A 115,343-nucleotide genomic window follows, 5' to 3' on the forward strand; every position below is an offset into this window, starting at 1 on the left:
TCTCGGAATACGTAAAAGCCCGCCGTTTGCGGCAGGCTTGTGTGCTTTTAACGATGAGCGAGCTATCCGTTGCCGAAATCGGCGACTCGATAGGTCTCGAGAACACCTCATACTTTTGCAAAATTTTCAAAGAGAACAAGGGAATTACACCCAATCAATATCGATTGCAGTGGCAACGATCCAAGTGAATGAAGCGGAAAAAGCGCGTGCGGCGATCAAGTGAAAGACTCCGATTTGATCCCTGCACGCGCTATGTTCTTAAAATACGTAGACATTTTCCAGTTGCCACGGTCTCGACATCGACTTTCAATTGATGAAGCAGCCATTTCATTCTGACAATGACTTCTCTTGGATTACACCAGCCATGCGGTCGCGGAAAAAACGGCATAACCTTTCACATAGGGAACGATTTCGTTACCATCTTTCGTGATATCGAGGTAACGCAGCATCGCCGATTCCGATTTTTTGAAAATCGCGTTACGGCTCCCTTGCAGATGAACGGTTGAACCCTCAGGCGAGTTTATGCAAATTGAGCCTACCTAAAGCTATTCCTTCATGCCCAGTTGCAACATCGCGATGGTTTGCGAGAAATAGCAGACGATGTCTTATCGGAGGATTTTCAAATGGAACTTGGACTTGAATCGATCTCAGCTGCGCAGTTATGCCGCAGTCATAATCAGGTAGATTCTAATCTACTGGAGCAGATTTTCGCAGACCATGTTGCCCGAACCGTGGCTTCTTCGAGAACTTGGGTGAGATCTCGACGGACCCGTTCTTACTCGACTTGCTTATTGCCTGAAATGACGTTTTTTGTTGCACTGCCGCCGAGGCGAATCATCTTTGAAGGAGAAAGCTTTTGGATCTTATTATTGGAGATGATATTCGAGCTGGCATGGTCCAGATTGCTTTCGCTACTTCCGAAAGTGTAACCCTTATCGTGCTCGCAATAGTTTCTGGCTCCATCACGAGAGCTGAGCCAGATTGGGGGAAGCTTACCGTCATAATTGTTGTAGTAAAAATAATTATTAGAAATTACATTGTAGCTCGGTGTTTGATGGCGAATCGTCCCTCCCTCCCCACAATTTCTATAGAGAAAGATTCCGCCATTGCCGAGTTCAGTTAGTTTATTGTTTATGATCTGATTATTGGCTGAACCGTCGATGGCGATCACTTCACGACTCTTTGTTGTGACATTGAACTCGTTGTTTTTTATAGTGTTGTAGGCGGATTCGGCATCGAGATAAACGACGACGCTGCCGCTGGTTCCTTTAAATGTGGAGTTGAGAATTTTTGAATAGGTCACCCCTGGAGAGAAGTACAGTGGAACTCTGTTTTTCGAATAGATAGCGATATTGTTAAATTCAATGTTTCTGGGAGCCGCTTGTTGGGCTCTAGCCGTGTGACCGCTGGAGCGCGACGAAAGTAAAACGCTTTCGGCCTCTCCATTTTGTCCAAGTCCCATCACGCGAATGGAACCTTCTACGATGCAATTCGAAATCTTTATATTTTCAGGTCGTGAATAAGTGGAACCGTCTTGGATAGACTTGACAGTGATCATGTCTTTTCCGTCATTGACTCCATTATTGCCTAACAGTTTAGCATTATTGCAGTTCAACGTCAGATTGGAAGCTCCGGCTCCTTCATAAACCAATCGCTTAGTGATGACGTCGCTGGACTTCAGGTTAAGCATGCAATCCACCCTGACAAAAGCGTTTGAAGAAGTCGCTGGCGCAACAATGTCCTGAAGTTTTGATGCGGAACAAGCTTTGGGGTCAGAACTTGAACCGGAACTGAAATCCGATCCGGAATCCGAGCCAGAGTCAGAGCCAGAGCTCGGTCCATAACTTGAAGCCAAGCCTGAGTCCAAACCCGAATTTGATCCCGACACCGCTCCGCTATCGCCGTTTTGAGCTTCCAAGCCTGTTTCAGGGAATACCTCTTCGGAAAAAAGGTTTCCGTTACGGTCTTCATAAGGTAAAATTTGTGATTCAAAATCGCCGCTGCTGCAGCCTTGAAAAAGCAGAGCCAAGGAAAAGCCTATGAGAAAGACAGGCAGTAATCGATTCATATTCTTCTCCTTTTCCTGGCGCATCAGATTCAAAAATAAAATTCTGAATCAAATGCATCGGGTTCCAATATAAAAAGTAAAACGCAAGATTCATACGCGGCCTTGGCCAAGGGGTTGGCTTTGAAGCGTCACTTTGTCGAGAACTTTTGCCGCTGTCGACAAAACTGATAGCGCCCAAGGTAAAGCCGCGTCATAAATCACGTTCGGAAGAACGCAATCTATTGAAAAGACCGGCGTTTATAGTAGAATATATCATAAAATCATAAAGTTCCCTACAGGAAGTCATAATTGTGCTACATAATAACAGTATTCTACTGCATCTTTTCGAGAACGTACGAGAGTCGATATTTTGCCTTCGTTCCCCCGACTACATCCTGAATAACAACTTATCCGGTCTTGGTTTGATGAGTTGCAATATGACCATATGTAACGTTTATATATTCATTTGGATGGATGTAAGCGCCAAGCGTACCTTCCACGAAGTTGCTGTAGACGGGAAATCGCCTCCTTCTATCTGATAGGCTCTCGGAATTCAACGTCGATTTCAGCTGACGCCGAGCGAATCGATCAGCTGCTTCTCGGAAGGAAACTTATCCCCCGCCTTCAGCTCGTTTTCCAATATATAGCTTTTGAGCCGCTCACTTACGATTTGGAGCAAATTCATTCTTTTCGGAGTCTCCCTTGCGTTCCGCCTCCCTTCCATGCCATATGCCACTATTGGTTGATCGTCGTCGACGGTTGCATGATACGCCCGTAATTGTCCATAGAAGGAATAACAGGAATGGCTGCCGGAGCGGCAATACGCGTCATACCCGACATTCGAATCGCATAGATGGTTAGACCATAGTATACAATCTGCTACTATAGAAGTGACTTTTCCCATTGTCAACTAGTTTTTGGCCGCTGCCGCTACAAAGAGCCCATAGGCGCAGGGCGGCAGTATATTATCATTTTGGACGGCTCGTGTTTTTGGTCGATGCGCTGCTGCACAAGCTGAAGCAAGCGCAGTCGGCAATCGGTTAAGCCGCAAATCGAGCAACAAGGCCCGGACACTCCCCAAGGGAGCTCCAGGCCTCTAGCGGTACGCCCAGCATGGGCGTCAGCTGTCATCGGGACAACAATTGGCAAACATGTGTAAGTCGCTCCCGCGTAGGCATTCAGTTGGCGCATGGGGAGGGCAGGCAGAGGGGTTCCGACCGCTGTTGAAATCTTGCGCTGCGCGATTCTGGACGAAGAAAAGAGTTAGACCCAGTATCTCATTTGGTAAGATTTCGTTAAATCAGAACAATACAGCTTAGATCGGCATAACCGCCATTCACGACGGAGGCATAGTTGCCCATCGGACCGTAAAAGAGGTCTACCTTCGTCTGGGTTGCGGCCAAATCGGCAAACTTGACCGTATTGTAGTTCATCCACTTCAACGTAAAGTTCGGATGCCCCCGCCGGATCGCGTCCCCGTAAACCTCCATAAACCGTTCCTCGCTGGAGTCGCTCCCCATATAATAAACCGTCAGCTCCATTGGCTCCTTCGTGGGCCCGGCCGGCGCATTTCCATTGTCGGCTGCCGCACTTTCTTCCTTTTTCCCCTCGCTCCCGCCGCTGCAAGCGGCAAGCAAAAGCGTCATAAGCGCCCATACGATAAGGAACAAAATCCCGATCCGCTGTCTATTCGTGCTCATATCCCCCATACCTCCACATCAATCTATAAAAAGAGCGCTTACAATTTTCCCGTTTCGCGGTATGCTTTTTCCAAATACGCCGTTTCCGTCCTCCCATGGATGCCGGAGGGGCGAGCAGATTCTGGCCCGATCCGTGAAGACCGGGCCGCCTGTCGCTCGTTCCGGCGCAGCCATTCTACACTTTCGTCAGCTTCACCTGCAACACCCCGTAGCGGGGAATGCGAAGCTCAAGCTCTTTTTCCATGCCCGTAGCGACCAGCTTCATCGTGTTCGCTTCATCCAGCGCATATCGCTCGATGATCCATGCTCCTTCCGCCAGCCCGTTCATAGCAAGTCGCAGCCTGTTATCCCGATCGCTGAAATTGCTGATCAGCACCATCGCCTTCTTACCGCTGTCGTGTACGGCGGCGCACGCGTATAGGTCGTCGCGTCCGTGCTCCCACTCCGCAAGAGCGCGTTCTCCCGTCTCGCCAAGCTCCCGGATCGCGCGGAACGCGTAAAACGTCTTCTGCGGAACGCCGTAGCAATTGAACAAGCCGCAAAAAATCGAGCTGGGCTGACCGTCGTAATAATTGGCGACGTCGACATCGGCGTCCTGAAGGGCGATCAACGTGGCCGCGGCAAACGAAGCACCCTCCGGACCTTTGCCCCGCTCCAAAATGTCTTGCTTCACATATTCGTCGGTCCACATCGTTTTCCAGCTCGCACCCGGCGGAAACCGCAAGTAATTCCATTCGTTCAGATGGCTTTCAGCAGCTGTGAAGCCGTATTCGTCCAGCATGGCGCGTACCCGTTTTCCCATCGAGAGCGGTCTTAGCGGATTGTTCGGATATACATGCCAAGAGAGGAAATCAAGCGGGAGTCCGTGCGTTCTGCAATAGTCCAGAAAGCCGAACGTCAGTTGATTGAATACGCCTCCCCCGCAAGCGTAACCGCCGATCTTCAGCTCGGGATCCAAGGCTCGGAGGACGGTCGACGCCGCCCGGTACAGCTCGTAAAACTGCTCCGGCGTCCCCGGCCACATTTTCTCGTTCTCGACCTCGTTCCATATTTCCCAATACTGGATGCCGTGATGAAACCCGTCTGCCCACCCCATATTGTAATGCTTGACGATTCCTCGGCAAATGGCCGCCCACTTGTTGTTGTCCTCCGGCGGGTAGCAATACCACCTTTTGAAATGCTCGATGCTTTCGCCCAATCGGTATACGATCCGGGCTCCCGTATCGACGATCGATTGGATGTAGCGGTCCGTTCGCTCGAACCGGTAGCTGGCCGGATCTTCCGGATCTGCGGAAAAATCCGGGAAGATCGTATGAATGTCCACTTCCAGCGGGTGCGGCCAGTTCGGATCGTGTATCCGTACCCACGGTACGGCCAGCTCCTTGTAAGAGTGTGTCACGTCTATCACATTGCCGTAGCAGAGCGGCCCATTGTTGACACCCTGCAGCGCCTTGACGGCACCGAGCTTCTCGGAAAAATCGATACGGATATTTGCGGTCATCCTTCCTGTTCCTCCCATAATGATCGAATGATAGACACCGTGGCGTCGGCCAGCTTCTGTCCGCCCTCCGGTCCCACGGGATTGCTCGCCGGCACCGCGCCATATCCGCCTCCCAAAACCGAGCGCGGGCTCGGAACATAAGTGCCCGCTCCCGCCAATTGCACCAGGAACGTCTGAACCGCCGGACTCCGCACCTTGATCTGCGACCCGAAATCGATATACAGCTCATACGGATTTGTCGCGAATACGAGGTCTCCCAGTCTCACGACATGAAGCTCGGCCTTCTCGCCGGAAGCACCCTCCCGCTGGCGTTCCCATCGTGAAAGCACATCCCGGTGCCAGCTCATGCGTCCGTAAGCGTTGGTTGCCGCACGGTACCAGCCCGGCGATTCGCGCAGCTCCGGCCGTTGCTCGAGCTTGTCCAGCTCCGCGTCGAATTCCGTCCGCCACCGTGCGGACTCGTTCGTCGCTTCCAGACGGGCCGATTCGTCGAGAAGGTTTGCCGGCAGCTCCTCGAATGCCGCCCGATGCCTCAGTACCGCTCGGGTATGAGCGGCCGCACCGATCACGGATACCGTTTCCTCGACCGCGTTCGCGATCCGCCGCGCGATTTCCATTCGTTCCGTCCGTCCATGGAGCTCTCTCATCCGCAGCTCGGCTTCCTTTCCATATAAAGAACGAGGAGATTGATCGCCGGCCGCGCTGCATTGCGGCAGCACGAACAAGCGCTCGCCCAGCCGCCGGCGGAGCTCCTGGCGCGTTTCGTGCCAGAAATCCGCGCTGATCGCATACCCTTGCTCGCCGACCTGCGCCGGACATGCGACGTTAACCACGATGCCGCTCAGCTCGCCTTCCGTATTATACGTAGACAGCACGTTGACGGAATGATCTTCGTACCCTTCGATTTGACGGAACGTATCGGCCACTCCCGGCTGCAATCCGTACATGATCGATTGTCCGCGGTCGTTCACCCATCGGCGGTTTCTTCCGACCACCGCCTGACCGGCCCCATAGGCGAAAGCTCCCTCTGCTCTATCCGTCCACGCCTTCGCGACCGCTTTGGCGATCCGCTCCGCCGCAAATTCGACATATGCCGCGACCGGCATCGCATCGAGTCCGACGCCGCTTGCTCCGCCGCTCGCATGCGCCGCCTGCGAGGAATTCGGCCGTATTTCCGGCGCCGTGTGGGAGTGGGTGGCGTGCAGGATGACCCGCAACGGATCGAGCCCGGCGGCTTGCCCTCTCAGTCGGTCTCGGACCGCATCGCGCAACTCGGCGGATACCGAGATCGTATCGCAGGCGACGAATACGGCATGGTCCGCGCCGGAGTCGATCGCCCACGCCGTTGCCTGCAGCGGGTCGGCCACCCCCTCCGATAATCGGGCATGAAACTGCCCGGCCAGCAATACCGGCTCCGACGGCGTAATATCCGCTTCCGCCCAACCGATTCGTAGGGACGATCCCGTTTCCGCATCGTATGCAAATCGGGCTGTCTCTCGTTCTACACCTGCCGATCCTGGAATGGCTGCGTATCCTCCGGACTGCTCCGCCCGCTTGTTCATTGCGATCCCCTCCATATAAACGAATGTGGTGTCGCCGGACGATCAGGAGAACGTCAGCTCCATCAAATACTCCTCTTGCGTCTGCTCGAATCCGGCCTCCCGGAGCGCCTCCATCAGCTCCCTATTGCTTGCCCGAACATAGTGCGCTTTGCGCGAAAGCCTCACGACGCATGGCTTCATGATTTCCGCCAGCATATAGCGGATCACGTCCCTGCCGTCCCCCCGCCCCGGGTCCGCTTCGCAATGGCACAGCCGGATCGACGACAGCCGATTGGCCGAATCGAGTTCTTCCTGATACAAGGAATAACCGGCAGCCGTCCCTTTGCTATCGTATACGATAAGCGATCGTCCGCCGTCGAGACTGAACCATTCGGTCGTCCACGAAGACAGGCGGCCGTTGTAGAAGGGCAAGCCGCCCGCCAACTCCGGCGTTCCCCGGACAGAAGAGTAGCCTCCTTCCTTTTCCCGGCGAAATGGCATTTCCGAGAAACCGCCTGTTCGGCGCAAATCCAGCAATCGGTCTGCGACAACGAACCCTTGGCTCCTATACGCCGCAACAGCTCTGTCGTTGTCCGTCCGCGCTTCGAGCGAAAGCCGTTCGGCTCCAGATGTCTTCGCCCGACGGATCGCCTCCGCCAACAGCAGCTTGCTCAGACCGCAGCCGCGAAAGGCGACGGCTACCCCTGTTCCGCCGTTCCAAGCGAGCTTTCTTCCCCCGAAGTCCCGCCAGCCGATCATGACGAAGCCCGCTGGCGTATCGCCCGCATAGGCGGCCACCGACATTTCCGGATGGATGTGAAGCTTGCCCATTCGCACCGCCATCTGAAATTCCGTTCGCGACATGTCGTTTACATACTGCTCGAATCCTTTGTTCCACAATGCCGTTATATCCGCTATCGAGCATTCGCTCAAGCTTCTGAGCCGGATCTCAGTTCCCCGCAAGCCGTCCCCTCCTCCTGCCGCGCGTCGCCCTTTCAGGTCCCGGTCCATATTGGCCATGGACCGGCTATTGCCTTATGCCGGCGTCGGTCGACGAGTATTAGCTTACATCGGATCGCGGAGACGCAACGGACAGTTTTTCGGTGTTCGCGCCATTTTTTCGCTCCCCGAGAGTATCTTTGCAATGTAACGAGGTCTACCCAACTGCGCCGAGAAAAAGTAGAATGAAGAAAACCTGTACATGCAACGGAGGAGAACAGCCATTATGACGCTCTATCCGGAAACTAGAAGCCTTGCTTTATCCCACCCCGGGATAACGATTTCCGAACAATTTCCATTCCGGATCGGTATTCCCCGGATTCATAGCCATTTTCCTGCCCACCGCCACGAATATTTGGAAATCTCCTTCATTCTGGAAGGGACGGGATATCAGGTTATTAACGGCAAGAGACATTCGCTGCTCCCCGGAACGTTTTTCTTCTTGCTGCCGTACCAGGTGCATGAGATCTTTACCGAGTCGGTTCAACCGCTGCGGCTGTACAATTGCATGTTCGATATGAACTTCCTGTTTCTTTCTTCCGCACTAGTAACGGGGCTGGACCAGCTGCTGTACATGTATGAGGAATTGCCCCCCTCCGTACAACCGGAAGGAGACGAGCTGGACGTATTCAAGAAGCTGTTTGCCGATATGCTGGCCGAGTTCGAAGGCGATCGCATATGGAGGAACCACTTCCTTCAAATAAAGCTGCTGGAAGTGCTTATTCGCTTCGACAGACTGAGAAGACAGGAGAAGGTGTCGACCTCTTCGCCCGATCCCGTCGGAACCCGATCGATCTGGTCGATCATCCGCGACGTTCACCTGCGCTACCAAGAACCGCTCACCTTATCGGGATTGGCCGAACAATACGGCATGAGCCCCTCCCATCTAAGCGAGGAGTTCAAGAAGCATACGGGGGTCAACTTCGTCCACTTTCTGCGGGACGTCCGTATTCGCCATGCCTGCGGCCTCCTGGCTTCCTCCGAGATGAGCGAAATCGACATTGCCGCCGAAGCCGGATTCGGATCGTTCCGATCGTTCTCGCGCACTTTCCGGGAATTGAAAGAAATGACGCCGGGGAAATACCGCATATGGCACAAAAACAGCCGTTCCCGTTTCGATTCCGAGTAATGGTTAAGTAAATGCAATATGCAATAGTGCTTTAGTTCCGCATCAAAACGACCTTTTTGGATCATCTGCCTGCAAAACTGCATTTAGATTTGTTCCATCCCAAAAGGAATTGCCCAACCTCGCTTGCAAGGTATTCCCCTTTTTCCAACTTCTGCAACGCGGAACCGGAACTAAAAAACACACCTTTTCAGGGTGTGTTTTTTCAACTCAGTCGAACGGCAATCCGTCCATGTTCCGCCCCGTACCGACGAAAGCAAGCTTGCCTTGTTCGAGCAGCAGAAGCGAGCAATCGGCTCTCGGGTCGATCTGTTCCAGACGATGCGTCGCGATGACGACGGTGCTGTAGGCAGACAGTTTTTCCAGCTCGTGACGGAAATAGGCGGACTCCAATACATCCAGCCCTTCGAAAGGCTCATCGAGCACACATAGTCGCGGGGCATGCATGATGGCCTGAAGCAGCCCGATCTTGCGCCGCTCTCCGCCCGACAAAAGTCTCATGCGTCTGCGCTTAAGCGTGGCGATTCCGCTCTCCGCGATCAGACGCGGAAGTGCCGTTCGGCTCCATCCTAACGGCATCCCTTTGCGATCCGCTTCGTGACGCAAATATCGTTCGACGGTCATATCGGGATACCCGGCGAACTGCTGGGGCAAATAGCCGGTCATCGCCCTAACGTCGGCATAGTCGAGGATAACGTTAATTATGCCGTCGTCGGCGCACCTAACGGCTGCAGCGTCCCGGCGCTCGTAGCGGATACTCCCTTCGCAGACGGGTCCGACCGTTGCCAGCAGGCTAAGCAGGGTGCTCTTGCCCGATCCGGCCTTGCCAACCACATAAGTGATGCCTCTCTCGAACGTATGGGTTATGCATCGAAGCGCCGGTTCTCCGCCGATCCGGCAGCTCAATCGGTCGCAATAGATTCGGATAGACGCGTCGAGACTCACGGAGACGCCTCCTTTCCGTGACGGCAGACGAAATAAGCGGCCAACAAGCCGGCGGTCATAGCCCAAGCGATATAGCGCGTCGTCTCGTAATAAGGCAAGCCGGGTGTCGCCAGCAAGTACGCCCATTGCAGACGGTCGCCTCCGGCGAGCTGCGCGGCCCATACCGCGAGAAGCGCCGACGACGACGTCCGTGTCCCCCACCATTGGGACAGGACGAACCCGGCTACCGCGAACAGCAATAGCGGGGCGGTCCAACCGAGCAGAAACGGGATCAGCGTCAGCCGGATTCCCGTATCCGTCAGCATGAAGGATGCGGCCAAAGCGGCGGCAAATTGGACGCCCAATACGACGGAGAATCGCGCGATCGTTTGCTGCAGAGGCGAATAATAACCGATGCGCTGCAGTTGCCGCATTCCTTCGTCGATCGGGCGGAATGCGTACGCCATAGCGAATATTGCGATCAGCGTTATGCCGTGCAGCCATACCGACAGTCCTCGCGCAGAGTCGTATTCATACTGACCGGCGCCATACCCGGCAGCGAATATGGCTGCTGCAGTCGCCAGCCAGCCCCGCGTACCGTATACGCTCCATTGCGAACGGAACAGCACATACGCCCGGCTCCATAACGGCTCCCGCTGCCGCGCTTTTTCCAACTCGGACCAAACGTCGGGAATCTCGCTCCCCGATGCCGTATCGGCATGACTTGCCTCGACTATCGCCTCGCCCCGGGACGGCGCATCGCGGTCCGCCATTGAACGTACGCGGGCGATCAGATCCGCAGTTCGTTCCGGTGTCGGCAAAGACGCCGTATAACGGTCGAATTTGCCTCTCCATGCTTTCTCCAACCGGACCAGCTCGCGCTCCTCCTCGGGTGAAAGCCGTTCTTCGCCATCGGGCGGTTCCGTCGTTTCCGATTCGATTTTCAAATAGTCCGGGCGCTTTCGTTCGTCATCGATTCCCATCCGGCGCGCCCTCCTTTCTTCGATTCGGCATCGGCTCCGATTGCGGCTCCGGCGCCAGGTCCCCGTGACGGTCTGCTTCCAAGAGTGCTTCCAGCTTCCGCAGCCCGCGGAACAACTGAGTTTTTACTGTGCCTACCGGCAATTCGAGCGTCTCCGCGATTTCCGCATAAGGCATATCCTGATAAAAGCGCAAATAGAGGACGATCCGGAAAGAAGGAGATAGCCGATTTAACGATTCGACCATCCATTGCCGCTCGATTTGCCGATCGAACAGGTTGATCGTCCCTTCCGGCATACCCGAATGCAGCGCTGTGCTATCGTCGGACACCGGCGTTTCCCGGCGGACGGACGCCTTCTTCCAATGATCTTTGCACAAATTGATCGCGATCTTATACAGCCAAGGCTTGAACCGATCCGGGACGAAGCCGCGCCTTGCTTGCCGCAGCACCGTTACAAACGTATCCTGCACGATATCCTCGGCAAGCTGCTCGTCGGCGACGGCGCGAGACACGAATCCGGACAAAGCGCGGTTATGCCTGTACATGATCGCGTCCAGCGCGGAATGGCGCCCTTCGGCCAACTCCCGCATACACGCCTCGTCTTCCATCGGTTTATTCACGCTCCATCCCTATTTTCTCCTTAAGACAAGCATAACCGCCGCCGCCCATAGTGTGCAGAACGCCGCCATATACCAGAATCGGTTCGCGACCACCCATCCGTCCCAAGGAACCGCGGCGCTGGTACCAGCATGAACGACGGACCGGAACACGCCGGTGAAATGAACGACCGCCGGGGCGTATTCGCCCAAGTTGTCGCCCGCTCCGACAGCCGCCGCCCACAAACCGACGGCACCGAGAAGTCCCCCCAACGAATGGTTCGCCAGTATGGTGCCGACCATCGCGCATGCCCCGACAGTCGCGTGAACAGGCAGAGCGAACATGAATACTTTCCAGACGTTCGAGCCGAACCGCGCATGCATATAGACGGAAACGATCGCCATGACCGCACAGAACAGCAGCATCCCGAAACCGTACCGTTCGGCGATTACGACAATTCGGCGCTGCGGATATGTCCATATTTGACGCAGCCAGCCGGAATCGGCATCCAGCGACATCGCCCATGATACGGTAACCGCTGCGAGCAGCATGCCCTCCTTCTCATAGACCGAGCTCGCTATATCCTGACTATGTTGGCCGCTCTGCACAATCAACCGCGCGGCCGCGAACGTGCATAGGACAACAAGCCAGCTGAACGGCGATTTCAACCATAGCTTCGTCCATAACGAGCAACGGTACGCAAACGCGGCTTTGCCGTATGGGGTACGCGGGCTCATGACGCGCCGCCTTTCCCGATCCGCTGCCATGTCTCGACCGGGTCGAACGAATTCGGCGGCTCAGCAGACTTGAACGCTTTGTATAGAGTCCCAGCCATCCGCTCCAAATGGTCGCCGCCTTGTCGTTCCTCCTCCGCGATCAACTCGAGGAGTCGGCTCTGCTTGCCTGCCGGCTGCCTGCCTTGCAGACGAAGATAAAACGATTCGAACCGATCGAACCGCATCACGTAGTCGATATCGAACCGTTTGCCGTAGCACCAGCTCACGAGCCAATTGACCATATCGGCGAGATCGTCTCCTCCCTCGACGCGGGGAGCATTCACGTCCATATATGCCCAGCGAACATCGGAACCGTCGAACAGCCAATCTCCCTCCTGAGACGTGAAAATTGTAGTCCATAACGAAGGAATGTCAGCTTTCTCGCCCAGCCATGATTCAATAAACTTTTGCCGCTCCAGCGTCCTCCGCACTTCCTCCGTAGTAGCCGCCAGCATATCCGGATGGTCGACGACTCTGACACCTTCTACGTCCTTCTCCGCGATGACGCCCGCGGCGAGGAACAGTCCGTAACCGCTCGTCCCCTCATATCGGCCGGGCGACGTACGGACAATCGGCATGACCGCGTCCGAATAGGCGCCGTCTTCGAGAGATACCCTGTATGTAGCCGGAGCGGGCTCAACGTAGATGCCGTTTACCGCGATATGCCCGATCGCCGTGTTGTTGTGGTCGGCCGCCCGAATCAGCTGCCGTTTGCCTATCAACGGATACCAAGCGACCGATTTCGGGAGGTTGAGCATCGTTTTGCTCGCGAAGCTGTACTTCAATAGCCCTTCTTCGCGGTATTCGTCAATTTCGCCCTCGTAGACGAACGTCAGTTTCATCGTTTCGCCACGGAGTATCGGCTGTTCTGTCCGAATCGCGACGATATCGCCGTCTCTCGACCACGTTGCCGGCCGGTCCGTCTCCACCGAGACGACCCGAATCGAACGGTTCAGCGTAAAGTAGACGTCCGATGAAGACTCGGACCGTTGCTGGCGCACCGTAACGACTGCGGTCGCAGCTAAGGTGTCCTGCCCAGGAAAGCGGATCGTCAGGTCGTACCGATCCGGAACGAAATCGGTGTCGGGAACCTCATTCTCGTATAACTTTTCGTGCGATAGGCCTTGAGTCGAGTAATGGTCTATTTGCTCTCTTTGACCATCGATCCGGCCGGCAAACCCCGCAAAACCGGCCGACAAAACGATAACGGAAACGGTTCCCGCAATGAATGTCGCAAGCCGGTACGTTAGCGTTTCACGCGGTCCGTTGCGACTGCGTTCGAACGCAGCTACCCCCAGAACGAACAAGCCGAGCGATGCGATCGCAAGCGGGAGCTGATGTTGTATGACAGGCTGCAAATGCGGGATTTCCCACACATTGCGAAACGGAAACAATTTGTATCCGGTCAGGCCGTAAGGCGAGAACCAACGCCATATCGTTTCCAGTGCAGGCGTACCGGTATGCCCTTCGTTCTCGATGAATAGAGGGCACATCCACAGCAGAGGCAGCAGCAAATAAACAAACCGTCCTCGCAACATAATCGCAACGGTAAAACCGAGACTGATCATGAAAACCATTCCGCAGCCAAGCTGCAGCGAAGTAAACGCAAGGTGAACCGGCCATTGCCGCAAAGAAGCGCTCCCCGCCGCCGCAAACCAGCCGAGCTGAGCGACGGCGCCGACGAGCGTGAACAGTTGGCCGTACGCTTGCAGGGCAAGCCATTTGCCGCCGAGCCATGCTCCATTCGACACGTTCCAGGACAGCGACATCGGCTGCATGCCTCCTGCCCGTTCTTTTTCGATCCGATGCGCGGCTGTCAGCGAACACATCAGCATGACCGCCATCGACACCGGGTACAGTTGGTTGTAGAATACGTCGCCGCGAAGCCCTCGGCCGTTCGGGTCCGCCTCGTAACGGATGATCGTGAACAGCCAAAATGCCGCGAACGCGCACAAAAGCACCGGGGCAGCCTTGCCTCTCCATAACAGCGTCCATTCGTGCCGAAATACGGCCATCAGCTTCGCCATCCGTCTGCGGCTCCCTTCAAAGCGGCCACATAGCCGTCCTCTACTGTCGGCTCTGCCGGCGCAGCATCCGGAAACGGCCGCTCGGCGGCGATGAACCGGAGCGTTATCGCGTTCCCTTCCCTCCGGCTTCCGACGACTAGCCGCTCGGCGAACCATCGATCCGCCTCGGACGCCGGCAGGCGAGCTTCCCACACATGGCCATCCGCGAGCCTCGCCAGCTCCCGCAGTTCGCCCTGGAAGCGCAGCCGCCCTTCGTGAAGCACCGTGACACTGTCGCAGCTCGTCTCGATGTCGCCGACGATATGGGTCGATAATAGAACGACGCGAGTTTCCCCCCAACGGCGAAGCAAATTGCGGAAGCGAATGCGTTCCGCCGGATCGAGGCCGGCCGTAGGCTCGTCCAGAACGACCAATTTGGGGTCGCCGAGCAGCGCCTGCGCGATAGCGAGCCGCTGCTTCATCCCGCCGGAATACGTCTTGATTTTGCTGTTCGCCTTGTCGTTCAAATTCACTTCCGCAAGCGCCTTTTCCACCTCCTGCGAGCGTACCCCTCTGTCACCGATCCCTTTCATAGAGGCGGCATAATGCAGCAGCTCGGCGCCGGTCAACTGGCTTGGCAGGCGTATTTGCTGCGGCACGTAGCCGAGAAGTTGGCGAATGCCGCCCCCTTGCGTAATCGGATCCAATCCGAATATGGACATCTTGCCCGAATCCGGCACGGTCAAGGTGGCCAATATGCTCATCAGCGTCGACTTTCCCGCGCCATTCGGTCCGAGCAGCCCGTGCAGACCGGGTGCCAGCGACAGATCGACACGGTCCAAAGCACAGTGTCCGCGGTATCGTTTGGTCAATCGTTCCAACCGAATCATGACTGCATATCCTCCTGTCATTTCGTCTTCGATCCTAACACGAAACAGGGGGCACTAAAAGTTTCATGTCGATTCGATATTTTTATCCAAGATGGGAAGCATGATAAAAGCAAGAAACTGACTTTCAGCTCATGCACGAAGAAAGGCTGCCGAGCGATTCGAGTCGGCAGCCTTCTTCATGATCTTGAATTTTTCTCAAAGCATAGCAAATAGACTTCGCCTAATTGGATTGCCGTTCGCTCGCCTTCTCGGGAGTGCTGCCAATTCGCCACTCGTATAAACGCTCCCATCGTTTGCGTGCCGGTTCGGCGGCGGCTCCGATTGCCCATCGTCCGAAATGCAATTTATAGCCTGCGGATAAAAAGCAAGACTACTCGTTCCTTCCGATCCGAAACGTCCACTCGACAGGAGGTACGACCGCGGTTCCGTTGTTGTCGGCTGCCTCAATGACAACCTTGTGTTCGCCCGCCGCCAGATCCGAGGATGGAACATACGTCAATTTCCCTGTAACGGTATCATACCGGTGATCCATGACCGAATCGTCAAGCCACATCCGAATGGAGGAAGGATGCACGCCGCTACCCGAGTCCGTAACCGATGCGCTAATCTCGGGTCTGGTTCCCGCTGCATGCACCGTATTCGGAGCTGGAGACAATCCTTGGATCGACGGCCCTTCGACATCCTCGTCGAGATCCATGTATTCCGCACGAAAGTTATCCAAATAAATGGCGCCAGAGCTTTTTATGGTTTCATCCGTTTCGATGACGGATAGCGTGTTTACTTTAATCGGAAAAACAGTTTGATCCTGCATATCGACATATACATAGTTCCAGCCTTTCCAGTACACGCCTCTCTCGTCGGTTGCATTTATGCTTTGCCTGAGACCTGCCGCATCGCTAATCTCGAATCGCAGCGTATGCCGCTTCGAATCGCCGTACACCCATACGCTTAACCGGCTAGGGGTGCCGCCGATCTGATGCCCGATGTTATCGGAATCGTCAGTAAAGCGAATTGCCGCCTCCGACAACCCGTTCATGCCGGTGAAATCGTAAGTCAGCTTAGCGGAAAAAGTGCCGTATCGTACGGGCTGCGGTCGAGTCGCCCTGGACAGCTTTACCGAACCCGGTACCGCATTGGATTCGTGGATACTCATGCCATCCAGCGTCTCGAAACCCGTTACCAGGTACGGCAAAATGCCGATCCGCACGTCAGCCTCCGCTACCGCTTCTCCATGCCTTACCGTAACTTTGCCCCGAACTATTTCTTCCCCGGCGAGAAACATTCCGTCAGCAGAAATCTCTCCTATTTTGCCTTGCACCGACCAAGTTACTTGTTCTGCACAAAGATGAACCCGCTCACCCTGTACGTCATAGGCCAATACCCGAGGATGCGCGCTCCCCCCCGGCCTAATGACCATAGTCGACGGTTCGATTTGCAAATAGGCGGCATGCCGCTGCACGATGACCTCTCCGGTTTGAGTCACCCCTACGCCGCCAACGACAATTTGCCCGACTCCGCTGTCGGGGCCTGCAATAAACACGCCATCGCGATCCACCGAACCTATATTCCCTTCCACCTTCCATTCGAGCTGCTCTTTCCGTATCGGGACACTGTTGCCATAAGCGTCTCGGCCCTTTGCGGAAAACGAAACTTTGCTGCCGCACATAACCTTGATCATCGGCTTGGGCAATAAAACGAGTTGCTCCAAACGACTTGTCGGAGCTGTGCTCGCTAATGCCAATACATTGCCGACCATTCTCTCGAAACCGTCCGATGGCCGATTGCAAAGCACGGGACGTTCGTCGCCGGGCAGGCGTACATAACACGTGGTCGAGCCTCCTCCATCAACGTTGATGGCCTGCTCCATACCGAGCGATTGCAGGTAGAATGCGCCTTCAGCCAGCGTGATGCCGTCGGAGTGCCCTGGCTGCCGCCCGTCTACAGCGATCATATACATCTTCCCGCCTTTGACGCCTATCATTGTCCGCGGATGACGATCGCTGTTTTGTCTGACGGCAGGATCCAGCAGCGTTGGCGACACTTCACCGTCTCTCAGCAGGACGAATCCTAATGTCGAGCTGCCCGAAACGACTTGCCGCGCTTGATCCACAGCATTATCGTACGAAAGATCGATGCTCACCTTCATGCCCGGAACCAAATATTCGGCGATCCATTCCGCCTTCCGGCCTGTTGCCGATATAACAAGCTTGCCTCTTTCGATCGGCGTATCGGAGCCTTTGATTACCCGATCGACGGTTCCGGTGAGCCGTACCTCCGTTTTGAATGTATCGCATCCCGCGTCAGCGGAGACGACAACTTCGACTACATCTCCCGAAGTCCGGGTAGAATTGCCGAATCGATCGTTATAAATCCAGGCATGGTCCGTATAGACGGCGCTTTGCGCCCGATTGATCATATGCAGCGGCAAACATGAACCGTTTATTGTCGTCAGCACCATGTTGAGTGCCACCGCTTCCCGCAAAACGACGGTTCCGTCGGACAAAACGGCCAATAGAACCTTCGTTACGGCCGGCGAAGTTACGACTTCTCCATTCGTGATTTGCAATCCGGACGGAACGCCCGCGTAGCTGAAGAAATCTCCGTTGAAGCCGCAAATAATGCGCTTCCCCTGCTTCTCCAGTTGATGCAGCAGGTTACCGACCGTTTCGAGTCTCGTAACCCCGCCTTCCGAGGAGAAGGCTTCCAGGCGCAGGTATGGGTTTGTCGCATCGATTTCGGTAATTTGAATGGATTGCAGCATATCTTGACCGCCGAGCTGTCTGCTCGTATGCACGACACCCGGAGCAACGCGAAATGTATCCTCTCGCTTGACGACCCAATCTACCGCCTTTTGCGCTATGGCCATCCCCAGTAACTCGCGGTTTTCCTTCAACGTCTCGGCTCCTTCGTATTAACGCTTATCTTTATAAATACATTTGATTAACTATATAATAAAAGAGAAACCACCCGTTTTCAATCCTTTTCCGATTGAAAATACGGATGGCCTTTAACCTCCTATCAAAACAGCAAGACGGCCGAAGCAAATGTTGGCCGCCTACGCAATTACTATTTGAAATCGTGTATCATGCGCCAGCTTTCTGCAAAACTCGATCTTCCGCTTTCAGGCTGGAACGGGAACGGTTCAAGCCGAGCGATACGGCGGCAAACCCCGCGGCTACAGCGACTCCCGCCGCTCCGATCCAGCTGATAGCCGTCAGCGACGCTTGCTCCACCACGACGCCTCCGATACCCGCCCCGGCTGCCATGGCCAGCTGCAGAACCGAAGTGTTCAGACTCAGCATAATTCCCGAAGCTTGCGGCGCGAGAGAGATCAAATAATATTGCTGCGTTGGACCCGACGACCATGCGGAGAACGACCAAACCATCAGCAGAGCGAATACGATCACCGGAGAATGGGCCGCCAGCGACAGCGCGATCAGAGCCGCTGCATGAAGCATCATTCCGCCGATCAGCGTACGGGGAACCCCCCATTTATCCGTGCTGAAGCCTCCGAGCTTGGAACCGATCAGGCTGGCGATGCCGAATGCGAACAATCCGGCGCTCACGCCTCGTTCGCTCATGCCCGTAACGGTAAGCAGAAAAGGCGAAATGTACGTATAGGCGATCGCATACCCGGCGATCCAGAAGAAGGTGATCGATAAGGCTATGGCGATGCGCGGCTGCTTCAACAGCGCCAGCTGGTCGCGCATCGGCACCGGCTCCTCGCCGTCCGTTCGCGGTATTGCAAACGAAATGACGAGCATCGCGAGTATGCCGAGTACGCCGATTCCTCCGAAAATCGTCTTCCAGTCGTATACGGCGGCAACCACTCTGCCGAGCGGAACGCCCACTATGAGGGCGGTGCTGAAGCCCATAACGAGCGTCGCGATGGCGCTCCCCTGCCGATCGGGCGGAGCCAGCTTGGATGCTACGGTCAAGGCGGTAACGACGAATACCCCGGTGCTGAGTGCCAAAATGATCCGCGAGCCGACCAAAAACTCGAAGCCCGGCAATGCAACGGCAATGCCGTTCCCTACGACGAATACGCCGAGAGCGTAAAGCAGCAGCTTCCTCCGTTCCAGGCGTGCGGTGAGGGCCATCAGAACAGGGGTTCCGAAAGCATAGGCAAGCGAGAACACGGTAATGAGCTGCCCGGCGGCGGATACCGAAACCCCGATATCGTCCGCAACCTTATCCAAAATACCCGCGATAATAAACTCCGACGTTCCGACAAGAAAACTGACGACGGCCAGCATATAGATTTTCCACGCATTTGACATCCTTGTTCTTGCTCCCTTCTTCATTCCGTTTAATTCTCTTATATTTCTAGAAATATAGAAATATAGAGCAAAAAATTACTCCAGCAAGTACGGCGCATATCTTTGCGCCACTTCGCGGTTCACACTGTAATAAATGTACGTTCCGTCCTTGCGCAGATCGAGCAAGCCGCAGTCCGTCAATTGCTTCAGGTGATGGGACAATGTCGAGCCGGCGATCGATTCCAGCTTACCCGCGATATCGGAGCAGCACAAATTTCTCTCTTCGGTAAGAAGCAGAGCGATTTTGAGCCGGGTCGGCTCTCCGAGCGCTTTGTAAACTTTGACCGCTTGCCGTACTTCCGTATTAGCTTCGACCATTGGAACATCCCCCTTGCTTCTTGACTTATTTCTATATGTATCGAAATAAAGATAGCATACGTTACCGCAAAAGTAAACTACAAAGTTCCGATATGTATTGTTGCTATATAAGTCAACAAAAAAAGCCGCAATTATGCGACTTCGGAATTGTTGCAATCTTTACCGGCCAGACAGCAGCTTATCGAGAATGATCCCAAGCTGTCCTTCCCAGGAATACGGATCGCTGAACGTGAAAATGTCGTAATCCACATGGAATACCCGCCCTTCTCTGACAGCAGGCAGCCCCTTCCAGATCGGACTGTCGTACACCGTGCCGGCGCCGGCAGCGTCGCCCAGCCAAGGTGAAGCAAAAATATAGTCGCCGGCCAAATCGGGCAAGCTCTCGAGGCTGACTAACGAGAAGCCTTTTCCAGGCTCGAATGTGCGCTTGGCCGCCTCCGGCATAGCGACTCCGAAGTCCCCGTACAATATTTCCGTCCCCCGCCCATAGCCTTCTCTGAACATATAGATGCCTTTGGCGGACGGATACAAGATAGAAAATGTTCGTCCTTTGGCGATAGCCTCGATTTGCGGCTTGTAACGGCTGATGTTTTTCTCCCATTGTGCAAGCCATGCTTGCGCCTGCTGCTCCCGATTCGTCAGCTTTCCGAGATCGAGCATCAGCTCCTTGTTGTTTTTCGTACTCTCGAAGGTAACGACAGGCGCGATTTTTTGCAGCTGTTCCGTATTTTTGACGGCCGTAAGCCCAATGATCAAATCGGGCTTCAACTCCAAAACCTGCTCGATCGTCGGCTCGGTAGCCCCATTGGCCCCCAGGTTGGCTACTCCACCCAGTTTCGTCTTCAAATATGGATTGCCTAGCGTAAATTCCGGGACGCCAATCGGCGTAATCCCCAGAGCAAGCAAATACCCGGCATAATTCGGAGCAAGCGCGACGATCCGCAATGGATTTGCCGGTACCTCCACGGCGCCGTTTGCGGCGATAAATGTTTTGGTTTTGGCGGCGGCCGGCTCATCGGCATTTTTATTGCCCGGCTCGGCCCCACCCGAGCATGCGCTTAGCATGCAACCGATTGCCAGCAGCGTTATCCCGTACAGGAAATATCGTTGGAGCAGCTTTTTCACATCGTATTCTCCTTCTCGTCTCGTTGTTGATAATGATTATTATCCTCAATGTGAATTATAACTCCGCGCTTCCTTCCCGTATATGAACCGAACGGACATTTGTCAGTGTTATTTCGGACATGCCGATACTTTATTCAAAGCTTTCAACGCCTGATCGAGAATGGCGCCGTGATTATACGCCGTATATTCGAACCATGGTCCCACCGACATCGTATGGACACGGTTTTGCCGTACCGCCTTCAGCTTCTTCCAGCTCTCCGACAGCAGCAGCGAATTCCAAGTCAGCTGCGAATGGCGATCCTCCGACAGCAGCAGAATGATGCGCTCCGCTCCAAATGAATCAAGCGACTCCGGTACGACCTTCTCGAACGAACGGTCCGAATAAGTCTTGTGGCGTTCCGGGGCAAACGGCAGATCATACCGGTTCCGTTTACCGTGATCACCTTCTCCCGTCCAGCGGTAGCAATCGTGACGATCAATCATGACGACCAGCAGCTTCTCGCTCCGGACTATGCGGTCCAACACCTCGCGCATCATATCGGCCTTTTCATCATAGACCGCCAGCCAACGCATCGCTTCGTCCGTTTTATTCAAAAACGAAGCCGTCAGCAGCAGGTGCTCTCTCCAGCCTTTCGTCCGCCAAGGAATAATGAGCGTCGGGGCTATTTCGCCCAACCTTTCCTGAAACTCGGCGGATCCGTACGCATCTATGGCAATGATTCGATCGGGCTTGGCGGCCAAAAGCATTTTGCGGTTGATTTCGTTGTTGTGGTGTAGCGGAAATTGCACCTCCGTACGATACTTCCGGCGATAATAATCGGTCCAGTCGTGATCGATCGGCGCAGCGAAAGGAATGATGCTGATCGGAAGCAGCTGTCCGATATTCGGGAAGCTGCACGCGGCCACTTTGAGCTGCCGGTTCTTCACATAAATCGATGGCGAAATTCCCATCTGTTGTTTAAACGTGCGACGGAAGTGGCTCTCATCCTGATATCCGACATGACGGGCAATTTCCGCTATCGGTTGCCGCGTCGTCGCCATCAGCCTTTTCGCCTGAGACATGCGCAAGTCCGTCACGTAATCGGTGGCGCTGATGCCGTACAGCTGCTTGAAGGCCCGTCTGAAATGCCGCGAGCTTACTCCGATGCGCTGTGCCAGCTGTTCTATCGATACATTCTCCCCGAAGTGCGTGTCCAAATAATTTCGGATCATTTCCAGCGATGCATGCATGCCTCGGTCCTTCGCTATGGAGGCATGATACAGCACATTGTACATAATCTCGTAGAAGGTCGCCTGACTGCGCAGCCGCGACAGCTTGGACGGCTGATGCCAGTGACGATAAGCCGTATCGCACAAATCCGGGAATAAGGCCGCGAAAGCATCCGAAACGATGCCGCAATTGCTTTCGTTTCCGATCATGCGGAGAGCGGCATCCTTTACGCTTTCACTGCCTTGCAGCTCGAATATGATGGCGTAGCCGTCTTCCGTCCCCGACGAGGTGCTTCCCATGTATTCGATCCGTTGTCCCGGCAAGCCGATAAAGATCGTCCCTTTTTTCAAGGATAATAGACGGTCGTCTATCGCGAATTGCACATCGTCCTGCTTGACGGCCAAAAGTATGTGAGCCTCCAGACGTTTCGGCGACAGCCATTGCTGATCTTCGCCCAATTCCTTTATCCTCGCGATGTGCGCAAGAGTGAATCTCAGCTCCTCGAATGAAGCACTTTCGTCTTGCCGGGAGCTTTCTGCAATCATTTATTCCGCCACCCTCACTGATAATGATTATCATTGCAATCGCATTCCCATTGTACGAAAAAAAAGGCGGCAGATCAACGAAGAAAACGAACAACCCCGCCCTATCGGGAACGGAGTTGCGTCGCATTATCATGGTATTGGCTCATTTCGGCCGCCAACGACGAGTCAAAGCTGTTAATAAAATGTGAAAGATAGATCAGGTGATGCCGGTTATACCTCTATCAAAGGCATATCGGGCGAGCTGTACCCGGTTTTCCAGATGAAGCTTGTGCAAAATGTTTTTCAGATGGTTTTTGACCGTATGCTCGGAAATGTCCAGCTGTTGGGCGATTTCCCGATTCGGCAGCCCTTGCGCAACCAATCGCAAAATTTCCTTCTCCCGACCGGTCAACGGAGACGGCTCGGATTTCGGCTGTTGCTTATGCGAGAACTCCTGCAAAATCCGCATCGCCAGCCCGCGGCTGAGTGGCGCTTCGTCCAAAGCGATCGCCTTTAAATAGTGATGCCATTCCTCCGGATGCAAATTTTTAAGCAAATAGCCTTGCGCGCCTTTTTTCAGCGCCTCGAACAAATGGGCAATATCGTCGGATACCGTTACCATGACGATTTTGATATAGGGGTACTTTTCTTTGATCGCTTTCGTCGCATCCAAACCGTCCATGGTAGGCATTTGGATGTCCATCAAAATCATATCCGGCATGCAGACATCCGTGAATGCGATTGCCTCCTGCCCGCTCGTCGCTTCGGCGACAATTTCGAAGGCCGGATCCATGCGCAAAATCGTTCGCATGCCTTCACGTGCATGTTTATGGTCATCTACGAGCATAACGCGGAACATCGGACTCATCGCTCTCTCCTCTTTCGGATCCGGAACACGGAAATTCCATGCTCCCGAACCAGCTCGAATGTCCATCCCATTTCGACTGCGCGTTCTCTCATTATTTTCAGGCCGAACTTGTCGGTCAACCGCAGATTGTCCCCGTCGAAGCCTTTGCCGTCATCCGAGACCGCGCAGATCCATCCCGAACCGCATTCCTCCGACGAAATCCGGACATGTTCGGCGTATGCATGTTTGCGAACGTTCAGCAGCGCTTCCCGTAAAGATGCGTACAGTTCCACCTTTTCTTTCGCCGACAGCTTCTCTTCAGGCAGCTTCCAGCTCCAATCCGCACGGATTCCCGTCTCTGCGGCAAGATCCATTGACAATGATTTCATAAGCTCCATCCAAGGCAAAGTATCGGGCGATACGGGATCACGCAGGTTGGCGATGGCCTGTCTGACATAACCGTTTACTTCGTGCACCGTTTGACGAAACGTCCGGATTTCGGCCTCGGCTCCGGTATTGCGCTTGTCCAACACGTCGACCTGAACGGCGAGCAGAAATAAAGATTGGGCGATGCCGTCATGCAGCTCGCGCGCCATTTTTTCCCGTTCCTCCAATGCCGCTTTTTCCGCACGGGCTTCCTTCAGCTCTTCCTGCATATCCTCCAATAACGAGAACAATTGAGTAAGAAAAATCACCGTCACGGTAAACACGATGACAGGAGCCAGCCAGTTGCCCAGCTCCATGGAAATGTAGGGCAGCAAAAATTGATGCCGGACATATTCCCATAATCCGATAGTCAGAGTCGGGATAATGAGGATGAGCCATTTGATTTGCTTGTAAGACATGGGCCATTCTCCCCTTGTTCGATATGGATAATGTTGCGGATCTCCTTATGTCACCTATTATGTTACTCAATCTCGCTTCCGCCGGCTATGACTCATTAGGGCCAGAACAGCTTCGAAAATGTGAGCGATGCATGACTCTTTGGAGCTATATACAACACTTTCCCGGAATGATAAGATGAAAACTTGAAAAAGCAAGGAGGGATACTATGCAAAAATGGATAATGGCTATTCTTTTTTTCGGAGCCTGCGCTTTCGGTCTCGTAATGCTGATGGTGGGAGCCGTACAGGACAAGCCCGAGAAGGAGCAAGAGGCTCAAGGACCGTCCATGCCTGGCGTCACGCTGGATCAGGCCGCTGCCGAAGCCATCTACAAACAGTCGTGCGTCGCCTGTCACGGCAATCAACTGGAGGGCAAACTCGGACCAAATTTGCAAAAAGTAGGAACAAAGTTAACGAATGAGCAGCTATACAAGCTCGTGCTGAACGGAAAAGGCGCAATGCCAGCCTTCAAAAGCTCGCTGAAGGAAGAAGAGGTGGCCAACTTGGCCTTGTGGCTGGCGCAGCATAAATAAGAAAAGCTTCGGATTGCTTAGAAAAAAAAGAAGCTCGGCTCATTAACCGGGCTTCTCCCCTCTTCCTTACTACAGTGCAGCACACTTAACGATTTCGTTGCCGGGCACGGGCATATACAGCCAGAACGGGCGCGAGCAGCACGGCGGCGGTCACGAGAGCCGCGCGCATGGAGTAGCGATGGCCGATCCAACCGATGAACGGACCGCCTGCCGTTTGGCCGATCGCGTCCGTCTGGCTCATCATCGAAAGTACGGTCGCGCGCGACTTGCTCTCGATATTCAGGTTGAGCCAGGTGTCGTAGATCGGTCCGCTCAGCGTCCGTACGATTTCGAAGAACAGGACGGCAACGAGCATCCAGACGAAGCCGGACGAGAGCGCGACCCCCAGAACAGCGACGATTCTGGCCGCTGTCAGCACGATCATGCTTCGGAATACGATCCGCTCGCTGCTCATGTCAATGCGCTTCTCGGCCATCCATAGGACCGGCCAGCTCAGCAAAGTGGATAGAAGCGCAAGGAGTCCGATCCATGACGCTGTCGTGATAGGCACGCTTTGCGGAAAGCCGATATCGACGATGAGATGCGCCTGCCACAGGCGATCGTATCCTTCCGATGAGGCACCGCTGAATAGCGTAACAATCAGGACCATTAGCAATACCGGATTGCGCCGTATCACTTGAGCGCCGGATAGCCATGTCGCTTTCATGCTCCGCCAATGCGAAGACGCCCCGTCGTCGCGTACTGCCCTGACAAACTTCGTCTCTTTCATGCTGGCTAGCAGAAATAGACCCAGCATCGCATACAGGATGCCTCCGATTATATAAGGCAGATTTGCTCCTACGGCGGACAACCCCACACTTAGCGCGATGCCTATTAATGTGCCGAGTAGACCTGCGCGTCTGGCCTTTAGAAAAAGGCGGCCCGCTCTCTCCTCTCCAACCTCATCGACAATCCAGGCCGTATCCGCGCCGCTAACGAACGTAGCGCCAATGCCGAAGACCACCTGTGACAGAAGCAGCCATACGAACGCCGAGACAAGAGGACTCGCCTCCCCCAACCATATCGCACTACCCTCCAGCACAAAGCCGAATCCAAGCACGAACATGCCCACTATGACTGACAGCCGACGACCGTAGATATCGGCAATCACCCCGGTGATGCCTTCGAACACGAGTACCGTGACTTCCAAAACCATCCCTACCAACAGCAGTTGAAAAGGATTCAGTCCCAGTGCGATTACTTGGTAAATCGCATAGGTCGTAAACATTGTCGCATTGGCCAATGAAGTCCAAAATCCCATTATTCTATAAACCTGCGATGCATGAAGCTTCATAAGTTGTCGGGTCCGCCTCTCCGATTTCGGCAGATTCACTCGTCACGCTTGTCCCGACATCGTCATGCGCAGTCCAATTGCGCGCGTGTCCTACCGAATGTTTTTACGCTTTCCGATTGTAGACAGCTTGACGGCGAATTTGTTTTTTAACATTTTCGAACACCTCCGAAAGTAGTTGCATCCTATTATACATGGATGGCCGATTTCCAAGTAGGTAAAATGTTTTTATAAGCTTCTCTGCGGAACTTTAATTTACACAACGCGTTTTTTGAGCGCCCCGAAACATATAGATCGACATAAACAGGATTGCCATTCCTGCAAGCGTATTGTAAAGAAGGTAAGGCTGCACGTACCCGGTACAGTAAAAAGGCAATTCCTCGCACAGCAGGCGATATCCGGTCGACGGAAAGTCGCGCCCATACCAGCTCGAAGGAAAACCGCTTGCGATAATCGTAGCCAAGAATGGAACTCCGAGCTTGTCGACGGATTGAGTCACCAGAAGGGAATGTAGGAAGGCCGCATGTTTTTTTTCCGATCCGACGGAGTAAGCCCGCGTCAATAACCCCACCCCGAGATAGGGAATAACTGCGAACATAATTCCGTAATACAGCCAGGAAATCGCCCGGGATTGATCGGCGGGAAAATTCATGATCATCGAGTAGCTTGCTCCCGCAATCATGTAAGTGAAGAAATATAGCATCGTATAAATCATACAGTAGGTTACGGTGCTTGAAATATACGGATATTTATGATTCGGGATCATGATCGCTCCTCCTGGTTAAATTTACAAATATTAGACGCAAGGAAGAGCACCATAGTTCTGTTTTTTAATCTTTTCAGTGAGCAATCGTTTTGAAATATTGAAATATTTTATTTAACTTCTTCGCGTGTCTCCCCTTTGGGCTCTCCATATTCCCGAATTCGAAAAACTTCACTTTTTTGATCCCCACGTACTGGAACAGTGCTTTCTTCATCAAAACTTTATGCGCATTATTCAACCAGAACAAAGGATAAAACGTCGGCCCCTTCATCGTCGAAATGCAAACGACCGACTTGCCCTTCAGAAGCCCTTCCGGCAGAAGTCCTCCCTTGTCTTTATACGCAAATCCCGAGGAAAACATTTGATCTATATACCCCAACAGCATGGCCGGAGGCCGTCCCCACCAGATCGGATACACGAAAACGATTTTATCGGCCCAAACGATCTGTTCCCGGTATGTCTCGAGTCGGGGATCGGCATGCATATCCCTTCTGCGTTTTGTGTCATTGAACACCAGGACCGGATCGAACTTCTCCTCGTATAAATCCAGAACTTTGAATTCGGTAATATCGGGGTTCTCCTTGCTTCCATCGATGACCGTTTGCAAAAAAGCATAGCTAAGGCTCTCATGATTCGGATGGGTATAAATAACGAGCATTTTCATCGATCCACCTCTTTACTTATCAAATGATAAGCAAATCGTAGCACACTCCGTTTTTAGTTGTCAAATGATAATTGTTTTATGATAATCATTTTGCTATCTTGTATATAGAGGTGATCTTCGTGGACAAACAAGCTTTTTTTCACAAATTTGTAGCTTTTACTACCGCCGTTCATCAAGTGACGCATGAAGTTACAAAAGATGTAAAATCCGCTGCCATTACTCCCGTTCAATACAGCATTCTTGAATATATAGCCGTCAGCCAGCCCGTTACGCTCAGTCAAATTAGCGATTGCATGCATATGTCCATGCCGAACACGAGCCGGGAGCTGAAAAAATTGAGCGACAAACAGCTATGCGAAAAATTTGACGTCGCCGAAGATCGACGCAAGCAATTTATTCGACTTTCACGCGATGGGCAGACCATGATGAATGAAGCTTTTGCGCGCATAGAAGCCCGTTTCCTGAAACGGATTCAGGATGTTTCCGATGAAGATCTGAAAGAAATCGACCGCGCTCTCGATGTTCTGGGGGCCAAAGTGTTCTATGGAACCAAAACATTGTAATATGCGAAAATGCGGACGACAAGACAAGCCATTCCCCAATGGAAAGAGCTTGTCTTACTCGGCTGAATGTCACACTGCGGCGTGATCACGAATTCGATCATCACCTGCGTCGATAAGTTCGTCCTACGTTAAAAAGACACCGAACAACAAGCCAAGCTGATTGTTTGGTGCCGCGTTCTTTATTTCTATTGCTTCATACCAGCAGCATGCCGCCTGCTATTCCGGCTATGACTACTATCCACGGCGGCGATTTCCAGAATACGAGCATTACAAACAGAATCGACGCCAGAGCAAAATCGGCCGGTGCCACTATCGCTGTCGTCCATAGCGGGTCGTATAGAGCAGCCAACAGGATGCCGACTACAGCCGCGTTGATGCCGATCAGCGCTCCTTGTACGCGGGGGCTTTTGCGGAGGGAATTCCAAAATGGCAATGCCCCCGCGATGAGCAGAAAGGCAGGCAAAAATACGGCTATCGTGGCGACAATTGCCCCGGGTACGCCCTTTGCCATTGCGCCCAAGTATGCGGCGAACGTGAACAGCGGTCCGGGGACGGCCTGCGCCGCACCGTAGCCGGCAAGAAAATCTTCTTTGCCGACCCACCCCGCAGGCACTACTTCTCTCTCCAGCAGCGGCAGGACGACATGCCCTCCGCCAAACACAAGGGCACCCGACCGATAAAAGCTATCGAACAACGAAAGCCACCCATTGGCAAAAGCCTGGCTCAGCAGCGGCAGCGCCGCCAACAGTCCGAAAAAGACGATGAGGCACAGTACCGCAAAGGTTCGATTGACAGGTACGGGAATACCCGGGGCTTCCTGCACGGTCGTTCTACGGTAAACCCATAATCCGATCAACCCGGCTGCCGCAATAAGCAGCACTTGGCTGAAGGCGGTTTGCCACATAAGCGATACGGAAGCAACCGCGATAGCCAATGTAGCTCTTTTTTTATCCGGCGCAAGCTTCTGGCCCATGCCCAAAATCGCCTGAGCCACAATAGCTACGGCAACTATTTTCAGACCGTGTATCCATCCCGCATTGCCGATATCGAATCCTTGCAGCAGGAACGCAAACCATATGAGTGCGATCACGGAAGGCAGCGTAAAACCGAGCCAAGCGATCAGACCGCCGAGCAAGCCCGCACGAATCATGCCGATCCCGATGCCGACCTGACTGCTGGCCGGTCCGGGGAGGAACTGGCATAGCGCGACGAGATCCGCATAGCTCCGCTCGTCCATCCACCTGCGCTTGCGTATGTATTCGTTGTGAAAATAGCCAAGGTGGGCGATTGGCCCACCGAAGGAAGTCAGCCCGAGTTTGGTCGATACCAGGAACAGTTCCATTAGAGCTTTCATCTTCCCGTGGGGAAGGTTTTCTTCGGAGTTCGCATCCATATATAATCCTCGCTTCGCTTGAACGATGCTTAGTTCATCTTGCGGCATTCTATAGACAACATTAGCATACCTCATAGTGATTAAGAATGGAACCGATCCCGTTAATCGAATCGATCAACTTATTCATGCACGAAAAGTATATTTACGCATATACGCTTGAAAATAGTTTTGCATTAAGTATACTTTATTGTAAGGAGTGATCGGCGTGTCCAAAGACGAAAGGTTCGTCCCATTGTACCAAATCATTTGCAACGAACTGAAGGATAAAATCGTAAGCGGCGAGCTTCAGCCCAATACGCCGCTCCCCCAACAGAGCGAGCTTGCCAAAATGTACAACACGAGCGAGATCACCTCGAGGAGGGCGCTCATGGAATTGGTCAAGGAGGAACTGATTTACCGGGTGAAAGGAAAAGGCACGTTCGTCGCGGAGCGTACCGGTCCCTCCTCCGACTCGGGCCGCGCCGGACAAATGCATAACGTGTACTTCGTACATCCGCGCACGAATATGCAAGTGTTCAATCACCGGTTTTTCAGCGATATGCTAAGCGGAATTCATCGGTTTTGCGATGAAAACGACATCGATTTTTGCACATGGGACTTGGGGCCGGATATGGCCCTGCCGGCGGATGAGAATGCCGGATATATCATTCTGACCCACCTGCCGCAGGCGCAGGAAATTCCGATGCATAAGCTGAGCCAGTGGAAGGCGGAAAAGCGGAAAATGGTCACCGTCCATTTTTATTACCCGCATCTCCGCTTGCCTTACGTCATTTCCGACAACTTGACCGGAGGATACTTGTCGACACAGCATCTATTGGCTCTGGGTCATCAGCGCATCGGCATCATCTTGACGGGAAAATCGCAGCTGGAGCTTAACCAGGAATTTTCCCTCCGGCTCCAAGGCTATAAGCTGGCGTTAAGCCAGCATCGGATCGAGCTGGATCCGCAACTGGTCGTGACGATGGACGGAAATCAGGAGAACGAAGAGATGGGATATGAAGGCTTTCGGCAATTGGCTGCGATGGACAACCCGCCTACGGCCATATTCGCCACGAGCGACATGAAAGCGATCGGCGCCATGCGGGCGGCCAGAGACTTGGGCTGGGACATTCCGGGACAAATGAGCCTTATCGGCTACGATAACCTGATCGTCTCCTCGTTTCTATCCCCGGCGCTGACCACAATCGATCAAAATGCAAGCATGCTCGGATATCGTGCCGCTGAAATCGTTCTCTTCGACTATCCGGACGCACACCATGATCTGGTCAAGGACGAAATCGTTCCGAAGCTCGTCGTGCGAGGAAGTACCGCCGGGCCCGGCGATTAACTTCCGGGATGCACGTGTCGAAAGCTTACGCCAGGTCCGCTCGGAAGCGCACCGGTATCTCGATGGAGCTTGGATGCGCAGCTTCGACGATAAAGGCAAAACCTCCAATACCGGAACGGACGGTAAAGGAGGTTTTGTTTTGTTGTGCGGAATTATTCGCAGCGGACAAGCAGATCGATCGGATAACGTCCGCTGTTGCGGCCGTACAGAGCCAGCCCGCCTTCGTCCGATCGCAGCACGAGCTTCAGCTTCCGGCTCGCATCCAGCTTGGCGGCGAGTCGTCCGGGGACGGCGATTTTGTAAAAATATCCGTAAGAACCGGCTTCCTCGAGCTTGTTATGGACGGACTGGTAATGCCATGAAAGTACGCCCCGGCTGTCAGCGGGGTCATCCGGCAGCACCATGCTTTCGATACGCTCGCCGTCGACGTATACGTCCAGCCTGGATTCGTGACGCTCTTCGTCGGTCATGTAATACGTGTTCGGATTGAGCTCCGTTTTCGCGTCCGCACCGTGCATGAACGAAATTTCCGGCTTCGTATACCCTGCGCCTTCCGTGTCGCGGACAAGCAGCCGCTTGGCGCCGGCCTCGAACATCAGTTCAATGCCGCGGATAAGGGGCAGCTCTTCGCGGTTCGGCAGTTCGATTTCATATTCGAACTCCCCTTCCGCTCCTCCGTTCGTTTTGTGGCCGCCGAGCGCATTCCACTGGTATGGAAACGTATGCTTGGCAAATTGGGCGACCGGTACGGAGATCGTTTGACCGTTTCCGCCATATGCGCCTCCGGGCTTGCCGCTTCTCACGTCAAATGTGGTGAAGTTGCGGGTTGCCACCCCGCCTTCCGGCGTCAAAAGTCGGATCGAGAGAACCGCAACGGCGTCCCGTTCAGGCAGCCGGACCGAAAGCGGCGCGAGCGGCGCAACGCCGTATTCGTTCCAGTCGAGGGCGACGCTTCCTCTGTCCGCGACTTCGCGGTCGCCCAAGCTGTCGTACCACAGCTCCCATTCGAGGCGGAGCGTTTGCCCGAAATGCCGGTCCGAGAAGCTCGAGCGCAATAGCGGTACTTCCGCGACGCTCCCGGCTTCGGCCGTCTGACACGGAGGCAAGTCGATGACGATGAAGTCCGGCGAATGCAGGTCGGCGATCGTCATTCCCGGCACGAACCATTCGTATCCGAACCGTTTGTCCGTGCCGTTCAGCCGGTAGTAGCCGTTAAACTCGTTAATGACGTCCTTGAACTCCGTAAAGACGAATCCGCATAGCTTGTCATGCCGGCGGAATTCATTCAGCATGTACCGGTAATGCCAGGCCACGTCGCTGTCCCCCGCTCCGCCCTCGATGCCCCATACGTTGCCGCATTCGCTGTTCATCAAGGGAGCGTCCGTTTGCGCGTTGCCGACGCAGTAATTGAAGGTCGAGCCCGGGAACGTCCGGTCGACGATATTGTTCAGATGCTGCCGCACCTGCTCATATCCGTTTTTATAGAAGTGCCATGTATTCAAATCCGATTCGACATGATCCCAGTTGCACGCCGAATTGTCCTCCACGAGGCGGGTCGGATCGAACCGTTTCGCCCACCGGTATATGTCTCGCACCCATTCTTGCGTCTCGGGCAAATATTGCTTGGCGGGAATCCAATCTCTCGTTCCGTCCGGCGCTTCGTCGTCGGTTTTCAATCCCCACGTCTCGTTGAACATTACCCAAGAGAATATGGACGGATGGTTGAAGTCCCTTTCGATTACCTCGCGAGCTTCCCGTTCGTATACCGTCCGGGCCGCTTCATCGGGATTGCCCCAGAAGCACGGCATGTCCTCCATGATCAGAATGCCCAGCTTGTCGGCCCAGTACAGCTTGCGCGGCTCTTCCGGCTTGATGTGAATCCGGACGAAATTGAGGCCGAGACGCTTCATCAGATGGATTTCGTCCCGCATCTCCGAATCCGACGGATACGTGAAATAACCGGTCGGATGAAACGATTGGTCCAGCGTGCCGTTCAAATAAACAGGCTTGCCGTTAAGCGTAATCCAGCGATAGTTTCGTTCGCCGAACAGCTCGGTCCCGATTTCGCGAATGCCGAAGTAAGTCGAGACGGCATCCATCCCAGCATCGCTGACGAGCCGCACCGTTCCCTCGTATAAATATGGAGCTTCCGGACTCCACAGACGCGGCCGATCGATCGTGAACGCGGTTTGCAGCTCGTTGCCGCCCTGCTGCAATACGATTTCTTCCCGATGCCGTACCGATCCGCCGTTAAAGTCGAAAATGAGCTCCGCTTTGCCGGCCAGTTTAGCCTCGATCGCGGCCGATACCTCGATACGGCCGTCGAGTCGGGTGACGAATCTGGCCGCCTTCACGAAATGTTGCGGACGAGCCTCCAGCCAAGCCGGCTGCCAAATGCCGCGTATTTCGCCATAGCCTTGCTTTCCGCGAGTCTGGCTCGAAAGATCGTTATCTTCCGCGCGAACGACGATGACATTCTCCCCGTCACCGTGCCACGAGTCCGTCACTTCGAATTCGAATGAGCCGTAACAGCCCGTATGGGTGCCGGCATGAGTACCGTTTACCCAGACGTCGCATACATAATCGACAGCGCCGAAGCATAAGAACAACCTGGAACCGGCTTGAGCGGGAGTCCATCCTACGGTGCGTCGATACCAGCCTGTGCCCTTCTGATTTACACCGATGCCGGACAACGGGCTTGCCCAAGAAAATGGAACGATAATACGCGAATCGAATACGGCATCATCCCGTTCCTGCCAATTTTGACCGAGTCCGGCATTGTCCGGATCGAATTTGAACGACCAGTCGCCGTTCAAAGAGTGCCAATCCGCTCTTTCCCAGTCTGGACGCGGGAACTCCGGGCGGGGCGAAGCCGTCTCGGGCAGCGTATGAATGGATGTTGTCATGGGTGGATCACGACCTTTCCTCGTTTTCAACCCCATTCTACTTCATGTATTTATTTATTACAATGTATATTGTCAAATATAAATATTTATTTTCAACAATGGTTATATTATTTTTACAATGATGACCTGATCGTGTAAACTGAAGCTATGTGTTACCGCTTAAGTATTGTGAGACGGATGGTCGGCATAACGGACACCGTCGTAGCGCACAATCGCAATCCATTTAACCTAACTGCGGGAGTGAAAGATAACGATGAACGATTTCAAACAGGAACTGATCCGCTATCCCGCCGCCCGTATAACCGAAGTGGCCAAAGCATTGTCCGGCGATTTGCGTGTCCGCATTCTGGAGACGCTCGGGGATATGCCGATGGGCGTCTCCCAGCTCGCCGAAGCGCTCGGTGTCGCCCAACCGACAATGACGATCAATATTCAAATTTTGGAGCAAGCCGGTCTGGTCGTCTCCTCTCCGGGAGCGAATCGGGAGAAGATATGCTACGTGACCTGCAAATCGATTTTGCTCGAGCTGCCGGTCAAGACGGGGGACGGCCTGCACAGGATAGAGCAAATCCATATGCCTATCGGCATGTACTCGCGCAGCATCGTGCGTCCGACATGCGGAATGGCCGGCCATGACGGCGTCCTTATCGGTTCGATCGACGATCCGCGCGCCTTCTATATGCCGGAACGCACGGACGCCTCCCTGCTCTGGTTTTCCGGCGCGGGATGCCTGGAATATTTGTTCGCCAACCCGATCCCGCCCGGGGTACCCTTGGACGAGCTTCGGCTTACCGCCGAGCTGTGCTCGGAAGCGCCGAGCTTCGATATGAATCGGCAATCCGATATTTCGCTGTATATGAACGATATGCCGGTCGGAACGTGGAGAAGTCCGGGCGACTTCGGCGACCGGAAAGGGAAGCTGACTCCGGACCGCTGGTTTAGCGGAACGGAATACGGCGCTTTGACGGAGTGGAAAGTTACGAAGGACGGAGGTTACGTGAATGGCATTCGCGCAACCGGAACGACGCTGGGCGACTTGAGTCTGGATTATAGCGAACCGATCCGAGTCCGCCTCGAGGTCGGCAAGGAGGCCGAGTTTCAAGGCGGGCTCAATTTGCTCGGCTCGGGCTTCGGCGATCATCCGCAGGATATCGTCATGTCGTTCGTCCGCAGCATCGACAGGCAATGACGGACTTCTGCCTACGAATCGCGGCGTTTCGGAAATAATGAAAGGAGGCACCTTCGCAGCGGCGCCCCGCCAATTCTCTTCCTTGACTCCGTAAAGATCGAGCATAATATCGGAACGCATCCACACCGGAGTCAGCGCAACCGCCGTACAATGAAACGGCTGAAGCTCGTGGGCCAATGACTCGGCTATTCGGCATTTCCATTGTAGTCGTCTATATATGTCAACCGCTGTCATATTGAACCATGATTATCGTTAAGAAATCGTTAAGAAAAGTACCAACATGATCTTAAGATTACCCGGATATACTTGGTTGCATTGGTATTAACCGTTAACATGAAGGGGCGAAACGATGAAAGCATGGGTAATAGGCTTGATCCTTTTATTCAGTCTGGCCGGTCTCACAGGATGCGCCAAATCGATGCAATATACCGGCAAAAGCACTGCGTGGAGCGTCGAATGCTCGATTAATCCTTCTTCCAAGCAGAAAACATACGCGATCAAGTATATCGGCAAAGGGAATCAGCCTGTAAGCAATGTCCAATACTCCTTCGAGAACAGCAGCAACTTCAAGTACAAAGGAAATGGCGGCAGTCCGTCGAAAAATTTGCGGATAAGCGGAAAATCCACACTCGATTCGCCTTATGTGAAAGAGAACGGCTTCACCCTTTATATCAAATGGAATAATACAGAAGAAGAAATTCAACTCGTGAAAAGCTAATATTCATAAGCGAACAGAAACTCCCCGCCTCCCGCATGCGCTTGCGGAGGAGACAGGGAGTTTCGGCTTCCTAACGTACATTTTTCCCGTTTCAGAGGCGTCGGCACTCGTCTGCTCGTCATCCGGCGTTCAAATAAACCGATGCTCCCGGAAAGCGGCTGCCTGGCCCCGAAGCTCGCCGGAATCGTCCAAGAGATTCCACACTGTCGCCTGCATGATGTAGAATCTCCGGCCGGTGCTGGAAATCCGAACGCTCGTATAATGGTCGACGTAGCCATTATCACTGACAGCCCTCAAAAATAAATCCCGCTCCTCGCGTTCCATCGGTTCGGCCGTCAGCCTGGACGGTGTGCGCGTGAACGTCTCCCAGTCCATCTCCCATAGCCGGAGCGCAGCCCGATTGCCGAAATTCAAGACCGGGTCAGCCTCCGTCCCGTGCGACAGCACCACAATGGGAGCTTGAAACAACCGGTCGAAAGGTCGGCCTGATTGTACGGCTTCGTCCAAAAGAGATTTACCCGTCCATCTGCGGTAGCTGTCCATTATCAATTTCGCATGCTCGTCCGTTGCTCCTACGCCCGTGTACAACATGGCAGTTCAAAAACCTCCGTTATCGTTTCCGCTAAGATTTGACCACGATCTTTTTCATGTACAGCCGTTCCCGGATACCGCCCATTCTCGTGAACAGATCCGCTTTCTTTCTCTTGAACAGCACGAACCCCAATCTATCATACAGCTTGATCGCTTTCACGTTGGAGTCCACGACCTCCAGAACAAATTCGTCGTACGGCAACGTATCGAATAAATAATGGAGAAGCTTGGAGGCCACGCCTTTTCCTCTTGCTGAAGCATCCGTCGTTACCGATTCAATATAACATTGATTGCGCGGCATATCCATCGGCCGTTGAAGCTCCTTGTAGAGGATGGCGTAAATCAGCCCTCCTTTTATTAATCCGAGCTCTCTCCGCAGTTTTGTTTTGTCTAACGCATGGGATCGACCATCGTCCGTGGAGACGGCCAGTATGCCTACCACCTTATCGTCCAACAGTCCGACATAATAATGGTCTCTCAAAAACGATTGCTTAAGCGCTTCGACCAGCACCGGAACTTCAATTTGGGTCCGATCGAGCATTTCTTGCAAAAAGCCGTCTATGAACAGCCTTACCGTTTGCTCCAAGTAACGATCATCAAGCTCGGATAAATTTCTGATGGACAGTTCATCCATGTCTTCATTTCTCCCCTCTTGACTGCGTGTCGTACCCGCTCAACTTATTATATTTTAATGGATAGACTTCTTAGTACGTACCTCGGACGGGAATTAGGCTCCATCTGCAGAACGAATGGAATAACGGGCTTCATTTTTGGAATGCCTTGTCACTTAACAGGTCCCGTCGATCCGAGCTCCACCATAACCGACGTTCGGATATCCGACTCGGAAACCGTTTCCCCCCACTGTTCCTCCACCGTTTTGTAGCGATTGTATTCATGAGCTCGCGCATACAACCCGAGCCCGATCGGATCGACCCGATTTCTTTTTAGTTTCAGGACGAGGTCGTCCATTTTCTGCTGCACTTGTTCGGTAATCAAACGTTCCAGCCGCTCTTCCTCGCCCTTAGCGTATGTAAACAATCGTTCAGTCAGCGCGACACGCATGCGGACCCGTATGTCAAACCGAAAACGGTCTTTGTCGAATGCCGTGTCAATTATGGTTTTTACTTGCTCGGTAGAAAAGCTTAACCGATCCGTTTCGAACGGTCCCTGCTTGGGCACACCGGGGATGGGAATCGTCAGACTCACGGTTTTTTTCACACTGTTCTGAAGGACTCGCAGCAGAATCGACTCTTCGGTATTTAAATTGGTTGCGAATTTTCCCGAATGATCGAGCAGAGTCGTCCCCTGCAGTACGACTTCATTATTGACCACGTCTACTTCCGATATATAGGGGGTCATCCCTTTCTCGTACACTTGGCGGTGCAGCTCCTGCAAAGTCGTGTCGACCGACTCCGACCGGGCGCTTTTCGTATCGATCATGTCCCGCAGCAGGATGGGCAGCATCGGCTGGTTCTTTTGATGCAAATCTATAATCTCGGAAAGAGGTCCGTTGAAAGCGACGACTCTCGGGGTCAACGAATTTCTCGAATCGCGAAAATAAACATCCAGAATCCGGAACCAGTCCGGGTGCTGCATAAACCGTTTCCCGATCACGACGACCTGAATCTTCCTGCCGTGAAACGTACCGGCGGAGCGGATATCCTCCTTTTCTCTCGCTTCGCGGGAAGTGTCCGCCTTCACTCGGATATCATGCGTCTTTTTTCCTACGTGTTCACTGAACACGGGGTTGGTCACATACACGATCATGTCGTTATTCGCATCGAGGTCGTAACCGACCAAAAAGGGAGAGGAAGCTTCTTCCAGGTCCAGTCGGTCATAGCAGCCGGATACGAGGACGGCGACGAACGCTATCAAGAGTAACCCGATCCGCCTTCTCCATCGCTTGGTCATACGTTCTTCCTCCTCTGGAAGCGCTCGTATCCCCATATATAGACAAGCAAGCAAACGGGAAGTACGCCTTCGAACCCGGTGATTATCCTTGCAAGATATTTCTCCATCAGATCGTTTTGGTTAAATGTAGGCATTGCAAAATACGAGCCGACGGCAATCGCCAGCAAGAGCAGCCGCATATGGCCGCGATGATCCTGCTTGCCCATCAGCCAACTCGTGCAGAAAGCGCACATATACAGGGCGGGAATCCACGCCAACGAAAAAATAAATAAGAAAAAAGCGATAAACAGCACTTCGACCCGCTCAACAAACTTGAACTCGATCGTTTTCAAAACGTTGACTACCGGCTCGTTGTATTCCCTTATTTCATCCGGACTGAAATAAACGAAGCAGATCAACGTTACGAATAAAAACACGAGCATCGAAAGCGTACTGGAGAGTACGACCCCGGCGGAAGCCATTCGTTTGTTCCGCAAAAACGGATAAAAAATAAATACGGCTCCCATTCCGCCGTAAGACATAATGATCTCTTGCATCGCCGACAAAACGGGTGTCCACCCCTCCTTGAGCACAGGGGCCAAATGGAGCCAATGGGCGTCCTTGAGCGGGATCAAATACACGAACGGCAGCCATAGGGAAATGAAAAATACAAGCTCCGCGTATCTGCCCAATATGCGAAGCCCATTGCGGGCAATGCCGTAAGTAGGGATAAGCAGCAGAAGCATGATGATGTATACCGGCGTTTGCGGCAAAAGCCATACTTTCGTGTACAGAATCGTCCGGACAAGCCCCGTGTATCCGTAATAAAATATGTAGCAGGCGAACAGAGCCGCACCCGTTTTGCCTGCCCATCCGCCCAAATATCGCTTCAGCAAATCCGGCAGTGTCCCGTCAGGATGCTTCTTCATGACTTGAACGATTATCAATCCCGCCGCAATGGAAACGATATATCCCCCAATGATCGCCATCCAGCCGTCGGTACCGGCCTTGCCGGCCAACACTTGCGGCAGCGCCAACAAGCCGACGCTCGCCTGCAAGCCGAATTGGAGAAACACAAACTGCATGAAGGTGATTTCGTTAAACGCATATTTTTTCACACCGCTCACCCTTCGAAAAGTTGATCATTCCCCTTGCTATGCAGAACGACTGCCATCACTTTACCGGTCCCATGCTCCGGATCGTGACCTTTACGGCAACTTGAATATCCGCCTCAGCCAAAGCTTCGCCCCAATTCTCCTGCACGTCTTTGTAATGCTTGTATTCGTGGGCTCTCGCGTAAAGTCCGAGCCCGATCGGATCGATTTTTTGCGCTTGCAGGGTCCGGACGAGACTCTCGAATCTTTTTTTCATTTGTTCGGCAATCAGGCTTTCGAGTCGTTTTCCATGTCCCCTGACATCGTAAGGGTATAATCGTTCCGTCAACGTAACGGGCATATTGATATCGATGACGAACCGGAACCGGTCTTCGCGATACGAGGTTTTGATCTTCGTTTTGATGTTCTCGGCGTTAATGCTTAACCTGTCCGTATGGAAAGGCCCGGATTTCGATTCTCCGGGAATACGGAGCGTGTAGCTTACCGGCCTTTTCACATTTTTTTGCAAAATTTGCAGTAATATCGTTTCCGATATGGAAAGCGATGACGCATACTTTCCTTTCTTGTCCAATAATGTCGTACCGAACATGACGATTTCCTTATTTTTGTCCAGACCGACGCCGGATATATAAGGAGTTACCCCGCTTTCGAACATTTGCCGGTCCAGCTCCTGAAAAGTCGTATTTACACTTTCCGATCGCGCGCTCTTGCTATCGACCATTCCCCTCAGCATGATGGGCAGCAAGGGCTGATCTTTCGGATTCAGATCGATGAGGTCGGAGATGGCTCCGTCGAACGCCACCACTCGTTGGGTTAACGGATTTTTCGTATCGCGCAGGAACACATCCAACAGCCGGTACCAATTCTCATGCTCCAGGAGACGTTTGCCGAGGAGAATGATCTGAACCTTGCGGTTGCTGAAAAAGCCGATAGTTCGGGCTTCCAGCAAACCTCTCGACTGACGCAGCGTCCCCGCTTTCACGCCGATTTCCTGGCTTTTCTCATTGACATGTCGGCTAAATACGGGATTTGTCGAATAGACTAGCAAATTATTTTGTTGATCCAGGTCGATGCCCGCCAAAAAGCTGGACGACTGCTCCTCCAAATCCACCCGGTCGTAGCAACCGGTCACGACAACGGCGGCGACAATGGCAAGAAGCAAAAGCAGCGAATGCCGTTTGTTCATAGACTTTTCACCCGCTTTAACCGGTCGTGCAGCCATATGAAACCAAACAAACATGCGGGAAATACGTATTCGATGCCCCAGCTGATCTTGCCCAGAAAATCGGTCATCATCTCGCTCTGGCGGGAGGTCGGCACGAAGAAAAAGCTTCCTACGGCAAACAAAAGCCAGAACAAGCGCAGATGCCCCCGATGATCCGCCTTGCCGAACAGCCAGCTTGTGCAAAATACGCCGAAATACATGAACGGGATCCAAGCCAATGAGAAAATGAACAAATAAAACGCGATAAACAGCACTTCGATCCGTTCGATAAATTTGAACTCGATAATTTTCAATACGGTGATCGCAGGCTCGTTAAATTCCGTAATCCGGTCCGGACTGAAGTAGACGAAGCAGACAATCGTGATGAATAAAAAAATAAGCGTCGTCAGCGAATTCGAAATGAGAATGGCCGCGGAAGCTTTCCGTTTGTCCTGCAAAAATGGATACCAAATAAATGTTGTCGAAAATCCTGCAAAAAAATAAAACGTTGCCGGAACCGCCGAGAGTACCGGCTGCCAGCCTTCCTTGAACAAAGGGAACAGATGGAGCCAGTGGGCGTCCTTGAGCGGGATCAAATAGACAAACGGGATCCATAACGATAAAATAAAAACGACTTCCGCATATCGGGCCAAGATGCGCAATCCGTTGCGCGCGATGACTCCGGTCGGGATGAGCAGCAGCAGCATAATGACAGCGACCGGCGTTTGAGGCATGAGCCACACTTTCGCGACAAGCACCGAATACACGAGACAGCTGTAGCTGATATAGAAGAAGTAGAGCGCCAGTACAATAGCTCCCGCGATGCCCGCCCATTTGCCTATGTAGGTTGTCAACAATTCCAATAACGTCCCGTCAGGACACCTCTTCATCACTTGAACGATGACCAAGTTTGCCGCAACCGCGACGAGCCACCCCATTAGAAGGGAAATCCATCCGTCCGTTCCTACCTTTTCGGCCAAGGCCCGAGGGAGCGCAAGAAAGCCGACACTGACTTGTATGCCGGTAACGAGCAATATCGATTGCAGGAAATTGATTTGATTGAACGCATATTTTTTCATTACCCGTCACCTTCCGGATGGTTCGAGCCTTGCCTGTTCATTTGAATCGGTCTTGCGCTTAACGGCCGTCTCTTCATTTTCCATAGCGGGAGCCGGAGAAGCGCGTCCTTCCAATCGGCAAAGCGCATTGGCGCAAATGGGGCGCTATATGGCGTCCCGAGCGATTCGAGCGCAATGAGGTGGCCTATCATCGTCATCACCCCGATAACAATGCCGACAATTCCGAACATCGAGGCGGCTGCCATCATGGCGAACCGAAGGAGCCTGACGGCCGCGACCATATCGTAATTAGGCAGAATGAAAGAAGCGATCGCCGTAAACGCGACGACGATGACCATTATATTGCTGACCAACCCGGCTTGCACAATCGCCTGGCCGATTACGATGCCTCCGACGATACCGACGGTTTGCCCTACCGGTGCAGGAAGGCGCACCCCGGCTTCCCTCATCATTTCCAAGGTGATCTCCATGAGAATCGCTTCGACAAACGGCGGAAACGGCACTCGTCCTCTCGACTCCCCGATAGTCATCAGCAGCTTGATCGGAATCGTTTCGAAATTGTAGGATGTGATGGCTATATAGAAGGCCGGCAGCAAAATCGCGATAAAAAAAGCGAAAAGCCGCAGCAGCCTTATGAAGGTAGCGATCGACCAGCGCGTGCTGTAATCGTCGACATTTTGAAAAAACGACGTAAAGGTTACCGGCGCAACCAGCACGCTCGGGCTCCGGTCAACGACGACGACAAATCTTCCTTGCAATATTTGCGATGCTGCCGCATCCGGACGCTCCGTCAAAATAAATTGCGGGAAAGGCGAATACGGATTGTCCTCGATCAGCTCGGCCAACTCTCCCGTATTGATGATAACGTCGACATCCAGCCGCGCAATCCGGTCTGACAGCTCCTGCAGCACTTCCGGATGCGCGACATCCCCCAAATATAGAATAGAGATTTTCGTATGCCCTCTCCGGCCGACCCATAACTCCTTTACCTTCAGCTCGCGATTCGGTATATAACGGCGCAGCATGGCGATATTTTGACTTCCCGTTTCGACGAACCCTTGATGCGCTCCTTTTAACGATGCCTCGAGCTGCGGGTCTTCAATAGCCCGCTGCGGCCATCCTTTCGTATCCAGGGAATACGCTTCCGCTCTTCCCGCGATCAGCAATACGCTGCTGCCTTCCAAGACGGCCGACTCGATTTGCGACCATGCGGTCAGCGGCAGCACTTGACCGACCGTTACCGTTAATCCGCCGACGGCATCGCTGCTCTCCGACTCGAATTGCAACGGTCGAAGCACGTTGTTATTGATCGAATTTTTATCCGCCAGCCCGTCCAGATAAACAAGGGCGGCCTGCTCCTCGCTTTGCTTGATCGTTAATTGACGCACAATCAAATCGGGAGTTTGAGTGAATTGGGCGAGCAAGCAGGCCAGATTTTGCTGCAAATCCATACTAATGGAATCATGGATCTGTTGTTTATGGGATCGCTGCGGCTGAGAAGTTCGATATTTTTTCCGTTTTAGCCAATCCAGCCACATCGTTCATCACCCCGGTCGTTTACGCTATCTTCGCATGTAGAAGTAATGTCCCCATCTTTTCCCTGAATATGCAATTTCCCGTAAGGCCCTGGTTTCCTTAACTCTAATGTCCACAATCTAGAAAGCCCCTGCATGGCGTATATAACCATTGCGGGGGCTTTTCGGTTTCATGAAAATGGGTAATGGAGAGTATGGACCATTATCATAAGTTATTTCAGAAGGAGGTTTGGAAATGATGAAAACCAAAGCGGTACACGCGTTCTTCCATACCTATGAGAAGAGAATCAACGAAGCTCTCGCTAACCCCGGAAGCATGGATAAGCATGCGATGACCGGTGATTATACGGAAAGTTTCATAGAAGCGAGCCCCGAAGGCGTTCAAGTATTCCATAACGATGAGCAATACGCGAAAGCGCTGCTGCCGGCGTTCGAGGAGCAGCGGCGTATCGGAACGCAATCGATGAACATCGTATCCATCAACACTGTCGGGATTGACGATTTGCATGTGTCCGCTACCATCCATTGGAGGGCTGTCTACAAGCGGCAGAAAGACGGCAAGGTGATCGAGATCAATTTTAATGAAACTTACTTGCTGCATTGGATCGGCAATACTCCCAAAATATTTGCCTATATTGCCGGTGACGAGCAGGCGCTGTTGAAAAAGAATGGTTTAATCGACTAATTCGCCGACAGAGGCGGATAACGCAACCGCGATAATGAACGTTTTCCCCGCTACAAGACGAACAAATTCCGGTTCAAAGTCATCCCCTTATTTTGGAAATACCGGACTAATTCCTTTCTTTGCTTTGTCTGAAGGAGCAAAATGCCGTCTATCCGTCCCCTCGCGAATAGCTCCATCGCCTTCTCCGCATACGTGTCGCTGCGCAAAGTGTCGAAATAGGAATAGATTCGAACCGGACAATGCGGAATAACTTGTCTCACCACATTGCGGCTGATCTTCCAGTCTGCAAATACGATTAGCCGGGGATCGCCGGAAAGATGAGCATATTCGAATTGGCGCAGCCGCCGGATACAGCAGCGCAGCTTCTCCATATATGTGTCCATCCCGTTCCGACGGGAAAGCGAAGAGGAATGGATTCTGTACCGGTACAGCACCTCGTCGGCCTTCACGATCGGACCGAGCTGAAAAAGTCTCAGCCACAGATCGTAATCATAGGTGATCCGGTAACCGGGGTCGTAGCCTCCGGCTTCGAGAAATTTCGCTTTTGAGAATAAGGCGGTTCCATGGCAAATCGGACAGACGAGGTAGCGGTTTCGATAAATATGCTCATTGTCGCGACCATAATTAAGGTTCGTCTCGGCCCTGCGCAGCTGAGTCGGATCCGCATCGGCTTCGCCTATGCAAGCTATCCTGGAACCTACCGCGACGAGTTCGGGACGTTCCAGAATATAGCCGACCTGAACCGTCAGCCTCTCCGGCAAGCTCTCGTCATCCGCATCGTGTACGGCAATCCAGTCTCCACGCGCCTTGCGGATCGCATAATTCAGAGCACGGGCAGCTCCCCTGTTTGCAGGCATACGAAATTTTCTTATTCGGGAATCGTTCATACGACTAAGTATTTCGGGCGTACGGTCTGTTGAGCCGTCATCAACGACAATCAACTCGAAATGGTCGTAGGTTTGCGACAGGACGCTTTTCACGGCTTGCTCCAAATACATTTCCCCGTTGTATACGGCCATCACTACGGATATTCTCATCCCAAGCCTCCCATCGACATAGCAACGTTTTCTCCATTTAATCTATTCACCCACTCTAACAACGTATTGTGCGCTTACCTCGGGGGCACCTGTCCGAACGTACCCCGATAACCGTCATATGATGCAATAGCATCCCATTCCACCTAGGAGGAGGAGTCTCTTGTGACTCAAGCTCATCCCGTCCGGAGCAATACGCGAATAGATATTATGATACCCGCCGCTCCGAAAGACTTGAGCGTTTTGCCCCATACGATTGAAGGCGCCAGACGGAACGTACGGCATCCGATAGGTACCGTCGCGGTCGTAGCGCCGGACGATCCCGACATCCGGGCTTTGTGCAAAAAATATAAATGCGCCTTCTTCGACGAAGCGGCCGTCGTGCCGATCGCCAAAAACAAAATCGACTATTCCGTAAACGGAGTCGACAGATCGGGCTGGATATTCCAGCAGCTGATCAAATTTAGCGGCAATATCGTTTGCTCCGAGGAACATTATCTCGTGATAGATGCCGATACCGTGTTTATCCGGCCGAATACGTTCAAAGAAAACGGCAAAACGGTATTCCATTATGCGGACGAATACCATTTGCCCTATTTTATCGCTTATGAAAAACTGTTGGGCGAAAAACCGCTCTCTCCCAAATCGTTCTGTACGCACTATATGCTATTCGAGAAAACGAAGGTGGACCGATTAAAGAAAACGATCGAGGAACGTTTCCGGATGCCGTGGTACGATGCGATTCTGCAGCACGTGGACCGAACCCATACGTCCGGCTTCGCCGACTATGAGACCTATGGTAATTTCGTGCTGTCCCATTACCCGGGCCAGACGGTCATGAAGTATTGGCACAACCGCAGTCTCACTCGATCCGTGTTGAACAAGACGATACAAACCGATATGCAGAAGCTTGCCGCCAAATACAATACCGTATCATTCCATAGCTGGAACAAATAATTCGCATAAGGCAACGGGGAGGAAATTGCATTGCATCCAAACAGCGGCAGACCCGTAGTCTCGATGTCGACTCTGGGCCGCTACGGGCGCTTCGGGAATCAGATCATCCAATACGCGTTCCTGAAATTATACGCGAAGCGATACGATTTGAAGGTGCAGACATCGTCTTGGATCGGGAGAGATTTATTCGGTCATCATGACGACCCTGTCAGCCGGAAATATCCCAGAATTCATGAGACGAATATCATGAACAAACGAAAGCTGCTGTCGGACCCGCATCCGCGTCTCATCAATGTCGACATCCAAGGTTATTTCCAGTTCCATACGCGTTTTTACGCCCCTTATCGAGCCGATTTCCGTTCTTTGTTCCAACCTGTACCCGAAGTGGCGTCCTTGATGGAACAAGGGTTGCGCCGGCTGCGAGCAAATGGGAGAACCGTGATCGGGTTGCATTTGCGGAGAGGCGACTTTCTCACCCGACAGGAAGTCGAAGCCGATAAAAAAATATACTTTATCCCCCCGAACGAATGGTATATTCAATGGCTCAAGTCCGTCTGGCCTCATGCGGAGAACCCGGTCCTCTACATTGCCAGCGACGAATTGGAGTCGGTTCTCCCGGACTTCTCCGAATTCGGCCCTTTAACCTGTCGAGACTTGTTCGAGCCTTTTCCGACGGCAGACTATTATCCGGATCATTATATATTGAGCCATTGCGACATGCTGGGCATTTCCAGCAGTACGTTCTCTTATACCGCCAGTATGCTGAATAAACGGGCATGCTTTTTCTTGCGCCCGGATCAGGTACAACGCAAGCTTATTCCCTACAATCCATGGAACAGTCCGATCAATCCATGGCTTTATTTGATGGGATTATAATGGACATGAGGAAAAGCCGATTCCTGGAGGATCGGCTTTTTTAATGTTATATCGTAAACAGGTTGCGATTAATGACCATTCCATTCGCTTGAAACGACTCGAGAAGCTGTCGGACAGGCCCCTTATCGATCAGAGTACTCATCATGACCCCGTCGATGATCCCAGTCCGGTATAAATCATTTACTTTTGCAACATGGAGAACGTATTGATCATGAATATACAAGGTCGCCTTGCAACGGGTAGCCGGAAAGACATTATGGTAAAGATTCCTGCACAGCCAATTCGGAGCGAATACGGCGAGGCGGGGACTATCCAGATCGGCGTAGCATACCTTGCTTAACGACAGTAGTGCGCTTCTCAGCTTCTCGTCATACGTGTCCTTCCACTTCTTGTTGGAAAGCGAAGACGGATACACCCGGTAATCGTACAGTACCTTGTTCACCTTCCCGATCGGACCGTGATCGATAAGCCGTGTCCATAAGTCATAGTCGTATGCGATCCTGTAGCTCGTATCGTAGCCGCCCACTTCCAGAAACGCTTGTTTGGAGAAAACGACTGATCCGTGACATAACGGGCAGGCGCTGAACCGGCCGTCGATGATTTGTTCCGGAGTTACGTGGGTATTGAAGGCTTGCTCGGTCGACTGCAGGAAGGAGTCGGGCAGCGAAGCTGTGCCGAGGATGCACCGGATAAGCGAACCGACGGCCACAAGGCCGGGATGGCTTCGGATATACGCGGCTTGTTCCTCGAGCCGATCGGGATGGCTTACGTCATCCGCATCATGAATCGCGATCCATTGGCCTCTGGCCATCCGTATCGCCGTGTTGAGCGCATTGGCCGCTCCCTTGTTTTTAGGCAGATGCATGACCCGGAATCGGGGATCTTGAATGGTATCCAAGAGGTCATGCGTACGATCCGTGGATCCGTCGTTAACGATGACAACTTCCATTTGTTTATACGTTTGAGCTTTGAGGCCCGCTATGGCTTCCCGCAAGTATGTCTCTCCGTTATAAACGGCCATTGCTACGGTAATCAGCATATGTTCGCTCCTTCCGATCATGCGTACGACTATTTTATGATCGGCGAAGAGACTTGCCCTAGTCAGGTGTCCGTACGGCGGAAAATGGACCGTTGCTTTGGAAAGATGTCCACGCCGGCTCCTGAAATTTTCATAATGTATTAGCGACATCATGGAGGTGGACAACGGCTATGAATAAACAAATGGACGAATGGATTACCAGAATCGAATGCATCGAAGGATGGTTATGGAACTCGGAGCCTTTCGCTCTAATCCATCTGCCCGTACTGGTCGACCACGTTCCCGGAGCGATTGTAGAAATCGGTTCCTTCAAAGGAAAAAGCACGGTAGCTTTGGGACTGGGCAGCAAGCATCTATCTTCGCGGAAACGTCCCATTCACGCGATCGACCCGTTCGCATCCGATTTTTATTTGTACAAGGGCAACTATTTTCAACAATTTTGGAATAACGTGACGCAGGCGGAATTAGCCGGTTATGTCTTCCCCATTCTGAAGCTGAGCACGCAAGCGTACTCCGACTGTCCATCAAATATCGCTTTGTTATTTATAGACGGCAACCACGATTACGAGATGGTAAAGCACGATATTGCCCATTATGCCGACAGAGTCGTCCACGGGGGGCTCATCGCCTTTCATGATTACGGCAAACCCGATTGTCCCGGGGTAACGAAAGCTGTGGACGAACTTATGAGGCACAATCCGGACTACGAACATGTTTGCGACTATTGCACATTGCGAGTATTGCGTAAAGGCCGGCCCTAAAAGAACCCTCCAATTTGCTTAAGCAAATTTCGAGGGTTCTTTCCTTTCCGATCGAATGGATCAAGGCGACAAAAAACGTTTCCGATGCCATAGCCATGCATGCTTCAGCATCTCCTCCAAGGAGGAATGCTTAGGCTTCCACCCCAACTCCGCCAACGCGCGCGATGGATCGCATACGAGACGGGGCGGATCACCGACTCTCCGCGGCGTCGGGCGGACCGTTACCTTCGCGCCGGTCACTCGTTCGACCGCACGGACGAGCTGCAACACCGTATGTCCCTGTCCGCTGCCCAGATTATAGCACGGTGAAGAAATTCCGCTCATTAATTTATCCATAGCCATGACATGGGCATCTGCCAGATCGGATACATGAACGTAGTCGCGCACGCAAGTTCCGTCTTCCGACGAATAATCGTTTCCATAAATATCCACATGATCGACTCTGCCCGCAGCGACATCCAATAAGAGCGGAATCAAGTGGGTTTCGGGATCGTGATGTTCCCCGATCTCGCCGTCGGGGTCGGCGCCCGCGGCATTGAAATAACGCAAGGAGACCGTCCGGATGCCATAAGCATAAGCAAAATCGCGCAGCATATGCTCAACAATCGATTTCGTACGGCCATACGGATTGACAGGGACTAGAGGATGCTCCTCTTTAATCGTATTTTCCGACGAAATGCCGTATACGGCGCAGGATGACGAGAACACGATGTTCCCGATTTCCGCGCTTCTCATTGCCTGAAGCAAGCTGAGGGTACCCGTCACATTATTGCGATAATAGGACGAAGGATCGCTCACGGATTCCCCGACATAAGCCGAAGCGGCGAAATGAATGACCGCTGCGGGGTTGTACTTCGCCAAGACGCGGGTCAATCTATCGCTATCTAGAATATCTCCTTGCTCAAGAGGACCCCACTTGACGAAATCGGCATGTCCGGTGCTCAAATGATCGTAAACGACAGGCAAATAACCCTCCTTTTCCAGCCGTTTGCATGTATGGGAGCCGATATAGCCCGCTCCTCCTGTCACCAATACGATATTATTCATACCTCACCTTCTTATATCCATGAAAGTAGCGATCCTTTGACCCGTTTGAGAACAAGCTACTTAATCGTATGATCCAATCGGTGAAAAGGGAATAGTCATTTGCGGCAATCCTTCGGTTTTCGCAAAAACGAGTGGCAGGCCTTCGCATCGCCGTTTCTCTGCGATCTGTTCGGGCGACCAGGTCTGCTTTAGCTTCACCTGCAAATCCTTGGCCGGTTCGGGAGTAAACTTGCCTGCTGGCACACACGACGCCCGCCGCTGCTTATAGGCTGCCTGTGCGGGTACTCATTGCTGTGGCAGTAAGAGAACGATCGGACATTTTCAAAGTACATGCCCAAAAAAACAACGCGATCATGCTTACCAAGGTCCCCAGTATGCACACGCCGATCCACCCCGCCCAAGAATAAATCCAAGTCGACGCTACTGCACCTGTTGCGCTTCCTAAGGAATAGAAGATCATGTACCCTGCGATTAGCCTACTCCTCGCTTCTGGACGAACACTCAATATCATACTTTGATTAGTTACGTGAACCGCCTGCACCGCGAAATCCAACATAACGACCCCTATGATAAACAGCCACATGGAATTCTGTAGTAACCCTATTGGCAGCCATGAAAACAATAACAGTAACAAAGCGATGCCTGTCGTCCGTTGTCCTAATCCCCGGTCTGCCAGTCGTCCCGCACTGCCGGCGGCCAGCGCCCCCGCTACACCAGCAAGTCCAATCAATCCAATAACGCTGTGGCTGAACGAAAGTGGAGGAGAGCTCATCGGCAATACCATTGAGGACCATAATATACTAAAGTCCGAAAAAATGAAGAAAGCAAGTAGTCCACGAATTCTCAATAGAGGAATTTGAACGAATAAATCCTTCATGGAGCGGAGCATCCCCCGATACGTGTTCTGATTTGGCGGACGCCGTGCAGCGGGTGTAACGGTTAGGAATAAATAAGCCATACAGATCGTGATTACTGCCGTGACTATATAAACGGATCGCCATCCAGTCATATCCGCTAAGGTGCCCGAGAAGGTGCGGGCCAGTAGAATCCCTATTACGATACCACTCGTAACGACTCCAATGGTCCGGCCACGACTGTGCTGCGACGCTCGATCAGCGGCAAGTGCAACAAGGACTTGTGCAACTACAGCCTGGAAACCAACCATCCCCATACCGAAGAATAGAAACAAAGGATTCGAAGCTAACGCAACGATACTTAATGCGATCGCTATAAACACCATCATCCCGGTTACAAGCCGACGCGGGTCGAGCAAATCCCCTAGCGGGACCAGAAAAAATAATCCCAACGCATAACACATCTGTGTCGCTGTTACTACCGTGCCGATAATAGAGTGTTTGATGCCAAATTCTATAGCGATCGCATCAAGCAAAGGTTGAGAAAAATAAACCGTGGCTACTGCCGAGCCGCAGATGACCGCATACAGCAAAACCGCTGCGCTCGAAAGTTTAGCTTGTGACTCCATGTCATTTGGACGGAGCTCCGGGGAACTTGACATTGAAAAACCTCCCTTATTTGTACCGAACGGTATGTTATTTTAAAACCAATTAACTCATAAAAATTCAGGAATGTCAACACAACATTGACCTGTATAAAAAATTGCGATATCATATTTATGTACTAAAAGGTATATTATCTGGAGGCGTTATGGCTAGAATTCGCGAATTCGATGAACATAAGGCATTAACAGAGGCTATGCATGTTTTTTGGGAAAAAGGGTACGAGGCTACTTCACTAAGTGACTTAACATCTCGCATGGGGATTCAAAAACCTAGTTTATATGCTGCATACGGCGACAAATTGTCGTTGTTTGAATCGGCTCTTCGAAATTATAACCAATTACATGCTAAATCCGTTCGCTTGAAGCTAAACAAAATTACGAGTGTCAAGACTGCTTTCAGGCTCCTGTTTCTGGAAGGGGCGTTCCCTAACGGAGCGCATGAGCGGAATGGCTGCTTCTGCATTAATACAATGGTGGAGTTGGCTCCGCAAGACGCGAAGTTTGAAATTTTGACACGAGAGCATCAACAATATTTGGCGGCGATATTTGAAGATACGCTTGAACGGGGTGTAACCTCCGGAGAAATCGATGGATCGGTCAACAGCCGGGCAATAGCTCAGTCCCTTGTGGTAGCCTTCATCGGAATAACCGTATTGAAGAAATCAAATCCCAATCGGGAATGGATTGATAATTGCATCGACTCAGCGCTGTCGTTACTCACAACGCCCCCACGTACAGAACCTAAAGCGGCAGATTAAATGAAAGGAACACAGCTCATATTTGATCTGTGTTCCTTTGTTTTAGTAAATGTGTAATTTCTTTGACGTGATCCAATAAATCATTAAACCTCTGTACAAAAAAACATCCAACTATCTCTGCCCGTTCGTAGCTGTCGGTCTACTCACTATTTAACTTTTCTCAAGCGACGCGCTCTGAAACCGATTCCGGTTATCTTTCAGCCTGTACAATCGCCATGACGCCGTCAAAGCGACAACCAGACAGACGATCCACGGCAGCCCCGGCCAGCCCAAATGGATCCCCAGGTCGTAGAACCAGCCCCCCACAATCGTACTCAAGGCTCCACCGATGGCCAAGGAATAGCCGTTAAATCCGTAATACGAGGCGATCTGCCTCGGGGGTGCGAACATCGGTACGACATCCATCAGAAGCGGACCGGCGATCATGGTGCCGAATGCAAATACGACCGAGCCTGCCAATAACAGAATCAAGTTATACGCAAACGTAAAGGCAAACAGCCCGAGCCCCATGACGAGCGTCCCGAGCCCGATTAGCATAAAGCGGTTTTCGTAGTTTTGTAGCGCCCTTGTAATCCTCAGCTGAAACAGGATGACCGAGATTGAAATCGCGGCATATACGTAGGCGACCCCGTTTTTATTTCCGGCCACCGTTTCGGCCAATTGCGGCAAGGTCAAGAAAAGCTGCATGAACAAATAGTAATAGCCGATCAGAATCAAGGTGTAGGCGACAAAAGGCTTGTCTTTGAAAATCGTCTGCATGTCCTTCAATACGCTCTCTCTCGAGAAATCAACGTTCAGCCGCGGCAATTTCCAAGCGATGAGGCATGCGATGAATATATAAATTCCGCCCGATACGAGTGACAAATAAAAGAAATCCAGTGAACTGAGGATACTCCCTACGATGGTGGAAGAAACCATGCCGAGGTTGGATACGATATTTTTGAACGAAAACAGCAGCTTCCGATGCTCCTCAGGCGTTAATCTGGCGAAAGCGGCCTGATACGAGGGCTCGAACAGCGCCCCGCCCAATCCGGAAACGATAGCAGCGGCAAAAAATTGCCACATGTCGGTGCAAAAGGCAAATGCCAAAAAGCCGACGGCGCGCACCCCGACTCCAAAAACGAGAGTTTCTTTGCAGCCGAACCGGTCCGCCACAATTCCTCCTATGAACGTGAAGCCTTGCTGCGAAAACTGACGGACGCCGAGCAAAACGCCGGTGAGCGCCAACGACCATAAGAAATTGCCGGTCAAATGAAGCGTAAGATACGGGATCAAAGCGTAAAATCCCAAATTCATCAGAAACGAACAGACGTACAACGCTTTAATACTGCTTGGCGCCACTTTCCACGCCTGTAAAGCCATAGCCGGTCACCTTCCCTTAGCTCCGCTCGTCGGTATATCGCCGATTGGCACATGTCCTAGCATGCTCTATCTTGCATTATAGCAAGGTTACGGCCGAATGAGCGCAGGATTTGGAAAAAAAGCGCCCTCCTTTCGAAATTAAACCGAATTCCAATTAAAAAGCCGACCAGTGCTGCTCCCCGAATGTGGAAGCAAACATCAGTCGAGTGAAGATCAGTAAGTTGAACTTCCCGGAGACGCAAGGCGTCCTCCGACGGCAATCTGCCGGATGCATGCAGGAATGACATAGACTCCGAGTCCGGGCTCAAACCCCATTCGTTTCTCCGATTGGCATGAGAGACATGCTGCAGAAACAGGACATCCCCCCGGACCTCTCCGGACCGAGGCGTCGCCCGGATTTCGGTGCCGCTCGGCCATATATATAGCTGCCCTTTCATCATTCGTCCGCTTTCCCCGTTCGCCTCCAACCAGACTTCTCCCTGCGAGATGAAACAGGCTACGGGCTTTCGACCCACACGAAAGGAAATGGATCGTTGCGAAGACCAGTCTCGACGGAACACGGAGGACAACAGCAGCAATGACGTTTGCGAAGATGGATTCATAGTCGGGTTCCCCCACACTTCCATCTCGAATGCCGCTATTATAGCATGAAAATCGCGCATTTCGCGGCACACTCCGCACAAAAGAAAAAAGCTTGATTTCTCAAGCTTTATCGGAGCTTCCTATGCACGGAATCGCGGAATGCTGCCCGCTCAAGCTCGCGCTTCCTCCACAATCTCTTCTTCGTCCGGATCGACGTGCTCGACCATACGGTTCAGACGTGCCGTCTGATGACCGTAATCGTATATGGCAGCCGCGACGATCATGAGTCGCAGAGCACCGTTCCTGCCTTCGTTGTAACCGTCGGTCGCTTGCCTCATAAACAGATCGTTTGCTTCCTCGAGCGGAGTCGAATCCCAGCTGCCGGGCTTCAGCTTGTCTTCGAACTTCAGAAGCACATGCTCGTGAAACTTGATTACTTTCTCCAGATGCCGATCATAGCTTTTGTTCATATTCGCCGTTCTCTCCGCTTGGAAAAAATGCTCTTGGACCGCCTCCAATACCTCGAAGCCTTTCTGCAGCGTGTAGAGCATCTGCTTGTCCACGACAAGCTCGCGCCTTTGCCGGTATTTGGCGCGCTTCAGCTTCTTATGCTCCTCCTCGAGCAGCTTGTACTTGGCGGCCAGTGACGCAACGCCATCCTGCAGCGCCTGCTTCTGTTCGCGGAACACCTTCTCCCGTATCTCGTCGGAAATGGCGGTGCGCAGCAGCAAAGATAGTTGGGTAAAGACCGATTGGACCTGTTCGTGAAATTGCTCCTTCGGCTTCGGAGGCAGAACCGCGATATTGATCACAAAAGCGGATACGATGCCGATCAAGCTGAGCAGAAACCGGTTCAAGGCAAAGCCCCACTGCCCCGAAGCCTCCATAACGGCTATAACCGTCACCAGCGTCAAGCCGATCGTTTCTTCCATCTTGAACTTCATGCACAGCATAATGACAAGGATGCATACAACCCCGATAGCGATCGGCTCATTGGAGAAAAACGTCCCGGCCAGCATCGCGATCACGGCTCCGAGCGTATTCGTCTGCACCTGTTCGAGAAAATAGCGCCAGGAACGGTAGATCGAGGGCTGCATCGCAAAGATCGCCGCCACGGCGGCAATGACAGGGGGAGTAAAATGGAGCCAAGTGCTTATGTATAAGGCCAAGGTGACAGCGATTCCCGTCTTCAGCATCCGGGCTCCGAATGTCATGTAATCTCCCTCCTTCGTTTCGTTAGCACAACAAAGAGAATTATACAATCCGCACATCGATACAACAAGTCGAAACGACACAGCCGCCGATAGTCACCAATAAACGTTCCTCGGCATTACGAAACAATCCTTTGGTTATCCGGACATCAAGGAAATGAATGCTATATTCAAACTATGCCGTATACGCAAAAAAGGACCACCAGAACATGCTCCAGGGTCCTTTCCTCTAGCAGTGCGAGATTACTTTCTTCAGCTACTATCGGCAAACGATTTACATTGGACGGCGAGTGGGACGGCGAGTTCGCGTCGCAGCAGATCCAGAGCCTTTTGTCCCCACTGTGCGGCTTCAAAACATCGGCTTCGGCAAGCTTGCCTGATGGTTTACGGAGTCGACGCCCGGCGCGATCTTATTTCCTCAATCGCTTGGTCATTCATCATGGCCGGTGTCCATTTCGGCTCCCACACGAGCCGGACTTCGACCTCATTCACACCAGGAGTTTCAGCCGCCACCGTCTTTGCTTGATCGACAATTTCATCGGCGAGCGGACATTCCGGAATCGTTAATGTCATCTCGATCTTCACGTCGCCGGCTTCATCCGCCGATACGTCATACACGAGTCCCAAGTCGACGATATTAACCCCGACCTCGGGATCGATAACGTTTTCCAACGACGACCAAACCCGATCTTCTACTTTCAAACTTGTTCACCTCCGGGGCATGTATGGCAACGTCACTTCGTGCCAACTTATGGTGCCCGGACGATCCCGTTCTTATTTTTTCCAAAGGGAAGCGTACTTTTTCCGATATTTCAGATCTTCTTCCCTGTCGATCAGGTCCAACGCTTTTTCCTTGACTGTCTCGTCATGGTCCGAATCATACAGCTTCCTGAAGCCTTGAATAATGTCGAACCGAATCAAGGTCCCATTCTTTTCCTGCATACAAGTTCTGTACCGCTCGGCGAGACCGTTTATCAGCATCTCTTTCTGCCGTTCCCCCGCCAAGCCGATTTTCCACAAAGCTTGCAGCCCGTGTCTCGCCGTGACGAACCGCTTGTCCTTTGTCAGTTCGATCAATGCGGCAAAATCATCGAATATTCTGCCCTCCGGATCGCTTATGGCCAAATTGCACAGCAGCTGTGCCGCGATCGCCCGTTGATGGTTATCCGGATGCGTCAAATCCTGTACGAGCGAATCCCAAATCTCGTACGACCAATCCACCTTGTCATTGGTTAAAGCTTGAATCTCGAGAAGGGCTTGGTATCGCACGTCCTTATCTTGGGATTTCAGATTTTCGATACAGCTTCGTGCGTGACTGTCCATAGACTAGTCCTCCTGTTATTAGAGCTGTACTGCCGCATGACGGCAATTGTTTGTCAAATTATAACACATAAGTGCCCGTGCAATTTCTTACTGATTGCTATATCGCTTCCAAGATTGGTTTCCTCCCAAAAAGAAAAACGGCCTTCGGATCGAGAATGAATAGGGCCGGATGCCGCCGCGTGACAATATACAACTTTTTAATTATAATGTTACCAAATATTCACTCTTATGGCAGGTGACTGACCAGACACGTGCAAGCCCGGAATGGCTTGCAGGAAGGAATGGGACGCATGCTTTTTAAGCAACGGATATTGGACGGGATCGCAGACGGTGTCATTTCGGTGGCGTTCCGCCGATGGAAACGGGCCAGTGTCAAGACGGGAAGCCGGCTTCACACCCCGATCGGGCTGCTTGAGATTACTTCGATTGCGGTCGTCCCCGAACGGGAGATCACGGAGACGGACGCGGTTCGGGCCGGGTTTTCCACACGCGGAGAACTGTTCAAGGAAATCGATTCGTTTAGCGACGAGGGGGACATCTTCCGGATAGAGGTGATCCGTATCGGGGCCGATCCGCGGGAACAATTGCGGGAACGCGACGAAATGACCGATGCGGAATTTGCGGATTTGCGAACAAGATTGGAACGGTTGGACAAAGCAAGTGCGCACGGTCCTTGGACCGTTAAGTTTCTATGTCTCGTTAACGAGCATCCCGGCTTAAGAGCGACGGATCTCGCCGCCTCGATCGGCTGGGAGACGGAGAAGCTGAAATTGAACGTCCGCAAGCTGAAAAATCTCGGGCTTACGATCAGCCTCGGCACCGGGTATCGGATCTCGCCGCGCGGACGAATGGTCATGAACAAACTTGGTCTGGTTTGAAATGCCCACGATGCATGCTCCGATTACGTTCCGTTTCGTCGGCAGCGGTTGGCCCGGCGTATTGTCCAGCCTTAAAACTTTACCGGAGACCGGTACACCGCTACTCGGAAACAGACAATGACGTTACCCTAACCGTTTGCGCTTGAACAAAAGGTACATGAAAAATGGGGCTCCTACTCCCGCGGTGAAAACACCGGCGGGAATGTCCAGCGGCTGGAACAGCATTCTACCCGCGAGGTCGGCCAACAGCAAAGTTATCGCGCCCAGGAAAGCGGCGACCGGAATGAGGATTCGGTAAGAGTTGCCCGCTAGCTTCCTCGCCATGTACGGTGCCAGCAATCCGATAAACGATATAGTACCGGCTACCCCCACCGCCGCACCGGCGAGAGCGACGCCAATCAGCAACACGAGCAATCGGCTCAGCTGAAGCCTGCTTCCAAGACCGATCGCCGCTTCCTCGCCCAACGATTGGATATTCAGCTCTTTTGCGAACAGCAAGGCCAACGGGATCAGGACGGTAACCCAAGGCCAAACGGCTTCAATGTACCGCCAATTGGTCCCGTAAATGCTCCCGGTCATCCAATTCAGCACCTGTGCGGCCAAATAGGCCGGTCCGCTCAACAGCAAGAACATCGTCATCGCGCTCATCGCCGTCGATATGCCGATACCGATAAGCACTAGCCGGAATGGGGTCACTCCCCTTTTCCATGCCATTGCATAATTGATAGCGGCAGCCATGAATGCACCCGCGATTGCAATAACGGGAACCCAATGTATACTGTAGCCGGTGAATAGGGTCATAAATGCTACTACAGCCACCGAAGCACCGCCCGTCACACCCAGCAAATCGGGCGAGGCAAGCGGATTGCGGATCATCCCCTGGAATAGGCTGCCGGAAACCGCCAACGCCGCTCCGATCAACAGCGCCGCCACAATTCTCGGCAAACGGAACTGCATGATAATCAAATCGCTGCCTTCCCCATTTCTGCCTATGAGAGATAGAAGCACCTCTCTGATTGGAATGGAGACGCTTCCTACGGATAAGCAAAAGACGGATAAGGCAACCGTCAGCAAACCGAGCGAAAGCAGTATCGCCGCATATTTCCCTGCTTGACCTTGACGTCTAGCCATGGTTCCTCCTTCTCGCCACATAGATGAGAAATGGCACGCCGATAAGCGCCGTTGCGACTCCGACGGGAACTTCCTTCGGCATCAGGACAAACCGCGACGCGAGATCGGCCGACACCAGAAGGATCGCGCCGGTCACGGCGCAATACGGGAGCAGCCATCGATGGTCATTCCCGACCAGGAACCTGCATAAGTGCGGCACGATCAGCCCGATGAAAGCGATCGGGCCCGCAGCGGAAACGGAGCTGCCTGCCAGCAGAACGACAGCGATCATGGACGCCAGGCGGATAAGCGGGAGACGCTGTCCCAGCGATTTTGCGCTGTCGTCTCCAAGCGCCATTACGTTGAGCGAACCGGAAATGAGCATCGCTAGAAGCCAGCCTGAGGAAATATACGGCAGTACGGTCAGCAAGTGGCTCAGCTGCCTGCCCGAGACGGAGCCGACCATCCAAAACAAGGCCGTGTCCAACGACTGCTTGTGAACGAGCATAATTCCCGAAGTGACGGATGAGGCGAACGCAGCCACGGCCGCGCCGGCCAACGTCAGCTTGATCGGCTCGAATCCGCCGCTTCCCTGTATGCTTAACCCGTAGACGAGCAAAGATGTAAGCGCCGCTCCAGCGAATGCGATCCAGATCATTCCGCCCATTGTCAATGACGAGCCAAAAAAAGCGATTCCAACCACGATGAACAAGACGGCTCCGGAGTTAATCCCGAATAGGGACGGAGAAGCCAGCGGATTTTTCGTCAGCACCTGCATGATCGCTCCCGCAATGGCAAGGCTGGCCCCGACCGCAGCGGCGATTAACGCCCGGGGAACCCGTGTCGTCGTGAGAATGAGGTGCTCGTTGGATCCGTCAAACTGACTATAGGCAAGCCATAGCTCGCGGATGCCGAATTGCTGCAGACCGAATAAAATACTGGCGAGCAGCGCGATCAGCACGACTGCTAGTCCGATTGCAAAGCCTGCTAGCTTTCCTCTGCCGCTTCGGATCATTACCCCATTTACGCTCGCCACTGGATTACTTCACCTCGAAATAAGCGGCGAGCTCGTCCAGCAACAGATTGGCCGCTTTATATCCGCCCGCCGAATTCCAAATAGCTTCGTCCACTTGAATGACCTTCTTGTTCTTGTATACGCTCAAGTTTTTGAACAACGGATCATTCATCCATTCCTGCACGACCTTCGCCGCATCGGTCTTGCCTGCCGCTTCCGTCACGAAGTAGAAAAGTACGTCGCCGTCCATGCTCGGAATTTTCTCCTTGCTCATGACCTCGATGAAAGACTCCTTGTCCTGGGAAGCCGGACGGGCAATACCGAGTTGATTCAGGAGCACCCCGGAAAACGACTGCTTCTGGTAGATCCGGACCTGCGTTGCGGAGAAACGGGCGACCGATACTTTGGTAGCGGTTTTGGCGCCCAGCTTCGCTTTCACCTCGGAGACGCGTTTGTCGAAGGCGGCCATCGTCTTGTCGCCCTCTTCTTTTTTATTGATCGCTTCCATATACAGCTTGAAATTGATTTGCCAATCGCCGCCCAAATCCTCGGCGAATACGGTAGGCGCGATCTGCTTCAATTGCTCGTATACTTTCTCCTGCCTCGCTTTATTCCCGATAATGAGATCCGGCTTGAGGCCGGCGATCAGCTCGATATTCGGCTGCAGCTCGTCGCCCACGACGGATACGTCCTTCATCTCGTCCTTGATGTGGTCATACCACGGGCTGCCGATCCAGGATTGGACCGCGCCTACCGGCTTGACCCCGACTGCAAGAAGCGCCTCCGTCCCTTCATTCGTAAGGATTACCACTCGTTTGGGTGTGCCTATAAGAGTGGTCTCGCCCATGGCGTGCTTGATTACCCGCGCCGATTCCGTGGCCGTTGAAGCTTTGGCCGCCGGAGACGTCGCTTCCGCATTGGCCGAGCCCCCGTTTACTCCATTGGATGTTGTCGTGCCGGTCGTACACGCACTGAGCAATAAAGCGAAGCAAAACAATAAGGTTGCCGCCATTGATGTTCCGGTTCTTCTGCGCATTGGTAAGTCTCCCTTTTTGTTATATTGATAACGATTATCAAAGTCATTACCAATATATCGCCGAAGCTTTCCGGCAGCAATGGGAGATGTCGACACATAGGATGGATTTTTTCGACTCCATCCCGGTTTCCTGGCCTTTTCCTTGAAACTTGTCGGAGAAACGCCTTCATATTTTTTGAAGACTCGGCTGAAATAATAACTGTCCGAATAACCGACGCTCTCCGCGATCTCCTTCAGCGTACAATCCGTTTGGAGCAGCAATTCCTTTGCCCGGGTAAGTCGAACGTGCGTCAAATAATCGATGGGACTCGTATTGTGCCTGCTTTTGAACATTCTCAGAAACTGTCTCGTATTGCAATCGAGCATATCCGCCAATGATTCGAGCGTAATCGGCTGGCCATACTGCTGGTGCATGTAGCGTACCGCTTGTCCGACCGGATCGGGCTTGGACGATTCGATCCTTTGATTGTCGAGCTGCCACATAAGCTCGTATATGAATTGATGAAACAACGTTTTCACCTGCAATTTCTCCAGCAGCCCTGCCAAACCCCATTGCTTATTCATCCGTTCGACGATATCCAGTAATGCAATGGGATAATGCGGAGCGAAACCGAATTGCATCTGAAAAGGATTGTTCGTGTCCATAATTCTCACGATCTCTTGTTTGCCGGGCAAAGATGCCGTAGCTTTATACAGGATCATATAGTACTCGAAGCATTCTTTGGCTCTAATGTCCAGGCAAAGTCCTTTCCCGCCATGAAACACATGGAATCGTTGCGCCGTATGGGGCACGCCGTCCAGCCACACCTGGGCGCCGCCGCGGGTTGCATACAGAAATACGCTGGCGGGCAATCGGTATGCGCGCAGCTCCTCCCCATTCTCCATTCTCGTATAGCGAATATCCATCAACCTGACGGAAGCATGGTTCCATAACAATAGGTGGTCATGCAGGTTCATGCGATCTGTCCAGCCCCTTCTACCTCAAAAGATTGATTGACTACATACCCTTCATTATAAATGATAATCATTCTCATTTACAATCATTGATTTTCCATATCTCTCTACTCGTTTGGTTCCGTTACGAAAAAAAGGTGCGTTTCAGTCCGTTAAGGACTAAAACATACCTTTTTAACTCTTCTTGACCTTCTTCAGCTTCAATGCTTGAGGCACTACTGGGATTTGCCCGCTCTCAGCGAGCTTACCGCTTTATCGATACGCCGCTGACGCGTCTCCGCTGTCTTCGCATCTTCGATCGACAGGACGAAACGCCCTTTGTTGCTATAAGATAATTTCTCGAAAAACGATTTCGCTTCCGGGTCTCCGTCCAGCGCTTCCGCGAAGTCGGCCGGAATGACGATTTCGCGGGGCTCGTTATCCAGCTCGAGCTCGACCTCGATTTCGTCTCCTGCGGCTACGCCGGCACCCGAACGGTTCGCCGCGCTGAGCGGTATCATGAATCGACCGCCCATGACCGCTACAGTGCTGCGATAAGTATAGCTGCCGATCGACACCTTGACCGGAGGCTTCTTGCTTGTCCCCAAACTCGCGACGACTTCCTCCGGAACTTGGATGCCGGTGGCCGTCTTCCCGCCCAACTCGACAATGGTACGAAATTTCATGGAATGGCCTCCTATTCCAATTGTTCATTATAAAGGTTATTCCCGAAATGATTATCGGCACCCGATACTACCACCCGTATTGCTCCGGTCCCCATTCCCTGCGGACCAGCTCCTGCTTTTGATAGATCGAAGTCCGATTCGGCAAATCCTCTTCCAGGATGACTCCGGACCCCACGATGCTGTTTACCCCCACCTTGCAGCCGGGCATCAAGACCGCATTCACGCCGGTCCTCGCATAATCGCCCATGAAAGTGGCGTTCGCATGCTCCTTCGGATATTCCCGTCGTCCCTTCACCCTGTGCATCGCATAGCGGTCGTCAAACCGAAGGGTTCCGCATACCGTAGCCGCTCCAAGATCGGTATGGCTTCCGATAATGCCGTAAAACTCCATATAATGCGTCAAGTGAACCACATCCATCGTCAGACCGTTGATCTCGGCACAATGGGAAATAATGCACTTATGACCGATTACAGATCCCGCCGACACTTGACAATAATTTCCTATGTAAGTATGGTCGCCGATGATATTGTTTCCGCCCAGGATCGCTCCGTTTTCTATGATCGTATGGTCGCCAACGATCACATTTCCTTTGATCACCACGTTGCGTCCGATTGCACTGCACTTTCCCATTTTCACGAAACCATCTATAGCTGCGCTGGGATGGATCGACGAGCCTTCCCCGAGTACGTGCCCGGTCAAGCAGCCGCATTGGAGCTTCGCTACTCGCTGGTTCGCCGACAGGATATGCCAGGGCTTATCCAGATCCGCGAATAAGCCTTTCACTTCCACAGCCGGTACCTCTTTCCCGTCTTGGATATAATCTGCAACCGACATTTCCAGAAAGGCTTCCATGGGCGGCATCATACCGACTTGGACATTAGTGAACAGCCCTGAATTGGTTTCCGCGTAAGGCCAGAACGTATCCGCAAATGCGAATGCGCAAAAACGGTGAGTGAACGGCCTGCGGGGATGCCCCATGATCTGATCCAGCTTGCCTTCCGATAAGGTGCAGCAGATCCAGTCTTGGGGCTGTTCTTCTTTAAGCGGATCGACTAACGCCACCGCTTCCTGTCCCCCGGTCTCGAAACGGGCTATCATTTCCTCCACATCCGACCGGTCCAGCAGGGTATCCCCGTAAAGGACGAGAAAAGCGGAATCCTTCACATACGGTCTAGCCGTATGCAAGGATTTGGCCGTACCCAAGTTCGGTTGCGTCTGCAGGACCGTCACCCGTCGATCGTTCCGAAAGTAATGACGGATCTGCTCGGCCATGCTGCCGCCGACAATGACGATGTGATCAAATCCCAATCCGCCGAGCAGCTCCACGTGATGCCATAAGATCGGACGATTGGCGACTGGTATCATCGCTTTTGGTCGAACTTCGGCGAAGGGCCAAATCTTCGTGCCGGAACCTGCCGCTAAAATAATAGCTGTCTTCATGAACGACTCCTTTTCCTGGATGTTGGATAATTTAGAAATATTTATTCAATAAAATGTTCAGTATACGTTCATACTTGTTAGGTACGTATACTATTGTAGGTTGGCTTTTTCGAACTGTCAACGAATAGAAAAATCAAAAAATCCCCTCCCCGATACCTTGGTCTCAGCGAAGGGATATAATATGATCACTTGATTCAATCCAGTTTGCAGGTTTTTCAACCTTTCGGTTATAAGTCTATGAAAACGTCAATCAGCCCCCACTATATTAAAAGCTGAAGGCTGGTTTGGTCCTAGCGAAATATTGCACACAAACCTATCGATTGGTCCGAACGGCTTCCAAAAAGTAGCTAACCGCTTCGGCAACACCGTTGCCGTAGGTTCCGTTCGCGAGAAACGTCGTGTAGGGCAATCGATGCTGACACAGCCATTCCAGCACGGCCGACTCTCCTCTTCCTGCCGCCTGCGTATCGGGGAACAGCAGCTCCACATACCCCTCGCTTTTCTTCAACCTCTCCTTGGACACGCCGCGATCCCGGAGTGAGGAGCGCCAGCATGTCTGCAAGCAGCTTATTCGCGCCTCTGCATGAGGCCGGCGTTCGTCGCCCCTTGGCCCAAAATCGACCGGATCATTACGGACCGCGCAGCTCCGCGGGAGGATGTCCGCCATTTGGAAAGTATCGGGATAGGTGTGACCATGGTTTAATCTTGTTCTATATGGGGCGATACCGGCGTAACTGTCACCAAGTGCAATCGAGTGGATATAAATGTAAAAACTCTCCGACGGAGAGTTTTTTCTAAAATGACAGTACAAGCGGTATCCCGGTTTGTTTAATAAGTCAGATAATCCACCGGCGAGTCGGAGATCATGTTGCCGGGAGTAACCGTCAGCGGCCTTGCTCACCAGTGTCTTCTTTCCGGTATCGAGATCGTAAGTTCTTCGGCAGTTGCCCGCCTATGCCTATGCAGGCGGCCCGGATCGTTTACAACATGTGACGGACGGCATTGGCGGAAAACAAAATGGTGCCGACGACTACGAACACGCCTCCGACCGAAACCGCGGCTACGAAAGCGGCGCTGCCCGTCAGCAGCATGCACGCGAGCCCTGCCATCATTAGCGGTATGCCGAGCATGTGAAGCCAGAAGTGCCATTTTCCGAGTCTTGAATTCGCGGCAGCGGGATACAGCTGATACAGCAAGCCCCCGAGCGCCAATGATACCCATCCAAGCAAATTAACGTGAGCGTGAACAGGGGACAGCGTGTAGTTTTCCGTCATGGACATCGCCATGCCCATAATAACGCCTATAACAAAATAAAAAGTAGAACCGACGATCATTTTCCTGGCCAAAATGCGTCTCCTCCTCGATACGTTTATATTCAACCTGTACAAACTTGCTCACACCTCTCGTCTCCGCGAAGGTTTGAGACAATTGGCGAAACCCCGGTCAGCGCTTGCTCAATCGACAAGGAGTCGCTCCCGTTCGAACCTGCACGCCCCTTTCCGACGACCACCTTCTATGACGGAAACGGCGGCCCGCACGCCTTTCAATGTATCACGGCCCGCTTCATCCCGGTATTATACGATCGTATAATCGTGGTTTGCCCACAGCTCCTCCGACGTTTATATAATGACTTAAACGAGAAGCGTGATGTTAAGAGTGCCTGGGGCGGGCACGCTGTTTACGCTTACGGTTCCCGAGATCAAAGCCGTGGATGAAGCCAAAGCGGAAAGGAAATCATAGAATTCGTGGACGATTTTTTTCTGAGAGGGGCATATGCATATGAAGTACGAACTTGGCCGTTGCCTGCTGGAAGAAAGGCTTCAGGAAGCAGGAATGCCGCTGGAACGGCTGGCGCTTGAACTGCGGGTGAGACGGGAGCGGCTGGTTGACTTTATCGGCAATAAAAGAGTAATGTCTCTTAAGCTCGCAATTTCGATCGCCGATACGCTGCAGTGCGATGTGCGCAGCCTGTACGAATTAACGCCTTCCGATGAACGCCGTTAGTCAGCGGACGGGTAACAGAATGTGAACTTTCAACAAAATAAGCTATCGCCAGAGCAACGGAAAACGGCGACTCCGGTTATCATGAATGGTTGATCCATGACCCGCACGGTCGCCCTATCGTTATTCGTGTGTTGCAGTAACAGCTGTTAGTAGGGGGATAGGTTGCAAAACATGCTCGGGTATCGCCTGCGAACGAACGTTACAATAGAAAGTTCGATGAGGGAAACCGATTGTTGATGTACAAAAAAGAGGAGCTCCTCTGAATCAAGCTCCCCCCTCCGACTACTCCCCTATTTCAGCTATGCTTGTCTTACTGTTCGATTTTGCGAGAAGCACCGACGAACCATACGAGGAAAGCATAGCAAAGAAATGCGATGAAGCCATAACCGCCGAATACGTCATACCGGGTAGAGAAATAACCGAAGCCAAGCCCGGCAACGATGTGCACCAGATTCTCCCCCAGTGACTGGAAGGAATCGATCGTAGCCCGCATGCCGGAATCGATCCGGTGATGCAAATAGCCGCTGGCAAGCGGTCCCATTATGCCGGAGAACAAGCAGATGACCAGCATCGCCGCCAAGCCGATATAATCCTTGTTGGCCGCCACATAAGTAAATCCGATGGCAAATACAGCCGTAATGATGAATATAAGCGATTTGAGGCTGAACCTGCCGATCAGTACATGGGCAAGCAAGTTGCCCGGCAGCTGAAGCAGCATGATTACCGATGACAGTACGCCGAAGTAAGCAATCGGCATCTCCAGCCTGTTCGCGTACAGCTGCCAAAATTCTTCAATGTAGCCCATGGATGCGCCCGTTACCATTCCGGACAGCACCATAAGGCTGACACCCTGATTTTTCCGGAAAAATTGCAGAGACGCCGATACATATTGCTTGAACGGAATCTCTTCCTCGACTTCGGCATCTTCTGTAGCTGCGGGCGGCTCTACCAGCAGGCAGGACAGTAGCAATGCGATCAGCGCGCTTCCGAGCGATATCCAATAGTTGAATTCCAGGCCGAACCGACTGGCAAGCAAGCTTCCGCACAATGCGGCCAGAATGGCGGATACGAGATCGCAGGCGTTCAGCCGGCCCAGCTGTTTTTCAAAATCGGACGATTTTCCTTGCATCGCCAAAGAATCGTAGAGCAGGGCGGTCTCCGATCCGCTGCTGGCCGATCGGCTGACTCCCGCCAAGAAGACGACCAACGCGAAGTGCCAAAACTCGGTCGCAAACAACAGGATCAAAAACTCTCCGCATCCCAACAGGGCGCTTATGACCAGCATCTTTTTCCGGCCCCATTTGTCGGCCATCATCCCGGTCGGCACTTCGAGAAGAACGATCGTCAAGGCAAAAATAATTTCCGTATACACGACCATCTGTACGGTCATGCCCCGCTCTTCCCAGAATAGTCTTTCGATTACATAAGCCGGGATGAGGCTGGAGAAAAATCGGATCGCGAACAGGATCCGAAGGTTGGTCGTATCGTTCATAAATGAGCTCCTCTCCAAGTTCCGATTGGGCTTCTTGCTGCGCTCAACCGGAGCCGGAGGTGCTCGGGGACTGGCGGCTACATCTTAGCAGGGGGGTCTTGCGAATGGAATCATTTGACGGTCTCCTTCATTCGAATTGACGTACCCTCATCATAAGCGGCGTGATTCGGCGGGTCAATCAAATGTTATGCCTTCCGAATCAGTATGCCGATGCCATCCATAATACGCTCAAGTCCGAACGAGTAAGCATGCTCCGGATTGTGGGGACCCTGATTCGCTTGGCCTGCCGCCTCCCCGACACGCGATGCGAGCGGGAATTGCGACGGATCGATCAGTCTTTCCAGAACCGGCGCGTGAGCCAGCCACCATTCATTCTCGTCCATTTCCGTCATTCGCTGATTCGCCTTCATTGCCGTTTTCAACCGCGCGCAGCTTTCTACATGCATGAGTACTAGGGACAAAGTCGCATCCATCTCGATATCGCTCAGACCGATCCCTTCCAATGCCCGAAGCTCGATCTCGTATTTCAGCGTCGTATGGGGACCGAGTACCGGACGTCTGCCCGACAAATCCAGAATCCACGGATGTTCCCAATACAGCTCCCAATTTTTCTCCGCTATGAATCGCAGCGCTTGGCGCCAGTCTTCTCCTTGCTCTGCCGGTTCGCTTGCACTTTCATATAAACGGTCATAAGCCGAATCATGCATAAGATCAAGCAGCTCCGTCTTCCCGGGCACATACGTATATAGCGACATCGTCCCTACTCCGAGCCGTTCCGCCACTTTGCGCATGGATAACTCCTCGATGCCATCGGTATCGGCGATTTCCATGCCCGCCGTAACGATACTCTTGATCGTCAGCCCCGATCGCCCAGGTACGGTCTGGGAGCCCCATAATAAATTCAAGCTGCGCGCAGGGTCGATCCCCGTTCTCTTCTGGCTCATGTAAGCTCTATCTCCAATTCGTTTATTGTTGTACCCATTTTAACATAAATAGCCTCCCTCTCCGAATATTCGAAAACGCATATGAATTGACGGTTGACAAATGATTCAAATGAATAGTACACTGTACGGTACATACTACGAATATCGATATGCGGCTGTCTTCGAAAGCTTCTAGTCCGGTTAGGCAGCTCACTTGGACGTTCGCAGCCGATTGAAGGAGGATTTCGAACATGAACAATACGGAACTCGCTATCGCAGCTTATGGAGTACGCAAACAGTACAAAGGCAATGCGGACGGAGCCGGACTGAACGGATTTAATCTGGAGGTTCGAAAAGGTGCGGTACGGGGACTTCTGGGGCCGAACGGGGCCGGCAAAACTACGGCGGTAAAAATATTATCGACCTTGCTCGGGATGGATGCCGGGGAAGCGACTGTCGCCGGTTTCAATGTGACGACACAAGCCCACCTCGTGCGCGAAAAAATAGGACTCGTCGGACAATATGCCGCCGTGGACGAGGTCCTCACGGGACGCCAAAATCTAGAGCTGTTTGGAAGGCTGAACCATCTGTCGGCGAAGGAAGCGAGGAAACGTGCGGACGAATTGCTGGAACGATTTGGCCTGACTCAGGCGGGAAACACGCCGGCAGACAAATATTCGGGCGGAATGCGCCGACGGCTCGATCTGGCCGCCAGCTTGATCGTCTCCCCCTCGGTTCTCTTCGTCGATGAACCGACAACGGGACTCGACCCTTTGGCCAGAAAAGAAGTTTGGGAGGCGATCCGCTCGCTGGCTGATGCGGGAACGACCGTGCTGTTGACTACTCAATATCTCGAAGAAGCCGATCGGCTCGCTGACGAAATATCGATGCTTAAGGCTGGAGTCATTGTAGCCGAGGGAACTCCGGAACAACTCAAATCGGCTATCGGCGGAGACCGTTTGGAGATCGTACTGGATAGCGAGGCCGACACCAAACTGGCGATTACGATCCTCCGGCAAATAGCTTCGGCCAACCTCTCCGTCGATGAACCGGAAAACCGTATAAGCGCGCCCGTCTCCGATCGCACCGGCGCATTGATGAAGGTCGCCGCGGCTCTTATGGAAGCACGGGTCGAGCCGAAGGACATTTCCTTGCGCCGTCCGACATTGGATGAAGTGTTTATCCATCTGACCGGAGCGACGGCACCTTATCAAAATGAGGAGGCAAATTCATGACTACATTTATTCATCCATCCGAATCCGTCAACCGTCCTAATTCGCCAGGCCAACGATTCCTATATGCGATCAGCGATGTGTGGACCATGACCCGCAGAGATTTCATGCACTGGCGCGGACGACCGGGCACCATCCTGCTGGGCTGGTTGTTCCCGGTTATGATCGTATTGATGTTCGGCTTTCTTTTCGGCGGCGCCATTCGCGTTCCGGGAGACGGAGGCTACTTCGAATTTCTGATGCCCGGCATGTTTGCGATGACGATGGTTTTCGGGTTGGAAACGACTGTAATTTCAGTTGCCTCGGACGCTTCGAAAGGAGTGACCGACCGCTTTCGCTCGATGCCCATGAACGCTTCCGCCGTCGTACTCGGGCGCTGCATCGCCGATATGCTGAACTCGATAGTCGGGCTTGCCGTATTGATCGGCACCGGTCTACTCCTGGGCTGGCAATGGCATGACGGCCTGAATGCCGCGATCGCCGCAATCGGCCTGCTCCTTCTGCTTCGCTTCGCGCTGCTCTGGGTAGGCATCTATATCGGCCTTTCGACCAAAGGTCCGGAAGCTGTCGTATCGGTCCAAATACTCGTTTGGCCGATCGGATTTCTGTCCAGTGTGTTCGTGGATCCTTCATCGATGCCCGCATGGCTGGGAGCCATTGCCGAATGGAATCCCTTGTCCGCGACGGCGGCCGCGGCGAGAGAGCTGTTCATGAATCCCGGCTGGCAAGGAGACAACTGGATTGCCCGAAACGGAATACTACTGGCCATCATATGGCCTATCGCGCTAACTGCCGTCTTCCTTCCCCTCTCCGTACGGCGCTATCGGGGGCTTAGGCGCTAAGACGAGTAGCCGTATGAGTTACCGCAGATGGGAAGAGGAGATCCCAGAGCGGTGTAACCCGTACCGGCAAAACGGTATGGAACGGATGTCGGGTCCGATGTATGGATTGGCGCGGCAGCTGCCGTTTTAGATGGATAACCTACAGTAAACGGCGGCATCGATAGCCTGACATTAGTATTCAACTGGAAATCATGCATCTATTTCATCGCCATGTGGACGAATCGGCCTATATGGCAGAAATAACTGTACTTTATCCGGCTATCGCCCGAGAATCAGGCGGCCATCCGGAAAATAACTGTAGGTTTTGAGGTTGTTGAGAAAGCGTGCAAAAAGAGGAAGCGATGAAGGCAAGGAGTCGGGGAATGCACTCCACTTCCGTTAAAATCGAGTTATTTTTATGAACCGCAGTCCATTTCCCCAACTCCTTTTAGATGGTTCTTTTCTCTTTTTGACTTTCTCAACAACCTGATGTTTTCCGTTTCGAAACGGTACGCACAGCCTGTTCCGGAGCCGAAGTGTCCTCCTATACCGTAGCAACGATCATGCTGCGAATTTCTCGCTGGCTTTAGTGCAGTGAAGCCGCATAGACAGCAAAAAAAGCCGTGATTTCCACGGCTTCCGGGCAAAACGGCGAGAATGTCTGGTACAAAATCAGAGCTAATTTTGTGTATCCCTACATCAGCTAGCGAATCCAATGCGAGCATCTTCGAACTCCAGTTACGCTTCTTCGACGGCGAGCTTATCCAGAGCCAGCTTCGCGCGAACGCGTGCCTCTTCGACAGTGTCGGCAGTCGATAGCGCTACCGCCATGCGCCGCCCAAACTTCGTAACCGGCTTGCCGAAAATACGAAGCTGCGTGTTCGGGACGGACAAAGCTTCGTCCGCTCCGCCTATGCGATAGTGCTCAAGCTCCCGATCCGCTTTCAACGGCCGGCTTGCTCCCGGCGTCATCAGCACGATCTCTGGGATCGGATAACCGAGAACGGCGCGGACGTGGATTGCGAATTCGGAAAGATTTTGCGTCACCAGCGTCACCAATCCCGTATCGTGCGGACGCGGAGAAACTTCGCTGAAATACACTTTGTCTTCCGCCAGAAACAGCTCGACTCCGAATAGTCCATAACCGCCGAGCTCGTCCGTAATCGTCTTCGCGATATGCTTCGCTTCCCCGATCTGTTGCTCCGTCATGTCGTGGGGCTGCCACGACTCGATGTAATCCCCGCTCTCCTGAATATGTCCGATAGGGGCGCAGAAGCTCGTCCCGCTTACCGAACGGACCGTAAGCAGCGTAATCTCCGATTGGAACCGGATAAACTCTTCGATGATAACCCGTCCGTTCTGTACTCGGCCGCCTTCCATCGCTATATTCCAGCTGCGCTCGATGTCCTTCTCTTCGCGACAAACGCTCTGCCCTTTGCCCGAGGAGCTCATGAGCGGTTTGATTACGCAAGGAAAGCCGGTCTCCTTGACGGCCTGGACGAACTGCTCGTACGTATCGGCGAACTTGTAGCCGGCCGTCGGCAGCCCCAGCTTCTCCGAGGCCAGACGACGGATGCCTTCGCGATCCATCGTTAGCTTGGCCGCGCGAGCGGTAGGAATGACGCGATACCCTTCTTCCTCCAATTTCACGAGCTCGGACGTCGCCAACGCTTCGATCTCCGGTACGATGAGGTCCGGCTGCTCCTGCTCGATAATGCCCCGCAGACGTTCCGCATCGAGCATATCGATGACGTAGCTGCGCTGGGCGACCTGCATGGCTGGCGCATGCGCGTAGCGGTCTACCGCAACGGTTTCCACGCCCAGGCGTGCCGCTTCGAGGATAACTTCCTTGCCCAATTCTCCGGAGCCAAGCAGCATTACTTTTTTCGTTTTCAACATCGGTTCGTCCCTCGCATCATCCTGATTTTCGCCGATCGCGCAAAAAAAGGTAAGGAGAAATACAATCTCCCTACCTTTGCCCAGGCGTACGGCCGTTACCATTTATGCGCTCCCTCATGGTTCCCCATGCTCCGCCAGTCACGCATAAACATTTTGGTTGTCAGCTTGATCATACTGAATATGACGGCGAAATGCAATATCGCATGTTCGGACGTGTTTTCCGAGGGCTTTCCTTCCTGACCATCATAAGCGCTCAGTTGACCGTAACGGCGGCAAGCCCTTCATTCATACGGCTCGAATTCCCAAAACGAGCTGCCGCAAGGCGTCGCCCGGGTCGTGTATAGCAGCCCGGTTCTCCTGAGTATAAAATCAATATCCCGGATAGTCAGGCCTGTTGATTAACCAGAATATGTAACTGAAGTAAGTCTGAAATTAAAACGAAGCATGCGATGTATGTGTATCATCCATTCTATCGGTAATTCATCAAGCAGCAGCAAGCGAGTAAATCGAACAAAAGAAATCTTCGCATGACGTGGCAACGCATGGTTTGCGCCATCAACAGCCATTTGAGCAGCACAAAGACGATTAGTGCGCAGAAAAGTTGGCCATAAACAGCATTTTCTGTCGTACCAAATAGCGTCGGGATGTTTAAATGCTGCTTGATCCAGCGAAAGAAAACCTCTATTTGCCAGCGCGCTTTGTAAATCAGGGCGATTTGTTCGGCCGTTATTCCCAATAAATCCGTAACGACGCGAATTTCTCTACCCTCAAAATCACGGAAGATGACTATACGGTGACGCTTCTCGGATCGACACTGAGGCGTACCCAGTTGACAAGTGATATCGCGAATCACAGAAGAACCTTCGGCGACAAGACGTCGTAGTGCATGTGGGTTTTTAAGATGAACATTGTCGTGAAGTCGAATCACAAAGGATTGTCCATCTTGTTTATACCGATCCAAACGCTCCAATTTTCCAAAAGCGCGATCCATGACCATAATAAAATCGGTGTTTTCTAACGATTCGCATACCGGCCCATCGTGCTTGGAGCCAATCGTTTCGGTGACGTTAAGCGGCTGCATGTTTTGATCCTGTAAGGTTACATGCAACTTAATCGCAGCACGTTCTCCATGATAGGGAGCCCAAGGCAAACGTGTTTTCCCTACGGTCATTGTGGTGGAGTCAATGAGTAGCAAGATACGGCTCGAAAATTCTAACCAACCGCTTGGACAATGAGAGCTACTTCTTCCGATGTTAGGATGGATTGAAAGGTTCGATGGAATCGTGATAGACTTTTTCATGGAGTCGTCACCTTTCGGTTGTTTGTAGGGGTACAAACATTTTACCGAGTTGACGACTCTTTTGCTACCATTTTGGGGTAGTACCAGCGTAGCTGACACCAACCGCAAACACATGAATCGAATTGGGAATTTATTAAATAAGTTCCATTTACAAAAACAGATTTGGAACTTTAGTTTACTAATTGGACTAAGCTAACTGGCAGAGTAGGTTATATCCCTATGACCATCGAGTTTTAGACAGAGATCCCGCTTAATCAAAATAGCTAGAATAGGAGTAACATAGGAGATCTGCGGCTATTGCTCGTGTCGGGGGACAAGAGCATACCTGATTAGAACCGCGTACTACGCGGTTTTTTCATTTTATGGGAGCAAGTTCTTGTACTGACATAAGGAAAAGAAACTGTAATACCCTTGTAGCTCATACCTAACGGGCATGTTAGTTCAATCTAACAGGCTGCAATTTTAACATTTATTACTCATAAAATGAACTCTCCTGACATGAAATATATTACATTTTTATCCATATGTTTGCGAGTGATGTCAGCTTCGCTGGTATTACCACTTGTAGACAAATGGTTCAAAAGTATCTTTTTGATTTATTTGTAAATTTATGGTTGCCTAATGCTGATTGTTTAAATTAACATGTAGTGTATGTTCCTAATTTTTGTTAGAGAGGTGTTGAAAATGTTCCAAAAGAAAAGAAAATTGGTGATCGCAACCCTGTTGCTACTAACACTGGTTTGCGGGATTGCCGTCAGCGTCAGCGCTGACTATACTCAAGATGCTAATGGTCACCTATATGGAGGGGAATGGGATTTTACACCCTCTAATCTGTATTGGTGGTCTAGCCCTTCAGTAGCCAGTTATGGGTATGCAGATAGTGTCGCAGACGCTATAAGTGGTTGGAATAGCGTTCCATACCCAAGTCCTATAATTAATTCTGCCTCAAGCGAATCAACCGCCAACCTGAAATACTATATTGACGAATACGTTCTACCAGCTGGTACTGCTGGGATAGTCGATTTTTGGCATGTGTATGGTAGTACCGTAGAGAATGTTTCAACTCAAGTACCTGGAACTGATCAACGATATGATATTGCCACAATAACGATTGATCATGCCCGTGCTTCTGGTGCGGCAGGCTTCGGGCCTGATTTCCGATCTCACTTACTCGGTCATGAGACTGGACACGGATTGGGCTTGAATCACTTTTATAACCCTACTGCACATACCGGCAGCCATTGGATGAATAATTGCGGTACTACTGGTTGCATTACATCACCATCGTCAACCGACAGTGCCCACTTACAGGCAAAATTTGATCCCGTCCTTCCATAACCAATTGATTGGAGGAAAATAAAATGAATAGACGTATATCTGTAACATTACTGGCGACCTTAAGCCTGTGTTTAATTATTACAATTGCCTATTCGATAGCGGATAAAAAAGTTACAGTAAAACCAGTACATGCAAGTACTTGGCAGATTCAGCATAAAAATCTGGAAGAGTTAGAGAGTGCAAGAGATGTTGGTTTGATTATTGAGGGGACAGTTACAAATAACACAAACCCTCGAAAAATCGAATCCCAAAATTCACCAGTAAAGTATACGGCAATGCTTACTGAAATAAAGATTGATAAGATCATTAAATCAGATGGAAAGGTTGTCGACCAAAGTAAACCTCTTCTAATACTGGAACCCACCTATATTGAAGATAATGGTTTGATGCCTGGGAAAACCGAGTATCCAATGTTCAACTATTACAAAGCCTCTCCAGGCAACAAGTATATTTTTTATTTAAGTTGGGATGAAAAACAACAAGCTTATTGGGTATACGCAGGTTCCCAAGGAAGGTACAATATTGATGGAAAAGATCAACGTGAAAAAGAAATTGAAACTACTCAAGAAAACTATCGTAACCTGAAGATAAGCGTGTTAGAAAAGTACCGTTTGACCAAATAAACGGACCGCAAGGCTGCAAGGAAAAAGCACAAAAAAAATTCCCGATGCGCCTTTTATCGGGAATTTTTTTTGTGTTCTTACTGCACGGGCCTTCCTTCACTCGCGTTCCTGGCTGCTCTCTTTCGGATCCGGACGGCCTGGGGTGACAGCAGAAGCGTCGTTGCCCGATGGACAGGTATCAGCTGTTAGTAGTAAATCGCTCCGGTTTGCATCCATGAGCAACCCCCAAAAATGATCAGGAAACCGGCCATGCCGGTTTTTATCATCACCTTGAATACTAGGAACTTGCTTTGTTTTCTTTCGCTCAGGGTTTGATCTTTGAATGCTTTTTTGGTCAAGTGCTCCGGGATCCGCGATAAGCGGAGGCCGGAGCACTTGGCGTTTTCGTCCAATCGAAGGCACCATCCTGGACGGTGGCATCCTACCAGCGCGCCGGCTACCGGCTTTCCCCCGTTTTGCAGGGAAATGAACCAAATCAAATTCGTCGTTTAACTCGGGGTAGTACCAGCGTAGCTGTCACCAAGGGCAAACGCATGGATACTATTGTAAAATTCAATTCCTACCTCCATGCTTTCAGTATGACAAATCCTGCCCAAACAGCTAAGGCAATCCAAAGAGCAATGAATAACATGCCCATTAGCCAATTTTTAGGTCTACCATTTTTTCGAATCTCTTCTGCTTTAAGTCTGTATTCTTCGATTATTGAAGGCTCGATCAGCTTCAAAGCAAGCATAATCCCCAGCGGTACAATAATTAGATCATCCAAATATCCTAAAATGGGAATGAAGTCGGGATTGGACTGAACGCGTAAGCTACCACCAAAATTGCTACGATTTCGGCATACTATGGAATACGAGGATCTTTGTATGACAGATACAGAGCGTAGAGATTGAGTTTCAGGTTTCGAGCCTTTATCTTTAATTTTTCAAACCATGTTGTTGAGGCCATATAATTTTTTGACTCCTCACTTCTTCAGGAAGTTCCGTTTTATTTATGGTAACAGGCCTGCCGGATAGTATTCTCCACCACACCCGTCGCAACGTTCGTCACGTTGTTTATGGCGCTTGTCGCTCTCTGTTCAATCCCCCGCAGATTGATGGCCATATGGTCCTCCTCATCATTGCCCTGTCGAAACATCCTATTCGAAGGACAAATTGAATAATAACCATCGCAATTATTTTTATCTGATACCAAACTTTGTCGCAAGCATGCCATACCGTTTCGCTCCGACTTTCAATTCCATCCGACCGCCGCTCTCTGCCTCGAAAGTCGCATAATAGCTTGGTCAACTTGCCAATCGCGTGATTCCGGATGCTTTTCCGACTTTTCCGGCGGACCCACATCGCCGCAATCAATAGGACGGGCAACGCCATTTGAACTTATCGTTTGACGACGGCGACAAATTCCACCAACACGCGTTGCGTATAATTCTGTGGACTACCGCCCGGCGCTTTTCGGACGAATCGAACTGTTGCAAAGAAAAGAAACCGCTGGCGAAAATGCTCCAGCGGTCATTTAAGATATGTTTGCCCCGACAGTATTGCCTATATCGCATTGTATCCGCTCTATCGGCCTGGCTTCTTGAATCCGTCCAGCAACATAGAAATGACGGTCATGCCGTCCTCCAAAGCCTGAACGCCGTCCGGCATCTGCGCGATCCAGAGCGCCGATTCATTCAAGGCGCCCGAGAGAGAATGAGTCATCGCATCGATGGGTACCGGGCGAAAACAACCCAGCTCATTCATGGAGTGAAGCTGCTCCCTCAACAGCCGCATCGAGTTCCGTTCGTCCATCATACGCCAGACGTCCCATCCCAGCACGGAAGGTCCGTCTACAAGCAGGACGCGCTTATTGCGTTCTTCGACGGCGGCCGCAACGAACGCTCGGCATCCCAGAAGCAGCTGCTCCCATACATCGTCGCTCCGGGCCGCTTCCGTCTCGACCCGCTCCGCGACTTCCTTCTGCACCGATTCGAACACGGCTTGAAACAGTCCTTTTTTATTGCCGAAATGATGGTACAGCGCTCCTCGCGTCAACTCCGCTTCCAGACCGATTTCCTCCAACGCCGAGGCCGCATAGCCTTTATCCGTAAAATGTTGCCGGGCGACGGCAATCAGCTTGCGAATCGTCTCGTCGGTTTCCGCTTTATTTTTCCTCATTTTCCGACCATACTTTCTCGATGTATTGACTGCTGTGCGCTTCGGATGGTGGAATGATTTTAATGACATCGATCAGAACACCGTTAGGATCGCTCGTAATGAAATGACGTTGACCGAATTCTTCATCGCGAATATCCAGGTGCAAAGGGAGCTTCCCCGCCTTGATCAATCTCTCGTATTCGGCATCCACGTCGTCCACTTCAAAATTGAGAATAAGGCCTTGCACCGATTTCCGGAAATCGCCCGGAACCGTCGGGTGCGTCGCATCGAGGAGCGCCAGTTCATAATCCCCCGTACGCAAGCTTACGTACCAATCCGCCTCGAAAACGGGCACGAAACCAAAATGGTCTACATAAAATTTCGCGCTTTCCGAAACATGTTCCGTCATAATAACCGGATAAAAGCTGGATGTAATCATAAGTTTCAGATCTCCTTTGGTATATGATACCATCACTTTAACATACATACTGTATGTATGTAAAATAAAAAAACCGATATTTTAGATGCATGCTGATACGAACCTAAGACAACCTTCTATCGACGTATTTCGAGGATGAGCGACCGCGGTTCAGCGGTAGTTTTTCTCGGTTCAGACCTGTTGCAGTTTGCTTAAGCATTGCTTTGAAGCTGTGTCGCTTAGCGAACATAAACATTCTGAATCGTAAAAAGACGACCGGCAAGTCCCGGTCGCCTTGAAATGAAGCATCTTGTCAGGTTTCGTCTTCTTCTTGGCCGGATCGAAGTGGCGTTCTCGCCGTTATGCCTCCGCCTTTCCCGCCGTATGGACCGCCTTACTCGGAAACCGCATATTGAGTACTAGGAAACCGGCCAGAAAAACGACGGTCCCGCCAATGACATAGCCGGTAATAGGCTCATGAAAGAACAGGTACGACCATAGAATCGAGAACAGTACCGAGCTGTTGCCCACAACGGCTACTGCCGTAAACGACACGCGTTTGATCGCTTCGGCAAACCATAGGAAGCTAAGTCCCGTTATAATTCCAAGCAAGATCAGGACGGTCCACCCCCAGGCATTAATCGGCTCGGTAGCGCTATGCGTTCCGAATGGAATAGGGCCGGCTACGAGAAACGTACTGATGAGGAAGACGGACATATTCATATTGCCCGAGTCCATGCTTTTTACGAGTTGTCGTTGGCTGAGCACATGGATGGCGGCGCCGATTCCCGCGAAGGTGAACAACAACGTCGTCAGGCCGCTGCCTGCCAGCAACTCATTTAGCGGATGCCCGTTCCACCCGATCACGATCACGCCGATTACGCACAAAGCCGCCGCAGACCAGCCCTTGGCCGTAACACGCTCCTTGAACAAAATCCCCGACGCGGCAAGAAGCGCGACCGTTTGGACAGGCTGAACAAGAATATTGCCGTATGCATAGCCGATCGTAATGGCCATATTTTCGAAGATATAGTTGACGGACTTCCCCGCCGCGCCCAACCATACCCATCTCAAGCTGAAGCGCATCCGGAGACGCTTGTCCTTGATCAGAATATAGATCCCGAGAAAGACAACTCCGAAAAAAAAGCGGGAAAACGTAATCCAAGAATTATCTACCATCGTTGAAACGCTTTTGACCAAAACGCCTACAAAGCTCCATGCCAGCGTTGCCAGCAGGAGCAGTACGTAACCCATCGATGCACCTTCTCCGCCATGTCTTGTCTGTTAATTATCCTAACATAGCACAAACTGGCGATGCAGGGAAACAGTTATTTTGATTGATAAGATTCGTCTTTTTCGTGCCGCCGTCCCAATTCGGCATGTTCCGGAAAGGAAGGTGAGCTGTTAAGCATATATATGTCTGAGAAACGTCGCGTTTTTCTTGCCGCAGCGGTCCGATCTTGGCGGTTTTTCGAAGAAGTTATTAACGAAAAACTCTTAATATATAAGATGAACAAAGAACCAACTGAGAGTAGACCAATGCAAACAGGCTGCTATGGCAAAAAAAGAGGAGCCTCACTGCTCCTCGCTCACTGATATGGACTTGATTCCGCATACCGTACTCGATTAACACTTATGTCAATCCAGCTTCTGTTCGACGGAAGGCTCAGGCCTAAGATGTTCGATCGATCTCCATACGTACACTCCCCAACGGTTAAGCTCGACATATTGCCTGCGCGCCGAATACAGGCATTCCGCTTCGATGAGACAATGGGTCAGGCAGCGCGTCCCCGCCCCTTCCGGCGCCTTGTCGTCGCGGAAAAACAACCATCCCCCGCCGCTCGCCAGCCGATGCCTCCGGATTTCTTCCGGATCGATGACGCCGACGATTTGCAGCTCGTCCGGATGCGTGAGCGCGTAAGAAGCGTAAGTTTTACTGCGGTTTCCAGCACCGACAACGACCGCTCTTAGAGGTATGCTACACGTATCCGTATTTGTACTCGTCTTAGTCATGATGTCCCCCGGTGACTATCTCTTCGAAAAAGGTTTCGCCTTCGTCAATTCTCGACGAGGCTGTCCGTCGGCGCTCCGATTTCCTTCAAGACCGGCAATGAAATGAGAAGCGACGAGGCGGCCGAGACGGATATTTTGCGAAGGCCGAACGAAACCGTGCCGCTTGCTGGCATCAAATCGGTATAGCTGATCAATCGCCAGCTCGTATCCGGCGCATAAGCCGTCGTGCTCATGCCCAGTTGACTCGAGTATGCAGCCGCTCCGGTGCTCGCCGCTTGCGCCTTCGCATAAAAGGCGATATATACGTATTTGCCCGCCAGTCGAGGGTAATCGGCCAAATCGATCGTAAAGCCGAATACATCCGTATTCGCCGAACCTGCAAGCTCATACACATCGTGGCCGTTGAACTTGACAGCCGACGGCGACAAGATTCCGCCGCCCGCTGCCGAAACAACCGTGAACAAGGACGGGTCGGGGGCATATTGGGCACCGGGTACTCCCTGAATCCAAGCGTAATGAAGCAACGTTGTCGACTGCGCCATATCTTCCACCCAGATCGGCCGTAACTGCAATGCGCTTTTGTGATTTTCCCAGACGCCGTTGCCGTAAATCCGGACATGATTGACTTTAGCCCCGAGTCCGGTCTTGCTCGTTCCCGTTCTCAACGCCGCATACGAAACCGCCGGCGTCTTGTATCGAACAAACGTATTATTGGCGATCTCCATGCTGCTGCCGGCCGAGTAACAGGTGACGAACGATTCGTCAGCGGATACGGATATGAGGTTGTTCGCTATCCGGATCGCGCCTGACGGATACGTATTTGCAATAATGTTGGCCGTCGTGTTCCCGTTTACGATAATGCAGGAGCGAACCAGCCTGTTCGGATTTTGCAGCTGGTAGCCGACCTCGCCGTTGTTCTCGAAATAGTTCTCCGTTATGTTGAGCGGGGAATTGAGCATTTTGGCGAACACGCCGCACACCTTGTTGTCCTCGATCGAACAGCCGCTGATTCTCGTCCCGAGCGTGTAGTAGGCCATGTTGATGGCGATGCCTTCGTTGGCGAACAGCTTCGTGTTGATAATGTTCAGCATATTGACGTTGTCGGCGGTGAATAGGATGGCGTCGCCGAAGTTGAACGAAAACTCGCAGGTCTCGATATCGTTGCACCAGCCGTAGCCGATCGCGAGCGCGGCGATCTTCGTCTGGACGATGCGGATTCGCCGGAACAGCGAATGGGAGATTTTCTTCGTATAGATGCCATATTCGAGCTTGCCGGTTTCTCCCTGGATGACGATGTCCGAAAATTCGAACCGTTCCGCCACCCGGGTATCGTCGAACACGAAGGCAGCCTTGATCGGACTCGTCGGCGTTACGGACGAATGGGCGCGAATCCAAGAGCCTTTCTGAAAACCGTCGCCCACGATCCGGATCGAACGTTTGGATGCGCCGATCACGATCGGCACCGTGATCATGTAGTCCGCCGTCGGGAAATATAACGTATCGCCGCGGTTTTGGGCCGCATCTACCGCTGCTTGAATGGCGGCGGCATCGTCAGAGCTTCCGTCGCCTTTGGCGCCGAACCATTTCACGTTAAGCGCTCCCGAGTATAGCCGCTTGAAACGGTAGCCCGATCCGGCTACAAGAACGGTTCCCGTGTTATCCGCCGATGTCGTATCCGCCGGATCGTAGCGGAAATGACCTTCCTGACCGGCATCCCTGACGAAATGCACATGATCGGGGTCCGCTGCGGTCGCGCCTCGCAGCTCGGCGATCGTCGTGTTAATGACGCAATTGCCCGATGCGCATAATGTCCCGCCGCCGTATACGGCTCCCGTCACGGTCGAGCCCTGGGCGGATACTTCCGCCCCTTGCCGGATCAACCCGCCGGCCGCGATTGCCGCTCCGGCCATCCCCAACGTTTTCAGCAGAAGTCTTCGGTCCATCGCCCTCCCCTGCCGATGCTCCTCCCCTGTACTAGCCATTTCCTCTTCCAAATTCCTGTTGTCCTCCATCGCGATTCCTCCCATTATGGATGATTAGAATTCACGTATGTCGACTCCCGGCTGCCCTTGCCATCTATCGGTTTATTTCAATAAACCCTGTTCCTTCAGCTGCTTCTCCGCCGATTCCCCCATCAGGGCATCTATAAATGCGCGGTTGCGTTCCAATTCGATCCATTGCAGGAAAGCGATGTTCGTCTTGGAGCTGAAATCGCTTCTCATAATGGTTAACTGCTCGTTCCACGATCAGTCGCTCGGTACGGTTGAAATAGTAGAGCTGGAAAAGGAAAAACGGAATGTGAATGACGATGACGAAGCTGAAAAAGAACCTGTACTTGATTTTTCGGGGGAGCAGCCCGCTCAACGTGCCGGATATTTTACTGCCAATCGTTCCGTTTCCTGCACCTCGTGTTGGTTCATGCATCGGCTCGCCACCTGATGTCGTCGTTCGGACGACTTCCCTCGTCGCGATATACGTTCATCATATACGCTGTCCGTGGCCGATAACATGTAGGATCTGAACAAACCTTTCACTTTCTTAACTACCAATATCCATATAGTGGGAATTGATGAAGCTTCGATTTCATTCCTTCCACATTTTTCTATATAAGATGAACTAAAGAACCAACTAATAGAAGCTCTGAGTGCAATGGAAGAAGGGAATTGCCTTGTGAGCGAGTTTTGGCTTTGAGTTTCAACCATGCCGCAGGCCTATATATGCCCCCCAAAAGTGAAGCTAGCCTTCGAAGCATATTCCAAATACTTTTGGGGGAGCCCCCTTAAATCAAAGAAACTCAAAACAACCTGTCTGAAGCTGCAAGGTAATCCCTTCTGGAATGGAATGAACATTAAACCTTTAGTTCAACTTATATAGAATAGAGCTGGTTTGTTTCACACCGCCGTCCTCCGGTTAATGGAGAGTAATACATTCGAGGGGGGCGGTCTGGATGAGGACGAAAGCGATATACGCCGTATCGGTCACTGCCGGCACGTTGCTGGAACAAGGCGAACTGCTCGAACAGTCGGATCGAACCGATGTGTTGACGGTGGAGGCTACCGACGAGGAGGCTTTGGAACTGCGCCGACTGCTTGACTCCTACACCGCCCGTGATGCGCATTCCCTTCGCCGCGCGCCCATTCCGTACAAATCGGCGGATCACGACGAAGCGACGCGCTCTTTCAACGACAAAACTTTTCAACTCTATTTGACGATCTATGAGCTGGGCACCGTCGAGACGCGTGCCTATATCGACGAGAATGAGCTGCTCGCCAAGCTGCGCAATCCGGATTACGAGCACCCGGGTTACGATCGTTGATCGGCCTTTACTGGCAGGCTGCGAGTAGAAGCAAGGTTGTCTGCGTGTAATAGGCTGCAGCTGCGGCTGCGAGGGCTCGCAACAGTGCTCTGTGCGAAAAGGATGAAGCGGCTGCAATGTATTGCCGCAAATAAAGGAACTGGATTCCGTTATTATCCCGAATTCCGCTACGCGCATGAAGATAACGGAACAGACTTCCGTTATCTCGAGCTGTCGAGGTAGAAATGGATAGGGAACGGCGGAATAGCGGAACGGTTTTCCCTTATTTGCAAAAAACCGGAGGAATCAGGTCAATAGCGTACTCTAGTTCCGCTAATTGATGGATTAGCAATCCACAAGCGACCGTCTGGTCGACCGATCGCCGGTTTGCAGCGAAACACCGCGCGCTGGAGCTGTTCGCGGTGCGTAAAGAGGCGCGAAGACGGCCAACCTTCAACGATCACTCGTGACGTGCACTTCGAACGTGAATCTATATAAGTTGAACTAAAGGTGTCTTAGTTGGTTCTTTAGTTCAACTTATATAGCTAACGCACAAAAAGAAAGAAGCGCACCCCGAGAGATGCGCTTCTATCCATGTACCCGGATCAGCCGGGCAGTTATTAGGAATGGAAATCTTGACCCGACCGGACTTCCTTGACATATCCGGCCCGAATCGTGAAATCGCCGAAATGCTCGCCGTCCCGACGATCCTTCGCGTAGTGGGACAAAATCGGACGGAGCGAGTCGAGAATCTCCGTTTCGCCGATATTTTCCTTGTACAGCTTGTTCAGCCGGTTGCCGGTGAAGCCGCCGCCCAAATACATGTTGTATTTGCCCGGAGCTTTGCCGATAAAGGCGATTTCCGCCAGCATCGGTCTGGCGCACCCGTTCGGGCAGCCGGTCATGCGGATGACGATATCTTCCTCGCGCAAGCCGGACTCGTCGAGCATCGGCTCGATCAGGTTCAACAAATCGGGCAGGTAGCGCTCCGATTCGGCCATCGCGAGTCCGCAAGTGGGCAAAGCGACGCACGCCATCGAATTTCTTTTCAGAGCGGTATAGTGGCTTCCTTCGGTGAGGCCATACTCTTTAAACAATTCTTCCAATTTTTTCTTCTTCTGGCTGCTAATATTGCCGATGATCAAGTTCTGATTGGCGGTCAGGCGGAAATCGCCGTTATGAGCCTTGGCAATTTCCCGCAGCCCCGTCATCAGCCGGTTGTCCCCATCGTCCTTGATGCGTCCGTTCTGGATAAAGAGCGTGTAATGCCACTTGCCGTTGCTCCCCTTCACCCAGCCGTAACGGTCGCCGTTGTGGTCGAAATGGTAAGGACGCGCCGGCTCGAGCGACCATCCGAGACGCGAGTGCAGCTCATTGATAAACCAATCGATGCCCCGATCGTCGATCGTATATTTGAACCGTGCATGCTTGCGCACCGCGCGATCTCCATAGTCCCGCTGGATCGTCACCGTTTTCTCCGCTACGTCGACGACCTGCTCCGGCGTGCAAAAACCGATCACTTGGGCGACTTGCGGATAGGTCTTCGGATCGCCGTGCGACATTCCCATCCCGCCGCCTACCGTAACATTGAAGCCTTTCAGACGGCCATTCTCGATGATCGCGATATAGCCGAGATCTTGGGAAAATACGTCCACGTCGTTCGACGGCGGAATGGCTACGCCGATTTTGAACTTGCGCGGCAAATAAACGGGTCCGTATATCGGTTCTTGCCCTTCATCGTGTTCCAGGCTATCCAGAACCTTCTCGCCGTCCAGCCAAATCTCGTGATAAGCCCGTGTACGCGGATCGAGATGAGCGCTGATCCGTCCCGCCCACTCGTAAACTTCGCCGTGAATATCCGACTGGTACGGATTCGGATTGCACATGACGTTCCGGTTTACGTCGCCGCATGCGGCCAGCGTGCTTAACAGCTCATCATTTACTTCCTTGATCGTCTGCTTCAAATTCCATTTAATGACGCCGTGAAGCTGGAAAGACTGGCGGGTTGTCAGACGAATCGTGCTGTTGCCGTATTTTTGCGCAACGCGGTCCATCATCAACCACTGCTCAGGCGTTACGACTCCACCGGCCGCTCGCACCCGCAGCATGAACTGGTAGGCCGGTTCAAGCTTCTGCTTGTTCCGTTCGTTGCGCAAATCCCGGTCATCCTGCATATAGCTTCCGTGAAACTTCATCAAGCGATTATCGTCCTCGGGGATCGACCCCGTAATTACATCCTCGAGCGTCTCGGTAAGACTTCCCCGCAAGTAGTTGCTCTTGCGCTTGATTTGCTCTACATCGCTGTGCGGCGCACTGTTGGGGGAAAGTAAATTGTTGTCCGACATGCCGGTCATCTCCTCTCGCGATCTATCATCGGGCTCGGCTTAGTAAACATCCCGCTGGTATCGTTTCTGCTGCTGCATGCGGATCAAATATTCCGCAGCTTCTTCCGGGCTCAAGCCGCCCTCTTGTTCGAGGATCGTTGCCAAGGCCGAATGGACGTCGTGCGCCATTTTCTTCTCGTCGCCGCATACGTACACGCATGCCCCTTCTTGAAGCCATTTGTACAGCTCCTTGCTCTTCTCGAGCATCCGGTGCTGCACGTACACTTTCTTGTCGGTATCGCGGGAGAACGCGACATCCATGCGCGACAGCACGCCGTCCTTAAGCCAGCGCTGCCATTCGATCTGATACAGAAAGTCCGTGGCAAAATGCTGGTCGCCATAGAACAACCACGATTTCCCCTCGACTCCGAGCTCTTCCCGTTCGGCGAGGAACGCTCTGAACGGAGCTACGCCCGTGCCCGGTCCGATCATGATGATCGGCGTTTCCGGATTCGCCGGGAGCTTGAAGTTCGAATTTTGCTGAATATAGATAGGCAGCGTATCGCCTGGCTGTATCCGCTCCGCAAGGTGAACGGAGCAGACGCCGTACCGGTTCCGCCCGTTCGATTCGTAACGCACCGCGCGAACGGTAACGTGCACCTCGTCGGGAGACGCTTTCGAGCTGCTTGCAATCGAATACAGGCGGGCGGGCATTTTCCTCAGTATCGTTACGAATTGGCCGGCCGGAATGCCTTTGAGCCCGTAGTCCTGCACCAGGTCCAGCAAATCCCGCTCTTGAATATAAGCCCTGAGATCCTGCTCGCGTCCGGCCGCGACGAGTTCCTTCAGCGCCCAGCCTTCGGCTAGCTGTGCCGCGTGCTCCAGCAACGGCTTCGTCAGGACGGTGATTTCGTAATGGCTATGCAGGGCGTCCCGCAAAGATCGTTGTTCTCCGTTCTTGCCGACGGCTACGAGCTCGTCCGCATTCCAGCCCATGGCCGCGATCAATTCATCCACAAGGCGAAGATCGTTCTCCGGATAGATGCCCAAGCTATCGCCCGGCTCATACTGGAGGTTGGAGCCTTCCAACGAAATTTCGAGGTGGCGGGTTTCGCGATCCGACCCGCGGCCGTTCAAATTCAAATTTTCAAGCACCTCGGCCCGGAACGGATTCGTTCTGGAATACTCGGATTCGGTATCGCTTGCGGCCGAAACACCGGCAGCACCAGCGACGGCCGGAGCCGCGGAGCCTTCGCTCAAAGCACTCAACACATGTTTAGCCCACTCCGAGGCGGGCTCGTCGAAATCGACGTCGCAGTCGACGCGCGGGGCAAGCCGCTTCGCACCTAGTTCTTCCAGACGAAGGTCGAAATCTTTGCCCGTTTTGCAGAAAAACTCGTAGGAGGTATCGCCCAGAGCAAGAACGGAATAGCGCAGTCCTTCCAGTTGGGGAGCTCTCTTGCTATGCAGAAACTCGTGGAAAGCGATCGCGTTATCCGGCGGGTCACCTTCTCCGTGAGTACTTACGAGAATGAGCAAATTTTGAATTTTCTTCAGCCCGTTCGGCTTGAAGTCGCTCATCGAGGAGAGCGTGACCAGGGAGCCTTGCTCTTCCAGCTTTTTGGACAGCTTCTTCGCCAAGCCGTGGCTGTTGCCGGTTTGCGATCCGTATAGAACGGTTACGTCCTTGGACACCGGGGCGGCGGCCGGTACTGCATTAGCAGCGATCGGTGCCGATGGAGCAGTGCCGGACGGCGCCGCAGCAGCCGCTCCGCCGACCGCCGTCAAATAACCGCTGAGCCATATCCGTTGCGTATCGGTCAACGTCGGCAGCAGGCGATTGAGCAGCTCGACCTGCTCTTGATGAAAAGGACTGTTCGTGACTTGTAGTTCCAACAATATCCACCTCGCGCAGCATACAATGATAGTAATTCTCAGTATTCGCATATCTTTTCATTTTTTTCTCTCTTGACCCTATCACAGTAGGGAGACACGGTCAATTAGAATGATCTTATAGGAAACATCAGATATATTGATAAAGCGCGATATTTCGACAAGAACCGAAAAAAATCCGGCTCTGCGGGGAGCCGGATTTCAAGATGGATGTCGGAGCGTGTCATCTGGGGGCTTGTTCGATCGCTTTGTTCGCTTCTTCCGCCGCCTGCCGGAGAGCCGTATTGATGTCGATTTTGCCGTAGGCCAGATCGGGCAGCTTCCCCATCAGAGCGTTCTCGGCGAGCTTATCCACCTCGGGCTTCGGCGAGATCGGGGCAAACTTGTTATAATAAGCCGCGCCGAGATTTTTGTCCCTGTTCGGGCTGTTTTGGCCGAACGCCTTGCGAATATCGGGATTATTCAGCACGGTCATGCCGCCCCGCTTGGACAGCTCCATCTGATATTCGTCGGATACGAGATATTGCAGCACCTCGAACGCCTGCGCCTTATGCTTGGAGATGGCGGGGATCGCCCAATAAACCGGATACTGCTGACTGCCCACGCCGGGCAATTCCTTCGTCGTCGGATACGACGCGAGATCCCAGTTGAACGGTACGGGAATCGGGCTGACGACCTGCCAGTCGGAGAAAACGCCGAATATCGCCAGCTCTTGCTTGTTCAACCACTCGCCGGAATACGGGAGCTTACCTTCAAGCTGGTCCATTTTCGTCCGGTAGCCGGAATGCTCCGCCGGTCTCAGAATCGGCTCGAGTACTTTTTTCCATCTCTCGTCGCCGAACGTCGGTTTCATCGTCTGAGGGTCCACGAAAGGCAGCGAGAACGGATTCATCCGCGTGCTGTGGCTCGGAGAGATAGCCATGCCGGCAACGGTTTTGCCTCCGTCGTTCCGGTTCAGCTTGTCCGCGACCTCGTACACCTGGTCCCACGTCATGCCGTCCTTCAAGTAAGGCACTCCGAATTTGTCGAACAAATCTTTATTGTAGTACAGCGACATGCCGTTCGTCGTCACCGGCAGCCCCCATACTTGCCCTTTGCCGTTCTGTTTGATCGCATCGATCAGCGTCGGCTCGAACCGGTTCAGGTCTGCGTTGTACTGCTTGATCATGGGCGTCAAATCGAATTCGGTTTTGGTCCGGGGCAGCGTCGCGAAAAACGTGCCGACCGATTCGTAATACAGATCGACGTTGACCCCCGTCATGATCAGGTTTTCGTACTTGTTCGCTTCCCCGTCCCGCGGATTGATGTACTTGATCGAAATGTGCGGAAATTTCTTCTTTATATGTTCCGCATAGTTTGCGTTGAATTCCTCCAGCTTCGTGCCGCCCGCCGAGTAGATCGAAAGCTCGATCGGCTCTTTGGACGGAGCCGGCACAGCGGATTGCTGTCCGCTGCCGGGGGACGTGTCCCCTCCTTTGCCCGCACAGCCTCCGAGTATGGCGACTGAAACAAAACCGGCCAATATGACGATCCCTTTTCTCATAGTCCGTCTCCTCCTGGCATCAAATATCGCGTTCATTCGCTGCCTGCGGTCAAGCATGCAGCTATTCGAATGAATCCGCTTTCAAGAATACAAAGGTTCCTTCCTCCGTATGTTGTCGGGTTGCGTCTGCACGCAGGAACCCGGCGATGTCGACGTCGGAACGGCCGACGATAGAAATGGCAAACTAGCATAAGTGCGGGAAAGCCCTTTCCCGCACACGGGAAACGCAATCCTATTGCGCTGCGCAGCTATTCGGATATGATTTTATGATACAGTCATTTTGCCCGATTCTCTATATCCGTATTACCTTTCGAACGAATACTTTGCTATAATTGCTATACAATTCTAATCGGGTCAGCTTCCGCCATCAGACTGCGACAATTGGGGGATACACATTGAGAAATGATTTTGAAATCGCTTTCGCCAAAAAAACGGCGCCTTCCACCATGCCCAGATGCCATTACCACGATTATTATGAAATTTATTATTTGCTGTCTGGTGAACGGTACTACTATATCGAGGATACGACTTATTATTTGAAGCAAGGCTGCTTGCTGTTCATCGACAAAAACCGCATTCACAAGACGATCGACGCCAGCAGACCGGAGCACGAGCGCATCGTGTTTTATTTCGACGACGCCCTGCTTCAGACTTATCGGGCTGCGGATGCGGAAACGATTCTGCTGCCTTTCCGCGCGGAATCCCGTGTGCTGGAGCTGAATGTTCAGGAGCAAAGCTATGCGGAAAATTTACTATTTCAAATGAGCCGCGAGCATGTCGATACCGGACAGATCGGCACGCAGCTGTTCCTGCAATCGCTCGTCGTGCAGCTGCTTCTGTTCGCGGCGCGCAAAATGAATACCGCCGGCGATGTTCCGGCTCAGCTGATGCATCGCAAAATTGCCGAGGTGCTGGACTACTGCAGATCCAATTACAACGAATCGATCACATTGAGCTTTATCTCGTCGAATTTCTATATCAGCCCGTCCCATTTCAGCCGCTTGTTCAAGCAATATACCGGCTTTAACCTCCCCGAGTACTTGAACACGCTCAGAATTCGGGAAGCTCAGCGTCTCCTTCGCGAGACGAAGCTGAAAATTACCGAAATAGCGGAGCGTGTCGGGTATGCCAACATCACGCATTTCAACCGCAAATTCAAGCTCGCGACCCAGATGTCTCCGAACGAGTACAAAAGTATGGCCGGTCATACGAAGTCGCTCAAGCAAAATAAAATGTCCGAGCCCTGAGACCGGACAATCGTACGTGCGCTTTCCGCCGCATATGCAAAAGGCGGCCTTCCTGGACGTTTGAACACGTACCGGAATGCCGCCTTCTTTGATTCGCGATTTTCTTTATACAGACTCTGACCGATAGTACCATTATTCCCCTCTTTCCTCATGTTAACGTATAAACGGTCGTCTTTTCTAAAACGCTTAAGCTCCCTCATCCACCAATCGCATCGCTTTATTGATCGCTCCTGACGCGCCGAATCCATCATGATAGTCGATGATTTTCCCCTTCTTCTCGGCGAGCTCTCGCACGGCCCACATCGAAGTATGTTTGATTGCGCCTTTCAAAATAATGACGACATCCGCTCGATTGATAATGCGCTGGAAGTAGCTTTCCACGGAACCTCCGCCCGTTTTCCCGTCGTGATGCTCTACGATAATTCCCCGCTTCTCGCCCATTTTCTTGAACGTATCCGTCTGGCTTCCTCCGATAATCGCTACCGTCTTCATATCCGTCCCTCCGTCTCGAGTGGCTTGTATCTTTATATTAACTCAAAATACTTAATTGTCAATTGGAATAGTAGGATTTATTGCAAAAAAAGAACGGACACCGTTTCGAAGCCCGCTCTTCATTATTAGCCACGAATGTCCTAAATTTATAAAGCGTCAATTCAGGAAAGGCAAGATCGATTCCTTTAGTGCGGCGGTAGGTCTGCCGATCAATTTTGCCAGGTCGGCGGAAGTAGAGGAAGTATCGATCGTACGCAGAAATCCGTATAACCAATTACGGATTTCGGGATCGTATCGCAAACTTACCTTCTTGCCGGCCTTTTCGGACAAAACCTCGGTCAACTGCGTGAAATTCCAAGTACTCGACGCTGTAAGCTCGTACGTTTTCCGTTGATGATCCGGACCGGATAAAACCTCGGCAATACCGGCCGCAAGATCGTCTCGCGTAACCGTATTGAATATCCACTCCCCAGGCGGAACGACCAATTCTCCTTGAGCGATGGCTGCATCCAGACCGAGTGCCCCGACAAAATCGGAGTACAGGGCGTTGCGGAGAAACGTGTACGGGATGCCGGAAGCCTTGATCGCATGCTCCGCGGCCAAATGCATATGAGTCATCGAATTCTTGCCGGAGTCGGCAAAGGCGAAGCTTGTGTAAAGCAAATGCTCGACCTTCGCTTTCTTCGCTTCCTCTATGACATGGGCATGCTGCCTCATTCGGATCGTATCTTCCGGGTTGGAGCCGGAAATCAATAACAGCTTGGAGGCGCCTTGGAGCGCTTGCCCGATCGTATCGGGATCGTCGTAATCGCATTCCCGCACCTCAATGCCGAGTTCGGCGAATTGAGCCGCTTTCTCCCGCTGACGAACGCAGGCGATGATCCCTTTCGCCGAAACGTGTTGAAGAAGTTTGCGTATAACCAAGCTTCCCAGTTTGCCGTTAGCGCCGGTAATAACAATCGGCATCGGTCATTCCACCTTTCTATTTTGACACGTCGTACACGGGTTCCAATTATCCTCTGCGCAGCTTCGTTAACAGATCGAGAAGCTGGTTCTGTTCCCGCTCATCGAGAACTTTCATTTTGTCGGCAATATGTCGGCGATTTTCAGGCAAATGCTTCAGAAGGATGCTCTGGCCTTCGCCCGTTATCGAGATCACCGTTTTTCTGCCGTCGCTCGGATGGCTTGCTCTCCGAAGTAAACCGTCATTCTCCAGCGGTACGAGCAGAAGGCTGATATTCGCTTTTGTGACGCCGATTTTCCGGGCTAGCACCGACGGCAGTATCGTGCCTCCTTCCTTCATGATTTCGACCAAAATCCGTATTCTCGCACCGCTCATGCTTTGCGACTGCCAATATTTCTCCGACACGTCGACCAAATGGGCCGTTGCCTCGACCAGCGCAAAAAACGTGCGCGTCTGGAGAGACGGCTCCAACAACTCGTCTTGCAATGGGTTCATTCCATCACCGCCAGTAACTAGTTAATGACTTAACTACATGTAAACATACACGGAAAGTGCCGTTCTTGTCAAAAACAAACGCGCAAAGCGTCCATTGAATCAAGCAATTGGAACGAAAAAAAGGCCGCCGGCGAATTACGAATCACAGGCAGCCCCATTCTATGATTTTTATTAAATCGCCCCGATCGGATAAGGACCGTTCTGCGTCTTCGAATCGCTCATTTCACGAACAGCTTCCCTCGTCATGAGAGTATGTTGTCCGATCGCAATCTGCGACCGCAATCTCCAGCTCGTATTGTCCTTCCGCATAAAATCTGCCGCCTACACGGGCTTCGCAGCCATACGGAACCGACAACTTGATCCGGTATAGCCCCTCCGCCTGTCTGACCGCAATCGCGTACGTACCATTCGGTGTCGAAATGGATCCTTCGGCGTGCTCCAAGTCGTACAAACACGGTTTTATCGTTACACGGGCAAAACCGGCATCTCCGGGCCTCAGACCGAGCAATTGCTCCGGCAAGCATACGAGCGGCATGGCCGCCCAGGCGTGACTGGCACTCTTGAAATGGACGTCGCCTGAGGCTGTCTTATAGAACAAGTCCCAGTTTTCCCACGTAGTTGTAGCACCGGCGTCGAGCATCGCGTCATAGCGGCGGCGCATCATGTCGAAGGCGAGTCCGCTTGCACCGTGCTTATCCAAAGCGCGGTAAACATATATCATGAAGTACGGGCTTGCTTTAATAACCGGCCGTCCCCCCGTGAAAATGTTTTCCACGATGCGCGGCGCCCTGTCATCGTTCGGCTCATGGAGATGCAGCAAAGCCAGGCTGTTTGCCACTTCGCTGATTTTATCGGACATTTTCCCGTCGACGATGCATTCCGCGTAGGCCCCCTTCTCCTCGTCCCACAATATGAGCCGGATCGCCTCGGCCAGTCGGTTCGCTATCGAGCGAAATACGTTGCACGCCTCCATATCGCCCAGTCGCTCCGCCATCCCGCTCGCCACATGAAGCGCCTCCAAATATTGAAGGTTCAGCGCGGTCAGGACTCCTCCCCTGCCGACGTCGGGAGCGGGGCCGTTCGGGAGCTCGCCCCAGTCGATGAACGACCAGTACGGAACATGCTCCAGCAAACCTTGTCCGTTCAAATAAGCCGTAAACCAGCGTATCGCGTTCACGATATTCGGCCACCATTCCGTTTCAAGCCCGGTATCGCCCGTATACACTCTGTACTCCTCGAAGGAAGATACCCATTGCAGACAAAACGACGGAATCGGCGGATAATTGTGATGATCGTCAGGATAACGGGAGGTGGTCATCCCGAGCCAATCCTGCGATTGCCCGAACTGCCTGAGCAGCTTCGCGTGAAGCTTGCTGTCACCGGTATAATAGTAGTTAAACAGCGCTTGAACGCGCCCGTCCCCCATCCATTGCTGCTGCTCGCGGCTCGGCGAGTCGAGAAAGCCGTCCTGCATGCAGCATCGGAGCGTATGGGCGGATATTTCCCACAGCCGGTTCAACCGATCGTCCGAACAGACGAACTCCGATTTGCGTTTTACCGGATAATAGCGCGTTCGAAGGCCCACCTCATGGAACACGACTTCCCCGCGCGGATTGCGCACGCGAATCTGAACGTAGCGGCATGCTTTATAACCGAAAGCGATTTCAACCCGGTTAACCCCTTCTCTCATAATGATACGGTCGATCGAACGGTTATTGTCCGCATTCAATAGCGCTCTGCCCTGCCACAGCTCCTCGGCATAAACGATATCGAGAATATCCCCCGATGCGCCGCTCGCCTCGAGCTGCAAATAGCCGACCTCCAGCCGACCGAAGTCGAAGGTAACGATCGCGGCCTTGCCCGCCTCCGTCCTCGGTACGCGGTAACCGCTTGCCTGCCAATCGCCGTATTCGGACAAACTAATTTCTCCCTGCTCCGCAAGCAACTGCTTATGAAGCTTACCGACCGCCTCATCCCGCTCGCGAAGCTCGCCTCGGTTGATAACCGACACCGCGGATATTGACGCCTCTTCGGGCAAAGCGATTTCTCTCGGAACCAGATTCCAGAACGGAGAAAGCTTGCGGCTGCGTGCCTTCGCCGTCACCCAATCCGAGTCGTCATAACCGGGATTCATCCAGCCGTCGTCTTCAAGTCTGGAGTCGAATATTTCGATCGGTCCTTGACACCCGTTAATCCGCGGGGCGTTGCGCTCATAGGCGGGGTGCAGCGATACTTTCCATTTCGCGCTCGTACCGGTCGCGATTCGATCCCCTCCGGTCAGCCCTACGGCGCATTCGGCCAACAACGCCGGAATCCGGTGCATCGATTGCCCGGTTCCGTAGCCGAAATGCAGCGCAAGTACGGCTATCGTATTCGCCCCGGCCTCCAATAAATCCGATATATCCCAGCTATCGTAGTACTGCCAGCGGGGATCGCTGCGGCCCGGACCTCTCCCGACGTAACGACCGTTCACATAGAGCATGTAGCGCGAGTCGGCAAATAGGCGGATGCTTCCGTGCTCCGGCCGATCTTTCAGCTCGAACGTATGGCGAAACCGGCAAAACGAGTTTTTCGGCTGCTCGTAATGCGTCTCCGCTTCGGACGGATGCCAGATGATCGCCGTCTCGTTCGCCCATGAAATCGACTCGTGAGCGGGACGGCTGCGAAAAAATCGCGACGGTGCGGATGCAGGCATATCCGGGCCGTAATCCGATACAGGAGCGCTTCCGCTCCGACTTGTTCTCATCGGGTTCATTCGATATTGTCCTTTCATCTCGTTATCCTATTTCCGCACAAGCTCTTGCGTCTGCCGAATGGCCAATACCTTTGACCATCGTTTTGCATATCGATAATCGTATTATAATCCAGTAGTTATCCTTGCAAAATGCAGATAATTCCGAAAAAGATATACAAAATTTCAAATCGGGGATTCATCGACGACGAGGATGGTTCCTTTCTATTCGTGCTGAAAGCGGACATAAGAGGGATCTCCACCCTGACTTCTATTCCTTAAAACGCACTTCCATTTCCGTTTCATTTAAAGTCGTCTCTCCCGGACGGTGAAAGCCTTTCAACCGGTCATACAGAAAACGGGCGCAACGAAGCACCGCATCGTCTTCAATCGCAACGGTCCGCAGCCGTATCCGTTCATGGTCGATCTCGACCATGCAAATCCCCCATAATCGCTATCGTTAACATGCCTTTCCTCTCCCGTATCGTACATTTTCGACATATTTATATAACAAATAGACAACTTAATGATCATATTTAATACGAATTTGACAAAAGAACAAGTTAGTTTTAATACTCTTTCTCTACTATAGGTATAGATGCAGACAAGCACTACACCTAAATTGGAGGTTATGAATAATGAATGGACAACGAATGCTTTGCGGCAGTATTTTTTTATCGTTCGCATTGGTTGCGGCCGGATGCAGCGGTACAAGCGGCGCGACTACCCAGTCCGGCAACGGCGATCCCCAACCCCAATCCGGCAAAACCGCGTCCAACGTCCCGGTAACGTTGAAAGTATTCCAGAACGGAGCCGAAATCTCGGATGAAGATTTTCAAATGATGTTCACCGATCCGGTCAAGAAAAAATACCCGCACATCAGTCTGGAAATCATTCGCCCCAGCAAAGACGTCACGCTCAATAGCCTTCTGGCCGCCCGCGACGTGCCGGATCTCCTGCTTACTCCGAACTCCGGAATCATGGGTCTGAAGCAGCAGGACCTCTTGATGGATATAACCCCTCATGTTAAATCCCAGAGCTTCAATCTAACGCGCTTCAATCCGGTCGCGATCGATGCGGTGAAGTCGGAGCAAGGGCAGCTGTACGGCATTCCGTACGCCATGCAGTTCAACGCCTTATACTACAACAAAGATATTTTCGATAAATTCGGCAAAAGCTATCCGAAAGACGGCATGACCTGGGAGGACGCCATCGATCTGGCCCGCCAGTTGACACAGCAAGACGGCGGAGTCCAATATCGCGGTCTCGACCCGGCCAGCAGCTACGTCATGAGCTTCCCCTACTCTTTGGCTTATGTGGACGGGAAATCGGATAAAGCGAGCATGGACAACGAGAAGTGGAAGCAAGTGTTCGAGCTAGCCAAATCCATTCTGACGATTCCGGGCAATATGCAGCCGAATCCGGAGCCGTCGGCGGCAGCCTCCGGCAATCTCTTTATCAAGGAGAAAAATGTCGCGATGCTTGCCTCGACGAATCTGATGGCGCAAATCGGCAGCGCGGCGGACACCGTGAACTGGGACATCGCCCAATACCCGAGCTACAAGGACAAGCCGAATATTTCCGGCAAGCTCGATTCCCACAATATCATCGTCTCCAAAACGACCAAATTTCCCGATGCGGCGATGAATGTGATCGAAGTGGTCACCTCGGACGAAGTACAGCTGCTGAGCGCAAGGAAAACGGCAAGGATGTCCCCGCTCGCAGGCGAGGAGCCGAAGAAGCAGTTCGGTGCGGATGTCCCTTATTTGAAAGGAAAACATGTACAGGCTCTGTTTAAAAGCGCCGTCTCCCCTTCCCCGACGTATTCGATCTATGAAACGGACGGCAAAAAAATCGGGCAGCAAGCGTTCAGAGATTACGCGGCGGGCAAGGTCGATCTGAACACCGCATTGAGACAGGCGGATGAAGAAATCAACAAAGGTATCGCCGGCAAGAAATAAGGTAAAGAACCCTTGAGCCATCAGGCCCAAGGGTTCTTTACCCGTTTTAAGTCCTTGTTCCGACTAGGAAAATATGTAGCGCTCGATCATTTTGGCTACGCCGTCCTCATGAACGGTCGGAGCAATGACGTCGGCCGCTTGCTTGACCGGCTCCTGGGCGTTGCCCATAGCGACTCCAAGGCCGGCTGCGCGGATCATCGGAATATCGTTCAGACTGTCCCCGACCGCCATAACCTGCGACATCTCGATGCCGATCAGAGAACAAACTTCGAGCAGACCGGTCGCTTTCGTGACGCCGATCGCGTTGCATTCGATGTTGGTCAGATGCGAGTTGCTGATCTCGAACGCGTTCCAGGCTGCCAGCCGGTCCCGGATCAGCTGCAGAAGCTCGGCATTCCCGCTTCGGATGGCGAATTGAAGCCATCGAACGGTCGTCGGATCGGCCGGCGCATTCGATTTGTCGATTTTCCCTCCGATGCTGTGCGCCCAGTAATCGAATTCATCGCCGCACTCCCGGAGAACCTCGAATATGCCGGCGATCAGCTGCGGCGATAATTCGCGTCTGGAATGCAGGACATCCGGGGATTTCCATACCTCGCTGCCGTTATTGATCACAAGCGGGCAATCGATCTCCAATTGCCGGACGTAGCCGATCACATCGCGGATGGGCCTTCCCGTTGCAAGCGTGACTTTGACTCCGGCTTTCACGGCGGCCCGGATCCACTTTTCGTTTTGATCGGAAATCGTTTTATTTTTGCCGAGCAATGTCCCGTCCATATCCAACGCGATTAATTTGTACGTCACGCTCATCCTCCTCTACGATCCGAAGCACAGCTGCGCGGCGACCGTCTGATGCGGCGATATTTTTGCTACCGCGTATTCCCCCCAATGATCCCACCGGTCCGTATTCGCATAGTAATCCGAAACCGTGCTGCGCACCCAACCGTCGTCCGTTTCGATTTCCAGCACGAATCCTCCGATGCACATCGGTTCTTCGTCCGTCGTAACTTCGATCCGGTTGAGCTTGTTCAGCAGCGGCCAGAAACGGGGTTCGATCTTCATCGTTTGGCGGCTGTCAAAATACTCAAGCCGCTGGAGGATGCCGACTTCCGTGCCGTTCAGGCTGACCTTGTACCCGTCCGGAGCTTTGCAATTGGAGCCGGCGACCCTGAGACGAACCGAACGGATGTCATCGAGCCCGGGAAGCGGCAGTCCTGACGATACGGCAAAATCGGGCTTGCGGGCAAATACCGCTTTTTCACCACGCCGCCACGTCAATTGACCGACAACCCCTCGTTCCAATACGTGCCAATTCGCCTGCACGGCTTCGCCGTTGACCGTTATTTCCCACCAGCCGGGCGCCGAATCCTCCAAATACCCCCAACCATATTCGTATGCGGACGGCTCGGGCAAAAGGGTACGGACATCGCTCAGGCAGACGGGCGCGCGATCGGGATAGCCCAGCACGGACGATTTCAACTGGGGCAGCCAATACTCCCCCAATTTGTGCAGCGACGAAACCTGGTTATGCGTATGTCCGCAGAAGTAAGCATCGACGGGATGATCGGCAATTTCCCGAAGTACGGTATGGGCGAAGTCGTAATGGGTAAAAAAAGGTCTGCCTACGCAAACGAGCGGAGGATGGGCAAACAAAAAAACGTGCTCGTACTTTCCGGATGCGGCGAATGCTTCGCGGATGAAACGTTCTTGTGCGTCGCCTTTCGCAAATGTCGTATAATCGAGAACGATAAATAAGCAGCCGGCTCTTTCGAATGTATAATATCCTTTCGTTACGGGATCAGTCCCCAACGCTTTTCCGATAGCCGGATATACATATTGCAGGACCTGCTCCTCCTCGCGTTTGCCGACGACGCCGTCGTGCGTTCCAAGCGCGAAAAACACCGGCGCCCCGAGTCGCTCCAGCCCTTCCATCGCTTCGCGCATCTCGCGCAACCCGCTCGCTTCATCATCGCAATGACCTTGGATAATATCTCCGGTCTGAATGACGAAATCCGGGCGGGAGGCGGCTATCTCGCCGATGACCTTGGGCGTAACGTTGCGTGTCATCCATAAATTCCGCGTAACGTCCGCAACCTCCGTAATGCCCCTAGGGCTGCCGTTTAACGTTCGTTGGTGCGACTGCTCCTGAACATAATGCAGATCTCCCATTACGACGAAGCGCAAAGACGATTTCATATAAGCAAGTACCTCGCTTTTTCGAGTTGATTATTTGTTATATTTAACTTATAGTTATTTATAACAACATAACAAGTATATTTATCAAATCGATCCTCTGTCAACGCGTTAATAATAAAAAAACAATTGAACGGACGTTCCGGGAAAGAAGGCTGCACCGTTGTCGAACGAAACCAACTCAACAAAACCGAGTTCCGAGGCGAAGCCAAGTACACGCATGCCTCTTTATAAGCAAATCAAACAATATGTGCTGAACAATATACGGCAATCCGTTTGGCAATCCAACGATAAAATCCCGTCGGAAAACGAGCTGGCCGCCAAATTCAAAGTCAGCCGGATTACGATTAAAAACGCGCTCCAGGAATTGATCGAGGAGGGGCTGATCTATCGAATACAGGGCAAAGGCTCTTTCGTATCGAAGAACGGACTGGGCGAGCCCCCCGTTTATCGTCCGGAGCAGCGGCTGACAGACAACAGGGTGGCTTACCTGATGCCCCGTCTGGACAACCGGTTCACGGCCAATCTGCTTCACGGCATCGAAAATCAGCTTGCGGAGGAAGGCTGCGATCTGCTGTTTCGTACAACCGGCGACTCCCAGGAGACCGAGAAGCAGCTATTGAACAAATTGGTTCATGCCGGGGTTAAAGGCGTCATTATATATCCCGCACAAGGGCAAAGCTACAACGAGGAAATATTGAAGCTGACCTTGAACGAATTTCCGGTCGTAGTAGTCGACCGGTATTTAAGAGGCGTCGAAACCAATTACGTATGCTCCGACAACATCGGGGGCGCCTTTGACGCGACAACCCACTGCATACAGCTCGGTCATCGCAGCATCGGTTTTATTTCCACGTTTACCGACGGGACTTCCAGCTTGGAGGATCGACTGGCCGGATACGAAAAAGCGCTGTCCGAGCACGGTATTTTGATCGATCGCCATCTGCGGTTGATCGATTTGGACGGCAAGCAAGTAAACAGCATTTTACAGGAAGGAACGGGACATCCCGCAAGCAAGGAACAAATCGTAACGTATTTGGAGCGGAATCCGGGGCTTTCGGCGGTAATCGCAGTCAATTCTTCCGTGGGCTTAACGTTCATGGAGGCGGCGAAGCAGTTGTCGATACGGGTTCCCGAAAATATTTCGGTTGTCTTTTTGGACGATTTTGAGCTCTCCGCCTTTTCCGCAATCCCTCCGACATATGTTAACCAGGAGGAATATACGGTAGGCCGCGAGGCTGTCAAGCTTCTTGTTTCCGTAATGGAAAATCCCCGGCAAAAACGCCGTAAGATCGTCGTGCCGACTCGATTGGTTGTCCGGGAATCGTCAGCGTCATGGATTGCCAAGGACGCTCCGCATCATTGACCGAACATGTTCGGGCAATACAAAGTATCTTCACCACCAGACTTCATCCGATTGCACGGAATAATTCCTTATCGGACAGGAAACGATACGTTTGTACCATCAATTGGAAAGGAGTGTTTCGGTTGCTTGACAAGAAGATTTCCGAACAAACCGCATTCGAGACCGGCGGCATCCCCACGCCTTCCGATCAGGAGAATATAGGGTCTACCGATAAAATCAGCGAAGCCGTGGAAGGCATGATGGATAATATCGAGCACGCGATTTATCCCGAAGAAGACAAGGACGACAGATGAGCATATACGATAGACGATCGTGGCCGATATGATCGATTCCGAATTTAAAAAAACCTCCGTGAACGGAGGTTTTTTTTGATTCCATGCAAGATTACTCCTGTGGAACCGCGCTCATGTCCATGTATGCGACTTCCCACATATGGCCGTCCAAGTCCTGGAAGCTCCAGCCGTACATGAATCCTTGGTCCATCGGATCGTTGGAAGGACTTCCGCCTGCGGCCAAAGCTTTGTTTACGATTTCGTCGACGCTTTCCCGGCTGCTTGCGGACAAGCATATTAGCGTTTCGGTGGTCTTCGTCGCGTCGGCGATTTCTTTTTTCGTGAACGTCTGGAAGAAGCTCTCGACCAGCAGCATCACGAAAATTTTGTCGCTGATTACCAAACATGCGGCATTATCGTCGGTAAATTGCATATTGAATTCGAATCCGATTTTCGTGAAAAACTCCATCGATTTCTTCAAATCTTTAACCGGTAAATTAATGAAAATATTTTCAGATGTCAATGCCATTATCATTCACCTCATCGTTATATTTGACTTGCTAGGATCACTCGATTGCGCATTCGGAAATAGTTTGCATCCGTCTTACCGTCTAAACGCTATCCTCCTTTCAGCTTGCCGACCTCTTGTTTATAATATACCTTATAAGGAATATTCCTGTCAATGAATATTTAGAGAATAACGTTTTTTATCGGATAACCGGCTACTTCTCCATTCTAGCACCTCGCTTTCCTGTCGGTTTCTTACAGATTGCTATTTTCGGTCATCTGTCGGTCGCGAACAAATACAAAAACACGCGCAGACGATACGCCAGCACGTGTGTGTGTTTATCTTTACTATTGGTCATTGCTTGCTTGAGTCAGCTGCCATGTGACGCCGAATTTGTCTCCGACCCAACCAAACTTCCGACTGAACGGATATTCTCCCAGCGGCATGTATACTTGCCCATTTTGCGACAGCCGTTCGTAAGCGGCATCATTCCTGGCGTTAGACCGGTTCGTTGACCGGCTGCGGCGCTTTTTTGCCGAAAGTGAACAAATACAAAATGGCGCTCGCTATGACAATAAAGCTCAAGATCAGGATAAGATTGCCGTACAAGTATGCATGCGAGTCGGTCAAGAGCGGATGCAACGGGAAAGCGAACAGCTCTCTCTCCATCGCCTTCGCGACCAATGCCGTCACGACCGCTCCGGATATCGTCGATGTCATATTGAACAGTCCCATGCCGACTCCGATTTGATGGACGGGCAATATTTGCGTAACGCTCTCCGCCAATGCCGTCTGCAGGAAGGAAAACCCGATGTACATCATAATGAGAGCCACCCCGATATACCATACCCACAGCCCGACGGAAGAAGACTGCAGCACGAAACTAAGCGCAATCAGAGCGAGCCCCACATACACGACGAAATGGCTTCCGCGCTTGACCGTCATATTGCCGGCCACTCTTCCGAATACGACTGCGCTGATCGCTCCCGGGAACATGATGAGGCCGATGTTCTCCGTGTTCAATCCGTATAGGTGATGCAGCATTAACGGGATTACGAACATGATGGACATCACCGTGCCGAAAATAAGGAAGCCGATTATGAGCCCTGTGCGGTATAGCGGGTTGGCGAATAGCGCAGGGTCGACGAATGGATCTTTCGCACGACGTATTTGAACGATGAACAGGGCGAGCGCTACGAAGGCCGCGAGCAAATACAGCCATCCTCCCTCGGTCGTAAATAAAATGAGCGTCGTTACGACTATGCCGAGCAGCGCCGCACCGAGCATATCCAGTTTGCCCGCTCCGCGCTGCTCGTTCGGCAGCCTTTTTCGGAAAAACGGAATGGCGACAAGTACGGGAAGCGGGATCAGAAACAAATAAGCCCAATGGAACGATCCCGCGATATAACCGCCCAACACCGGACCGATCCCGACTGCGAACGAAGCCGTCGAGGTGATGATGCCGAACAGCTTTCCCCGTTCTTCCGCCGTGAAGAACCGCGCTACCATGACGAAGATCAAAGCGGGGATCGCCGAGCCTCCGGCACCTTGAATGGCCCTTGATAAAATGACTGCCGGGTACCACGATTGCAAGGCAAAGCCGATAATAGACCCGACGCTGTACAGCACGATTCCGATCGTAATCAGTTTTTTGATGCTGTACATATCGGAAAGCTTTCCGAAAATGACCATACCCATGCCGAATACGATAAAAAAGATCGTAACGACCCAACTCACGCCGGAGGCGTCCAATCCGAACTGACTGGCAATGTTGGGGGTAGATACGTTGAATACGGATTCGTTCAAGACGGCGAAGAAAATGACATAATAAATCCACGGTACGCTTTTCTTGATGTCGGAGTTGTCAGGCACGGGTCTGGCAGCATGCTCTACGGGTTTCATTTCTTCCATGTTCCTTCCTCATATTATCGATAAGTTTCGCGGCATCCACGCCGAATGCCCGATCCTCCCCATTCTAACATGCCTTGCGGGAAGCAATTTCTTATCGATTGCTATCCTTGCTCAAGCTATAGGAAACTTATGGGAGAGCGCATAAACATGCATCCGACCTTCGCACCAACGCCAAATATCCTCCGACCGGTTCAAGGAGGGTCGGGAGGAGTACTCCCTCGCCAATTCCATATGCGATTCCCTAATCCGATGGTTGTACAACTAAGTCGAAGCTTTTGATTCAAACAGCTTGTATTGACCAATCCCCGTTCAATTGTTTTAATCTTGGTACAACGTGTCAGGAGGACATTCATGCCGATCAGACCGATTGATATCGCAAGAAAGCTGAATATCAGTACGAGCGCTTTACGGCATTACGAGGAATGGGGAATCGTTCCGCCGGTCGAAAGGGGGGCCAACGGCTATCGCCTGTATACCGAAGAACATGTGGCTTACTTCGAATGCATACGTACGTTGAACCTCGGGTTCGGAATGGATATTACGAAAGAGGTGCTGATCCGCGTACAGAAAAAGCAAGTCGAGCAGGTCATGTGGCAGATTACGGAACAGCAGGCGATGCTGCTGCAGGATAAGATCAGTACGGAGCGGGCGATTCAAATGCTGGAGACGAAGGAGCTCGAGCTGGTGGACAAGAAGGGCAGAAGCCGCTACATGAGCATCGGGGAGGTGTCCGAGCAGACGAAAATACCCAGTACGGCGATTCGGCACTGGGAGAAGATGGGGTTGATCGCCATCCCGCGCGACCAAGAGAACGGCTATCGCAGATTCAGCGCTTCCCATGTCAGGCAGGCGCTTGTTATCCATGTGCTGCGCCGCTCCATTTGGTCGTTGGAGGTGATCAAGCAGGTGCTCGACGATTTGAATCATAACCATGTCGAACGGGCGCGACAAATCGCCCAACAATCGCTGCGCAATCTGAATCAGAAAAGTCAGTTCCAGATGAAAGGAATTCATACCTTATACCGACTGCTCCACCTTCTGAAGCTGATTGATTAAATGGCGGCTCGGCGGTCAAAGAAATGTCCGTTTGCCATAGAAATCTTTCTTTATCCGCATCATGTCGAACAACCTGCCTTCATCATCGATAGCCCGCACTTCCAAGCTGGTCGAGGTGACGACTACCTGCACAAAATGGGGAACAGCCAACGATTGCGACGTATGCCATTCTCTCCTGGGCAAGAGCCATTCCGGCATGGCACCCGCTCCACCTGCTACGATATACACGATTCCGTTATCCATATCGACCACGCCGTCGCGAATCGGATGACTTCGCTCGTAGACGATCGTATGGGAGTTAAACACCAAATCGACTCCGTACTGCTCCAATAGCGGGCAAAGCTGGCGCAAATCCTCGACCTGATAGCCCCCCGAAACATATGGAGGGTAATGGAAAAATACGATTTTCCATTTGGCGAAGGACGATTGCAAATCGCGTATCAAGAAATCGTACTGTTCGTTTCCCGGCATCATCCCTCCCGAGCTGCGGGGATAATGTTCGGGTTTGATGAAGTCCGTGCTGTCCAGACAGATGAAATGGGCATCCCCGTAATCGAACGAATAATAATTTTTGGGTGGAGCATATGCAAATAAGTCATAGTACAACGAAGCATTGCGCTCATGGTTACCCAAGCAGCTATAGAATGGCGTATTTGTCAATAAGTGCTTGCCGGGGCTAAAAAAATAAGTGTCCCAATCGTCGTAATTTGTCCCGTCATTCACGAGGTCGCCTACAAACAAGGCTAGATCGGGGCGGAATGCTTGCATTTGCTTGAATATACGTCGATTGATTTGACCATTCGACGAATCGAACCCGCTGTAGCCCCCGGTCTCGCTCGTCACGGCAAAGGAAAACGGTTCCCCTTTGCGGACGGCCGTTTTCATCGGATGTGGGCCCGATTCGATTTCCCCTTGCCCATGCTTCGAGCCGACTTTATAAAAATAAATCGTTCCCGGCTCCAAACCGGTTACGGTCAATTGATGAATCGTACAGTAATCCTCGCTGTACACCTCACACAACAATTGCTCCGGCTTCTTGTAGTTTCCCTGGTAACCGCTATGTATTCTCTCCGCCGCCAAAATCTCCACTCTCGAATCGGACGGCTCCGACGTCTCCCACATGATCGTCATGGAATGAAGCGTCGGCCATTGCAAATATGGCTCTTTGACAATTGAAAGCATGTTCCGTTTCCCCCGCTTCGGATTACCGGATTGGATTGGACGCCAAAAATTCGAGAATCGCATCGTTTACATAGACGGGATTTTCTCTTACCATATGCGGCCTGTGGCTGCCGCCGGGAACGATGAGATACTTCGATCCTTTTACGAGCGAGCTCAAAGCGATCAACCTCTCCTCGCCGGCGAACGGGTCGTGCTCCCCGGAAATGAACAAGGCCGGACAACCTATGCCGCCGAGCTGTTCCTCCGAAAGCTGCGGGTATAATCGCCAATCGATCGCGCTTTGCCGCACATGCTCCTGCCAGTTACCCCGATGCGCTTCTTCGTGTCTTTCCGTCATATGATCGATAAAGTCTTGTCGCCCGTTCCGAATGATCCATTCCGGTTCGAATTCCTCCACGCCGGCAGGATCGCAAAACCCGCTTGTCCCTATCGTAGTGAGGGTGGCGACTCTGTCGGGATGATCGACGGCCATATACAAGCCGACATTGGCACCCAAGCTAAAGCCGATCAAGTGCGCTCTCGCTATGCTCATCTGATCCATATAGGCCAGTATGTCATCCGCAATTTGCGGACTGTTCCATTCCAGGCTGTCGCATCTGGTTCTCCCGTGTCCTCTGAAATCGGGTAAATAGCAGGTGTACTTCTTCTGAAAATCAAGCATTTGACTTGCAAAGGCCAAAATCCCCCGCGAATAGCCGCTATGGAGAAATATGACCGGGTCTCCGAAGCCCATTTTCTCGTAAAACATTTCCAAATCCTTCACCTGAACGTACGGCAAAATACCACTCCTCCATGCTGCCGCGAAAAGGGAACCCTTGTTCCCCTTCGTATATTTTACTCTCTTTATCTCTGAATGTCATTATAAAACGTAAAAAAAACCGCCACTTAACAGGCGGTTTTGCATCAGGCGGCTTATATCTCTTTCCTAACAAAATACAACAGCCCCGCGCACAAAAAAACGATAAAACTACCGGAAACCGTAAGGATCAAGCTCTCTATGGGAAGCAGTAAAGCGGCCGTACTTTGCTGCGTTCCCGGCATCATCGCAAGAAACGGCTGAGCCCAAGGGTAGAACGGAGCGATTTTGGCCGAGTTCAATATGAGCAAGTTCGGTACGGTCAACGAAACGTTCAAGGCAAGCGGGAGACCGAAGCTGGACCAGCCGAGCGAAGCGCCGAGCTGCAGAGCCGCGATCGGGAAACAAGCGAGCCATCCGCCCGTTATGCTTGTCAGCATCATTTTCCAAGGAAACGGCTCGGATATGCCCAAATACGATCCGACAAGCCATACGGCCAGCAGCAGCAGCAATTGGCATACGCCGAGCAAGCCGACGACCATCGTAAGCTTAGCCGCGTATACGGTCGTTCGCGTTACGGGCAAAGCCAGCAATTGCTTCCATCCGCCGCCGGCATGCTCGTACCGGCACACCCATGCGGACAAAAGACCGGCCAGAACCGGCAGCAGCAGGACGGCGTGCAGCATGGTCATCGCGCCGAGCAGCATCGGCCACTTCGAGCCTTCCGCCGTTGCTGGCGTATCGAGATTGACGAACACTCCGATCAGAGCGGCCATCAGCGGACTGACGGCGACAAGTAGCCATATCGGCAGACGTCCTATTTTCACCCGCTCGGCGGCGACAACATGAAGGAAGCGGCTCATCTTACTCCACATCCTTTCGATTGAAATGCACCAAGCCGGTGACCGCTATCGCGAGGCCGAGCAATGCCCCGGCAGCCATCATAAGCGCCGATTCCGTTCCCCTATAGGCAAGAGCGGGCCAATTCAGAGGAAGCCAGGCCGACAATGTCGAGACGAACGGCGAAATAAGCGCGGCGGCTACGCCGATCGACACCGGCGCGCCTTGATTTTTTAACGTTACGGTCAGCCACAGCGCCAATGCGAGCATGGGCAATGCCGCGACGAAGGGAGCGAAGCTCATCCTCAGAAGCTCCAGTATGGGAGGAACGGAGTCGAAGCCGAGTATCAGTCCCAAAACGACGGATCCTATCGATAAGAGCAGGCATGAAGCGGCCAGCAGCAGCGTGGATAATGCCAATTTGGCGGAATATACGGCCGTTCTGGTGACCGGCAGCGCCAATAGTTGCTTCCACGCACTCGTCTGATGCTCTACCCCGGCGATCAGGGAGCAGACGAGCGTCATGCCCAAGTAAAGCGAGATCGGAACGAATTCGCTGACATTGTCCATCAAGCCGCCCCACGGGTTGCCGGCGTACCGTTTCATCATATAGTCGTATCGAAACCCATAGTTGAGAGACTGCATCGCGATCAATCCGACCGGTCCCAGAAAAATGAGGAACCAGATGCCTTTGCCGCGAATTTTGAGAAAATCGGCCGACAGCGCCCGCGCGAACATCAGGACACGCCCTTTCCGACGATTCGCATGAATATGTCCTCCAGCGACTTCCGTTGTTCCTCGACGCGGTATATGTCGTGATCCAGTTCCACGAGCAGACGGACAAGACGGGCGACATCGCGGTCGGACACCCCCGCGCAGTGCAGCATTCCTTCCTGCAGCGTGCATTCCCAGCCAACAGACTGAACAATCCCGAGAGCCTTGTCCGGTTCGGACACCGAAAGTCTTATCCCTTGCGCGGATTGCAAACGCAAATTGTGGATCGTGTCCTGATATACCATTCTCCCTTCTCGTATGATGCCGACCGTTCCGGCCATCTGCTCCACTTCGCCGAGCAAGTGACTGGATACGAGAACGGTCATTCCGTGCTGCCTCGGCATATCCTTGATCAATTCGCGGATTTCCTGAATGCCGGCCGGATCGAGCCCGTTCGTCGGTTCATCGAGAATGAGCAGCTTCGGAGAGCCGAGCAGGGCAGCGGCTATGCCGAGCCTCTGCTTCATGCCGAGCGAGAACCCGCGTACCGGTCTCCGTGCCTCCTTGGTCAACGATACGATATCCAGCACTTCGGCAATCCGGATGGCGGGCACGTCCAGGATGCGTCGGATCGCTTCCAGATTTTGTACCGCGCTCAAATGTCCGTAATACGACGGATACTCGACCAGCGAGCCGACCTGTCGAAGCACCTGCAATTTGTTTTTCCGCAGCTCTTTGCCCAAAATGCGGATCGAGCCTCTGGTCGGCTTGATCAAGCCCAGCAGCATCCGGATGGTCGTCGTCTTGCCCGCACCGTTCGGACCGAGAAATCCGTAAATGTCCCCTTCTGCAATATGAAGATCCAACGCCTCGACGGCGGCGCGTCCGCGGTATACTTTCGATAATCCTTTCGTTTGTATGACCGGTTCTGTCATCATCTATCACCTCGACATCCATCATAACCGTCTCAGGTTAAAGGAACGTCGCGGCGAAGTTTAAATTTGGTTTAAATCGGGATCGGGACAATATATACTCGTGTGCCCGCTGAGGAGCTTTCCGCTTCCCGGAGCAGCTTCATTTCCTTCAGGAGCAAATCGACGACGGACAGTCCGAGACCGGCCCCCTTTGTCGAGCCGGTCGACTCCATCCCGTTTCCGCGATCGGCGATCACCAGGGCGGCTAAGCCGTATCGCTCCTCCACGCTTATCCCGATAAAACCGCCGCCGCCGGCATGCCGTACCACATTTTGGAAGAGGTTGTCGAGCACTCGGTAAAATCCTTGCTCGTCCACCTCCCACACGATCGGAGTTTCCGGAAGCGACAACTCCGCCTCCAACCCGGCACTTTCCCATAGCGGATACCATGCCGCCGCGCTTTGCCGGACTAGCCGCAGCACGTCCATACGTTGCGGGTACAAGGCATATTTTCCGTTCAGGAGCAAATTGTAGGATAACAAATGGTCCAGCAGTCGATCCAAATCGCTGATTTTCATCTGCATCAGTTGTATGGAACGGCGCCCTTCTCCGGAAAGCGGCTCCCGCTCCAGCGAGTACAGGTGGCTTCCGATGACGGTCAACGGAGTGCGCAGATCGTGGGACAAGCTGCCGATCAATCGTTGACGCAGCTCCTCCTCCTCCTTCTCCCGCCGTTTACTGCGGGTCAACTCGTCAATCATGGCGTTGAACGCCATTTTCAGCTGGCCGATCTCGTCCGGCCTGCCGATGCTTACCGGCAAGGGAATGCCGGATTGTCCCGGCAACGTCATAGCCGCTTCGAGACTTAGCAATCTGCGGCGGATACGATGGAAAAATCCGTACGACATGAAGATAAACACGATCAGCATAATCGTCAGAATATATCCGAAGAAAGCCGTATCGCTTCTTCCTTCCGGCCGGCTCCTCACCAGAAACGCTCGCGGAAGCTCCAGCACCATAAACCCTGATTGAAGAGAGGAGTCCCCGCCGATGAAAGCCACTACGGTAAACGGTTCGGACTTCTCTATGGTACGGGCCTTCATGAAAGCGATCGCGTAGTCCGCAGTCCAGATGGTCGGCATATTCTCCTGAACAGGCAGTTGCAGACGAGTGCGCCCGCTTCCGTCAACCCGGAATAACGAGGCATCCGGATAACGATTTTTCAATTCATGAAGTTTGGCGTCGAGCTGTTCGTCCGTCGCTCCGCCCAGCAGCTCTGCTTCCCCGTGCCACGCCCATTCGATATCCAGACCGGTGCCGTACCGAAGAGGTTCCCCGTGGTCTTTCTGTGCGGACAGCAAACGATTGACTAACCACGATGCCGTCATACTGGCCGGTATCGCGATAGGAATGAACAGCAACGCGGTCAACAGGAGCAGCAAGTAGCGGGACAACAAAGATTGTTTGAACTTATAGCCGCGCCGCATCAGTTCTTTACCCGGTATCCGATGCCGCGGATCGTTTCGATGATTTCCGGAGCCGCCGGATCGCGCTCCAGCTTTTCGCGCAAATAACGGATGTGAACCATCAATGTTTTGTCGCCTTCGATATACGGCTCCCCCCATACGCCCTCGAAAATTTGTTCTTTCGTCATAATTTGACCGAGATGCCGCAGAAAATATTGAAAAATGTGATATTGCTTCCCCGTCAAAACGATTTCGTCCCCCGTGTCGCGATGCACGATTTTTTTGTCGTTTATATGGACGATCAGGTGTTTGAGCGACAATGTTTCTTCGAAAGCTTCGCCGGTCCGCCTCAGCAGCACTTCGATACGCGCCGCCAACTCATCCGGATGAAACGGCTTGGTCAAGTAGTCGTCGGCAAATTGCAAGCCTTGCAGCTTGTCGTCGATCGACGACCGGGCAGACAACATAAGGACAGGCAATTGCGGGTATTGCTTCTTGATCCGTTGTCCGACCGTAAAGCCGTCCAATCCGGGGAGCATCACATCTACAATCGCCAATCTGCATGCCCCCGCCTCCTGCAGCGCCTTCTCCCCATTCGTCAGCCACATTACCTCATACCCTCTGGCAGTCAAATCCCGGGTTACCCAGGAGCCGATCTCGGCGTCGTCTTCGATGTATAAAACCGGTATTTTCATGATTGAAGCAGATCCTTCCGACAGTAGCGTTTATGTCCATTATACCATGGCCGATTTCCGCTCCGTACCTGACCTTGGTCCGGGATCGCAACCGTCCGCAACGTTCATGTAACCGAAAATTCATATTTTCATGACAAAATTGTGCAGGATATCACATGGAAGCAAATTTGTGCGGCCAAATATGATATCCTATATGTAAATCATGACGTTTAAGGGGAATTGATAACCGATGAGAACTGCAGCCATAAAAAAGAGCGCTCTAAAAACGCCTCCCCGGGAGCTGCCGAAAGTCCTGTTCGAGACGATAAAAACAGGCATCATCAAATCCAATCTGATCGCGATGTTCGCGGGACTCAGTATGGCTCTCTATATTTACGATATCCGCTTTTTCGACAAGATAGGGGAGATCGTGTTGGCGGCGCTGGGGTCCGCCCTTGTCATAGGAGCAGCCGGCGCCTTCAACAATCTGTACGACCGGGACATCGACGCTATCATGGATCGGACGAAAAATCGTCCTACCGTTACCGGTCAAATACAACCGAAGACGACGCTCGCTATCGGTGTCATAATGGCCTTGCTTGGTCTCGGCTGTCTGTTGACCGCATCTCCTCTCGCGGCGCTGTTCGGATTTCTCGGTCTGTTTCTGTATGTCGTTCCTTACACGATGTGGACCAAACGCAGAACCATCTACAATACCGAGGTTGGCAGCTTTTCCGGTGCGGTTCCTCCGCTGATCGGCTGGACGGCCGTATCGCCGGATTTGCTCCATCCCGGTGCGGCGGCTCTGTTTATCCTCATGCTGTTGTGGCAAATGCCGCATTTTTATGCGATCGCGATTCGCCGCCACGACGAGTACAAGGCGGCCAACGTCCCGATGCTGCCTGTCGTAAAAGGCACCCGCAGAACCTATTTGCAAACGAACGTTTATATTGCGGCTCTTGTATGCGCCAGTTTCTTATTTTGGTCGTTTTCGCCTATCATTGCGGTTGTAGCGTTATTGCTAAGCGCCGGCTGGCTAATCCTCAGTATCGCGGGTTATAAAAAAATGACGCCACACAAATGGGCGACTGTCATGTTTATTTATTCGTTAAACCATATTACCGTTCTGTTTGCGGTCATCATCGGCTATTCGCTGATTCGGACTTGGTTCTAATTCGGTTATTGGTTCATTATTGCCATCGCGATGTCTCAGAGAGAAACCAAAGCAGTGTACCAAGCAACTAATGAATCCTGTAAAGAACCTTCGGTGACGGAGGTTCTTTTCTTGTTCTATTGCCACGTTTTACTGTCTGCACCCTAATTCCTCTACTCACTTCTACAGTAGTCCATGAAACTCCATTTTGGCGCAATAGTCCAAGCACTTGCCGGAATGTTCTTTGCAGATCGGGGAACTCTACATGTGGAGGTGTTAATGAATCGGAATGAGAACATTTTTCGCGATGCTATTGTTGCTCCCCCTCTTATTCGGAAATGCATCTGCAACCGTACACAGTGAGCCATACGATATACACGAGGAATCCGAACAATCCGGAACGTTCGAGCCTTTCAAACGCGGCGGCAGCTTCCGCTCGCCCAGACAAGGATACAACCCGGGAATCGGAACGCCGGCACGCACGACGCCGACCAGACCGGATAATGCGGCCCGCAATCCGGCGACGCCCCGAACAACGCCGGCGCCCCGAACGGGCTTCGGAGGTTTTTTTGGCGGTCTTTTCGGCGGGCTGGCGCTCGGAACGATTCTGGGCTCGTTGTTCAATCCGTTTTCCGGATTTTCGCTCGGATTTCCCGTGCTTTCACTGGTCAGTCTCGCATTATGGCTCGTCGTTATTTTTGCCGTCGTTCGATTTTTTCGGAGGCGTCGCAAAGGATATTAAACCGAAAAAAGGCCGATGCTCGAACCGAATTGAATCGGCACAAGCATCGGCATATGCAGAATTGTTAAGGACTCAGTTCGGCGTAGCGCCCAACCTTCGAATCGTCTCTTCTATAAAGTAAGGTTCATCCTGCGGTCCACGCGAAGTAACGAAGTTTTTGTCCACGACTACAGCTTCGTCGGAATAGACGCCGCCTTCCTTGGCGATTTCCTCCGCAACGCCGGAGTAAGACGTAAAGTTTCGGCCCTGGGCCAATCCCGCTTTGGATAGCAGCAGCGGGCCATGGCAAATGGCGGAGATCGTAATGTCCTTCTCATTGGCTATACGTAGAAATTCCAGAACCGCCTCGCATTCCAGCAGCTTTTCCGGGGAGTGTCCGCCCGGAATCACGATCGCCTCATAATCGTCCGCATTCGCCTCATCGATCGACATATGCGTCGTATACGTGATTGTGCCTTTTTTACCGCGAAGCTCGACTTCTCTTTCCAGGCCGATAATTTCGGCGGTAAATCCGTTCTTGGTAATGGCCTCGAACGGGTTTTTCATTTCGGAATCCTCATACCCGTCGGCAAGCAGAAAAGCTACCTTTCTCTCGGTTTCGATCATGTCGGCACGTCCTCTCGTCTATGTCTCTTACCTTTATACTCATCCTCATTTATTCTTTACCCGTATCAGAAGCCGGTTAAACGATCGCCGGACACCGTTTCATCCTAACGCTATCTACACAAAATAGGAGAGAGCCGGCAGCCCCCTCCTATTTTTTCTTATTGCTTGCTCAATACATATAAGTAGTAGCCGAAATCCGTAGGCGTTCCGGGGTAGCCTAGCTGTCTAAGCATCGCCGTAATATTGCCTCGGTGATACGTGCCGTGATTCACGAGATGCTGGATAAAGTCGATATAGCTTGCCTTAAAATCGCCGGACGGGCACAACTGCTCCAAATTGTCGTGCTGCTCGAGAAAGATATGGAACCGATCGGCCAAGTCATCCATCATACGACCGAGCTCTCCCGCATTCTTTCCATTCGTTTCGGCTACCAGCCGATCCGTCTCTGCCTTTAAATCCGCAATATATTGCGCCGACATCTCGACGACCCCTCCTCTTGACAAGAAGGTCAGCCAATTGCAATCGATCACGTAAATGTGCGTCAAAACGTCATGAATCGTAGGGAATACGCTAACGATCTCCTTGCGGTACACTTCCTCCGGAAGCTCTTGCAAATAATCGCATACTTTCTTATTGGCCCACACGTGATAATCGTACTGCCGCATAACATATGACTTCAACTGTTTTTCCCCTTTTAATGGGGAATCGCGCAGTTTATGGGCAATTATGCGCTACGCCCCTAAGAGTTTGCCCGATATCGCTTTTCGTTTTCATATCAAACGCCTCCTGAAAATAATCTAATCCCTATTCTATCATCCGATGCGGAGAATGGACACATATTGTATAGCTATATCCATTTTTTCCATAAACAAAAAACGGTACGGAAAGAAATATTCCATTTGCTGCCCCACTTTGAACTTTCCGCTTGATCCTTTTTTTATTGGCATGTTAGGAATCGTATGCCGCATCAAATTCGATTATATTATTGTCCAAATCAAGAATGTATATTTGAGCAAATCCAGCCACGCTTTGAGGTCTCGCTTCAAAAGGTACACCGACTTTTCCCAGCCATTCAACAGTGTTCTTATAGCTTTTAACCCAGATTGCAAAATGTCCATCTACGGAATCTATCTCACTTTTGCGTAAGGTTTCGCCATTTGGATTTTCAAGTAAGTGAAGTTGATGATTTCCGACAGCATACCAGATTCCTTTGGATCTGAATGGCGGTCGTTGAATTTCTTGGAAATGGAGTACTTCTGAATAAAATTTTTTGGCTTGTTCTAGATCCCGAACTGCTAAACTCACATGATGTATTCGTACATATTCGATCAAGTCGATCTCTCCTTAGGAATTAGTATTTTCATTTATTAGTTTGTATTGTGTTGTTTTCACTTTGCTTGATTGTTTTCAATTTCTATCAACTCTATCAAGAAATCCCCTTGTTCGATACTCACTTGTTTCTTTTCCCTGTTGTAAACCCAGCCGTTATCGATTGCATGCTTAATTAAAGTTGAGCATGTACTTGGCAGGTTAAGATTAAAGAACCAAGATCCTTTCCACGAGAAGTACACTTCAAAATATGACGTTTTAGTGTTATAAGGATATACTCGGAAAGAAACAGACTCATTTCTAAAATATTCATTAATTACACAATGAAATTGAAAACCATTCACCATTACTTTCTTGAAGCGCTTTCTATATGGCTTCAAGCCTATCACCTCCAATAATATGCTGATAATTTACAATAATTCCTGCTTTATCTATTTTGCTATCCTCAAAGAGTTCATTAATCTCCTCAATCATTTCTCGCAATTCTTTTTTTTCTTCTCCACCATTTTCTTCAATCATACGTCCACTTTCCCAAAATGAAAAGGATCTCGATAGCAGAATTTCCTTGAGTGCCTATATTGATTCATTACAAGAACCAAATATTAATCTGTAACGCTTGCTGCACTCTACTCGGAAGGAGTCGTAAACCTTATGTAGAATACGATACTCAGGTGATTAGTGATGTCTACGATTAGCGCAGTATGCGTTCCGGAATTTATCCATTCGGATCAAATGGACCTTTTCCTATCCAAAGTATCGCCGGAGAAAACAAGACGGATTGCGAAATTCATGCACGATGGGGACCGTTACCGTTCGTTGTTGGGCGAAGTCCTGATTCGATCCACCGTCATCGAGCAGACGGGCGCAAGCAACGATCAAATTCGCTTCGTCTATAATTCATATGGAAAACCTTCTCTCGAGCATGATCCGGGATTCTCCTTCAACCTCTCTCACTCAGGCAATTGGGTCGTACTGCTTTGGGACAAAGGGGGACCTGCCTTGGGTATCGACGTGGAGCAAATCGTTCCGATCGATCTCGGCATTGCCGAACATTGCTTCACGCCTCGGGAAAACGCGGAGCTCCATTCGAGAACCGGGCGCGGGCG

At 52.2% G+C, this 115,343-nt stretch carries 109 protein-coding genes, 3 pseudogenes and 1 riboswitch (1 of these 113 running past the window's edge); of the genes and pseudogenes, 27 read left to right on the forward strand and 85 right to left on the reverse strand.

Annotated elements, in window-relative coordinates:
* Positions 1 to 53: 53 nt before the first annotated feature.
* Positions 54 to 188: a helix-turn-helix domain-containing protein gene (locus tag FE784_RS42880; RefSeq protein ID WP_425465552.1), complete on the forward strand. Its 135-nt coding sequence runs from the start codon at positions 54 to 56 to the stop codon at positions 186 to 188.
* A gap of 587 nt (positions 189 to 775) precedes the next feature.
* On the opposite strand, the gene FE784_RS18120 is transcribed toward FE784_RS42880, so the two are convergent.
* The 6 genes from FE784_RS18120 to FE784_RS18145 all read right to left on the reverse strand — a co-directional run bounded on the left by FE784_RS18120 (position 776) and on the right by FE784_RS18145 (position 7,752).
* Positions 776 to 2,068: a right-handed parallel beta-helix repeat-containing protein gene (locus FE784_RS18120; RefSeq protein WP_139603640.1), complete on the reverse strand. Its 1,293-nt coding sequence runs from the start codon at positions 2,066 to 2,068 to the stop codon at positions 776 to 778.
* 544 nt (positions 2,069 to 2,612) lie between these two features.
* Positions 2,613 to 2,732 (reverse strand): GntR family transcriptional regulator, encoded by a 120-nt coding sequence (locus FE784_RS40960; protein WP_176706336.1) that lies wholly within the window; start codon positions 2,730 to 2,732, stop codon positions 2,613 to 2,615.
* Between the two features lie 610 nt (positions 2,733 to 3,342).
* Positions 3,343 to 3,747, reverse strand: coding sequence for a hypothetical protein (locus FE784_RS18130; protein WP_139603642.1), 405 nt, complete (start codon positions 3,745 to 3,747; stop codon positions 3,343 to 3,345).
* A 175-nt stretch (positions 3,748 to 3,922) separates the two neighbouring features.
* A complete protein-coding gene (locus tag FE784_RS18135; protein ID WP_176706337.1) occupies positions 3,923 to 5,248 on the reverse strand; it encodes a GH39 family glycosyl hydrolase in 1,326 nt (441 codons plus the stop codon).
* Entirely contained in the window at positions 5,245 to 6,810 is a 1,566-nt protein-coding gene (locus tag FE784_RS18140; protein ID WP_139603644.1) for a hypothetical protein, read from the reverse strand. Before FE784_RS18140 ends, FE784_RS18135 begins: the two co-directional genes overlap by 4 nt.
* Before the next feature lie 42 nt (positions 6,811 to 6,852).
* A complete protein-coding gene (locus tag FE784_RS18145; RefSeq protein ID WP_176706338.1) occupies positions 6,853 to 7,752 on the reverse strand; it encodes a GNAT family N-acetyltransferase in 900 nt (299 codons plus the stop codon).
* 262 nt (positions 7,753 to 8,014) lie between these two features.
* Between FE784_RS18145 and FE784_RS18150 the strand changes: the two genes are divergently transcribed.
* A complete protein-coding gene (locus FE784_RS18150; protein WP_176706339.1) occupies positions 8,015 to 8,917 on the forward strand; it encodes a helix-turn-helix transcriptional regulator in 903 nt (300 codons plus the stop codon).
* A 207-nt stretch (positions 8,918 to 9,124) separates the two neighbouring features.
* On the opposite strand, the gene FE784_RS40965 is transcribed toward FE784_RS18150, so the two are convergent.
* The 13 genes from FE784_RS40965 to FE784_RS18210 form a co-directional block, all read right to left on the reverse strand.
* A complete protein-coding gene (locus FE784_RS40965; RefSeq protein WP_176706340.1) occupies positions 9,125 to 9,859 on the reverse strand; it encodes an ATP-binding cassette domain-containing protein in 735 nt (244 codons plus the stop codon).
* Positions 9,856 to 10,821 (reverse strand): hypothetical protein, encoded by a 966-nt coding sequence (locus FE784_RS40970; protein WP_176706341.1) that lies wholly within the window; start codon positions 10,819 to 10,821, stop codon positions 9,856 to 9,858. Before FE784_RS40970 ends, FE784_RS40965 begins: the two co-directional genes overlap by 4 nt.
* Positions 10,808 to 11,440: an RNA polymerase sigma factor gene (locus FE784_RS18160; protein WP_139603648.1), complete on the reverse strand. Its 633-nt coding sequence runs from the start codon at positions 11,438 to 11,440 to the stop codon at positions 10,808 to 10,810. The genes FE784_RS40970 and FE784_RS18160 overlap by 14 nt, the downstream gene beginning before the upstream one ends.
* Positions 11,441 to 11,449: 9 nt before the next feature.
* On the reverse strand, positions 11,450 to 12,154 hold the full coding sequence (locus FE784_RS18165; RefSeq protein ID WP_139603649.1) for a hypothetical protein: 705 nt from the start codon (positions 12,152 to 12,154) through the stop codon (positions 11,450 to 11,452).
* Positions 12,151 to 14,220, reverse strand: a complete 2,070-nt coding sequence (locus FE784_RS18170; RefSeq protein WP_139603650.1) for an ABC transporter permease — start codon at positions 14,218 to 14,220, stop codon at positions 12,151 to 12,153. The genes FE784_RS18165 and FE784_RS18170 overlap by 4 nt, the downstream gene beginning before the upstream one ends.
* Positions 14,208 to 15,089, reverse strand: a complete 882-nt coding sequence (locus FE784_RS18175; protein WP_139603651.1) for an ABC transporter ATP-binding protein — start codon at positions 15,087 to 15,089, stop codon at positions 14,208 to 14,210. Before FE784_RS18175 ends, FE784_RS18170 begins: the two co-directional genes overlap by 13 nt.
* Before the next feature lie 370 nt (positions 15,090 to 15,459).
* Positions 15,460 to 17,982 carry a phosphodiester glycosidase family protein gene (locus FE784_RS18180; protein ID WP_139603652.1) on the reverse strand — a complete coding sequence of 841 codons (2,523 nt, stop codon included), beginning with the start codon at positions 17,980 to 17,982 and terminating at the stop codon, positions 15,460 to 15,462.
* Between the two features lie 190 nt (positions 17,983 to 18,172).
* Positions 18,173 to 19,369, reverse strand: a complete 1,197-nt coding sequence (locus FE784_RS18185) for an MFS transporter (RefSeq protein ID WP_139603653.1) — start codon at positions 19,367 to 19,369, stop codon at positions 18,173 to 18,175.
* A gap of 75 nt (positions 19,370 to 19,444) precedes the next feature.
* The gene (locus FE784_RS18190) at positions 19,445 to 19,726 is read right to left on the reverse strand and encodes an ArsR/SmtB family transcription factor (protein WP_139603654.1); all 282 of its coding nucleotides are present in this window, start codon (positions 19,724 to 19,726) and stop codon (positions 19,445 to 19,447) included.
* A 159-nt stretch (positions 19,727 to 19,885) separates the two neighbouring features.
* On the reverse strand, positions 19,886 to 20,851 hold the full coding sequence (locus FE784_RS18195; protein ID WP_139603655.1) for an ABC transporter substrate-binding protein: 966 nt from the start codon (positions 20,849 to 20,851) through the stop codon (positions 19,886 to 19,888).
* Positions 20,852 to 20,959: 108 nt separating this feature from the next.
* On the reverse strand, positions 20,960 to 22,606 hold the full coding sequence (locus FE784_RS18200; protein WP_139603656.1) for an AraC family transcriptional regulator: 1,647 nt from the start codon (positions 22,604 to 22,606) through the stop codon (positions 20,960 to 20,962).
* Between the two features lie 196 nt (positions 22,607 to 22,802).
* Positions 22,803 to 23,453, reverse strand: coding sequence for a response regulator (locus tag FE784_RS18205; RefSeq protein WP_139603657.1), 651 nt, complete (start codon positions 23,451 to 23,453; stop codon positions 22,803 to 22,805).
* Positions 23,450 to 24,277: a sensor histidine kinase gene (locus tag FE784_RS18210; protein ID WP_139603658.1), complete on the reverse strand. Its 828-nt coding sequence runs from the start codon at positions 24,275 to 24,277 to the stop codon at positions 23,450 to 23,452. Before FE784_RS18210 ends, FE784_RS18205 begins: the two co-directional genes overlap by 4 nt.
* Positions 24,278 to 24,483: 206 nt before the next feature.
* Here FE784_RS18210 and FE784_RS18215 point away from each other — a divergent pair, with 206 nt between their 5' ends.
* Positions 24,484 to 24,849, forward strand: a complete 366-nt coding sequence (locus FE784_RS18215) for a c-type cytochrome (protein ID WP_139603659.1) — start codon at positions 24,484 to 24,486, stop codon at positions 24,847 to 24,849.
* An 85-nt stretch (positions 24,850 to 24,934) separates the two neighbouring features.
* Here the strand turns inward: FE784_RS18215 and FE784_RS18220 are convergent, their stop codons facing one another.
* The 3 genes from FE784_RS18220 to FE784_RS18230 all read right to left on the reverse strand — a co-directional run bounded on the left by FE784_RS18220 (position 24,935) and on the right by FE784_RS18230 (position 27,606).
* The gene (locus tag FE784_RS18220) at positions 24,935 to 26,182 is read right to left on the reverse strand and encodes an MFS transporter (RefSeq protein WP_139603660.1); all 1,248 of its coding nucleotides are present in this window, start codon (positions 26,180 to 26,182) and stop codon (positions 24,935 to 24,937) included.
* Positions 26,183 to 26,429: 247 nt separating this feature from the next.
* Positions 26,430 to 26,945, reverse strand: a complete 516-nt coding sequence (locus FE784_RS18225; RefSeq protein WP_139603661.1) for a hypothetical protein — start codon at positions 26,943 to 26,945, stop codon at positions 26,430 to 26,432.
* A 73-nt stretch (positions 26,946 to 27,018) separates the two neighbouring features.
* Entirely contained in the window at positions 27,019 to 27,606 is a 588-nt protein-coding gene (locus FE784_RS18230; protein WP_139603662.1) for an NAD(P)H-dependent oxidoreductase, read from the reverse strand.
* A 119-nt stretch (positions 27,607 to 27,725) separates the two neighbouring features.
* Here FE784_RS18230 and FE784_RS18235 point away from each other — a divergent pair, with 119 nt between their 5' ends.
* Complete coding sequence (locus tag FE784_RS18235; RefSeq protein WP_139603663.1) at positions 27,726 to 28,169, forward strand: MarR family winged helix-turn-helix transcriptional regulator; 444 nt, start codon at positions 27,726 to 27,728, stop codon at positions 28,167 to 28,169.
* 193 nt (positions 28,170 to 28,362) lie between these two features.
* Here FE784_RS18235 and FE784_RS18240 read toward each other — a convergent pair whose 3' ends face one another.
* Entirely contained in the window at positions 28,363 to 29,562 is a 1,200-nt protein-coding gene (locus tag FE784_RS18240; protein ID WP_246132083.1) for a chromate transporter, read from the reverse strand.
* A 205-nt stretch (positions 29,563 to 29,767) separates the two neighbouring features.
* Between FE784_RS18240 and FE784_RS18245 the strand changes: the two genes are divergently transcribed.
* A complete protein-coding gene (locus FE784_RS18245; protein ID WP_246132084.1) occupies positions 29,768 to 30,889 on the forward strand; it encodes a GntR family transcriptional regulator in 1,122 nt (373 codons plus the stop codon).
* Positions 30,890 to 31,041: 152 nt separating this feature from the next.
* Here FE784_RS18245 and FE784_RS18250 read toward each other — a convergent pair whose 3' ends face one another.
* Positions 31,042 to 33,795 carry a glycoside hydrolase family 2 protein gene (locus FE784_RS18250; protein WP_139603664.1) on the reverse strand — a complete coding sequence of 918 codons (2,754 nt, stop codon included), beginning with the start codon at positions 33,793 to 33,795 and terminating at the stop codon, positions 31,042 to 31,044.
* A gap of 253 nt (positions 33,796 to 34,048) precedes the next feature.
* Between FE784_RS18250 and FE784_RS18255 the strand changes: the two genes are divergently transcribed.
* Both FE784_RS18255 and FE784_RS18265 read left to right on the forward strand, forming a co-directional pair.
* Positions 34,049 to 34,984, forward strand: coding sequence for an ArsR/SmtB family transcription factor (locus FE784_RS18255; protein WP_139603665.1), 936 nt, complete (start codon positions 34,049 to 34,051; stop codon positions 34,982 to 34,984).
* A gap of 349 nt (positions 34,985 to 35,333) precedes the next feature.
* The gene (locus FE784_RS18265) at positions 35,334 to 35,702 is read left to right on the forward strand and encodes a hypothetical protein (protein ID WP_139603666.1); all 369 of its coding nucleotides are present in this window, start codon (positions 35,334 to 35,336) and stop codon (positions 35,700 to 35,702) included.
* Between the two features lie 129 nt (positions 35,703 to 35,831).
* On the opposite strand, the gene FE784_RS18270 is transcribed toward FE784_RS18265, so the two are convergent.
* The 7 genes from FE784_RS18270 to FE784_RS18300 form a co-directional block, all read right to left on the reverse strand.
* Positions 35,832 to 36,293 carry an MEKHLA domain-containing protein gene (locus tag FE784_RS18270; RefSeq protein ID WP_139603667.1) on the reverse strand — a complete coding sequence of 154 codons (462 nt, stop codon included), beginning with the start codon at positions 36,291 to 36,293 and terminating at the stop codon, positions 35,832 to 35,834.
* Between the two features lie 31 nt (positions 36,294 to 36,324).
* Positions 36,325 to 36,927 carry a GNAT family N-acetyltransferase gene (locus tag FE784_RS18275; protein ID WP_139603668.1) on the reverse strand — a complete coding sequence of 201 codons (603 nt, stop codon included), beginning with the start codon at positions 36,925 to 36,927 and terminating at the stop codon, positions 36,325 to 36,327.
* Positions 36,928 to 37,076: 149 nt separating this feature from the next.
* The gene (locus FE784_RS18280) at positions 37,077 to 38,204 is read right to left on the reverse strand and encodes a Ger(x)C family spore germination protein (protein ID WP_176706342.1); all 1,128 of its coding nucleotides are present in this window, start codon (positions 38,202 to 38,204) and stop codon (positions 37,077 to 37,079) included.
* Complete coding sequence (locus tag FE784_RS18285; protein WP_139603670.1) at positions 38,201 to 39,301, reverse strand: GerAB/ArcD/ProY family transporter; 1,101 nt, start codon at positions 39,299 to 39,301, stop codon at positions 38,201 to 38,203. The genes FE784_RS18280 and FE784_RS18285 overlap by 4 nt, the downstream gene beginning before the upstream one ends.
* Positions 39,302 to 39,356: 55 nt before the next feature.
* Complete coding sequence (locus FE784_RS18290; protein ID WP_176706343.1) at positions 39,357 to 40,484, reverse strand: Ger(x)C family spore germination protein; 1,128 nt, start codon at positions 40,482 to 40,484, stop codon at positions 39,357 to 39,359.
* Positions 40,481 to 41,581 carry a GerAB/ArcD/ProY family transporter gene (locus FE784_RS18295; protein WP_139603672.1) on the reverse strand — a complete coding sequence of 367 codons (1,101 nt, stop codon included), beginning with the start codon at positions 41,579 to 41,581 and terminating at the stop codon, positions 40,481 to 40,483. Before FE784_RS18295 ends, FE784_RS18290 begins: the two co-directional genes overlap by 4 nt.
* Positions 41,581 to 43,119 carry a spore germination protein gene (locus tag FE784_RS18300; protein ID WP_139603673.1) on the reverse strand — a complete coding sequence of 513 codons (1,539 nt, stop codon included), beginning with the start codon at positions 43,117 to 43,119 and terminating at the stop codon, positions 41,581 to 41,583. Before FE784_RS18300 ends, FE784_RS18295 begins: the two co-directional genes overlap by 1 nt.
* A 232-nt stretch (positions 43,120 to 43,351) precedes the next feature.
* On the opposite strand from FE784_RS18300, the gene FE784_RS18305 reads away from it, so the two are divergent.
* Positions 43,352 to 43,801, forward strand: a complete 450-nt coding sequence (locus FE784_RS18305) for a hypothetical protein (protein WP_139603674.1) — start codon at positions 43,352 to 43,354, stop codon at positions 43,799 to 43,801.
* Positions 43,802 to 43,851: 50 nt separating this feature from the next.
* Here the strand turns inward: FE784_RS18305 and FE784_RS18310 are convergent, their stop codons facing one another.
* Positions 43,852 to 44,838, reverse strand: coding sequence for a glycosyltransferase family 2 protein (locus tag FE784_RS18310; protein ID WP_139603675.1), 987 nt, complete (start codon positions 44,836 to 44,838; stop codon positions 43,852 to 43,854).
* Positions 44,839 to 45,000: 162 nt separating this feature from the next.
* Here FE784_RS18310 and FE784_RS18315 point away from each other — a divergent pair, with 162 nt between their 5' ends.
* Together FE784_RS18315 and FE784_RS18320 are read left to right on the forward strand one after the other, a co-directional pair.
* Positions 45,001 to 45,792, forward strand: a complete 792-nt coding sequence (locus FE784_RS18315; RefSeq protein ID WP_139603676.1) for a DUF6492 family protein — start codon at positions 45,001 to 45,003, stop codon at positions 45,790 to 45,792.
* 30 nt (positions 45,793 to 45,822) lie between these two features.
* Positions 45,823 to 46,668 (forward strand): alpha-1,2-fucosyltransferase, encoded by an 846-nt coding sequence (locus tag FE784_RS18320; protein ID WP_139603677.1) that lies wholly within the window; start codon positions 45,823 to 45,825, stop codon positions 46,666 to 46,668.
* A 46-nt stretch (positions 46,669 to 46,714) separates the two neighbouring features.
* On the opposite strand, the gene FE784_RS18325 is transcribed toward FE784_RS18320, so the two are convergent.
* On the reverse strand, positions 46,715 to 47,707 hold the full coding sequence (locus FE784_RS18325) for a glycosyltransferase family 2 protein (protein ID WP_176706344.1): 993 nt from the start codon (positions 47,705 to 47,707) through the stop codon (positions 46,715 to 46,717).
* A gap of 170 nt (positions 47,708 to 47,877) precedes the next feature.
* Here FE784_RS18325 and FE784_RS18330 point away from each other — a divergent pair, with 170 nt between their 5' ends.
* Positions 47,878 to 48,468: a class I SAM-dependent methyltransferase gene (locus FE784_RS18330; protein WP_139603679.1), complete on the forward strand. Its 591-nt coding sequence runs from the start codon at positions 47,878 to 47,880 to the stop codon at positions 48,466 to 48,468.
* 60 nt (positions 48,469 to 48,528) lie between these two features.
* Here the strand turns inward: FE784_RS18330 and galE are convergent, their stop codons facing one another.
* From galE to FE784_RS18345, 3 genes and pseudogenes are all read right to left on the reverse strand, one after another.
* Positions 48,529 to 49,515, reverse strand: a complete 987-nt coding sequence (gene galE, locus FE784_RS18335; RefSeq protein ID WP_139603680.1) for a UDP-glucose 4-epimerase GalE — start codon at positions 49,513 to 49,515, stop codon at positions 48,529 to 48,531.
* A 114-nt stretch (positions 49,516 to 49,629) separates the two neighbouring features.
* Positions 49,630 to 49,794: pseudogene (locus FE784_RS42885) on the reverse strand (IS30 family transposase); the annotation flags it as partial.
* Positions 49,778 to 51,031, reverse strand: a complete 1,254-nt coding sequence (locus FE784_RS18345) for an MFS transporter (RefSeq protein ID WP_139603681.1) — start codon at positions 51,029 to 51,031, stop codon at positions 49,778 to 49,780. The pseudogene FE784_RS42885 and the gene FE784_RS18345, both read right to left, overlap by 17 nt.
* Before the next feature lie 149 nt (positions 51,032 to 51,180).
* Here FE784_RS18345 and FE784_RS18350 point away from each other — a divergent pair, with 149 nt between their 5' ends.
* Positions 51,181 to 51,792, forward strand: a complete 612-nt coding sequence (locus FE784_RS18350; RefSeq protein WP_139603682.1) for a TetR/AcrR family transcriptional regulator — start codon at positions 51,181 to 51,183, stop codon at positions 51,790 to 51,792.
* Between the two features lie 150 nt (positions 51,793 to 51,942).
* On the opposite strand, the gene FE784_RS18355 is transcribed toward FE784_RS18350, so the two are convergent.
* The 4 genes from FE784_RS18355 to FE784_RS18370 all read right to left on the reverse strand — a co-directional run bounded on the left by FE784_RS18355 (position 51,943) and on the right by FE784_RS18370 (position 56,270).
* Positions 51,943 to 53,154: an MDR family MFS transporter gene (locus FE784_RS18355; protein WP_139603683.1), complete on the reverse strand. Its 1,212-nt coding sequence runs from the start codon at positions 53,152 to 53,154 to the stop codon at positions 51,943 to 51,945.
* A gap of 752 nt (positions 53,155 to 53,906) precedes the next feature.
* The gene (locus FE784_RS18360) at positions 53,907 to 54,950 is read right to left on the reverse strand and encodes an FUSC family protein (protein ID WP_139603684.1); all 1,044 of its coding nucleotides are present in this window, start codon (positions 54,948 to 54,950) and stop codon (positions 53,907 to 53,909) included.
* 381 nt (positions 54,951 to 55,331) lie between these two features.
* Complete coding sequence (locus tag FE784_RS18365) at positions 55,332 to 55,649, reverse strand: metal-sulfur cluster assembly factor (RefSeq protein WP_139603685.1); 318 nt, start codon at positions 55,647 to 55,649, stop codon at positions 55,332 to 55,334.
* Positions 55,650 to 55,721: 72 nt separating this feature from the next.
* On the reverse strand, positions 55,722 to 56,270 hold the full coding sequence (locus FE784_RS18370; protein WP_139603686.1) for a hypothetical protein: 549 nt from the start codon (positions 56,268 to 56,270) through the stop codon (positions 55,722 to 55,724).
* A 290-nt stretch (positions 56,271 to 56,560) separates the two neighbouring features.
* Between FE784_RS18370 and FE784_RS18375 the strand changes: the two genes are divergently transcribed.
* The gene (locus FE784_RS18375) at positions 56,561 to 57,148 is read left to right on the forward strand and encodes an ASCH domain-containing protein (protein WP_139603687.1); all 588 of its coding nucleotides are present in this window, start codon (positions 56,561 to 56,563) and stop codon (positions 57,146 to 57,148) included.
* A 123-nt stretch (positions 57,149 to 57,271) separates the two neighbouring features.
* On the opposite strand, the gene FE784_RS18380 is transcribed toward FE784_RS18375, so the two are convergent.
* The 7 genes from FE784_RS18380 to FE784_RS18410 all read right to left on the reverse strand — a co-directional run bounded on the left by FE784_RS18380 (position 57,272) and on the right by FE784_RS18410 (position 64,715).
* Positions 57,272 to 58,279, reverse strand: a complete 1,008-nt coding sequence (locus FE784_RS18380) for a FecCD family ABC transporter permease (RefSeq protein WP_139603688.1) — start codon at positions 58,277 to 58,279, stop codon at positions 57,272 to 57,274.
* On the reverse strand, positions 58,272 to 59,273 hold the full coding sequence (locus tag FE784_RS18385) for a FecCD family ABC transporter permease (protein ID WP_139603739.1): 1,002 nt from the start codon (positions 59,271 to 59,273) through the stop codon (positions 58,272 to 58,274). Before FE784_RS18385 ends, FE784_RS18380 begins: the two co-directional genes overlap by 8 nt.
* A 25-nt stretch (positions 59,274 to 59,298) precedes the next feature.
* Entirely contained in the window at positions 59,299 to 61,266 is a 1,968-nt protein-coding gene (locus tag FE784_RS18390; protein ID WP_139603689.1) for an ABC transporter substrate-binding protein, read from the reverse strand.
* A gap of 212 nt (positions 61,267 to 61,478) precedes the next feature.
* Positions 61,479 to 61,928, reverse strand: coding sequence for a YdeI/OmpD-associated family protein (locus tag FE784_RS18395; RefSeq protein ID WP_139603690.1), 450 nt, complete (start codon positions 61,926 to 61,928; stop codon positions 61,479 to 61,481).
* Positions 61,929 to 61,995: 67 nt separating this feature from the next.
* Positions 61,996 to 63,369 carry a nucleotidyltransferase family protein gene (locus FE784_RS18400; protein ID WP_139603691.1) on the reverse strand — a complete coding sequence of 458 codons (1,374 nt, stop codon included), beginning with the start codon at positions 63,367 to 63,369 and terminating at the stop codon, positions 61,996 to 61,998.
* 313 nt (positions 63,370 to 63,682) lie between these two features.
* On the reverse strand, positions 63,683 to 63,877 hold the full coding sequence (locus FE784_RS18405) for a hypothetical protein (RefSeq protein WP_139603692.1): 195 nt from the start codon (positions 63,875 to 63,877) through the stop codon (positions 63,683 to 63,685).
* Between the two features lie 472 nt (positions 63,878 to 64,349).
* On the reverse strand, positions 64,350 to 64,715 hold the full coding sequence (locus tag FE784_RS18410; protein ID WP_139603693.1) for a cytochrome-c oxidase: 366 nt from the start codon (positions 64,713 to 64,715) through the stop codon (positions 64,350 to 64,352).
* Positions 64,716 to 65,148: 433 nt separating this feature from the next.
* On the opposite strand from FE784_RS18410, the gene FE784_RS18415 reads away from it, so the two are divergent.
* The gene (locus tag FE784_RS18415) at positions 65,149 to 65,373 is read left to right on the forward strand and encodes a helix-turn-helix domain-containing protein (RefSeq protein ID WP_139603694.1); all 225 of its coding nucleotides are present in this window, start codon (positions 65,149 to 65,151) and stop codon (positions 65,371 to 65,373) included.
* Between the two features lie 310 nt (positions 65,374 to 65,683).
* On the opposite strand, the gene FE784_RS18420 is transcribed toward FE784_RS18415, so the two are convergent.
* Both FE784_RS18420 and FE784_RS18425 read right to left on the reverse strand, forming a co-directional pair.
* Positions 65,684 to 66,865 carry an MFS transporter gene (locus tag FE784_RS18420; RefSeq protein ID WP_139603695.1) on the reverse strand — a complete coding sequence of 394 codons (1,182 nt, stop codon included), beginning with the start codon at positions 66,863 to 66,865 and terminating at the stop codon, positions 65,684 to 65,686.
* Positions 66,866 to 67,050: 185 nt separating this feature from the next.
* A complete protein-coding gene (locus FE784_RS18425) occupies positions 67,051 to 67,809 on the reverse strand; it encodes a TetR/AcrR family transcriptional regulator (protein WP_139603696.1) in 759 nt (252 codons plus the stop codon).
* 230 nt (positions 67,810 to 68,039) lie between these two features.
* On the opposite strand from FE784_RS18425, the gene FE784_RS18430 reads away from it, so the two are divergent.
* Both FE784_RS18430 and FE784_RS18435 read left to right on the forward strand, forming a co-directional pair.
* Positions 68,040 to 69,023: an ATP-binding cassette domain-containing protein gene (locus tag FE784_RS18430; protein ID WP_139603697.1), complete on the forward strand. Its 984-nt coding sequence runs from the start codon at positions 68,040 to 68,042 to the stop codon at positions 69,021 to 69,023.
* Positions 69,020 to 69,862, forward strand: a complete 843-nt coding sequence (locus FE784_RS18435) for an ABC transporter permease (protein ID WP_139603698.1) — start codon at positions 69,020 to 69,022, stop codon at positions 69,860 to 69,862. Before FE784_RS18430 ends, FE784_RS18435 begins: the two co-directional genes overlap by 4 nt.
* Positions 69,863 to 70,579: 717 nt before the next feature.
* Here the strand turns inward: FE784_RS18435 and purT are convergent.
* Both purT and FE784_RS18445 read right to left on the reverse strand, forming a co-directional pair.
* A complete protein-coding gene (gene purT / locus FE784_RS18440; RefSeq protein WP_139603699.1) occupies positions 70,580 to 71,740 on the reverse strand; it encodes a phosphoribosylglycinamide formyltransferase 2 in 1,161 nt (386 codons plus the stop codon).
* A 71-nt stretch (positions 71,741 to 71,811) separates the two neighbouring features.
* Positions 71,812 to 71,892, reverse strand: a riboswitch (ZMP/ZTP riboswitch).
* Positions 71,893 to 72,209: 317 nt separating this feature from the next.
* Complete coding sequence (locus tag FE784_RS18445) at positions 72,210 to 73,040, reverse strand: IS4 family transposase (RefSeq protein ID WP_176706345.1); 831 nt, start codon at positions 73,038 to 73,040, stop codon at positions 72,210 to 72,212.
* Between the two features lie 684 nt (positions 73,041 to 73,724).
* On the opposite strand from FE784_RS18445, the gene FE784_RS18450 reads away from it, so the two are divergent.
* Positions 73,725 to 74,378 (forward strand): hypothetical protein, encoded by a 654-nt coding sequence (locus FE784_RS18450; RefSeq protein ID WP_139603701.1) that lies wholly within the window; start codon positions 73,725 to 73,727, stop codon positions 74,376 to 74,378.
* A 23-nt stretch (positions 74,379 to 74,401) separates the two neighbouring features.
* On the forward strand, positions 74,402 to 75,001 hold the full coding sequence (locus FE784_RS18455; protein ID WP_139603702.1) for a hypothetical protein: 600 nt from the start codon (positions 74,402 to 74,404) through the stop codon (positions 74,999 to 75,001).
* 185 nt (positions 75,002 to 75,186) lie between these two features.
* On the opposite strand, the gene FE784_RS18460 is transcribed toward FE784_RS18455, so the two are convergent.
* From FE784_RS18460 to FE784_RS18500, 9 genes and pseudogenes are all read right to left on the reverse strand, one after another.
* Positions 75,187 to 75,393, reverse strand: coding sequence for a hypothetical protein (locus FE784_RS18460; protein WP_139603703.1), 207 nt, complete (start codon positions 75,391 to 75,393; stop codon positions 75,187 to 75,189).
* A gap of 167 nt (positions 75,394 to 75,560) precedes the next feature.
* Complete coding sequence (locus tag FE784_RS42645; protein WP_342779115.1) at positions 75,561 to 75,725, reverse strand: hypothetical protein; 165 nt, start codon at positions 75,723 to 75,725, stop codon at positions 75,561 to 75,563.
* A gap of 39 nt (positions 75,726 to 75,764) precedes the next feature.
* Positions 75,765 to 75,923, reverse strand: a pseudogene (locus FE784_RS42650) (hypothetical protein); the annotation flags it as partial.
* A gap of 643 nt (positions 75,924 to 76,566) precedes the next feature.
* The gene (locus tag FE784_RS18475; protein ID WP_139603704.1) at positions 76,567 to 77,160 is read right to left on the reverse strand and encodes a TetR/AcrR family transcriptional regulator; all 594 of its coding nucleotides are present in this window, start codon (positions 77,158 to 77,160) and stop codon (positions 76,567 to 76,569) included.
* Positions 77,147 to 77,578 (reverse strand): VOC family protein, encoded by a 432-nt coding sequence (locus FE784_RS18480; protein ID WP_139603705.1) that lies wholly within the window; start codon positions 77,576 to 77,578, stop codon positions 77,147 to 77,149. The genes FE784_RS18475 and FE784_RS18480 overlap by 14 nt, the downstream gene beginning before the upstream one ends.
* Positions 77,579 to 77,917: 339 nt before the next feature.
* Entirely contained in the window at positions 77,918 to 78,811 is an 894-nt protein-coding gene (locus tag FE784_RS18485; RefSeq protein WP_139603706.1) for a DMT family transporter, read from the reverse strand.
* A gap of 384 nt (positions 78,812 to 79,195) precedes the next feature.
* Positions 79,196 to 79,570, reverse strand: coding sequence for a Rossmann-fold NAD(P)-binding domain-containing protein (locus tag FE784_RS18490; RefSeq protein WP_139603707.1), 375 nt, complete (start codon positions 79,568 to 79,570; stop codon positions 79,196 to 79,198).
* 44 nt (positions 79,571 to 79,614) lie between these two features.
* Positions 79,615 to 81,582 carry a right-handed parallel beta-helix repeat-containing protein gene (locus FE784_RS18495; RefSeq protein ID WP_176706346.1) on the reverse strand — a complete coding sequence of 656 codons (1,968 nt, stop codon included), beginning with the start codon at positions 81,580 to 81,582 and terminating at the stop codon, positions 79,615 to 79,617.
* Between the two features lie 64 nt (positions 81,583 to 81,646).
* Positions 81,647 to 81,994: a hypothetical protein gene (locus FE784_RS18500; RefSeq protein WP_139603709.1), complete on the reverse strand. Its 348-nt coding sequence runs from the start codon at positions 81,992 to 81,994 to the stop codon at positions 81,647 to 81,649.
* Positions 81,995 to 82,517: 523 nt separating this feature from the next.
* On the opposite strand from FE784_RS18500, the gene FE784_RS18505 reads away from it, so the two are divergent.
* Positions 82,518 to 82,886 carry a hypothetical protein gene (locus FE784_RS18505; protein WP_139603710.1) on the forward strand — a complete coding sequence of 123 codons (369 nt, stop codon included), beginning with the start codon at positions 82,518 to 82,520 and terminating at the stop codon, positions 82,884 to 82,886.
* 599 nt (positions 82,887 to 83,485) lie between these two features.
* Here FE784_RS18505 and cysI read toward each other — a convergent pair.
* From cysI to FE784_RS18520, 3 genes are all read right to left on the reverse strand, one after another.
* Positions 83,486 to 85,210 (reverse strand): assimilatory sulfite reductase (NADPH) hemoprotein subunit, encoded by a 1,725-nt coding sequence (cysI, locus tag FE784_RS18510; RefSeq protein WP_139603711.1) that lies wholly within the window; start codon positions 85,208 to 85,210, stop codon positions 83,486 to 83,488.
* A gap of 39 nt (positions 85,211 to 85,249) precedes the next feature.
* On the reverse strand, positions 85,250 to 87,085 hold the full coding sequence (locus FE784_RS18515; RefSeq protein ID WP_139603712.1) for an assimilatory sulfite reductase (NADPH) flavoprotein subunit: 1,836 nt from the start codon (positions 87,083 to 87,085) through the stop codon (positions 85,250 to 85,252).
* Positions 87,086 to 87,305: 220 nt separating this feature from the next.
* Positions 87,306 to 88,625: an ABC transporter substrate-binding protein gene (locus FE784_RS18520; RefSeq protein WP_176706347.1), complete on the reverse strand. Its 1,320-nt coding sequence runs from the start codon at positions 88,623 to 88,625 to the stop codon at positions 87,306 to 87,308.
* Positions 88,626 to 89,020: 395 nt separating this feature from the next.
* Between FE784_RS18520 and FE784_RS18525 the strand changes: the two genes are divergently transcribed.
* Positions 89,021 to 89,872: an AraC family transcriptional regulator gene (locus tag FE784_RS18525; RefSeq protein ID WP_139603714.1), complete on the forward strand. Its 852-nt coding sequence runs from the start codon at positions 89,021 to 89,023 to the stop codon at positions 89,870 to 89,872.
* 186 nt (positions 89,873 to 90,058) lie between these two features.
* Here the strand turns inward: FE784_RS18525 and FE784_RS18530 are convergent, their stop codons facing one another.
* From FE784_RS18530 to FE784_RS40975, 5 genes are all read right to left on the reverse strand, one after another.
* A complete protein-coding gene (locus FE784_RS18530) occupies positions 90,059 to 90,364 on the reverse strand; it encodes a DUF2325 domain-containing protein (RefSeq protein ID WP_139603715.1) in 306 nt (101 codons plus the stop codon).
* Positions 90,365 to 90,520: 156 nt separating this feature from the next.
* Positions 90,521 to 91,330 (reverse strand): NAD(P)H-binding protein, encoded by an 810-nt coding sequence (locus FE784_RS18535; protein ID WP_139603716.1) that lies wholly within the window; start codon positions 91,328 to 91,330, stop codon positions 90,521 to 90,523.
* Between the two features lie 46 nt (positions 91,331 to 91,376).
* Positions 91,377 to 91,823 (reverse strand): MarR family winged helix-turn-helix transcriptional regulator, encoded by a 447-nt coding sequence (locus FE784_RS18540; RefSeq protein WP_139603717.1) that lies wholly within the window; start codon positions 91,821 to 91,823, stop codon positions 91,377 to 91,379.
* Between the two features lie 223 nt (positions 91,824 to 92,046).
* The gene (locus tag FE784_RS18545) at positions 92,047 to 94,578 is read right to left on the reverse strand and encodes a family 78 glycoside hydrolase catalytic domain (protein WP_176706348.1); all 2,532 of its coding nucleotides are present in this window, start codon (positions 94,576 to 94,578) and stop codon (positions 92,047 to 92,049) included.
* 247 nt (positions 94,579 to 94,825) lie between these two features.
* Positions 94,826 to 94,990: a hypothetical protein gene (locus FE784_RS40975; RefSeq protein ID WP_176706349.1), complete on the reverse strand. Its 165-nt coding sequence runs from the start codon at positions 94,988 to 94,990 to the stop codon at positions 94,826 to 94,828.
* Between the two features lie 202 nt (positions 94,991 to 95,192).
* Between FE784_RS40975 and FE784_RS18550 the strand changes: the two genes are divergently transcribed.
* Positions 95,193 to 96,515: an ABC transporter substrate-binding protein gene (locus tag FE784_RS18550; RefSeq protein WP_139603719.1), complete on the forward strand. Its 1,323-nt coding sequence runs from the start codon at positions 95,193 to 95,195 to the stop codon at positions 96,513 to 96,515.
* A gap of 63 nt (positions 96,516 to 96,578) precedes the next feature.
* Here the strand turns inward: FE784_RS18550 and FE784_RS18555 are convergent, their stop codons facing one another.
* On the reverse strand, positions 96,579 to 97,319 hold the full coding sequence (locus tag FE784_RS18555) for a Cof-type HAD-IIB family hydrolase (protein WP_176706350.1): 741 nt from the start codon (positions 97,317 to 97,319) through the stop codon (positions 96,579 to 96,581).
* Between the two features lie 12 nt (positions 97,320 to 97,331).
* Positions 97,332 to 98,711: a metallophosphoesterase family protein gene (locus FE784_RS18560; RefSeq protein WP_139603721.1), complete on the reverse strand. Its 1,380-nt coding sequence runs from the start codon at positions 98,709 to 98,711 to the stop codon at positions 97,332 to 97,334.
* A gap of 160 nt (positions 98,712 to 98,871) precedes the next feature.
* On the opposite strand from FE784_RS18560, the gene FE784_RS18565 reads away from it, so the two are divergent.
* Positions 98,872 to 100,074: a GntR family transcriptional regulator gene (locus tag FE784_RS18565; protein WP_139603722.1), complete on the forward strand. Its 1,203-nt coding sequence runs from the start codon at positions 98,872 to 98,874 to the stop codon at positions 100,072 to 100,074.
* Positions 100,075 to 100,196: 122 nt separating this feature from the next.
* Positions 100,197 to 100,367, forward strand: coding sequence for a hypothetical protein (locus FE784_RS40980; protein WP_176706351.1), 171 nt, complete (start codon positions 100,197 to 100,199; stop codon positions 100,365 to 100,367).
* A gap of 91 nt (positions 100,368 to 100,458) precedes the next feature.
* On the opposite strand, the gene FE784_RS18570 is transcribed toward FE784_RS40980, so the two are convergent.
* From FE784_RS18570 to FE784_RS18580, 3 genes and pseudogenes are all read right to left on the reverse strand, one after another.
* Positions 100,459 to 100,875 carry a VOC family protein gene (locus FE784_RS18570; RefSeq protein ID WP_139603723.1) on the reverse strand — a complete coding sequence of 139 codons (417 nt, stop codon included), beginning with the start codon at positions 100,873 to 100,875 and terminating at the stop codon, positions 100,459 to 100,461.
* 326 nt (positions 100,876 to 101,201) lie between these two features.
* Positions 101,202 to 101,324: pseudogene (locus FE784_RS42890) on the reverse strand (VOC family protein); the annotation flags it as partial.
* 28 nt (positions 101,325 to 101,352) lie between these two features.
* Positions 101,353 to 102,765 (reverse strand): MFS transporter, encoded by a 1,413-nt coding sequence (locus FE784_RS18580; RefSeq protein WP_246132086.1) that lies wholly within the window; start codon positions 102,763 to 102,765, stop codon positions 101,353 to 101,355.
* Positions 102,766 to 103,116: 351 nt separating this feature from the next.
* On the opposite strand from FE784_RS18580, the gene FE784_RS18585 reads away from it, so the two are divergent.
* Positions 103,117 to 103,821, forward strand: a complete 705-nt coding sequence (locus FE784_RS18585) for a MerR family transcriptional regulator (RefSeq protein ID WP_139603724.1) — start codon at positions 103,117 to 103,119, stop codon at positions 103,819 to 103,821.
* A 15-nt stretch (positions 103,822 to 103,836) separates the two neighbouring features.
* On the opposite strand, the gene FE784_RS18590 is transcribed toward FE784_RS18585, so the two are convergent.
* From FE784_RS18590 to FE784_RS18620, 7 genes are all read right to left on the reverse strand, one after another.
* Positions 103,837 to 105,003 (reverse strand): purple acid phosphatase family protein, encoded by a 1,167-nt coding sequence (locus tag FE784_RS18590; protein WP_139603725.1) that lies wholly within the window; start codon positions 105,001 to 105,003, stop codon positions 103,837 to 103,839.
* Between the two features lie 22 nt (positions 105,004 to 105,025).
* Positions 105,026 to 105,781, reverse strand: coding sequence for an alpha/beta fold hydrolase (locus FE784_RS18595; RefSeq protein ID WP_176706352.1), 756 nt, complete (start codon positions 105,779 to 105,781; stop codon positions 105,026 to 105,028).
* Between the two features lie 134 nt (positions 105,782 to 105,915).
* Positions 105,916 to 106,662 (reverse strand): ABC transporter permease, encoded by a 747-nt coding sequence (locus tag FE784_RS18600; protein ID WP_139603726.1) that lies wholly within the window; start codon positions 106,660 to 106,662, stop codon positions 105,916 to 105,918.
* Position 106,663: 1 nt separating this feature from the next.
* Positions 106,664 to 107,377, reverse strand: coding sequence for an ABC transporter permease (locus FE784_RS18605; protein ID WP_139603727.1), 714 nt, complete (start codon positions 107,375 to 107,377; stop codon positions 106,664 to 106,666).
* Positions 107,377 to 108,288 carry an ABC transporter ATP-binding protein gene (locus FE784_RS18610; protein WP_139603743.1) on the reverse strand — a complete coding sequence of 304 codons (912 nt, stop codon included), beginning with the start codon at positions 108,286 to 108,288 and terminating at the stop codon, positions 107,377 to 107,379. Before FE784_RS18610 ends, FE784_RS18605 begins: the two co-directional genes overlap by 1 nt.
* Positions 108,289 to 108,359: 71 nt before the next feature.
* The gene (locus FE784_RS18615; RefSeq protein WP_139603728.1) at positions 108,360 to 109,754 is read right to left on the reverse strand and encodes a HAMP domain-containing sensor histidine kinase; all 1,395 of its coding nucleotides are present in this window, start codon (positions 109,752 to 109,754) and stop codon (positions 108,360 to 108,362) included.
* Positions 109,754 to 110,428 (reverse strand): response regulator transcription factor, encoded by a 675-nt coding sequence (locus FE784_RS18620; RefSeq protein WP_139603729.1) that lies wholly within the window; start codon positions 110,426 to 110,428, stop codon positions 109,754 to 109,756. The genes FE784_RS18615 and FE784_RS18620 overlap by 1 nt, the downstream gene beginning before the upstream one ends.
* 229 nt (positions 110,429 to 110,657) lie before the next feature.
* Here FE784_RS18620 and cyoE point away from each other — a divergent pair, with 229 nt between their 5' ends.
* The gene (gene cyoE / locus FE784_RS18625; RefSeq protein WP_139603730.1) at positions 110,658 to 111,581 is read left to right on the forward strand and encodes a heme o synthase; all 924 of its coding nucleotides are present in this window, start codon (positions 110,658 to 110,660) and stop codon (positions 111,579 to 111,581) included.
* Positions 111,582 to 111,849: 268 nt separating this feature from the next.
* The gene (locus tag FE784_RS18630) at positions 111,850 to 112,302 is read left to right on the forward strand and encodes a hypothetical protein (protein ID WP_139603731.1); all 453 of its coding nucleotides are present in this window, start codon (positions 111,850 to 111,852) and stop codon (positions 112,300 to 112,302) included.
* 72 nt (positions 112,303 to 112,374) lie between these two features.
* On the opposite strand, the gene FE784_RS18635 is transcribed toward FE784_RS18630, so the two are convergent.
* The 5 genes from FE784_RS18635 to FE784_RS40985 form a co-directional block, all read right to left on the reverse strand.
* Positions 112,375 to 112,908, reverse strand: coding sequence for a DJ-1/PfpI family protein (locus FE784_RS18635; RefSeq protein ID WP_139603732.1), 534 nt, complete (start codon positions 112,906 to 112,908; stop codon positions 112,375 to 112,377).
* Between the two features lie 158 nt (positions 112,909 to 113,066).
* A complete protein-coding gene (locus FE784_RS18640; RefSeq protein WP_139603733.1) occupies positions 113,067 to 113,588 on the reverse strand; it encodes a DinB family protein in 522 nt (173 codons plus the stop codon).
* A gap of 268 nt (positions 113,589 to 113,856) precedes the next feature.
* Entirely contained in the window at positions 113,857 to 114,240 is a 384-nt protein-coding gene (locus FE784_RS18645; RefSeq protein WP_139603734.1) for a VOC family protein, read from the reverse strand.
* Positions 114,241 to 114,296: 56 nt separating this feature from the next.
* Entirely contained in the window at positions 114,297 to 114,617 is a 321-nt protein-coding gene (locus FE784_RS18650; protein ID WP_139603735.1) for a hypothetical protein, read from the reverse strand.
* A complete protein-coding gene (locus FE784_RS40985; protein WP_176706353.1) occupies positions 114,604 to 114,756 on the reverse strand; it encodes a hypothetical protein in 153 nt (50 codons plus the stop codon). Before FE784_RS40985 ends, FE784_RS18650 begins: the two co-directional genes overlap by 14 nt.
* Positions 114,757 to 114,918: 162 nt before the next feature.
* Between FE784_RS40985 and FE784_RS18655 the strand changes: the two genes are divergently transcribed.
* A protein-coding gene (locus tag FE784_RS18655; RefSeq protein WP_139603736.1) for a 4'-phosphopantetheinyl transferase family protein crosses the window boundary here: on the forward strand, positions 114,919 to 115,343 show its 5' portion. 265 nt of this gene lie beyond the right edge of the window; only the first 425 of its 690 coding nucleotides appear in the window; its start codon is at positions 114,919 to 114,921; its stop codon lies off the right edge, out of view.

It is taken from the genome of Paenibacillus hemerocallicola, from assembly GCF_006265175.1.
GTDB classification, from domain to species: Bacteria; Bacillota; Bacilli; order Paenibacillales; family NBRC-103111; genus Paenibacillus_AB; species Paenibacillus_AB hemerocallicola.

Bases quoted from the DNA above. Each gene is read 5' to 3' on its own strand.
- FE784_RS42880 (WP_425465552.1), top strand. From the start codon at position 54: ATGAGCGAGCTATCCGTTGCCGAAATCGGCGACTCGATAGGTCTCGAG.
- FE784_RS18120 (WP_139603640.1), bottom strand. From the start codon at position 2,068: ATGAATCGATTACTGCCTGTCTTTCTCATAGGCTTTTCCTTGGCTCTG.
- FE784_RS40960 (WP_176706336.1), bottom strand. From the start codon at position 2,732: ATGAATTTGCTCCAAATCGTAAGTGAGCGGCTCAAAAGCTATATATTG.
- FE784_RS18130 (WP_139603642.1), bottom strand. From the start codon at position 3,747: ATGAGCACGAATAGACAGCGGATCGGGATTTTGTTCCTTATCGTATGG.
- FE784_RS18135 (WP_176706337.1), bottom strand. From the start codon at position 5,248: ATGACCGCAAATATCCGTATCGATTTTTCCGAGAAGCTCGGTGCCGTC.
- FE784_RS18140 (WP_139603644.1), bottom strand. From the start codon at position 6,810: ATGAACAAGCGGGCGGAGCAGTCCGGAGGATACGCAGCCATTCCAGGA.
- FE784_RS18150 (WP_176706339.1), top strand. From the start codon at position 8,015: ATGACGCTCTATCCGGAAACTAGAAGCCTTGCTTTATCCCACCCCGGG.
- FE784_RS40970 (WP_176706341.1), bottom strand. From the start codon at position 10,821: ATGGGAATCGATGACGAACGAAAGCGCCCGGACTATTTGAAAATCGAA.
- FE784_RS18165 (WP_139603649.1), bottom strand. From the start codon at position 12,154: ATGAGCCCGCGTACCCCATACGGCAAAGCCGCGTTTGCGTACCGTTGC.
- FE784_RS18170 (WP_139603650.1), bottom strand. From the start codon at position 14,220: ATGGCGAAGCTGATGGCCGTATTTCGGCACGAATGGACGCTGTTATGG.
- FE784_RS18175 (WP_139603651.1), bottom strand. From the start codon at position 15,089: ATGATTCGGTTGGAACGATTGACCAAACGATACCGCGGACACTGTGCT.
- FE784_RS18185 (WP_139603653.1), bottom strand. From the start codon at position 19,369: ATGTCAAATGCGTGGAAAATCTATATGCTGGCCGTCGTCAGTTTTCTT.
- FE784_RS18190 (WP_139603654.1), bottom strand. From the start codon at position 19,726: ATGGTCGAAGCTAATACGGAAGTACGGCAAGCGGTCAAAGTTTACAAA.
- FE784_RS18200 (WP_139603656.1), bottom strand. From the start codon at position 22,606: ATGATTGCAGAAAGCTCCCGGCAAGACGAAAGTGCTTCATTCGAGGAG.
- FE784_RS18205 (WP_139603657.1), bottom strand. From the start codon at position 23,453: ATGAGTCCGATGTTCCGCGTTATGCTCGTAGATGACCATAAACATGCA.
- FE784_RS18210 (WP_139603658.1), bottom strand. From the start codon at position 24,277: ATGTCTTACAAGCAAATCAAATGGCTCATCCTCATTATCCCGACTCTG.
- FE784_RS18215 (WP_139603659.1), top strand. From the start codon at position 24,484: ATGCAAAAATGGATAATGGCTATTCTTTTTTTCGGAGCCTGCGCTTTC.
- FE784_RS18220 (WP_139603660.1), bottom strand. From the start codon at position 26,182: ATGAAGCTTCATGCATCGCAGGTTTATAGAATAATGGGATTTTGGACT.
- FE784_RS18225 (WP_139603661.1), bottom strand. From the start codon at position 26,945: ATGATCCCGAATCATAAATATCCGTATATTTCAAGCACCGTAACCTAC.
- FE784_RS18230 (WP_139603662.1), bottom strand. From the start codon at position 27,606: ATGAAAATGCTCGTTATTTATACCCATCCGAATCATGAGAGCCTTAGC.
- FE784_RS18240 (WP_246132083.1), bottom strand. From the start codon at position 29,562: ATGGATGCGAACTCCGAAGAAAACCTTCCCCACGGGAAGATGAAAGCT.
- FE784_RS18250 (WP_139603664.1), bottom strand. From the start codon at position 33,795: ATGACAACATCCATTCATACGCTGCCCGAGACGGCTTCGCCCCGCCCG.
- FE784_RS18255 (WP_139603665.1), top strand. From the start codon at position 34,049: ATGAACGATTTCAAACAGGAACTGATCCGCTATCCCGCCGCCCGTATA.
- FE784_RS18265 (WP_139603666.1), top strand. From the start codon at position 35,334: ATGAAAGCATGGGTAATAGGCTTGATCCTTTTATTCAGTCTGGCCGGT.
- FE784_RS18270 (WP_139603667.1), bottom strand. From the start codon at position 36,293: ATGTTGTACACGGGCGTAGGAGCAACGGACGAGCATGCGAAATTGATA.
- FE784_RS18275 (WP_139603668.1), bottom strand. From the start codon at position 36,927: ATGGATGAACTGTCCATCAGAAATTTATCCGAGCTTGATGATCGTTAC.
- FE784_RS18280 (WP_176706342.1), bottom strand. From the start codon at position 38,204: ATGACCAAGCGATGGAGAAGGCGGATCGGGTTACTCTTGATAGCGTTC.
- FE784_RS18290 (WP_176706343.1), bottom strand. From the start codon at position 40,484: ATGAACAAACGGCATTCGCTGCTTTTGCTTCTTGCCATTGTCGCCGCC.
- FE784_RS18295 (WP_139603672.1), bottom strand. From the start codon at position 41,581: ATGAAAAAATATGCGTTCAATCAAATCAATTTCCTGCAATCGATATTG.
- FE784_RS18300 (WP_139603673.1), bottom strand. From the start codon at position 43,119: ATGTGGCTGGATTGGCTAAAACGGAAAAAATATCGAACTTCTCAGCCG.
- FE784_RS18305 (WP_139603674.1), top strand. From the start codon at position 43,352: ATGATGAAAACCAAAGCGGTACACGCGTTCTTCCATACCTATGAGAAG.
- FE784_RS18310 (WP_139603675.1), bottom strand. From the start codon at position 44,838: ATGAGAATATCCGTAGTGATGGCCGTATACAACGGGGAAATGTATTTG.
- FE784_RS18325 (WP_176706344.1), bottom strand. From the start codon at position 47,707: ATGCTGATTACCGTAGCAATGGCCGTTTATAACGGAGAGACATACTTG.
- FE784_RS18330 (WP_139603679.1), top strand. From the start codon at position 47,878: ATGAATAAACAAATGGACGAATGGATTACCAGAATCGAATGCATCGAA.
- galE (WP_139603680.1), bottom strand. From the start codon at position 49,515: ATGAATAATATCGTATTGGTGACAGGAGGAGCGGGCTATATCGGCTCC.
- FE784_RS18345 (WP_139603681.1), bottom strand. From the start codon at position 51,031: ATGTCAAGTTCCCCGGAGCTCCGTCCAAATGACATGGAGTCACAAGCT.
- FE784_RS18350 (WP_139603682.1), top strand. From the start codon at position 51,181: ATGGCTAGAATTCGCGAATTCGATGAACATAAGGCATTAACAGAGGCT.
- FE784_RS18355 (WP_139603683.1), bottom strand. From the start codon at position 53,154: ATGGCTTTACAGGCGTGGAAAGTGGCGCCAAGCAGTATTAAAGCGTTG.
- FE784_RS18360 (WP_139603684.1), bottom strand. From the start codon at position 54,950: ATGACATTCGGAGCCCGGATGCTGAAGACGGGAATCGCTGTCACCTTG.
- FE784_RS18370 (WP_139603686.1), bottom strand. From the start codon at position 56,270: ATGGACAGTCACGCACGAAGCTGTATCGAAAATCTGAAATCCCAAGAT.
- FE784_RS18375 (WP_139603687.1), top strand. From the start codon at position 56,561: ATGCTTTTTAAGCAACGGATATTGGACGGGATCGCAGACGGTGTCATT.
- FE784_RS18380 (WP_139603688.1), bottom strand. From the start codon at position 58,279: ATGGCTAGACGTCAAGGTCAAGCAGGGAAATATGCGGCGATACTGCTT.
- FE784_RS18385 (WP_139603739.1), bottom strand. From the start codon at position 59,273: ATGATCCGAAGCGGCAGAGGAAAGCTAGCAGGCTTTGCAATCGGACTA.
- FE784_RS18390 (WP_139603689.1), bottom strand. From the start codon at position 61,266: ATGAACCTGCATGACCACCTATTGTTATGGAACCATGCTTCCGTCAGG.
- FE784_RS18395 (WP_139603690.1), bottom strand. From the start codon at position 61,928: ATGAAATTTCGTACCATTGTCGAGTTGGGCGGGAAGACGGCCACCGGC.
- FE784_RS18400 (WP_139603691.1), bottom strand. From the start codon at position 63,369: ATGAAGACAGCTATTATTTTAGCGGCAGGTTCCGGCACGAAGATTTGG.
- FE784_RS18415 (WP_139603694.1), top strand. From the start codon at position 65,149: ATGAAGTACGAACTTGGCCGTTGCCTGCTGGAAGAAAGGCTTCAGGAA.
- FE784_RS18420 (WP_139603695.1), bottom strand. From the start codon at position 66,865: ATGAACGATACGACCAACCTTCGGATCCTGTTCGCGATCCGATTTTTC.
- FE784_RS18425 (WP_139603696.1), bottom strand. From the start codon at position 67,809: ATGAGCCAGAAGAGAACGGGGATCGACCCTGCGCGCAGCTTGAATTTA.
- FE784_RS18430 (WP_139603697.1), top strand. From the start codon at position 68,040: ATGAACAATACGGAACTCGCTATCGCAGCTTATGGAGTACGCAAACAG.
- FE784_RS18435 (WP_139603698.1), top strand. From the start codon at position 69,020: ATGACTACATTTATTCATCCATCCGAATCCGTCAACCGTCCTAATTCG.
- purT (WP_139603699.1), bottom strand. From the start codon at position 71,740: ATGTTGAAAACGAAAAAAGTAATGCTGCTTGGCTCCGGAGAATTGGGC.
- FE784_RS18445 (WP_176706345.1), bottom strand. From the start codon at position 73,040: ATGAAAAAGTCTATCACGATTCCATCGAACCTTTCAATCCATCCTAAC.
- FE784_RS18450 (WP_139603701.1), top strand. From the start codon at position 73,725: ATGTTCCAAAAGAAAAGAAAATTGGTGATCGCAACCCTGTTGCTACTA.
- FE784_RS18455 (WP_139603702.1), top strand. From the start codon at position 74,402: ATGAATAGACGTATATCTGTAACATTACTGGCGACCTTAAGCCTGTGT.
- FE784_RS18475 (WP_139603704.1), bottom strand. From the start codon at position 77,160: ATGAGGAAAAATAAAGCGGAAACCGACGAGACGATTCGCAAGCTGATT.
- FE784_RS18480 (WP_139603705.1), bottom strand. From the start codon at position 77,578: ATGATTACATCCAGCTTTTATCCGGTTATTATGACGGAACATGTTTCG.
- FE784_RS18485 (WP_139603706.1), bottom strand. From the start codon at position 78,811: ATGGGTTACGTACTGCTCCTGCTGGCAACGCTGGCATGGAGCTTTGTA.
- FE784_RS18490 (WP_139603707.1), bottom strand. From the start codon at position 79,570: ATGACTAAGACGAGTACAAATACGGATACGTGTAGCATACCTCTAAGA.
- FE784_RS18495 (WP_176706346.1), bottom strand. From the start codon at position 81,582: ATGGAGGACAACAGGAATTTGGAAGAGGAAATGGCTAGTACAGGGGAG.
- FE784_RS18500 (WP_139603709.1), bottom strand. From the start codon at position 81,994: ATGCATGAACCAACACGAGGTGCAGGAAACGGAACGATTGGCAGTAAA.
- FE784_RS18505 (WP_139603710.1), top strand. From the start codon at position 82,518: ATGAGGACGAAAGCGATATACGCCGTATCGGTCACTGCCGGCACGTTG.
- cysI (WP_139603711.1), bottom strand. From the start codon at position 85,210: ATGTCGGACAACAATTTACTTTCCCCCAACAGTGCGCCGCACAGCGAT.
- FE784_RS18520 (WP_176706347.1), bottom strand. From the start codon at position 88,625: ATGAGAAAAGGGATCGTCATATTGGCCGGTTTTGTTTCAGTCGCCATA.
- FE784_RS18530 (WP_139603715.1), bottom strand. From the start codon at position 90,364: ATGAAGACGGTAGCGATTATCGGAGGAAGCCAGACGGATACGTTCAAG.
- FE784_RS18535 (WP_139603716.1), bottom strand. From the start codon at position 91,330: ATGCCGATTGTTATTACCGGCGCTAACGGCAAACTGGGAAGCTTGGTT.
- FE784_RS18540 (WP_139603717.1), bottom strand. From the start codon at position 91,823: ATGAACCCATTGCAAGACGAGTTGTTGGAGCCGTCTCTCCAGACGCGC.
- FE784_RS18545 (WP_176706348.1), bottom strand. From the start codon at position 94,578: ATGAACCCGATGAGAACAAGTCGGAGCGGAAGCGCTCCTGTATCGGAT.
- FE784_RS40975 (WP_176706349.1), bottom strand. From the start codon at position 94,990: ATGGTCGAGATCGACCATGAACGGATACGGCTGCGGACCGTTGCGATT.
- FE784_RS18550 (WP_139603719.1), top strand. From the start codon at position 95,193: ATGAATGGACAACGAATGCTTTGCGGCAGTATTTTTTTATCGTTCGCA.
- FE784_RS18560 (WP_139603721.1), bottom strand. From the start codon at position 98,711: ATGAAATCGTCTTTGCGCTTCGTCGTAATGGGAGATCTGCATTATGTT.
- FE784_RS18570 (WP_139603723.1), bottom strand. From the start codon at position 100,875: ATGGCATTGACATCTGAAAATATTTTCATTAATTTACCGGTTAAAGAT.
- FE784_RS18580 (WP_246132086.1), bottom strand. From the start codon at position 102,765: ATGGAAGAAATGAAACCCGTAGAGCATGCTGCCAGACCCGTGCCTGAC.
- FE784_RS18585 (WP_139603724.1), top strand. From the start codon at position 103,117: ATGCCGATCAGACCGATTGATATCGCAAGAAAGCTGAATATCAGTACG.
- FE784_RS18590 (WP_139603725.1), bottom strand. From the start codon at position 105,003: ATGCTTTCAATTGTCAAAGAGCCATATTTGCAATGGCCGACGCTTCAT.
- FE784_RS18600 (WP_139603726.1), bottom strand. From the start codon at position 106,662: ATGAGCCGCTTCCTTCATGTTGTCGCCGCCGAGCGGGTGAAAATAGGA.
- FE784_RS18605 (WP_139603727.1), bottom strand. From the start codon at position 107,377: ATGTTCGCGCGGGCGCTGTCGGCCGATTTTCTCAAAATTCGCGGCAAA.
- FE784_RS18610 (WP_139603743.1), bottom strand. From the start codon at position 108,288: ATGACAGAACCGGTCATACAAACGAAAGGATTATCGAAAGTATACCGC.
- FE784_RS18615 (WP_139603728.1), bottom strand. From the start codon at position 109,754: ATGCGGCGCGGCTATAAGTTCAAACAATCTTTGTTGTCCCGCTACTTG.
- FE784_RS18620 (WP_139603729.1), bottom strand. From the start codon at position 110,428: ATGAAAATACCGGTTTTATACATCGAAGACGACGCCGAGATCGGCTCC.
- cyoE (WP_139603730.1), top strand. From the start codon at position 110,658: ATGAGAACTGCAGCCATAAAAAAGAGCGCTCTAAAAACGCCTCCCCGG.
- FE784_RS18630 (WP_139603731.1), top strand. From the start codon at position 111,850: ATGAGAACATTTTTCGCGATGCTATTGTTGCTCCCCCTCTTATTCGGA.
- FE784_RS18635 (WP_139603732.1), bottom strand. From the start codon at position 112,908: ATGATCGAAACCGAGAGAAAGGTAGCTTTTCTGCTTGCCGACGGGTAT.
- FE784_RS40985 (WP_176706353.1), bottom strand. From the start codon at position 114,756: ATGATTGAAGAAAATGGTGGAGAAGAAAAAAAAGAATTGCGAGAAATG.